Origin of the sequence: Janthinobacterium sp. HH102 (assembly GCF_001758625.2) — a bacterium.
Lineage (GTDB): Bacteria > Pseudomonadota > Gammaproteobacteria > Burkholderiales > Burkholderiaceae_D > Janthinobacterium.
Genome location: NZ_CP062062.1, coordinates 115,344 through 230,686 on the forward strand (window position 1 = coordinate 115,344; position 115,343 = coordinate 230,686).

Sequence of the window (115,343 nt, forward strand, 5' to 3'; positions counted from 1 at the left end):
ACCAGCTGGCCGGCTACCAATGGCTGGCGCGCCTGGCGCACTGGGGCGTGGGCGCCTGCCTGGCCGACGACATGGGACTCGGCAAGACCTTGCAGGCGCTGGCGCTGATCCTGGCGCGCGCGCCGAACGGCCCCACCCTCGTCGTCGCCCCCACGTCCGTCTGCATGAACTGGATCAGCGAAGCGCAGCGCTTCGCCCCCACCTTGAACGTCAAACTGTTCGGCAGCGGCGACCGGGCCGACATGCTCTTCACCTTGCAGCCGTTCGATGTGGTGGTGGCCAGCTATGGCTTGCTGCAGCAGGAAGCCGCCATGTTTGCCGGCGTGCGCTGGCATACGATCGTGCTCGACGAAGCGCAGGCGATCAAGAATGGCGCCACCAAGCGTTCGCAAGCCGTGATGGCCTTGCAAGGCGATTTCCGCATGGTGGCCAGCGGCACGCCGCTGGAAAACCACCTGGGCGAACTGTGGAATCTGTTCCGTTTTATTAACCCGGGCTTGCTGGGCACCCTGGACCAGTTCAATTTGCGTTTTGCGGGACCGATCGAAAAGGATCAGGACAAGCGGGCGGCGGCAGGCGCGCGCCTGCGGCTGCGCCGCCTGATCGCGCCGTTCATCCTGCGCCGCACGAAGACGCAAGTGCTGTCGGAATTGCCGTCACGCACGGAAATCGTACTGGAAGTGGAATTGTCCCCGCAGGAAACGGCGCTGTACGAATCCTTGCGCCGCGAAGCGCTGGAAAAGCTGGCCATGGTGGAAGGACCGGCCTCGAAAAAGGCCATCCAGATCCTGGCCGAGATCATGAAACTGCGCCGCGCCTGCTGCAATCCGCAACTGGTGGCGCCGGAACTGGGCCTGGCCAGCAGCAAGCTGGCCGCCTTCGCCGAACTGCTGTCGGGCTTGCTGGAAAACCGCCACAAGGTGCTCGTCTTCAGCCAGTTCGTCGACCATTTGACACTCATCCGCAAGCACCTGGAGCAGCATGGCGTCAGCTATCAGTATCTCGACGGCAGCACGCCCATGCAGGAGCGCAAGCGCCGGGTCGACGCCTTCCAGGCGGGCGATGGCGACGTCTTCCTGATCAGCCTGAAGGCGGGCGGCATGGGCATCAACTTGACGGCGGCCGATTACGTGATCCACATGGACCCGTGGTGGAACCCGGCCGTGGAAGACCAGGCCTCGGACCGCGCCCACCGCATGGGGCAATTGCGCCCCGTTACCATTTACCGGCTGGTGGCGAAACACACGATCGAGGAAGGCATCGTCGAATTGCACCAGCACAAGCGCGACCTGGCCGACAGTCTGCTGGAAGGCAGCGATGCGGCCGCGCGCATGTCGGCCAGTGACATGCTGGGCATGCTGCAGGAAGGGCTGAAGCGATGAGCTTGAAAAAATGCACGGGGAAGCCGCGTTCCATGCGATGATCGTTTTTCCCTGTTTTGATGCCACGCCATGACCGACTATATCGCCACCAGCGCCGGCCAGCGCGCCACCTTTTTGTGCGGCAAATCCTGGACCGCTTATGTCAGCACCTTCATCATCGCCGTGCTGCTGTTCTTTGCCGCCCTGCCGCTGGCCTTCAAGTACAACGCGCGCGCCGCCTTCGTGGTGCTGATCGGCTCGGCGCTGATCGTCGCCTACCGCCTGCTGACCATCCGCAGCTATCAGCTGTACTACGACGAGGCGGGCGTGTGGCTGGCGTCCGGCATCTTGCCGTGGAAAAAGAAACTGACGGGCGTCAAGTGGCGCGACATGGATGAAGCCGTCTATGAAACCAACTTCTGGAGCTGGCTGTTCCAGTCCTACACGGTGCGCGTCAGCCAGCGCTACACGCAGGAAACGGAAATCCACGCCACCGGCATGGCGCGCGGCAAGGATGCCGTGGCGGCCATCAATGCGCGCCACCAGGACCTGCTGCGCGGCAGCGCCATCGTCGTCTAGCGCCGCGCGCTCCCGGCGCAAAAAACTGCGCAGCGGCGGCAATTAATGCTAATCTTTGGGCCGCCCAGGCAAGCAAGGCCAACCTTTCAATAGTTGTTTGTTACTTATATTATCAGTTTATTATTTTCTGATACTGACAGACAGCAAAATATTCAAGAGATAAACTATGCTGATCAAAAATAAAGTTGCGCTCGCCGCATTGATGATGGCTTTTACCCTGACACCAGCCAGCGCCGCCAAGAAACCGCAGAAGCAAGGCAAGGCCGGCACCAGCAGCAGCAAGAAGAGAACCGTCGCCAAGAAGGCAGCCGTCGTCACGGCGGCCACGGCAGCGACGGTCGCGGCCGTCGCCAGCGAGAACAGCAGCGACCGCTCCATGAATAACCTCAGCGGCCAATTCCTCACGGCCCTGTGGCGCCTGGACCCGGAAAGCGCGATTTCGGTTGGCAAGTACGATGGCGCCGCCAACCTGAGCATTCCCGACGCGGCCAGCCGCCAGAAGCAGCTGGCCTTCATCGAAGAATGGCTGGGCAAGTTCGGCAAGCTGAATGCCGGCAAGATGTCGGACAAGCAACGCACCGACCTGGCCTTGCTGACGAATAAATTGCAGTCGGACCGCTGGTATCTGACCACCTTCCGCGAATTCGAATGGAATCCCGCCCAGTACAACGTGGCTGGCTCCATCGATTTCATCCTGAACACGGAATACGCGGCCCAGCCGCAGCGCCTGCGCACCTTGCTCAAGCGTATCGCCAGCGTGCCGCAATACTACGCGGCCGCCCGCGCCAGCATCGTCAACCCCACGCGCGAGCACACGCAGCTGGCCATCGCCCAGAGCGCCGGCGTGCTCAGCGTGCTTGACGACCTGAACAAGACGGCACAGGGTTCCATCCTGACGCCGGCGGAAAAGCAGCTGTACAACGCGCGCATCGCCGCGGCCCGCACGGCCGTGCAAGGCTATGCGGCCTGGCTGACGGAACAGGATGCCGCGCTGGCGCAGAACGGCAATGCGCGCTCCTTCCGCATCGGCAAAGATTTATATGAACAGAAATTCGCCTACGATATCCAGGCCAGCGTGAGCGCCGAGCAGATGTACCAGAAAGCCCTGGCCGCGCGCGAAAAGCTGCTCGAGCACATGGATAGCCTGTCCGACGAGCTGTGGGTGAAAACCATGGGCAGCACGGCCAAGCCGGCGGACCGCACGGCGAAGATCGGCATGGTGATCGACAAGCTGTCCAGCAAGCACGTGGCTCCCGCCGACTTCGTGCCGGAAATCCGCCGCCAGATCCCGGAATTGCAGGAGTGGGTGACCAGCCACAACCTGCTGACGATGGACCCGAAAAAGCCTCTGGTCGTGCGTGAAACACCCGCCTACCAGCGCGGCGTGGCCGGCGCCAGCATCGAGGCGCCCGGCCCCTACCGCCCGCAGGACCGCACCTATTACAACGTGACGCCTCTCGACGGCGAAACGCCGGAACAGGCGGAAAGCAGCTTGCGCGAGTACAACCACTGGATCTTGCAGATCCTGAACATCCACGAAGCCATCCCCGGCCACTACACGCAGCTCGTGTACGCGAACAAGTCGCCGTCGCTGGTCAAATCGATCTTCGGCAATGGCGCCATGATCGAAGGCTGGGCCGTGTATGGCGAGCGCATGATGCTCGAATCGGGCTATGGCAACAACGCGCCGGAAATGTGGCTGATGTATTCGAAGTGGAACTTGCGCAGCGTCACCAACACCATCCTCGACTACAGCGTGCACGTGCTGGGCATGACGGAAGCGCAAGCGCTCGACCTGCTGACGCGCCAGGCGTTCCAGACCAAGCGTGAAGCGACGGAAAAATGGCGCCGCGTGCAGTTGAGCTCGGTGCAACTGACCAGCTATTTCAGCGGCTACAGCGAAATCATGGACTTGCGCGAACAGCGCAAGCAAGCGCTGGGCAACAAGTTCGTGCTGAAGGATTTCCACGAGCAATTCCTCAGCTACGGCAGCGCGCCCGTGAAAGTCATCAAGGAATTGATGAATTAAGCGGCGCTCGCCGTCAGCTTGCAAAGGGCGCCGCGGCGCCCTTTTTGCATGCGTTTGCGCCGCCGCAAGCCACCGGCTACCCTGTCCATTAAGCTGACGGGAAGGCAGGCGCCACCGCACTCCTCACTGGCAATTGCCGATTTTTCTGCTAGGGTGAGTTCAGGAGCGTCCATGCATATGCCCATCCAGTTCGACACCCTCGATTACGCCAAACGCCTCGCCTCGGCAGGGGTGCCCACGCAGCAGGCGGAAGCCCATGCCACGGCCCTGGGCGAGGTACTGGGCTCGGCCGTCGTCGTGCATGGCGAACTGGCGGCGCTGGAGCGCAATCTGCTGGGGGAAATCAAGCTGGTGTAGCAGAACGTCGATACCAAGGTAGGCGCCCTGGAGGTGAAGATCGACGCGCTGGAGCTCAGGCTCGACACCAAAATAGACTCCCTGGAGCAAAAATTCGACGCCCGCCTGGAACGCCTGGACTTGCGCCATGACGCGGACATGAAACACGTCTACTGGATGATGAGCACCTTGATCCTGCTCAACCTGGGCATCCTCAGCAAACTGATGCTGCAGTAAGCGTACACTCACTTTCCTGGCAACAAAAAAGCCGCTGCTCCCGGGGGAGGTCAGCGGCTTTTGTCTGCGCCTGTGGCTGCCGTCTAGGACGCCTCTTCCGGCGCCTGGGTAGCCTTGACGAAGATGGGCGCCACCAGCAGGCCCAGCTCGAACAACAGGCACATCGGGATGGCCAGCGAGAACTGGCTGACCACGTCCGGCGGCGTGACGATGGCGGCAATGACGAAGGCGCCGACGATGATGTAGGGGCGCACTTCCTTGAGTTTCGCGATGGAAACCAGCCCCATGCGCACGAGGATCACCACCACCACGGGCACTTCGAACGTGGCGCCAAAGGCCAGGCACATCGACATGACGAAATCGAGGTAGTTTTCGATATCCGGCGTCACCGCGATCGACGACGGCGAAAAGTCGCTGATGAAGTGAAACACGCGGCCAAACACAAAGAAATAGCAGAAGGCCACGCCGGCCATGAACAGCAGCGACGAGGAGATGACCAGCGGCGCGATCAAACGCTTTTCATGCGTGTACAGGCCGGGGGCGATAAACGCCCACATCTGGTACAGCACCCAGGGCAAGGCGACGATAAAGGCGATCACCAGCGTCACTTTCATCGGCACGAGGAAGGGCGAGATGACGCCGGTGGCGATCATTTTCGAGCCGGCCGGCAGCGAGGCGATCATCGGCGCGGCAATGAAATCGTAGATATGCGAAGGGCCGGGCCAGTAAAACAGCACGGCGCAGACGACGGCGATGCCGATCGACGCCTTGACCAGGCGGTTGCGCAGCTCGACCAGATGCGAGATAAAGGTTTCTTCCACCGGAGATTTGCTACTCATGAGTAAAAGGAGGAGGAACTGGCACGCGGACGGAAACGCGCCACGCGGGCGGCCGCCGACTGCACGTGCTGCTTGCCGCCATGGCGCTGCTTGTACCAGCCGGGAACGGCGGAATTGCGCACCAGCTTCTTGCGGCGAAATTCGCGCGCCTTGCGGGCCAGGTCATCGTTGGTGGCGCGCAGCATGGCCTCATGGGCGTCGTGCTGCCCCTCATACGAACTGGAATCGCCGCGCCACGCGTTTTCCACCTCGGCCAGGTTGCCGGAGATTGAGTTTTCCACGCCATGCATGGATTTCTCCACGCTTTGCTGGACGGAATGGGCCGCCTCCTGCACTTCCTTCTGCAGGTTTTTCAGCTCTTCCAGCTCGATTTCGCGCGTGACTTCGGATTTCACCTGGTTCAGGTAGCGTTGCGCGCGGCCATACAGGGTGCCGGCCATGCGCGCCACTCTCGGCAACTTTTCAGGGCCGATGACTATCAACGCAACCACGCCGATGATGGCGATTTTAGAGAGACCGAGATCGATCATAAGCGGACAAGGCTGTTACCGGACGAGGCAAGCGCCCCGCCACGCTATCAGGACTTGCTTTTCTCTTTCGTTTCGACGTCGATGGTGCTTTTGTCGGCCACTTGCGATGGCGCAGCAGGAGGGGTATTGGCTGCCGGCGCGTCATCGTCGCCCTTGACGCCATCCTTGAAGCCTTTGACGGCCTTGCCGATATCACCGCCGATATTGCCCAGTTTCTTGGTGCCGAAGACCAGCATCACGATAACCAGAACGATCACCCAGTGCCAAATACTCAATGAACCCATCACATTCTCCTTGCGGGACGGTGCCCGAATAGCGTCAACCAATGCCGGTAGTATACACGCGAACCCGGCGCACGGCGAAATCAGTGCTGGCCGCGCCAGGGACGGGGACCGCCGTACACATGCATGTGCAGGTGATACACCTCTTGCCCACCGTTCGGGCCGCTGTTGATCATGGTCTTGAAGCCGCCGGCAGGCGTGCCATCGGCGTCATAGGTGACGGCGCAGCCGAATTCGGCGGCGAGTTTCGGCGCCAGGCGCAGCAGCTTGCCCAGCGTTTCCATATGGCTGTCATCGCAATCGGACAGGGTCGCCACGTGGCGCTTCGGGATCAACAGCAGATGCACGGGGGCGGCCGGGTTGATGTCCTTGAAGGCCAGCAAGTCGTCATCCTCATACACGATGGTCGAAGGAATTTGTTTTGCAGCAATCTTGCAGAAAATACAGTTATCCACGCACGCTCCAGTAGGTCAGTGTTTGTCTGTTTCGCCGGCGTCGCGCAGCTCGTCCTTGCGCGCCGCCTTTTCCTCGAGGCCGGACAGGCCTTCGCGGCGCGCCAGCTCGTCGAGCACCTGCTGCGGCGTCAGGTCGAACTGCGCCAGCATCACCAGCGAGTGAAACCACAGGTCGGCGCATTCGTACAAGACCTTCGACGGGTCGTTGTCGCGGCGCGCATCCTTGGCGGCCATCACCGTTTCCGTCGCTTCCTCGCCGATTTTTTTCAAAATGGCATCATCGCCCTTGGCAAACAGGCGCGCGACATACGAGGTGGCGGGGTCGCCGCCATTGGCCAGCTTGCGCGATTCGATCACGGCGGCCAGGCGCTTCAGGGTTTCACTCATTTGCTCTTGCTTTCCGCGTAAATCGTCTCAGGGTCTTTCAGGACGGGGTCGGTGATCTGCCATTCGCCCGTTTTCTCGTCGCCTTCGAACTTCTGGAAGAAGCACGAATGGCGGCCCGTATGGCAGGCGATGCCGCCGGCTTGCTCGATTTTCAGCAAGACCACGTCTTCGTCGCAATCGAGGCGGATTTCCAGCACCTTTTGCGTGTGGCCCGATTCTTCGCCCTTGTGCCACAGTTTCTTGCGCGAACGGCTCCAGTACACGGCTTCGCCCAGCTCCACCGTGCGCGCCAGCGCGTCGCGGTTCATCCAGGCGAACATCAGCACGTCATTGCTGCCCGCTTCCTGCGCGATCACGGGCACCAGCCCGTGCTCGTCCCATTTGACCTTTTTCAGCCACTTGGCATTGCTTGCTACGATGGTTCCGTTCTGCATGTTCTTCTATCCCGCTGATATTGACTTGCTTGTCTTTACGCCAGGCGCATGGGGATGCCCTGCTGCGCCATGAAGCGCTTGGCTTCCTGCACCGTGTGCTGGCCATAGTGGAAGATGCTGGCGGCCAGCACGGCGTCCGCGCGGCCCACCTTGATGCCGTCGACCAGATCTTGCAAGCCGCCCACGCCGCCCGAGGCGATCACGGGGATGCTGACGGCGTCGGACACGCCGCGCGTCAGGCCCAGGTCGAAGCCCACCTTGGTGCCGTCGCGGTCCATGCTGGTGAGCAAGATTTCACCGGCGCCCAGGCTTTCCATTTTACGCGCCCATTCGAACGCGTCCAGGCCCGTGGCCGTGCGTCCGCCATGGGTAAACACTTCCCACTTGCCGGGCGACACCTGCTTGGCGTCGATGGCGACGACGATGCATTGCGAACCGTGCTTTTGCGATGCCTCAAACACCAGCTGGGGGTTCGTCACGGCCGAGGTGTTGATGCTGACCTTGTCGGCGCCCGCATTGAGCAGCCGGCGCACGTCTTCCACCACGCGCACGCCGCCGCCCACGGTCAGCGGAATGAACACTTGCGACGCCACCGCTTCGATGATGTCGAAGATCAGGCCGCGATTGTCGCTCGAAGCGGTAATGTCGAGGAAAGTGATTTCGTCGGCGCCCTGCTCGTCATAGCGGCGGGCGATTTCCACGGGATCGCCCGCGTCGCGCAATTCCGTGAAGTTGACGCCTTTGACGACGCGGCCATTGGTCACGTCGAGGCAGGGGATGATACGTTTTGCAAGCATGATGGGTTCCAGATTGTCGCCAGGCCAGAACGCGCGCAGGCGCGTCCCGGCCGGGCAGGCTTAAACGGCGGCGTCGGTCAGTTCGTCGGCGCGTTCCTGCGCTTGCGCCAGGTCGATCGTGCCTTCATAGATGGAACGGCCGCAGATCACGCCTTCGATGCCTTCGGCCTGAACCGCGCACAGCGCTTCCACGTCGCCGATGTTGTGCAGGCCGCCCGAGGCGATGACGGGGATCTTGACGGCTTGCGCCAGCTTGACGGTGGCTTCGATATTGATGCCGCCCATCATGCCGTCGCGGCCGATGTCCGTGTAGATGATCGACTCGACGCCGTAGGCTTCGAATTTTTTCGCCAGGTCAATCACTTCGTGGCCCGACATCTTGCTCCAGCCATCGGTTGCCACTTTGCCATCCTTGGCATCGAGGCCGACGATGATGTGGCCCGGGAAGGCGCCGCAGGCGTCGTGCAGGAAGCCGGGGCTTTTCACGGCCGCCGTGCCGATGATGATGTAGGTGATGCCGGCGTCGAGGTAGCGCTCGATGGTGTCGAGGTCACGGATGCCGCCGCCCAGCTGCACGGGGATTTCCTCGATGTCGTTTTCCACGGCGAAATCTTGCACGGCCTTCAGGATAGCTTTCACGGCGCCTTCGTTCTTCGGCTTGCCGGCAAAGGCACCGTTCAGGTCGACCAGGTGCAGCCGGCGCGCGCCTTGCATCAGCCAATGGCGGGCCATCTCGGCCGGGTCTTCGGAAAATACGGTGGCAAGTTCCATATCGCCTTGTTTCAGGCGTACGCAGTGACCGTCTTTCAGGTCGATGGCGGGAATAAGCAGCATGGTCAGTGTGGTTTAAAAGTGAGTGAGAGGCGGAAAAAAAGCCGGAGAGCCAACGTTAAGGTTGCCAGTGAACGAAGTTCTTGTACAGCTGCAAGCCAGCGGCAGCACTTTTTTCAGGGTGAAACTGTGTCGCGAAAATATTATCACGGGCGACGGCGCAGGCGAACGGCGCACCATAGACAGTCTCGCCCACCGTGTGCGCCGCCTCTTGAGGTTGAGCAAAATAGCTGTGCACAAAGTAAAAATACGCATTGTCAGCGATACCATCCCACATGACATGGGACGCCGTTTGCCGCACTTGGTTCCAGCCCATTTGCGGCACCTTGAAGCGCGAGCCGTCTTCCTGCACCTGGCCGTCGAGCTGGAAGCGCACGACTTTGCCTGGCAGCAAGCCCAAGCCGGCCGCGTCGCCCTCTTCGCTGCCGTCGAACAGCATTTGCTCGCCGATGCACACGCCCAGCACGGGCTTGCTGTCGGCGGCGCGCAGCAGCGCCTCCAATACGCCCGATTCGCGCAGGCTGCGCATGCAGTCGGGCATGGCGCCCTGGCCCGGCAAGACGATGCGGTCGGCGCTGTCGATGTCGGCAGCGACACCGGAAATGCGCACGTCGGCGTCTGGCGCCACGGCACGCAAGGCTTGCGCCACCGAGCGCAGATTGCCCATGCCGTAATCCACCACCACAATTTTATTCATGTTTGATCCCGGAATCTACAATATAGCGAGAGCGGCGCTCACAGGCTGCCCTTGGTCGATGGAATGATGCCGGCCGCGCGCTCGTCGAGCTCGGCAGCCATGCGCAGCGCGCGGCCAAAGGCCTTGAACACGGTTTCGCACTGATGGTGGGCATTCGTGCCGCGCAAGTTGTCGATATGCAAGGTCACGCCCGCGTGGTTGACGAAGCCGCGGAAAAATTCCAGGGTCAGGTCGACGTCGAAGCCGGCGATCATGGCGCGCGTAAACGGGATGTGGTATTCGATGCCAGGGCGGCCCGAGAAATCGAGCACCACGCGCGACAGCGCCTCGTCCAGCGGCACGTAGGCGTGGCCATAGCGGCGGATGCCCTTCTTGTCGCCGATGGCCTTGGCCACGGCCATGCCCAGCGTGATGCCCACGTCTTCCACCGTATGGTGGTTGTCGATATGCACGTCGCCCGTCGCTTCGATATCGAGGTCGATCAAGCCATGGCGGGCGATCTGGTCCAGCATGTGGTCGAGGAAGGGCACGCCGGTATTGAGCTTTTGCTGGCCCGTGCCGTCCAGGTTGAGGGCGACGCGAACTTGCGTCTCATTGGTGTTGCGCGTGATTTCTGCGGTGCGGTTCATGGGAGGCTCTGGCGATAGGCTAAACGAGGGATGCCTTGAAGGCATCGTAAAAAAGGGAATTTTCTTCCGGGGTGCTGACGCTGATACGCAGGCAATTGGCCAGCGCAGCATGCATTTTACTCATATTTTTAATTAAAACCCTGCGGGCAAGCAGTTTTGCGCAAACATCGTCGGAATCCGCCACACGAATCAGAAGAAAATTTGCCTTCGAGGGAAATACCGTCACGCCCGGCAGCTCCGCCAGGCGCCGTGCCAGGTCGTCGCGCGCGCTGTTGAGCAGGGCCGCCTGGGCGTTGAGCACGTCGATGTGTTCGAGCGCGAATTCGGCCGCCGCCTGCGTCAGCACATTCACATTGTACGGCGGACGCACTTTCTCGAACTGCGCCAGCAAGGCCGGCGCGGCCGACATGTAGCCGAGGCGGATGCCGGCCAGGCCCAGTTTCGACACGGTGCGCATCACCACCAGGTTTTCATATTCGGGCAGGCGGCCCATGAAGCTGCGCTGCGCGAACGGCTCGTAGGCTTCGTCGACGACGGCGATGCCCGTGTCGCCCAGGGCGGCGAGGAGGCCTTCGATATCGGCAGTGGCAAACAGGTTGCCCGTCGGGTTGTTAGGATACGCGAGGAAGACCAGCGCCGGGCGGTGCGCTTCGATGGCCGCCAGCATGGCCGGCATGTCCAGGCTGAAGTCCGGGTTCAACGGCACGCCGACGAAATCCATGCCGGCAAACTGCGCCGAGCGCGCATACATGACGAAGGCCGGCACGGGCGCCAGCAGCACGGCGCGCTGGCCCGGCGCCTGGCGGGCGCAGGCCATGGCCAGGATGGAAATCAGTTCATCGGAGCCGTTGCCCAGCATGACGTCGTAACCGGCGGGCACGCCCAGTTTGGCGCAGATGGCCGCCTGCAGGCTGGCGTACGACGGCGGATAGCGGTTCAGCGCCACGCCGGCCAGGCGCGCGCCCAGTTCCTCGCGCAGATGCTGCGGCAGCGGATACGGGTTTTCCATCGCATCGAGCTTGATGTAACCGCTGGCATCGGCTACCTGGTAGCTCTTGACGGCCCGCACATCGGCGCGCACGGTGTTGCTGATTAACTGATCGAGGAAAGACATGCTGCAAACACTCCTGATGAAATGAAATGGAGACTAAATGACGACGTCTTCCGGCACGCTGGCGCTGCGCGCCTTGCGGGCCGGCGCTTTTTTCACGGCGGGCGGCTTTTTCACGGCAGCCGTTTTTCTGACCGCTGCCGGCTTTTTCGCCGCCTTGGCGGGCTTGGCCGCAGGCGATGTGGCCGGTTCGGCCAGCTCCTGCGCGAGGGCCGCCAATCGCTGTTCGATGATGGCGCAGTAGTCGGGATTCAATTCAAAACCGACGAAATCGCGCCCGCAGCGCTTGGCCGCCAGGGCCGTGGTGCCGCTGCCCATGAACAGGTCGAGCACCACGCCGCCGGGCGGGCACGACGCCTTGAGCATGCGCTCGATGATTTCGAGCGGCTTTTGGGTCGGGTGGTCGGCCCGTTCCGGGTGTTCCTTGTGCAGGCGCGACACGCTCCACAAGTCTTTCGGGTTGTAGCCCACTTCCAGCCATTTCGCGCCGATGAAGATCGAGCGCGAACGGGCCTTCTTGGTGGCCGCGTCGTAGGCGATGCGCACCGCGTCAAGGTCGAAGTAGTAATCCTTGCGCTTGACGAAGAAGCCGATGGTGTCGTGCACCGATGAAAAGCTGCGCACGCTGCCGCCCATGGATGGCACGCGGCGGTCCCAGATGATTTCATTCATCATCGCCATGCGCTGTTTGAGCATGACGAAGATTTCCGGCGAATAGCGCCAGGTGAGAAAGATATACAGGCTGCCGTTGGCTTTGAGCTTGGGCAGCGCCGCATCGATCCACTGTTCCGTCCAGCGCAGGTAGTCGGCCACCGACTGCTGGTCCGAGGCATTGCCGTAATCCTTGCCCAGGTTGTACGGCGGATCCGTCAGGATCAGGTCCACCGAGCCATCGGGAATGCGCGCCAGCCCCGCCAGCGCGTCTTCGCAATAGACCCGGTTGACCCAGTCCGGCCGCTCCGCCATATTCGTCATGGCTGCGGCTTCAGACGCAGTTCGGCGCTGCGCGCGTGCGCCTGCAAGCCTTCGCCATACGCCAGGGTGGCGGCGACGCGGCCCAGGGTTTGCGCGCCCGCCTCGCTGACGTGAATGATGGACGAACGCTTCTGGAAGTCGTACACGCCCAGCGGCGACGAAAAGCGCGCCGTGCGCGACGTCGGCAGCACGTGATTGGGACCGCAGCAATAGTCGCCCAGCGATTCGGACGAAAAGCGGCCCAGGAACATGGCGCCGGCGTGGCGGATCTGCTCGGCCCACTGCTGCGGGTTGTCCGCCGAGATTTCCAGGTGCTCGGCGGCGATGGCATTGGCGATCTCGCACGCCTCTTGCATGCTGCGCACCTTGATCAACGCGCCGCGGTCGGCCAGCGAAGTGCTGATGGTGGCCTGGCGCGGCATCGTCGGCAGCAGCCTGGCGATGCTCTCTTCCACTTTCGCGATGTAGGCCGCGTCGGGGCACAGCAGGATCGCCTGCGCCAGTTCGTCGTGCTCGGCCTGGGAAAACAGGTCCATCGCGACCCAGTCCGGGTCCGTCGTGCCGTCGCACAGCACGAGGATTTCGGAAGGCCCCGCGATCATGTCGATGCCGACGATGCCGAACACGCGGCGCTTGGCGGCCGCCACATAGGCGTTGCCGGGGCCGACGATTTTGTCGACGGCGGCAATCGTCTGCGTGCCGTAGGCCAGCGCGCCGACGGCTTGCGCACCGCCGATGGTGATCACGCGCGTCACGCCCGCGATCGCGGCGGCGGCCAGCACCATCTGGTTTTTCACGCCATCGGGCGTCGGCACCACCATGATGATTTCGCCCACGCCCGCCACGTGCGCGGGAATGGCGTTCATCAGCACCGACGACGGATACGCGGCCTTGCCGCCCGGGACGTAGATGCCGACCCGGTCCAGCGGCGTGATTTTTTGCCCCAGCACCGTGCCATCGGGCTCGGTGTAAGTAAAACCGCGCAATTCCTCGCGCTGGCGTTCGTGGAAGGCGCGGATGCGCTGGGCGGCGATCTGCAGCGCCTCGCGCTGGGCCGACGGCAGGCCGTTCAGGGCCGCCTGCAGTTCGGCTTGCGAAATATCGAAGGCCGCCATTTCCGCCGCGCCGCCATGCGGGATGCGGTCGAAACGGTTGGTGTATTCCAGGACGGCGGCGTCGCCGCGCGTTTTCACGTCGGCCAGGATTTTTGCGACCGACGTTTCAATCGCTGCATCGGTGCCCGCCTCGAACGCCAGCAAGGTGTCGAGCGATTGTTGGAAACCTTCCTGGCTTGAATCGAGCTTGCGTATCTGTATCGGCATAATCGGCTTTCTGCTACTGAATGTGTCTAGGCTTGCGAGGCGCGTTCAAACGCCTCGATAATCGGCTGCAAGCGCTCGCGCTTGAGCTTTAATGCCGCCTGGTTGACCACCAGGCGCGACGAAATTTCCATGATGTGCTCGACCTCGACGAGGTTGTTCGCCCGCAAAGTGCTGCCCGTGCTGACCAGGTCGACGATGGCGTCGGACAGGCCGACCAACGGCGCCAGCTCCATCGAGCCATACAGCTTGATCAGGTCGACGTGCACGCCCTTGGCGGCGAAATGCTCGCGCGCCGTGTGCACGAACTTGGTGGCCACGCGCAAACGCGCGCCCTGGTGCACGGCCTTTTCATAGTCGAAACCGGCCTGCACCGCCACCGACATGCGGCAGGAAGCGATATTCAGGTCGATCGGCTGGTACAGGCCTTCGCCGCCGTGTTCGAGCAAGACATCCTTGCCCGCCACGCCGAAATCGGCCGCGCCGTACTGCACGTAGGTCGGCACGTCGCTGGCGCGCACGATGATGACGCGCACGTTCGGATCGTTGGTGGCCAAAATCAGCTTGCGCGAAGTCTCCGGGTTTTCCAGCACCTTGATGCCGGCCGCTTCCAGCAGCGGCATGGTGTCTTCAAAAATGCGGCCCTTCGAGAGCGCCAGGATCAGCTGGGAGCTGTCGCCGTTGTTCGATCCGTTCATGCTCGTTCCTTGTTATTTAATACGTACGATGTTCGCGCCGACGGCCGACAATTTGACTTCCATGCGGTCGTAGCCGCGGTCGAGGTGATAGATGCGGTCGACCAGGGTTTCGCCGTCGGCCGCCAGGGCCGCGATCACCAGCGACGCCGAGGCGCGCAGGTCGGTCGCCATCACGGGCGCGCCGCGCAGCTGCTTGACGCCGGCGATGATGGCCGTGTTGCCCTCGATGGTGATGTCGGCGCCCAGGCGGTTCATTTCCTGCACGTGCATGTAGCGGTTCTCGAAAATCGTCTCGGTGACGCGGCTGGCGCCGTTGGCGATCGTGTTGACGGCCATGAACTGCGCCTGCATGTCGGTCGGGAAGCCCGGGTATTCCGTCGTGCGGAAGCTGACGGGGTTCGGACGGGCCGACATCTCGGCGCGGATCCAGTCGGCGCCGAAGGTCATCGTCAGGCCCATGGCGCGCAGCTTGTCGAGCGCCGCGTCGAGAATGTCGGTGCGCACGTTGCGCAGGGTGATGTCGCCGCCGGTGGCCGCCACGGCGCACAGGAAGGTACCCGTTTCGATACGGTCGGCGATCACCGCGTGCGAGGCGCCGTGCAGCGCGTCGACGCCCTGGATCACCAGGCGGCTGGTGCCGATGCCGTCGATCTTCGCGCCCATGGCCACCAGCAGGTGGGCCAGGTCGGTCACTTCCGGTTCGCAGGCGGCGTTTTCCAGGATGGTCTCGCCTTCGGCCAGGGTCGCGGCCATCAGCAGATTTTCGGTGCCGGTGACGGTGATCATGTCGGTGACGATGCGCGCGCCTTTCAGCTTGGCGCACTTGGCGTAGATGTAACCGGCCTCGATGCGGATCTCGGCGCCCAGCGCCTCTAAACCCTTGATGTGCTGGTCGACGGGACGCGAACCGATGGCGCAGCCGCCCGGCAGCGAGACCTTGGCTTCGCCGAAGCGCGCCAGCATGGGGCCCAGCACGAGGATCGAGGCGCGCATGGTTTTCACCAGTTCATACGGCGCTTCCAGGGTGTCGATGGCGCTGCCGTTGAGAACCACGCGGTCGCCGTCCTGCTGCACTTTCAGGCCCGTCTGGCCCAGCAATTTGAGCATGGTGGCCACGTCGTGCAAATGCGGCACGTTGGTCAGGTCCAGGTCGCCCGCGGTCAAGAGACCCGCGCACAGGATGGGCAGGGCGGCGTTTTTCGCGCCGGAGATGGCGATGTCGCCGTTCAGGCGGTTGCCGCCGTTGATGAGGAGCTTGTCCATGTGCTTATCCTTGGAATTCTTCAGGTGTCAGGGTTTTCATCGACAGCGCGTGGATTTCTTCGCGCATGCGGTCGCCCAGCGCCGCGTAGACGATCTGGTGACGCTGGATCAGGCGCTTGCCGGCAAACGCGGGCGAGACGATCACGGCCTGGAAGTGCTGGCCATCGCCCTCCACTTCGAGGTGCGTGCATTCGAGGCCGGCCGACAGGTAGCCGTGGATCAGTTCTGGAGTGGTGGTCACGATAAGTCCTTGATATTGAATAATGTAGTGATGTGATGTGCCGTAATCAATGGCGCAATCTGTAACCGCTTTTCAGCAGGCGGATCGATGCCAGCGCCAGGATCACGAGGAAGCCGGCGACGATGGAAAGACTGAGCCACGGGCTGACGTCGGACACGCCGAAGAAGCCGTAGCGGAAGCCGTCGATCATGTAGAAGAAGGGGTTCAGGTGCGATACCGTCTGCCAGAATGGCGGCAGCGAGTGGATCGAATAGAACACGCCCGACAAAAAGGTGGCCGGCATGATCAAAAAGTTCTGGAAGGCGGCCAGCTGGTCGAATTTCTCGGCCCAGATGCCGGCGATCAGGCCCATGGTGCCCAGCATGGCGGCGCCGAGAAACGCGAAGATGACGATCCACAGCGGCGCGACAAACGACAGGTTGGCGAACCAGCAAGTGATGGCAAACACGCCAAAGCCCACGGCCAGGCCGCGCGCGACGGAAGCGAGTACATACGCCGAGAAGATTTCCCAATGCGACAGGGGCGTGAGCAGCACGAACACCAGGTTGCCCGTGATCTTGGACTGGATCAGCGAGGACGAGGAATTGGCAAACGCGTTTTGCAGCACGCTCATCATCACCAGGCCGGGAATCAAAAAGGCCGTGTAGCTGACGCCGGGGCTCGGCTCCACGCGGCCGTCGAGCACATGGCCGAACACCAGCAGGTACAGCATCGACGTGAGCACGGGTGCGGCCACGGTTTGCGTCGCCACTTTCCAGAAGCGCAGCGTCTCTTTGTAGACGAGGGTGCGAAATCCTGTCGAAATCATACGGTACCTTTATCCATGATCTGCAAGAAGATATCTTCCAGGTCGGCTTGTTGCAATTGCATTTCATCGATCTCGACGCCCGCTTCGCGCAGGCGGGCGAGGATTTTCTCGACTTCGCTGTATTCGTTGACGCGCAGGCTGAACTTGTTCGGCGCCTGCTGTTCTTCCGGGTGCAGCACCAGGTGCTGCAGGTCGGCCGGCAGGCTGCCGTGTTTCAGGTGCACCTGCAGCTGCGAGCCGGCGATGCGGCGGATCAGCGCCGACATAGTGTCGAGCGCCACCACCTTCCCGCTTTTCAGCATGGCGACGCGCTGGCACATGGCTTGCGCCTCTTCCAGGTAGTGAGTGGTCAGCACGACCGTGTGGCCGCCTTCGCGGTTCAGGCGCGAGATGAACTTCCACAGGGTCTGGCGCAGTTCCACGTCGACGCCGGCCGTCGGTTCATCGAGCACGATGACGGGCGGCTTGTGCACCAGCGCCTGGGCCACGAGCACGCGGCGCTTCATGCCGCCGGACAGGGCGCGCATGTTGGTGTCGGCCTTGCTGGTCAGGTCGAGGTTTTCCATGACCTCGTCGATCCACTTGTCGTTGTTCGGCAGGCCGAAGTAGCCGGACTGCAGGCGCAGAGTTTCGCGCACGGTGAAAAACGGGTCGAACACGAGTTCCTGCGGCACCACGCCCAGGTTGCGGCGCGCATTGCGGAAGTCCTTGACCACGTCGTGGCCATGGATCTTGACGGTGCCCGCGTCGGGGCGTATCAGGCCGGCGATGATGGAAATGAGGGTGGTCTTGCCGGCGCCGTTGGGACCGAGCAGGCCGAAAAACTCGCCTTCTTCGATGGCCAGCGACACGCCGCCCAGCGCCTTGAGCGATTTATAGCTCTTTTCTACATTCGTTATTTGAATTGCGGTCATGTGCTTGTTTCAAGTGTAATGCGTCTGGTGTGATGCGCCAGTTGCCGGAGACATCCAGGCCGGCAGGCCGGTGCAGGGCGCCACCTTCAGGCGAGGACGGCGCAACAGTCAATTATAGTTGGAAAATTCGTGGAACACTTGGAGATCAATCCGGCGGCGCTGCTGGCCTGCCGGCTTGAAAGCTACTGCTGATGCGGGGAGTGGGACAGGATCAATGATGATGCAGGTCGGACGGGCTGCGCTCGGCGTGGCCGCCGGCGCTGGCGCAGTCGTCGGCCGTCAAGGTGCTCGAAACGAGCGAGCAGACGCCATACAGCTTGGTGAGGTTTTTCAGGTTGTTCGGCAGGTTTTTCAGCTCCAGCACGCCGCCCGCGTCCTGCGCGGCGCGCTGCCACGTCAGCATGACGGACACGGCGGCCGAATCGACGGCCTTGACATTGCGCAAGTCGAACTTCGTCTGACCCGAGCGGATGGCGTCCAGACCCTGCTCCAATGCCGAAGTGGCATTGTGCACGGTCAGGGAAGTCAGGGACTGCAAGGTGTCGAGAGAGTCGGGCATGGCGTCGGGCTGCGCTGGTCTGGAGCTGGGTCTGGAGCTGGGTCTGGAGCTATATGATAGCCGATTATTTGGCTTTGGCAGCGGGACGGCTGGCCAGGGCCTTGTTTTTTGCCTGCAAGGTCTTGATCAGGCCATCGATGCCGCCCTTGCTGATCTCGCTGGCGAAGCTGCTTTTGTACGTTTCCACCAGCCACGCGCCCAGCACGTTGATGTCATAGATCTTCCAGCCGGACGGGGTTTTCGCCACGCGGTAGTTCAGGGGCACGGGTTCGCCGCGCGCCACGTTGACCTGCGAACGCACTTCCACTTCCGTGTCAGCCGGGTCGGCGCGCAGCGGCTTGAATTCCACGGTTTCGTTCTTGATCTGCGACAGGGCGCCCGAATACGTGTAGATCAGCAGCGTGCGGAATTCCGCCGACAGCTGCTTTTGCTGGTCCGGCGTGGCGTCGCGCCAGAAGCGGCCGGCGGCCAGGGCCGTCATGCGCTGGAAATCCACGTAAGGAAGGATTTTGCTTTCTACCAACTCGGTGACGCGCTTGATATCGCCAGCCTGGATGGCCTTGTCGTTCTTGGCCGTGTCGATCACGTCCTGGCTGATGCGCTTGACCAAGACGTCCGGCGCTTCGACAGCAGGAGCGGCCTGGGCGGCGGTGGCAAAGGCGATGGTCGCCATCGCCAGCAGTTGTTTCATCAATTTCATGGTTCTACCTTTCATGGTGTTGCTATGCACCGGCTGGCGTTGATCGCAGCCGTGGTGTTTCTGTACGGGAGTTTACTCCTGGGGCCTGGCCTCGGAAGCAACGGTATTGCTACCAGATGTTACGAGGTCCGCTGGCGCCACCTCGGCGGCGGCCGTGGCCGCAGGCGCGTCATTGGCAACTTGCGGTTTTGCCTCGTACTCCGGCTCGTAATCGCTGCTGTCGTTTTTTGGCACTTTGCGGTCGCGGCGGTCCGTATCGCCGTCGAAAACCTTGCTTTCACGCGCTTGCAGGAAGCCGTCGCGGATGAATTCATAACGGTCCAGCGCGGCCGCTTCCATCAGGTTGGTCGCGTCGAGCAGCGCGGCGCGCTTGTCGACCACGCGCGTCACCGTGCCGATATTGCGTACATTGACGGGATCCTTGTAGCGCCATGGGTCGCCCGCGATATCGAGCGGCAAGGCCACCGTGTCGCGCACGGTCGATGGGCCCAGCAGCGGCAGCATCACGTACGGACCCGACTGGACGCCGTACCAGCCCAGGGTCTGGCCAAAGTCTTCGTTATGCTTGGGAATGCCGGCCTGCGACGCGATGTCGATCAGGCCGAGGATGCCGAAGGTCGAGTTCATGCTGACGCGCACGACGTCTTGCAAGCCCGCTTCACCCTTGCCTTGCAGCAAGTTGTTCACGGCACTCCACACATCGGCCAGGTTGCCGAAGAAGTTGCCCACGCCCGTTTGCACGAACGACGGCGTCACCGTCTTGTAGGCCGTGGCGACCGGTTTCAGGGCCACCTGGTCAACGGTATCGTTGAACTTGAACATCGCGCGGTTATACCCTTCCAGCGGGTCGCGCGGATTGGTGCCGGTGGCGCAGGCGCTCACGCTGGCGGCGATGGCCATGGCCAGGCCGATACGCGCCAGGCTGCCTTGGGGTTTCTTGGTCGACTCGCTCATTTGCTGTCCTTTCCTTCCGCTGCCTTGCTGTAGATGAACTGATTGATCAGGTCTTCCAGCACTGTGGCCGATTGAGTACGGGCGATCTTGTCGCCCTCTGCCAGGTTCGCCAAATCGCCGCCTGCTTCCAGGCCGATATATTGCTCACCCAGCAAACCGGCCGTCAAAATCTTGGCCGAGCTGTCTTTCGGAAATTTGTAGCCATCTTCGATATCGAGTTTCACCAGCGCCTGATACGTCTTGTCGTCAAAGCGGATCTCCGCCACGCGCCCCACCACCACGCCAGCGCCCTTGACGGGCGCCTGCGGCTTGAGGCCGCCAATATTGTCGAACTTGGCCGTAATGGTATACGTCTTGCTGAAAGACAGCGAGCTCATATTGCCGGCCTTGAGCGCCAAAAACATCAATGCCGCCACACCCAGCAAGACGAACAAGCCGACCCAGACATCCAAAGATTTACGTTGCATAAACAATCCTAAATAATTTTTACTTGCCGCCACCTGCGCAGAACACTGCCCAGGCCGATAATTTTGTCGCCTATCGGCAATTACTTGCTAAACATCAACGCCGTCATCATGAAATCGAGCCACCACACCATCAACGACGAAATGACCACCGTGCGCGTGGTGGCGCCGGACACGTCTTCCGGCGTCGGCTGCGCCTGGTAACCCTGGAACAGCGCAATGAAGGTCACCGCGATGCCGAACACCAGGCTCTTGATGGTGCCGTTGCCCACTTCCTTCCAGACATCCACGCCGCCTTGCATCTGCGACCAGAACGAGCCCTCATCGACGCCGATCAGCACCACGCCGACCAGATAGCTGCCGATGATGCCGACGGCCGTGAAGATGGCGCCCAGGATCGGCATGGCGATCACGCCGGCCCAGAAACGGGGCGCCAGCACGCGCTGGATCGGGTTGACGGCCATCATTTCCATGGCCGACAGTTGCTCGCCCGCCTTCATCAGGCCGATTTCCGCCGTCAGCGAGGTGCCGGCGCGGCCGGCGAACAGCAGCGCCGTGACGACAGGGCCCAGTTCGCGCGTCAGCGACAGCGCCACCAGCAAGCCCAGCGACTGCTCGGCGCCATACGTGGTCAAGGTGTAATAGCCTTGCAAACCCAGCACCATGCCGACAAACAGGCCGGAGACGGCGGTAATCACCAGCGAGCGGTTACCGATAAAAAACAGTTGCTCGATCACCAGGCGCGGACGGCGCCACAGGCCGCCCGACGAGGCGATGATGATAAAGAACGAACGCACGGCAAAGCCGAGGTCTTGTACCGAATTGCGCAACCATGCTCCGATCGACGCGAGGAAACGCGCGATCATCGGCCCGCTCCCGCATGCAGGCCCAGGTCGTCGGCCAGCGACTTGCCCGGGTAATGGAACGGCACGGGGCCATCGGCCTCGGCATTGACGAATTGCTTGACGTACGGATGCGTCGACACGGCCATCTCGGCCGGCGTGCCGTGCGCCACAATTTTGCCCGATGACAGAAAATAGACGTAATCAGCGATGGCGAAACACTCCTTCACATCGTGCGATACCAGGATAGACGTGGAGCCCAGCGCATCGTTCAAATTGCGGATCAAATTGGCCGTCACGCCCATGGAAATCGGGTCCAGGCCGGCGAAGGGCTCGTCGTACATGATCAGTTCAGGGTCGAGCGCGATGGCGCGCGCCAGCGCCACGCGGCGGCCCATGCCGCCAGAAATCTCGGCCGGCTTCAATTGCGCCGCATTGCGCAGTCCCACGGCGTGCAGCTTCATCAGCACCAGGGTGCGGATCAGCTCTTCATTCAAGTCCGTGTGTTCGCGCAGGGGGAACGCCACGTTTTCGAACGCCGTAAGGTCCGTAAACAGCGCGCCGTGCTGGAACAGCATGCCCATCTTGCGGCGCAGCTGATACAGCTCGTCGGTTCCCAGCGTATGCACGATCTGGCCGTCCACATTCACGGAACCGGAACTGGGGCGCAACTGCCCGCCGATCAGGCGCAGTACGGTCGTCTTGCCACTGCCGGAGCCACCCATGACGGCCACAACTTTTCCACGTGGGAAATCCATTTGAAGGCCCGATAAAATCGAACGTTCTCCATAGGCAAAGTGTAAATCACGGATCTCAACAAGATTTGGCACGACGAAGCTCACTATTTTAATGGCGTATTGTAGTGCAGAAACGCCAACCTCTGCTGAGACACCCCTTGGGACAGCCCCGTAAAGGGGAAGAATACAACACTAATGAATCGAAAGTCAGATATTGTAGTGGAAATTTGACCTGTGCATCGCGCCCCCATCCGCCGGCGTTCGTGGCCGTCCACTTGATAACTAAAATAACAAGGGCCACGCCGCAATCCGCGCCGTGGCCCTGTCAAAAAAACGAACAGTTGCTCGTTAATTAGCGTGGCAGCACGGATGCCCCCATCAGGAACTCATCGACGGCGCGCGCGCACTGGCGCCCTTCGCGGATGGCCCACACCACCAGCGACTGGCCACGGCGCATGTCGCCGGCCGCAAACACCTTGGCCACCGAGGTCTGGTAGCAGCCGGCGCCATCCGTTGTCGCCTTGACATTGCCGCGCGCATCCGTATCGACGCCGAACGCTTGCAACACTTGTTGTACTGGTGAAACAAAACCCATGGCCAGGAAGACCAGATCCGCCTTCATCTCGAATTCCGAGTTCGGCACTTCGCTCATCTTGCCGTCTTTCCATTCGACTCTGCAGGCGATCAGCTTTTCCACCTTGCCGCCCTTGCCTTCGAAACGCTTGGTGGCCACGGCCCAGTCGCGCTCGCAGCCTTCCTCGTGCGAGGACGAGGTGCGCAGCTTGGTCGGCCAGTACGGCCAGACCAGCGGCTTGTTTTCCTGTTCCGGCGGCTGCGGCATCAGTTCGAACTGGGCCACCGAGGCGGCGCCATGGCGGTTCGAGGTGCCCACGCAGTCGGAACCCGTATCGCCGCCGCCGATCACCACCACGTGCTTGCCCGTCGCCTTGATCTGGTCCTTGAGCTTGTCGCCCGCGTTGACCTTGTTTTGCAGCGGCAGGAAATCCATGGCGAAGTGCACGCCTTTCAATTCGCGGCCCGGCACGGGCAAGTCGCGCGGCTGCTCGGCGCCGCCGGCCATGATGACGGCGTCAAATTCTTTTTCCAGGTCTTCCGGGAAAATGGTTTCCTTGGCCCAGTTGTTGACGTTGGCAGGGAAATCCTTGCCGACCAGCACGCTGGTGCGGAACACCACGCCTTCGGCTTCCATCTGTTTCACGCGCAGATCGATGTGCGACTTTTCCATCTTGAAGTCGGGGATGCCGTAGCGCAACAAACCACCGACCCGGTCGCTCTTCTCGAACACGGTGACGGCATGGCCGGCGCGCGCCAGCTGCTGCGCCGCCGCCAGGCCGGCAGGACCGGAGCCGACGATGGCCACTTTCTTGCCGGTGCTAAAACTCGCCGGCTGCGGCGTGACCCAGCCGTGCTCCCAGCCCATGTCGATGATTTTATGTTCGATCGACTTGATGCCGACCGGATCTTCATGGATGCCCAGGGTACAGGCCGATTCGCACGGCGCCGGGCAGATGCGGCCCGTAAATTCCGGGAAGTTATTCGTCGAATGCAAGATGTCGAGCGCTTCGCGGTAGGCGCCGCGGTACACCAGGTCATTCCAGTCGGGAATGATGTTATTCACGGGGCAACCCGTGGTACAGAAGGGAATGCCGCAATCCATGCAGCGCGCGCCCTGCACGGTCGCTTGCGCGTCCGACAGGTGCAAGACGAATTCCTTGTAGTTCTTCAGGCGCGCGGCAGGCTCCAGATAGTGTTCGTCCTGGCGCTTGAATTCCATGAAGCCGGTAATTTTACCCACGATGTTTCCTTTGTATTTGGCTGGCGGGGAGCGGCCGGGCCGCTCCCTGGTCGTTCATTTGGCAATGAGCTTGGCTGGCTCAGGCGGCGACGGCTTGCACTTCCATGGCGGCGTCCGCTGCCATCTCGATCAGCGCACGCTTGTATTCGTTCGGGAAGACTTTCACGAACTTGCCGCGCGCCGCAGCCCAGTCGTCGAGCAGGACGCGGGCGCGGGTGCTGCCCGTGTGCTTGAAGTGACGCTCGATCAGGCGCTTGAGGATGACCTCGTCCGCTTCCGGCACGCCGTCGCGGTGCTGCGTATGCCAGGCGTCGCGGTCGACATGCTGTTCCGCTGCCGACACGACCTTGTCCAGGCTGACCATGGCCGTGTTGCACTTGCTGGCAAAGTCGCCCGCCGGGTCATACACATAGGCGATACCGCCCGACATGCCGGCCGCGAAGTTGCGTCCCGTGTTGCCCAAGACCACCACCGTGCCGCCCGTCATGTATTCGCAGCCATGGTCGCCCAGGCCCTCGACCACCGTGGTGGCGCCCGAGTTGCGCACGGCAAAGCGTTCACCGGCCACGCCGTTGAAGAAGGCTTCGCCGGCGATGGCGCCGTACAGCACCGTGTTGCCGATGATGATGTTGTCCACGGCCCAGCCGCGGAACTCGGTATTCGGCCGCACGATGATGCGTCCGCCCGACAAGCCTTTACCGACGTAATCGTTGCCCTCGCCCACCAGGTCGATCGTGATGCCGTGCGCCAGGAAGGCACAGGCCGACTGGCCCGCCGTGCCTTGCAGCTGGATGTGGATGGTGTCGTCCGGCAAGCCGGCGTGGCCGTACTTCTTCGCCACTTCGCCGGACAGCATGGTGCCCACCGTGCGGTTCAAGTTGCGCACGGGCGAGATGAAGGAGACGCGCTCGCCCTTTTCCAGCGCCGCGCGCGCTTGCGCGATCAGCTTGTGGTCGAGCGCCTTTTCCAGCGCATGATCCTGGAATTCCACGTGACGGCAAGCCTGGCCATCCGGGGTTTCCGGCTTGTAGAAAATGGACGAGAAGTCCAGCCCCTGCGCCTTCCAGTGCGAAATCGCCTTCGATTTGTCGAGCAAGTCGACACGGCCGATCAGCTCGTCATACGTGCGGATGCCCAGCTGCGCCATCAATTGACGGGCTTCCTCGGCAACGAAGAAGAAGTAATTGACGACATACTCGGGTTTGCCCGAGAACTTGGCGCGCAGCACGGGATCTTGCGTGGCCACGCCCACCGGGCACGTATTCAAGTGGCATTTGCGCATCATGATGCAGCCTTCGACCACCAGCGGCGCCGTGGCGAAACCGATCTCGTCGGCGCCCAGCAGGGCGGCGATGACCACGTCGCGGCCCGTCTTCATCTGGCCGTCGGCCTGCACGCGGATGCGGCTGCGCAAACCGTTCAAGACCAGCGTTTGTTGCGTTTCAGCCAGACCCAACTCCCACGGCGTGCCCGCATGTTTCACGGACGACAGAGGCGAGGCGCCCGTGCCGCCGTCGTGGCCGGCAACGACCACGTGGTCGGCCTTGGCCTTGGTGACGCCGGCAGCGACCGTGCCGATGCCCACTTCCGACACCAGCTTCACGGAAATCGAGGCGCGCGGATTGGCGTTCTTCAAGTCATGGATCAGCTGCGCCAGATCTTCGATCGAATAGATGTCGTGGTGCGGCGGCGGCGAAATCAGGCCCACGCCCGGCACGGAAAAGCGCAGGCTGGCGATGTATTCGGACACCTTATGGCCCGGCAACTGGCCGCCTTCGCCCGGTTTGGCGCCCTGCGCCATCTTGATCTGGATCTGGTCGGCCGAGTTCAGGTAGGCGGCCGTGACGCCGAAACGTCCCGACGCCACCTGCTTGATGCGCGAGCGCATGGAATCGCCTTCCTGCAGCGGAATGTCGACGACGATCTGCTCGGCGCCCACGACGGACGCCATGGTGTCGCCCTGGCGGATCGGGATGCCCTTCAGTTCCTGCGTGTAGCGGTTCGGATCTTCGCCGCCCTCGCCCGTGTTCGACTTGCCGCCGATGCGGTTCATGGCCACTGCCAGCGTTGCGTGCGCTTCCGTGCTGATCGAACCGAGCGACATGGCGCCCGTGGCGAAACGCTTGACGATTTCCTTGGCCGGTTCCACTTCGTCGAGCGGGATCGCCTTGGTCGGGTCGAGCTTGAATTCGAACAGGCCGCGCAGGGTCAGGTGGCGACGGCTCTGGTCGTTAATGATTTGCGCATACTCCTTATAGCTGGAGAAATTGTTGCTGCGCGTGGAGTGCTGCAATTTCGCAATCGCGTCCGGCGTCCACATGTGGTCTTCGCCGCGCACGCGGAACGCATACTCGCCGCCCGCGTCGAGCTTATCGACCAGCACGGGATCGTTGCCGAAGGCCAGCGCGTGCAGGCGCAGCGCTTCTTCCGCCACTTCAAACACGCCGATGCCTTCCACGTTCGAGGCCGTGCCCTTGAAGTATTTGTCGACCAGCGACTTGTTCAGGCCGATGGCTTCGAAGATTTGCGCGCCGCAGTACGACATGTAGGTCGAAATGCCCATCTTCGACATGACCTTCATCAAGCCTTTGCCGACCGCCTTGGTGTAGTTATAGATGGCTTTGTCGCCCGACAGGTCGCCGGGCAAGCCGTGCGCCATCTCGGCCAGGGTTTCCATGGCCAGATACGGGTGGACGGCTTCCGCGCCATAGCCGGCCAGCAAGGCGAAGTGGTGCGTTTCGCGGGCCGAGCCCGTTTCCACGACGAGACCGGTGGACGCCCGTAAACCCTTGCTCACCAGGTGCTGGTGCACGGTGGACGTGGCCAGCAGCGCGGGAATCGCCACCTGGTCGACGCAAATGGCGCGGTCCGAAACGATCAAAATATTGTGGCCGGATTTCACGGCATCGACGGCTTCCGCGCACAGCGAGGCCAGGCACGCTTCCACGCCTTCCTTGCCCCAGGCCAGCGGGTAGCAAATATCGAGTTCATACGACTTGAACTTGCCGCCCGTGTGGGCGCTGATGTTGCGCAGACGCGCCATGTCGTCAAAGCCCAGCACGGGCTGCGCCACTTCCAGGCGCATCGGCGGGTTGACGTTGTTGGTATCGAGCAAGTTCGGTTTCGGGCCGATGAAGGACACGAGCGACATCACCATCGCTTCGCGGATCGGGTCGATCGGCGGATTCGTCACTTGCGCGAACAATTGCTTGAAGTAGTTATACAGCGGCTTGAGCTTGTTCGACATGACGGCCAGCGGCGAGTCATTGCCCATCGAGCCCGTCGCCTCTTCGCCGGCCAGTGCCATCGGCGCCATGAGGAATTTCAAGTCTTCCTGCGTGTAGCCGAACGCCTGCTGGCGGTCGAGCAGCGATGGCTGGGCTTTTTCGCCCTGGGCGCGGTCTTGCTTGGCTTGTCCTTCGGCCAGCTTGATCTCGTCGAGCTTGATGCGCACCGAGTTGATCCACGCTTTATACGGCTTGGCGTTCGCGTAAGTGTTTTTCAGTTCCTGGTCGTCGATGATGCGGCCCGCTTCCAGATCGATCAGGAACATTTTACCGGGCTGCAAGCGCCATTTCTGGATGATCTTCGACTCGGGAATCGGCAATACGCCCGATTCCGACGCCATCACCACCAGGTCGTCGTCCGTGACGATGTAGCGTGCCGGACGCAAGCCGTTGCGGTCCAGGGTGCCGCCGATGTGGCGGCCGTCCGTGAATGCCATGGCGGCGGGGCCGTCCCACGGTTCCATCATGGCCGCGTGGTATTCATAGAAGGCGCGGCGGTTGTCGTCCATCGTCGTGTGGTTTTCCCACGCTTCCGGAATCATCATCATCATCGCCTGGGCGATCGGATAGCCGGCCATCAGCAGCAGTTCCAGCGCATTGTCGAAGCACGCCGTGTCGGACTGGCCTTCATAGATCAGCGGGAACAGTTTCTGCAGGTCGTCGCCCAGCACGGCCGACTTCATCACGCCTTCGCGCGCGCGCATCCAGTTGAAGTTGCCTTTCACCGTGTTGATCTCGCCGTTATGGGCGATCAGGCGGTACGGGTGGGCCAGCGGCCATTCGGGGAAGGTATTCGTCGAGAAACGCTGGTGCACCAGGGCCAGGGCCGAGATGCAGCGCGCATCCTGCAAGTCCTTGTAGTACACGCCCACCTGGTCGGCCAGCAGCAAGCCTTTGTAGACAATGGTACGGGCCGACATCGACGGCACGAAGAATTCCTTGCCGTGCAACAGCTTCAAGGCCTGGATGGCGTGGCCCGACGATTTGCGGATCACATACAGTTTGCGCTCGAGCGCGTCGGTGACCATGATGTCCGGGCCACGGCCGATGAAGATCTGGCGGATGACCGGTTCCTTGGCGCGCACGGTGGGCGACATCGGCATGTCCGTATCGATGGGCACGTTGCGCCAGCCCAGCACGACCTGGCCCTCGATGCGCACGGCGCGTTCGATTTCCTGTTCGCAGGCGATGCGCGACGCGTGTTCCTTCGGCAGGAAGACCATGCCCACGCCGTATTCGCCAGGCGGCGGCAATTCCACGCCCTGCTTGGCCATTTCTTCGCGGTAGTACTGGTCGGGAATCTGGATCAGGATGCCGGCGCCATCGCCCATCAGCGCATCGGCGCCCACGGCGCCCCGGTGATCGAGGTTTTTCAGAATCAGCAAACCCTGTTCGACGATCGAATGGGTCTTGTTGCCCTTGATATGGGCGACGAAACCGACGCCGCAGGCATCGTGTTCATTGGCTGGGTCGTACAGGCCTTGCGCTTTCATGGGCTTCTCCGCTGCATATGACTATCGAAAAACTAGAGTAGTGCAACGCAACAAAAAACTCAACCAGAACAATTAGGGTCGGAGTCGAATTAAATTCGATTCCGTCGCTCTAAAAATTTAATAGGGACATAGTCGAAGCCATTTCAATAAAACGTCAGAAAGAAACCATTTTTTGTTTTAAATGCGAATACCTTTCAATTGGGGGCGGACTCGGCCACCGTTTTGCGGGGGCGGCCGCGCTTGGCGGGCAGCACTTGCCGCTGCATTTTCTGCTCCAGCGCCTGCTTGAAAGCGTCGGAACCAAGCGGCCAGCCCTTCAAAACAGCCTGTTCCACGGTTTTCACCTCGCTGCTGCCCAGTCCCTGCTCGAACAGGCGCAGATAGGCCGCCTCGCGGTCGAACGGCGTATTGCCCAGCGCCCAGTACAGCGCATGGTCGGTGATGACGGGATCGGGCCGCACACCGGCGTGGTGGGCATAGCTGGACCAGCTGTAATCGAGCGCCTGACCCGCCAACCCCGTTTGCACGGGCACGCATTCCAGGTAACGGCAGCAAGTAAGGAAGAAATTGTCGGGATCGATGACGGAAGTTTTGTAGCGTCCCTGCCACAGCGCCCCTTCACGGCCGTATTTCTGGTTGAAATACGGCACGTAATAGCGCCCCAGCCACTGCATCAGCTGTCCCAGGCCCGTCGCATCGGCTGGTGTCGCCAATAAATGTAGCTGATCTGGCAATAAAACGTAGGCATGGATGGCCACCTTGAACATTTTCGCGCCCGTTTTCAGCCAGGACAGAAATTGGGCATAGTCCGCCGCGTCCTGGAACACGCTCTGGCGGTTGCTGCCGCGCTGGATCACGTAATGGGGCAGTGCGGGAATGATGAGGCGGGGCAAACGGGCCATGGCAAAATCGAAAAGTGAAGGCTAAGGCCTTGATTTTACACACTTGCGAGCGCAGGACGTGACTCTGACCCTGTTTTATTTGAAATGCTGGAAAAAGCGATTGACTCTGTCCCTGAATTGTCCAGCAGGAGACTATGCACCTTCGCAGGCGGCAAGTTGGTAGTCCCAACGACCACCATGATCAAGGCAACTATCAATTTTCCACTCCTTGCGCAGCCAGAGAGCGGCACTGGCCAGTGCAACGATCAACAACAGGCCAGATAGGAATCGCCGTTTCATGCTGGCCGCCTCTGGCAGTCAGGACAGGTTAAAACTGGCCGACAGGCTGTAGCCCTCGCCATACGCGCTGCGCAGCGGCAAGTCCTGGCCCAGGCCCGTCTTGGCTTTCTTGCGCAGGCGGTACACGAGCATGTCGACCCGGCGGCCCGCATCGGGATCTTCGCCGCCCATGCCGGCCACGATGACGTCGCGCGGCACGGGGCGGGTATTGATGGTCAGCAGGTGCAGGAAGTTGAATTCCTTTTCCGTCAGGGCGATGACGGCGCCCATCAATTCAAGTTGGCGAGCGCTTACTTTCAATGTCCACTTGCCCGGCTCGGGGACGGGATCTTGCGGGCCTACGCGGCGGTCGAGCGCCTCGATGTGGGCAGCCAGTTCGGGGAATTTGATCGGCTTGGTCAGATAATGGTCGGCGCCCAGGCGCAAGCCGAGGATGCGGCTGTCGAACGCGACGCGTCCCGTCAGCACCAACACGCCGATCTGCGGATACAGCTGGCGCATGCGGGGGATGACGTTGAAGCCGTCCTCATCGGGCAAGCCCAGGTCCAGCACGACCACCCCGACATTGCCATGGCTCAACGCCGTCCACATCCCGCCAGCGGAGCTGGTGATATGCACTTCGTGTTCGAGCTCAACGAGAAACTCCGCCATGTCTTCGGCGTAGTCCAGATTGTCTTCGACGATCAGTATTTTCGTCATTGCAACGCCATTCTTCCATTAGTGAGCTACCGTGGGCAAACCATGCCATTCACTTCTGCACCATGATGGACGGCACAATAGGTTTACGTCAAGGAATTATCACGGTTGCCTTCAGCGGAAGCAACTTTTTTCTAGTCTAGCCAGGAAGCGGCAGCCAAATGCGGAAAATAGCCCCGCCTTCGGGCAGATTATGCCCCTGCAAACTCCCCCCATGCACGTCCACCACGGCGCGCGCCATGTACAGGCCCAGTCCCGCACCGGCATGCGTCGCATCGGTTCCACGGAAACCTTTCTCGAACAGCTGCGCCAGTTCTTCTTCCCGCAAGCCGGGTCCCGCATCGCGCACGCACAGCGCCACGCCGCCTTCGGGCACCAGCTTGCCCGACACGGTGATGCTGCTGCCCGGCGGGCTGAACTTGACCGCGTTGTCGAGCAGGATTTTCAGGCACAGGGCCATACCGGGCACGTCGCAGCGCAGCCGGGCCGGCAAGTCTTCATCGAGTTCCAGCTGTACGCGGTGACTGGCCGGCACGGTGGCGGCCGCCTGCTGCAACAAGGCCAGCGGCGCGATGCCGTCGGCCGCCCGCTCGCGGCCGATGGCCGCCATGCGTTCGGGCGACAAATAGTCGTCGATCATGGCCAACAAACGGTCGACGGCCGTCTGAATTTTGACATAGCGCTTGCGCGTGGCCTCGTCGGCCTCGTTCGATGTCGAGACGAGGCGCTGGATGGCGCCGTCGATGGTGGCCAGCGGCGTGCGGAATTCATGCGACAGCATCGAGGCGAAACGCTTCTGCTCCTTTTCCCGCTCGGCTTCCTGCGCGTGGGCGGCGCTGACGTCGCGCACCGTGCCGACGATGGTGATGCCCCGTTCCCTCGCCGATGGGGGCACGATGGTCGAGCTGATTTCCAGCGCCAGCAGGCGGCCGTCGGCGTGCGGCAACTCCACTTCGCGCAGCAGGGTCAAACGGCTGGTGTCGCCATCGCGCCAGCGCTGCAGCCGGGCCGGCACGTCCGCCGCCAGGCGTGCCGCGTGTTCACGCAAGGCTGCCTGGTCGTAACCGGTCAGGCGTTGCGCCGCGGGGCTGATGTAGCGTAATTCGAGGGTGGTGGCGTCGAGCAGGAAGGCCGCGTCGCGCCCATGTTCGGCCAGCAGGCGGAACGTCGCTTCGCCGGCGCGCGCGCGCAGCAGGGCGCGGCGCAACTGGACGAAGCGCAGCGCCATGAGGACGGCGCCGGCAAGCAGCAGAAGGAAAATAGGCAGCATGCGTTATACCTGGCAACAAAGAATTGCCAAGTATAAGCGTGCGCTGCCCTTAATCTTCCAGCGGGGCGAAAATCTGCTGCAAGTCTTCCTGCGTGAGGGCCATCTTCTGCGATTCGCCTTCGGCCAGGATCGATTGCGCCAGCTCCGATTTCTTTTGCTGCAGCAGCTGGATTTTTTCTTCCAGGGTGCCCTTCGCAATCAATTTGTAGACGAACACGGGCTTGTCCTGGCCGATACGCCAGGCGCGGTCCGTGGCCTGGTTTTCCGCCGCCGGATTCCACCACGGATCGTAGTGGATGACCGTGTCGGCCGCCGTCAGGTTCAGGCCCACGCCGCCCGCCTTCAGGCTGATCAGGAAGATGGGCACGGCGCCCTGCTGGAAGGCCGCCACTTGCGCGCCCCGGTCCTTCGTCTCGCCCGTCAGCAGCGCGTAGGGGATATCGCGCGATTCGAGCTCTTCCTCGATCAATTCCAGCATGCTGGTAAATTGCGAGAAGACAAGGATCTTGCGTCCTTCGTCGAGCAAGTCTTCCACCATCTGCATCAGGTCGAGCAGCTTGGCCGAACCGGCCGACTGCTTCTTCGCCGGCAGCGATTTCACCAGACGCGGGTCGCAGCAGACCTGGCGCAGTTTCAGCAGCGCTTCGAGGATGACGATCTGGCTGCGCGCCACGCCCTTCTTGTCGATTTCTTCACGGACCTTTTGATCCATCGCAAGACGCACGGTTTCATACAGATCGCGCTGCGGCCCCGTCAATTCCACCTTGCGCACCATTTCCGTTTTCGGCGGCAATTCCTTGGCCACATTGTCCTTCGTGCGGCGCAGCAGGAACGGTTTGATGCGGCGGTTCAGCAGCATGCGGCGCAGCGGATCGTCCTGGCGCTCGATCGGGTGGCGGAACTGCGTATTGAAGGTCTTCTCGTCGCCCAGCAAGCCCGGCAGCAAGAAGTGGAATTGCGACCACAGTTCGCCCAAATGATTTTCCAGCGGCGTGCCGGACAAGCACAGGCGGTGGCGCGCGCGCAGCAGGCCCGCGCTTTGCGCCGCCTTGCTGCGCGTATTCTTGATGTAATGCGATTCGTCGAGGATAACCAGGTGGAAATCGTGCTCGCGCAAGGTTTCCTCGTCGCGCGGCAACAGCGCGTACGTGGTCAGCACCAGGTCGCACTGGTCGATCTGGTCGAATTGCTGGGCGCGGTCCTTGCCTTGCAGCAGCAACACCTTCAGGCTGGGTGCGAACTTGGCCGCCTCGTCCTGCCAGTTGCCCATCAAGCTCGTCGGTGCGATGACGAGGGCCGGATGCGTAAGGCGGCCTGCTTCCTTTTCCACGAGGATATGCGCCAGGGTTTGCACCGTTTTACCTAAGCCCATGTCATCGGCCAGGATGCCCGCCAGGTCGTGGTCGCGCAGGAATTGCATCCACGCCAGGCCGTCGGCCTGGTAATCGCGCAAGGTTGCCTGCAGGCCCGCGGGCGCCGCCACTTTTTGCACGGAACCGAACTGGCTCAGCTTGCGGCCCATGGCGCGCAGCTGTTCGCCGCCCGTCCACTGCATGTCCAGGCCCCGCGCCAGCTCTTCCAGGCGCGCCGCATCGAGTGTCGACATGCGCACGGCACGCTTGATCTTGTCGCTGAAATACAGCTCGCCCAGCGTGTTCAAAATCGGACGCACGCGGCCCCACGGCAGGGCGACGCGCGTGCCGTCCGGCAAGGTTGCCAGCATCTGGTCATCGTCCGCATGTGCTTCGATGACTTTCGGATTGAAATCGTTGGGCGCGTTGCGGATCAGCTGCACCAGCACGGGCAGCAGCGGCACGCGCTCGTGGTTGACGACGATGCCCAGTTCCAGCTCGAACCAGGCGTTGCCGCTGTCCGGATCCTGGTCATCGATTTCCGCGTACCAGTCGCCCACGTCGCTCACGTCGTAGCGGTACTTGGCCGTCTTTTCCACGATCCAGCCCTGCTCCAGCAAGGCGTCGATGCCGGACTCGGCAAAACGCAGCCATTCCGCCTGGGAAGGCAGCAGCAAGGCGCCCTTCAAGCCGCTCAAGGGAGCCGAGCCCGGCTTCTTGAATTGCAGCTCGGCCAGGGTAGCCAGCGCGCGCGCTTCATCGACCGTATTTCTCTGGATAATTTCCGTCACCTCGCCCACTTGCCGCACCACGCGCTGCGACGGGTCGAACGAGACTCTTTCGCCATCGTAGTCGTAGGACAGCACGGCGAAGTCGCTCCAGCGCTGCAGGCTGCCATCGGCCAGCATGGCGCTGTCCAGCAGCAACACCGGTTGCGCCGGCACGTCCTTGCGCAAGCGCTGCGGCAACGGTTGCGGCAGCGGCATCAGATGCTGCAAGCCTTGCGCCAGCAGCAACTGCGACACGCGCACCTTGTCGTTCGCATTCAGGGGCGGCGCCTGCGCCACCAGCGCCTGCAGGTCGGCCAGGGAAATGTCGGAGCCGCCCTGGTTCAGTTCCAGCACGCCGCACGACAGATTGTCGATGTACCACGGCGGATCGGTGGGCAGCATGTAGTCGATCTGGTCGGCGCCATGGTGCTTCGCGCCTTCCGGCGGGTCCACTTGCCAGCCCAGGCGCATGGTCTTGCCTTCGTCGCGCCAGAACAGGCGGGCGGGACGCACGGGACCTTCCTTCAACGGATACACGAGACCATTGCCCACGTCGGCCCAGGAATTGGCCCACAACAATTTATCCTGCTCTGCCAGCATTTTCAGCAGGGCCGCACCCACCTTGCCCTTCGGCTCCGTGGCGCTGCCCGTCTGCGAATTCTGCCCGCTGCGCATGGCCACGAAGAAACGCACGAGGTCTTCGTCGGCCGGCGTCAAGAACGTGGGCGGCGCCGACAGCAGGGAAAAGATTTCGCTGATGGGGGACGCCGCCGCCACATCGCCGTTCGGCCGCAGCCGCGCCTTGTACAGGCACAGGGCCACGTGGCGGCCGCCGCTGGTGGGCGCCAGCACGTAGATCAGGCGGTGCTGGTTGAGTTTGGGATCGGGCTCGGCAATCGTCAGCACGGCCTTCGGATGGGCGGCAGCCTCCACCCGCTGCAGCCAGGTGGCGACGGCATACGGCAAAGGCGCTCCCGGCGCGCTGGCCGGGGCAACTGGGGTTTCACTGGTTTCGTCGCGGGTAAAATCCATGGGGCGCATTTTTGTGTAAAGGTCGTATCCAAATCGGCAACAGGCAATATTATCCGCCATACAGGCGTTGCTGGCTTGATTCACACACGCTCTTTGAGCAGTTTTAATGCGCGATGCCTAAAAAATAAGTATTTAATACGACACTTGGGGTCCGCTGACGGCAAAAAAGGCCCGTCATGGGCCTTTTTTCGCCGCCTGTGGAGGGCTTATCAGGCCGGCACAGTTTCTTCTTCGGCCACGCTGGCGGCCTCGACTACCGGTGCCGTGCTCGTATCGGCCGGCGTAAAGTTGCGCAAAAACAAGAAGAACTGGCCCATCATCTGCGTCCACAGTTGCAGATTGATATTCAGGTACTCCTTGCTGACGCCGCCGGCAACCAGCACATCCATCTCCAGCACAACGAAATCGCCATGCTGGGCCACGCGGGCGAAACGCTTGCTGCGGTGCCATTCGGCCAGCAAACCGGCCGGCAAGTCGCCGCCCTGCACGCGCAGCGGGCAGCTCAGGGTCAGGTCCGCGTACTGGCCAGGCGCGGCTTCATTACCCCACAGCACCTGGAAACCGATGCCATGGCTGGCGCTGTGCAGGCGCACGACGCCGTCATGTTCGATGCTGGTGACGGCGCAGCCGGCCGCCTTGATGGCCTCGGCCGTTTGTTCCGCGTTCAGGGTGGTCAGCAAGCTAGTCGTGTTTTCCATCGTCATTCCATTCATTTCAAAAAGATTATTGGGGGGCCGGCGCGGGCGCGGCCGGCGTTTCTGTCTGACGCGCATCGAAGCGGCCCTGGTACAGCTGGTCGCCGTACTGCTGCGCGATTTGCTCAAGCTTGACCCGGCTTTGCGCGGCGAACGGCTGGCGCGCTTTCATGACGTCCAGCACGTCCAGGCTTTCATACGCCTGCAGGATCTCTTTCCCGGCCGCATACAGCTGGGCATTCTTGCTTTCGCAGCGCGCCAAGGCACTGCGCTGGGCCGTCACTTCGCCGTCCAGGCGCGCCCGCTCCGCTTCGATCTGCTTGCCCGTGGCGGCCAGCCGTTCGCCGGCCTGGCGGTACTGCGCCAAATTCGCGGTTGCCTCCTGTGCGGCGGCGGCGCTGCGCTGCTGCTCGGCGGCCAGTTTTTCCCGCTGCGCGCGTTCCTGCGCCAGCTGCGACTGGCTGCGCGCCAGCTCCTTTTTCACGCCATCGCTGGCAGGCGCCGCGGCGGCGGCGGGCGCCGCCTTGGCGGCCGGCACGCCCTTGGCTTTCAGCGCTTCCAGTTCGCCGCGCGTCTGCTGCAGCTGCGCCGTGACATTGCGCAACTCGGCACGCAAACGCTCTTCCATGCTTTGCCCTTTTTGCGCTTGGGCGGTGCCGGCGGCCAGCAAGCTCAACAGCAATAAAGGCAGGCGCATTTTGTTGGATATCAACATCATGGCTCCTTAAAAACGCGCGTTCAATTCGATTTGCAGGGTGTCGATCGACAGTGCCGAACCGAACACTTCGCGGCTCGACGTCCAGCGGCCGTTCAGCCAGGTATTCTTGTCGAGCGCATACGCGCCGCCGAGGTAGTAGCCGCGCGCATTCGTGCCGCCCAGATGGAAGGTGGAATCGTTGTAGGCGTCAGGCAAGGCGTCCGGTTCGATGCGCTTGTAACCGAGCAGCACGTTCCAGTCGCCGCGCGCCGCCGGGCTGGCCTTGCCCAGGGTCGCCTGCAGCATGTAGGCATTGCCGCCGCTCTTGAAATCAGCTTGCGAGACGCCGCCCGTGCCGCCGAAGTTATTCATGATGCCGCCCTTGGCGCGCGCCCACATTTCATTCTTGTCGTAGGCCATGTTGCGCACATAGTCGCCTTCGATGCGCAAGTCCGTGCCGCCCGCGACCTTGCTATCCCAGCGCGCATTCAGGTTGGCCAGGCGGAATTTCGACGCCAGGCCCACGAATTGCGGCTGCGGCGTATTGGCCGGATCGAGCGGGTTCAGGGCGATATTGCGCAGCAACATCAAGCTATTGCCCTTTTGCATGCTCGATGGACGCGACCAGTCCGTGCTGCAGCCATCGGCGCCTGCGTACAAGGCACACGGCTGCGAATACTCGCCGCTGATGTTGCGGAAGTTGTAGTAGGCCAGCGCACCGCGCAATTGATGGTCGCTATTGATCTTCCACGACGCGCCCACTTGCGCACCGAGCAGCCATTTGTTTTCGCTCGACATTTTTGCCTGGCTGCGGCTAGGCGCATTGTCGGACGAATACTCGAGCGGAATCAGGCCCAGGGTGCCGAACACGGTGACGTCCTTGCTCTCGCCGACCGGCTGCTGCACCTTGGCGGCGATGCCGTCGAAATTGAGTTCGCTGGAAAACAGTTCGTCGCCGGACACGAATGGATTGTCGAAGCGGCCCGCCGTCAGTTTCAGCCACGAAGCGGGCTGGTAGGACAGCCAGGCCTGGTCCAGCCAGATGTTCTTCTTGCCCAGACCGCCACCGAGGGTTTGCGTGGTCGATACCGGGCTGTCGTCATTGCCGCTGGCCAGGCGGATGCCCGCTTGCGTGGTATCAGAAATGTCGGCCAGGATACCGAGGCGGGCACGGGCGCGCAGCAAGTGCTTGCGGTCTTCGCGCGTGTTGAGCAACGCCGGCAGGGCCAGGTTGGTGTTCGAATTGACGTCGTAGCCGCTGCCGCTGTTGAGCGAGCGCCAGTCGATCTCGATATTGCTGTTGGCCATGTCGTAGTAGCGCGATTCGTAGCGTGCGCGCACGTCGCCTTCCAGGCGGATGCGCTTGGTCCAGGCCGGCGTTTCATTCGGCGCCGCCCAGCCGCCCGCTTTTGCTTCGGCCATGACCTGGCCCTTGATCTCGTCGCGGATCTGCTCGCGCACGGTTTGCGAAATATACGGCACGCGCACGTCGCCAGGCTGCACCTGCGCCAGGGCGGCCGGTGCGGCGGCCGGACGGGCTTGCGCCGCGGCCAGCGCTTCGCTCTGCGCCTGCGCCAGCAAGGCTTCGCCGGCATCCTTGTTCAGGGCGCCGCTCTGGATCAGGCCGCGGATCAGCTTGACCATGGTGCTGTCGGCCGGGACGGCCTGCGCCTGTACCGCGCCTGCCGCCACGCTCAGGGCGAAAGCGGCCAGCGCCAGCGGAAGGCGGCGCGCACGCTGTGGGGAAGAAAATATGAGGTTCATCGCTTCTTTCGGTAAAAATTAATATGAATTAAGGACGCTATGGCCTGCGGCCTTTAATGGATACCCGGGCCGGGAAACGCAGGGATGCCGGCGGCCGCTCATCGGCGCGGAAGTCGCGCACCATGGCCAGCACCTGCTCATCCGTCTGCGCATTGCCCGTGCCTTGCACCAGCTGCACTTTCGTCGCCCTGCCTTCCGTATCGAGCCACAGGTCGACGCGGATGTCGGCGAACGCCAGCTGGCGCGTGCGCGGGTCGCGGGCGAACGCCAGCTGCAGCGCGTTGGCGACGTAGCGGCCATACGATCCCGCGCCGAGTCCGCCGCCACCGCCGCTACCGCTCATGCCGCCGCCGCGCCCGGCCTGGATGCCGAACGCGTCGCTGCCGGCCTGCGCCGCGCCGTCGATGGTGACGGGGTCGCCCTTGTCCGGCGACGGGCTTTCCGGCGCGTCATCCATGGGCTTGTCGGCAGGCGTCGGTTCCGGCTCGGACACTTCCGGCACCACCTTGTCCGGTGTCGGTTCCGGCAATTTTTCCGGTTCCGGCGGCGGCGGTGGCGGCGGTGGCAGCATCAGCATCGGCGGCGCCGCCACTTCGCGCTTGGTGGCCGCCGTATCGGACAGCAAATACCAGACCAGCGCGGCCAGCGCAGCGGCCAGCAGCGCGCCGCCGGCCACGCCGCCCCAGCGGCGCCACCACTGCGCCGCGCCCGACGATTCCGAGCCGGCCGTCTTCATCATGTCGTCACGCTTCACCTTGCGCTCCTCATGCCGGCTTGCCGGTCACCAGGCCCACCTGGTTCAGGTCGATGCGGCGCAGCAGGTCCAGCACTTCGACCACCTTCGCGTATTGCACGGCGGCGTCGCCGCGCACGATCACGGGGAAGTCGGGCGTCAGCGCCTTTTCCGTGCGCAAGCGCTCTTCCAGCTCGGGCAGGGTGACGGGATAGGCGTCGAGGAAGACCTGGCCCGCGTTGTCGATGGTGATGGCCTTGGTCTTCGGTTTTTCCAGCGCCATGGCCGAACTGGCCTTGGGCAGGTCGACCTTGATGCCGGGGATGCTGGCGTTGCTGGTCAAAATGAAGATCACCAGCACCACCAGCAGCACGTCGACGAAGGGCGTGATGTTGATGCCGCCGCTACGCTTGCGGGGGGTAAACTTGGCGGAGGTGGCCATGGTTATGCGCCCCTCACGCCTGATGCAGCGCGGGACGCATCTGGCGTCCGTCGCCCTGCTCTTCCGCCAGACGCGTGGCGAATTCATCGACGAAGACGGCCATGTCGGCAACGATGGCGTCCGAACGCGAGGACAGCCAGTTGTAGCCGAACAGGGCGGGAATCGCCACGCCCAGGCCGGCAGCCGTACACAGCAGCGCTGCCGCCATGCCTGGCGCCACCGAGTTGATGTCCACGGCGCCCGCCATGGCCGCCACGACGAACACCAGCATGATGCCGATCACGGTGCCGAACAGGCCGACATACGGCGCGCCTTCGATGGTGGTCGAGAGCCAGATCATGCGTTTCGACATGCGTTCGCTTTCGCGCACCATCACGCCATCCATGGCGGCGCGGATGGCGCCGATGGTCGCGTTCGAGACGGCGTTCAAGTCGTAGCCGCGGTCGTGGCGGCGGCGCATCTCGTCGATGGCCACGTCATACAGACGCCACAGCGAGGAATCCGTTTTCACGGAAGCGCTCAGCTTGCCGTTGCGCGCCAGGTGATCGAGCGGCGCGCCGGCCGCTTCGTGGAACGACTGCATGAACTGGGCATTGGCGCGCGAGATGGCGCCATAGCTGCGGCCCTTGCCGATCATGATGATCCACGACAAGACCATCATCAGGCCCAGCACGCCGACGACGATCCACGCGTCGAGCGGCATGGCGGCGATGATGAAGCCGAAATGGCTTTTGCCGGCCTGCTGTTCATCGGCGCCAAACACGGCCAGGCGCGATTCGGAACCTTGCGAGACGGCGTCGGCCAGCAGCAGGGCGTCGGGACGGGCCGTGCGCGACAGGCGCAGCTCGTCGATGGCGCCCGTGAAGTTGGCCAGTGCGGCGCCGGCGGCGACCGGCGGCGCGTCGGTACCCACCGAGGCGGCCGTGCTGAATGCCGGCAGGGCGGTGGCCAGCGAGACGGCCGGACGGCCGCCCACGTACAGGGCCACATTGTTCTTGTCGGCCTTGACGGCCAGGTGCGACCATTGCGCGGCCTGGATAGGCTGGCCCGGCTTGCTGCGCTGGCCATTGACCTGCACGAAAGGCACGCCCTGGTCCACGCCGATCAGCAATTCATTGGCGCCGTCGCGGCGCGCATACAGCACTTGCTGGGCGCCCAGGCTGTCCGGACGCACCCAGGCGGAAAAGGTGAACGGCGCGCCGGCGGCCAGCGCCAGCGATGGCGAGGCGGGCAGCATCAATGGCGTGGTGCCCAGGCGGGCGCCGGCGCCGATGACGGAACCGTCGAGCGCCGGCACGGCCGTCTGGGCATGGTTGCCGTAGGCGGTGCTGTCGCGCGAGGGCACGCCCGGTTCGCTGAAGTGATATACGAGGCTGTAGTCGGGGTCAAACGTACGCTGGCCGTTGCCGGAGGCGGGCGCCTTCGGATTGCCGTAGTACATCCACAGCTGCTGCGGCGTACCGGCCGTCAGGGCCGGCACGTCGACCCAGATCAGGGCGATGCCCAAGAGCGGATTGAATTGCTCGATCTGGTGGTTCAGCACCGTTTTATCGTCGCCCGCCACGAAGCGCAGGTCGGCGCCGTTGTCGCTGACGCCTTCGAAGTTGAAGTTACCCGAATGCAAGCGCAGCAGCACGGGGATGCGGCCGGGATCGCCGCCCACCGCGCCCGCCTTCGGGCCGGCGTCGACGGTGACGGGTTTGCGGTAAGCCCAGTCGGGCTGCCACCAGGCATGCGCCAGGCCGGGAACGAGCGTGCCCAGGATCGTGAGCAGAAAAAGAAAACGTTGCATGACAGTGATTCTCCGAAGAAAAGTCTAAAAAAGTGCAGTGCTGTTGAGCTGGCCCGTCAGTAGCTGGCCGACAGGTTCAAATTGATGCGGCGCACGTGTTTGTGCGTGCGCGGGCCATCGCGCAGCGGATACGAAAAATCGATGCGGCCATTCAGGTAGCGCAGGAACTGGAAGCTGCTGTCCACGCCCACGGAGGCCAGGCCGAACAGGTCTTTCTGCTCGATCATCGGATCGCGCAGGCGCAGGCGCGCGCCATCGGCAAAAGCGAACAGGCGCCAGTTTTCCAGGCGGCTGAAATACGTCAGCTGAGGCGTACGCCATTCGACCGTGCCGGACACGCCGTAGTCGCCCGTCGCTTCGGCCGACAGGTAGCCGCGCACGGAATTGGCGCCGCCGGCGGCCATCTGCTCGCCCGACACGAGCGCCGCATCGGCCAGCTGGCCCGCCAGCTTGCCGTACAGCTGCGCGCCGCTGCCCAGGGTATAGGTGGCGTTGGCGTCGCCCTTCAGGACGAGGAAGCTGGGCGAGGCCTTGTAGCGCTTGTTGTCGTAGGCGGCGCTGTCGCTGCCGTAGCCGAACGAAGCGCGCGTGCCGGCCACCAGCGACAGGCCGAGGCCATACGTCGCCGCCTCCGTCTGCGCAAAGCCGTTATACGATACGCTCAGGGGCACGTACTTGAGCGGAATATTGCTGCCCGTGCCATTGAGCTTGAGCGCTTCCTGGTTATCCTTGAAATCGATGCCGGCAGAAAAACTGTGCCACCAGATGCCGCTGTTGGGCACCGTGTAGTTGACTTTCATGCCCAGCGCATGGCCCTTGCCCAGCACGCTGGTACCGCCCGTGCTGGCCACATTGCTGTTCGACTGGTAGCCGGTCGCTTCCACGCTCCAGCCCTGCGTGCCGATCGGCGCCACGTACGAGGCGGACCACACCTTGGTCTGGTTCAGGTCGCCCGGCGTGCCGAAAAAGCTGATGGTGGCGCTATGCCCGAGCTGCCACAGATTGTCGTGGCCGACCGACATGCTGGTACGCAATTTCTTCGTATCGGCGCTGTAATCGTTGTTCAAGCCCACGCTGGCGCGCCACGGGCTGCTGTCGTCCACTTTCAGGTCCACGTCCATGGTGCCGGGCAGGCTACCCTGCTTGACCAGCGGCATCACCTGGCGCTTGGGACCACGGTTCAGGGCCGTCAGTTCCACTTGCGCCTGCGTAAAGTCGGGCACCGTGCCTTCCGTCAGGGCCGGCACTTGCTGGCGCACGTCGAGCGGCGAGTTGTATTGCGCGCCGACCACGCGCAAGCGTCCCACCTTCGTTTCGCTCACCTGCAGCACCACCACGCCCTGCTCCACCTGCTGCTCCGGCAAGTCCACGTAGACGGACTGGTAGCCCCGGGATTGATATGCAGCAACGAGGGCGTCGCGCGCCCCTTCCACGTCCTTCAAAGTGCGGCCCGGCCCCAGGAAGGGCGTGACCGCCTCTTCGATGGCGCGGGCGTCGAGCACGGTATTGCCGCGCACCAGGTATTCCTCGATCGTCACTTGCCGTTCCGGCGCGGCCACGGGGGCCGCCGCCGGCACCGCATCCTGCGCGCGCGCCATGCCGGGCAACGCCAGCATGGCCAGGCACAGCATCGTCAAGGCGGTTGCAGGCGCCGCTGGCGGCACGCCCCTGCCCTTGGTTGTCATTTCACGCATCTTCCATTCACCTTAAAATCAAACGGTTGCCCTGTATTGCGGCGCTGGGCCGGCGTTTTTTTGTTGCTGATGTTCATCTACTGATGCCTAGACAGCCGCCGCGCGCGACGACTGCCGAATGTCATCAAATGTTCATAAAACTCACGGTTGCAGTCCGCGCCGCTCGTTCGGCGTGAGCGCCTGCAGCTGCGGCGCCGTCAACGGTCCCGCGCCCAGCACCTGCACCACGCCGGCCGGCTGGTAGCTGGACGCGTGCGGCTCGCCGCCCTGCTGCTTGCCGGTGCCGCCCTCATCCGCCTGCTCGTTGCCAAAACCCAACACTTTCACGGTGAACAACGATGGCTGCGCCTGGCGCGTGGCGGCCCGTTCGCGCTGCAGCACGTCCTGCGCCGCCGTCACGGCCTGTGTCGCGGCCGCGCTGGCATTGCTCAGTGCTCCCACGTTCACCGAGGCGACGGTTGGCACGCCCGTGGACTTGCCCTGCACCTGGATGTTTTCCGCATTCACCACCTGCAGGGCGGCCAGATTGACGTTGCCCGAGACGCGGATGCCCGCCTCGCCCGCATCGATGCTGCCCAGCGGGGCGATCAGGTCGATGTCGCCGGGCGGCACCTCCGGGATCGGATTGAGCGTGGCGATGCCGGCGCCCGTCGTCGGCGTGCTCGGCGACAGGCTGACGAGGCCGATGCTGTCGTACGCGCGGCGCTGCGGCGTGTAGACGACGGTGGACTTGGTGCCGCGGCCCGCGTTGATGTCGCCCGTGGCCGACCAGGCCAGGATGTTGCCGCCAAAGGTAGTAAAGATGCGGCTCTGGCCCAGCAGGATGCTGTCTTTCGCATACATCTGGATGTCGCCCTGTCCCTGCGTCAGCACGCCCGAGCCTTCGCCCGGCGCATAGCCGCCGTCGACGCCGATCAGCGCGCGGCCGCCCGGCACCGTGATGCCGATGTCGCCGCCGAAATCCGTGTGGATGCCGGCATCGTTGACGGTCACGTAAGGCACGTTGTAGTCGGGACGGCCCGCCTCGGCCCATTCCTGCGGGCTCAGGTAGCGCACGCCCGCGACGGGACGCTTGGTGAACACGCCGCCATATCCGCTGACGGTGTACAGCGCGCTGCTGAACATCGTCAGATCGCCCTGGTACTCGATCTTCTTGCCCGCCTTGTCCTGCGCCGGGAAGAGGGTGGCGATGGCTTCGCGGCCGCGCAGATAGCTGCCGCGGCGCGCGCCGTCCGCATCGTTGTACTCGCGTCCGGCCGCCTTCAGCTCGGCAAAGTAGACATTGCTCAGGTACACCTGCTGCTGTTCCTTCGGCAAGGCGGCAAAGAAGCTGCGCGCATCGGTGGCCGGGTCGTAGCGGATGCCCAGGCCGCTGTCGCCGCCAAAACGCGTCGTCAGCCAGTTCACCAGGTGCAGCTGGCTGACCTGCGCGTATTCGCGCGCCAGGTCGCGCCGCACGCCGCCCGTCTGCTGGCCGGCTTTCTCCAGCTCGGCCTGCTTCGTGCCGAGGAAGGCGGCAGCGCCCGCCTCGTCGCCGCTGTAGGCAAACTGGCCGCGCAGCCAGTCGGCCAGGGTCAGCTTGCCGCCGTAGACATACACGGCGCTGCCGGCCTGGTCGGCCAGCGGCTTGCTTGGATCGGCCAGCTTGGCCGGGTCCAGGTAGCGCGCCGCGAAGGCCGCATAGTCGGGACCGTTGCGGCCCACGCCGGCGGCCACGCTGATGCCGGCGCCATCGCCGCGCTTGTCCTGGCCGACATTGACGATGGAGCCGAGGCTGCGCAATTCCGCCTTGTCGGCCATGTACAGGTCGCGCCCGGCGCTCACATTGAGCTGGCCCGGCCCCGCCACATAGAAGGTGCTGTAGCGGATATCGCGCCCGGCGCTGACGACGGAAACGTCATCGGCATGGCGGTGCACGAACAGATTGCCGCGCGCCGACGAGCTGCCGAAGACGACCGGCTTTTCCGGCAGCTCGGGACTGTTGGCAAAGGGCTGGCCGGTCCATCCCGCCGCGCCGTCCGGCACGCTCTCGACCGTTCCCAGCGGCGTGCCGGAGTTGACGATGTCGCGTCCGGCGCGCACGGCCACGGCGCCGCCGCCCTCGTACCACAGGCCCAGCGGGCCCGTTTCGCCCTTCAGCTTCGCCCGGTACACGATGCCGCCCGTGCGCAGGCCGACGATGTCGCCGCTGTTGGCATAGAAGTGCGCAGGCATCTGGCCTGCCGGCACATAGTCGGAAACCGTCGGCGGCGTCATGCTGAACAGCGGATACACTTGCTGATTGGCATCGCTGGCGCCATTCGACGTCGTACCAAACCATTTCAATGGCCCCGGCGCCAGCGCATCGGCGCTGACGTTATGCAGCGGCAGCAGGCCGAACCAGACCTTGTCCAGTGCGCCGACGAAGCCCGGATTGAATGGATTCGGCAGCAGGCGCGGGTCGGCGCCCGATGGCGTGATCGGATAACCGGCCGCATGGATGGAGTCGGCGGCCAGCATTTCCAGCTGGCCCGCGCCCGTCCTGACAAATTGCGGCGCCACTGGCGACGGCGCCAGGATCACGCCGTTTTGCGGCATGTCCACCTTGCCGCCATCACCCAGCCTGCCCAGGCTGGCATTGCCGTAGTACAAGCTGCCGCTGGCGGCCACGGCGCGCAGCACGGACGGCATGACGAAGCGCCCGTCCGTCGGCGCGTGGTTGTCGCCGGCCATCGCATTGATCCAGGACGAGGTGGGCGTCAGGTTGCCGCCCGCGCTGAACAGGTCGATGGCCGTGGCCGGCGTCCACAGCGAGAACCAGCTCCAGCCTTCGCCCGTGCGCTCCACGCCCTGGTAGCTGAACGGCGAACCATAGCCCAGTTGCTTCACGCGGCCCGCATCGGCCACGCCGCCCAGCACCACGTCGCCGCGCGCATCGATGCGCACGCCGCTGTCGCCCGGCACCAGGATGGGCCCGCCGCTGGCGATCGCCGTGCCCGCCGTGTAGGTTTCGTACGGCCGCGATTCCGTCGGATCGGCGCGGTCGAAGCGCAATTCGATGCCGCCCACGGCGCCCGCCTCCAGGCGCAGCGCGCCGCGCAGGTTGGTGAAGGTGCTGTTGAGCGTGGGGTACTGGCGCTCGAAGCGCGTATCGGCATTCGCGAAGTCGCCGTTGCGGTCGAAGCTGCGCACCTCGGCCACGGGGTTCAGCCCGCCGCCGATGCGGATATCGAGGTCGCCGCCGCCCGTCAGCAGCAGCTTGCCGTCCGGCGTCACCCTGCCCGTGCTGCCCACGGCCACGTTCAGGCCCTGGCTGCGCGGCGCGAACTCGCCGCCCGGATCGGCGCGCGAGGCCAGCATGCCGGCGTCGCCGCCCGCCTGCAGCAGCAGATTGCCGCCGCCCAGGGTGCCGATGCCCGTAAAGCCCGACAGCCCCGGCAAGCCCGAGAACAGGTCGACGCCTTCGGGACGCGCGACATAGGTGCCGAAATTGATCCACCATGCCGTCGGCACGCCGCCCCCCGTGCTGCCGCTGCCCTGGCGCCACAGCCAGGTGCCGATGTCGCTGGTGTCCTGCTGCGCGCGCAGCCAGCCGATGGCATCCTCGCGGCGTTGCGTGGAGGTGCCCAGCGTATCGCCCTTGACGTCGCCCTGGGCGCGCAGCAGCAGATTGCCGCCGTGCTCGGGATACCAGGCGCGGTACAGGCTCTGGCTGCCGCCATCGACAAACGGCGTAAAGTCCGTGCCCAGCGCACCGAGCAGCTGGCCCTTGGCGTTCAGGCCGCGCGGCAGGTTGAACAGATCCTTGCCGCCGACCAGCGGCGAGGCCGACTGCGTGCCCGCCGTGTAGACGCCATACAGCGAACGCATGTCGAAGTCGCCCGCGGCGAGCAAATCGAGGTCGCCCGTGCCCGTGCGCAGCACGCTGAACAGGGGCTGGCGCGCCGGCTCCACGCTGGTCACCTCAACGGGGGGCGTGCCCTCCTCCACCTTGATCACCAAGTGCGCAAAGTACTCCAGCATGATTTCCTCGTTGCCAAAGTCTTCGATATTGACGGCGCCCGGTGGGTAGCCCTCGGCGATGGCCGCTTCGCTGTAGATATATTTGGCCGGCGAACCCGTGCCCGGCACGATGGAAGTCACCGCGTCCAGGCCGTAATGCGTATCGGCCAGCATCAGATGGGCGTCCTTCGCATGCGGTTTCAACGCGCGCGTGTCGGCCGCCGCCGTATCGGCGCCGCCCACCAGGCGCAGCGACCACGCTTGCGAACCCTGGGCCAGCATGGGCGCCAGCGCCAGGTTGCGGCCCTGGCTTCCGCTGCCATCCGCGCTGCGCAGCGACACCATGGTGACGTCGCCCGGCAGCCTGACCACGGTGCCGGCAGGCAGCACGCTGCCCTTGTCCAGCGCCAGCGCCGAGGCCAGCACCACGCCATTGACGGCATTCGTGCCATCGGCCACGTCCCACGGCCGGCCTTCCGGGAAAGGCAGGGCCACGTTCGCCGGCCACACCATGGCCGCCACCCGGGCCGCGCCAGGCAGGCGCAGGCCGGCATCGAGCTGCATGCCGCTCGATAAGGTCAGCGCCTTCGGCAAGACGGTGCCGGCCGCGTACAGCACGCTGCCGTCGGCATTGCGCACGGCGCCGCCCAGCACGCTGCCTGCAGGCAAGTTCAGCTCCGCCGTCAAGGTGGCGCGCGCCGCCAGCAAGGTACCGCTGCGCAACTCCATGGCTTTCATCGGCACGGCGAAATTGACGCTCGTGCCCGATTTGAAATAGGTGTTTTCGGCCAGGGTCACCAGGCCCGCTTGTGGCACGACGACCTCGCCGCCCCACGGCAGCCGGCCTTTCACCAGTTGCCAGCCCTTGTCATCGATCGTGACGGGCAGGACGCTGGTATCGAAACCATCGGTGATGCTGCCAAAGACGCTGAGCTTGCCGCCGGCGCGCAGCACCAGCGCACCGGCCTCGCCCGAGCCGTACACGCCGCTCAGGCGCGCCAGCGGATTGACGCCGTCATAGCGGTGGCCGGACAGGTCGATGTCGCCATCGATATGCAGGTCGCCGCCCGGCGTGGCGCTGACGATCTCGACGCCGGGGCGCAAATGGAAAGCGTTGGCATCGCCGCGCAAGCCGCGCAGCTTGTTGTTCATCAAGTTGCCGTTCGCCAGCGCATTGGCCATGAAGGCCTGGCTGTCCCCGTGTTTCTCGTTCAGGTAAGCCTGGTTGATGCTCTGGTAGCTGCGGCCGTCCGCATCCTTGCCCGTGCCCGCTGGCGCATCCTTGTATTGCCAGAAGGCATTGACGTTGATCGTGCGCGCGCCGGCGATGTTCAGCGCGCCAGCCGCGTCGATGTCGATGTCGCCGCCCGTGGCGCCGCCGAGGCGGCGCGCGTTCAGGTCGATGCTGCCGTAGTTGCCGCCCTTGTCTCCGCTGCGCAGGTCGAAACGTGCGCCGTTTTCCAGGGTCAGGCGGCCGCCAGGCGCGGCCAGTTCGATCACGGCGCGGTTCGGTGCCTCGATCACCTGGCCATAGCTGTCCGTGCGCAGCACCGTGCCGTGCGCATCGAGCACGGCGCCCGATTGGATGGTGACGCCGTCGCGGCCGGCCAGGCGGATGCTGCCCACCTGTTCGCCGCTGGCGTCGATGCGGCCATTCACCGTCAGGCTGCCGCCATCGACGGAGACGCTCACTTCGCGCGCCTTGAGCTCGTCGCCGATGGCCAGATTGCCCTGTTTGAGCTGGAAGCCGCGGCTGCCGAATACCTTGCCCGTGTTCAGGCGCTGGTTCAAGCCGGCGAAATCGCCGACATGCTGGGCGCGCAGTTCCAGGCCGCCCGCCGCGTAGGCCACCTGAGTGCCGCCCGCGTCATAGCTGCCGCTGGCGCCGCCCAGCAGGCTGCCGCGCAAGTCGGCCGTGCCGGCCGCCTCGCCCGTGGCGATTACACTGAGCTTGCCGGCGCGGTTGTTCACGGCCGACACGTCGATCACGGAAGCGGCCGCCTGACGCACATCGCCCTCGCGGCTGTCGAGGATCACGTCGCCGCCCCAGCTGTACTTGCTGGTGTCGTAGAAATCGATCTTGCGGCCCGCCAGGTCCAGCTTGGCCTTGTCACCCAGCAATACATCGCGCTCGGCCGACAGGGTCAATTTTCCGCTCGGCAAGACCACCGACGTATCCACGCTGACACTGTTACCGCTGAGGGCCACTTCTGCGCCCAGGGCACCGGCCAGCGCCGCATTCGTCGGCGTGGCGGCGGCGGCACCGGCCGGTGCGCTCACCTTGACGGCGCCGCCCGCCGTGATGCGGTTGACGGAGCCGGCCGCGCCCGTCAACAGCGGCGTGTTGATCAGCAAATCGCCGCCGCTGTAGCGGTAGCCATTGGTGGCCGTATCCCACGCGCTCTGCGACTGGTAGACGGACAGGCTGCCCTTGTTGTTGGCCGTCAGCTGTTCGCTGGCATTGAGCGCCACCTGGCCAAAGCCCAGCACCAGACGGTCCAGCTTGTGGATGGTGTCGGGACGGCTGTCCGGCGTGAAGCCGAATTCGATGCGCCTGGCGTCGACCTGCAGGCGGCCGCTGCCCGTGCCGGGGCCATTGGCGACGACGGCGCCGGGCGCATTCGTCGCGCCCTGCCACACGAGGGTGTCCGTATGGATGCGCGCCAGCGCGTCCGTGCCGCCATAGCCGTAGATGGCAGGCGTGTTGAGCACCAGGCGCGACAGCGACGACTTGCCCGTGGCCGCATCGATGGTCGACAGCTGCGACGAATCATAGAAATTGAAGGAATTGCGCGCCGTCAAACCCAGGTTTTCCAGCGCCGGTGCGCCCGTGCTGGTGTCGCCGCGCAGCAGGCGGTCGAGCACGCCCTGGTTCAGCGCCAGGCCGTCCGGCAAGGCGCCGCGCGCGCTGGCGTCGGCCAGCGACGCCTCGCTGCCGACATTGATCGACCCCATCGCCAGCACCAGGTTGCGCGTGCCGTAGCGCACGTTGTCGCGCAGGGTAAACGCGCGCTCCGTCACGGCGGCGATGGTGCCCTCGGAATACAGCGAGGTGCTGCCGCCGCAGGCGCCGCCCGTTTTCGCGCAGGCGCCGATATCGATGATGCCGGGACCATACGATTCGGACGACGGCGCCGCGGCCGGCAGCATGTCCAGCCAGCCGTTCGAGACGGCCAGCACGCTGCCCATGGGCTCGTACACATAGCCGTCGCGGGAATCCCAGGCGGCCTTGCCGCGGCCCAGCGTATTGATGCCGGAGCCCTGCTCCAGGATGATGCCGTCGTCTTTTCTCGCCGTCACCAGAAACACTTCGGCCGCCTTCAGCACGGCGCCGTCGCGCAGCACGATGCCGCCCGCCGATTCCTTGATGGCGGCGATATTGGCGCGCTGGTTGCTGCCCGTGCCAAAGTCGCTGTAGGTCACGCGCGGCAAGCCGCCGATGCCCACGCGCTGGGCGCCGAAGGCATTGATCTGCGACGCATGCACGGAGACGCCATTGAAATCGGCCAGCGGCGCCGTGCCGTCGGCCAGCACCTCGTAGCGCGTCGACGCATGATTGCCCGTGCCCAGCAGCAGGGAGCCGCCGAAGCCGCCCTCGGCCGGCGCATACAGGGCGCTGCCATCCATCATCAACGGCGTATGGTTGTCCTTGACGCTGTGCACGGACGGGGCGATCAGCTGCACGCGCACGCCCTTGGCATCGCGCTCCAGCGCGGCGCGCGGCACGCCGTCGCGCGTGGCCTGCGCCACGGCGAAGGCGGCATAGCCCGTCTCGTTGTATTGGGAATAGGTGCGCAGCACGTCGGCCGGCGTGAGGATGGCCTGGCGCGCCACCACGTCGCGGATCGCCGTGCCGGCCACGCCCGTCTGCGCCGCCGTCGCATACGAGCCATTGCGCATGGCCACCGTGCCGCCCGCCTCGACGGCGCCGGCCAGGCCATTCAATTCCACGCGGAACGCACCAGGCAGCAGGGCGAAATTCGACGGCAGCAGGGTGTAGGTGCCGGCTGCCAGGCCGGGCACGCCCGCGCCGATAGTGATCTGACGTCCCACGGCGGGCTTGCCCGCGCCTTGCTCGGCCGTCAAAGGCGCCACGTCCGGCTGCACGCCGGGAAGGATGGCGTACACGGGGTTGGTGTTCAGGCCGGGCAAGGTGAAACCGCCGTTCGGCTTCATCTGTACCAGCGGATTGAGGCGCGCATCGGTGGAACCGCCGCGTCCGGCCAGGAAGGCCGCGCCCGTCAAGGTGCCGCCGCCCGACATGTCGAGCACGGCGCCTTGTTGCACGTCGATGGCGGCGCCCGTCAAGGCGATCTCCGGGCCGTTGCCCACGCCCTTGAACACGACATCGTTGCCGTCATACAGGTAGCTCAAGCCATCGAGCGTGCCGCCGTAGGGCATCGTCAAGCCTTTCGCGCTGACCGAGGTCAGGCTGCCAGGCAACAGATTGACGCGGCCCGTATTGGCTTCAAAGCCTTCGGCGCCCAGGTTGATCTGGCCCAGCGGCGCGCGCAGCACGCCATGCTGGTTGATGGTGGGCGCAACCAGGCTCAGGGTGCCGAACACGGAGAACGGCTGGTTCGGCATGGCGCCGTCGCCGCTGCGCCCGATATTGAGCGTGCGCAGGGGATCGAGCGTGACGCGGATATTGCCGTATTCGTCGATGCCGCTCTTCTGGCCCACCGTGACCATGCCGCTGTCGCCCGTGGCCGGGTAGATCTGCGCGGCCACCAGGGTGGCATTGCCGGGCTGGTACAGGGCGGCGCTGTTCGACAGGCGCATGTCGCCGCGGCTGCTCAGGGTCAGCTGCTCGAAGGCGTCGCGTTCGACCACCAGGTCGGCGCCGCTGCTCTGCGCGATGGTGCCGCGCGTGCCCATGTTGACCTCGCCCGCGATGTCGAGCATGCCCGCATCGATCTGCAGCAGGGAATCCTCGGCCACCAGCGGCACGCCCAGCATGCCGCGTCCCTTGCCCAGGTTCTTCGAGCCTTTCACGGCATTGGGCACGATGTAGTCATCCTTCTGCGCACGCGCGGCCGTCCCCAGGCGCACGTACGGCGCCGCCAGATGCACCTGGCTGGCGAGGCTGCCCGCCTTGTCCTCGCCATCGGGCAAAGGCTGCTGCGCCAGCCCCAGCGAACTGGCGCTCAGGCGCAGGCTCTGGCCCAGCGACAGATTGACGTCGCCGTCAAAGCTGAGCATGCCGTTCACGTGCAGGGCCAGGTTGTCGAAGCCGCCCGCCTGCACGCGGTCGGCGCCCAGGCGCGCGCTGCCGTAGCGCAGCGCCGCATCCTGCTGGCCGGCGCGCAAGTCGTCGGGCAAGGCGCTCTCGCCCTGCACCTGCGCCAGCTGCATTTCGCGCGGCACGCGCACCGCGTTGTCCACGTTGTCGCCTTGCAAGGTGTAGCGGTTGACCTTGCCATAATTGGGCGTGTCCAGCGCCAGCGCCAGGGTGCCGCCGGCCGCCCCGGCGCCACCGGCCGCCGCGCGCAGGGTGCCGTCGGCGAAGATGCCGTTATACGAACTGAGCGAGATCAAACCGCCGTTGCCGGCCACGTTGACGGTGCCCTGCTGCGGCAAGTCCAGCGTGGCGTGCGCGCCGCTGGCGTCGAGCAGCGCGCCCGGACGCACGACGACAAAGGCATCGGCCGCGTCGACGCTGGCCGCATCGGCCTTGTAGCGGGCGCCGATTTCGATACTGCCGCCCTGGTCGGCACGGCCATAGCGCCCGCCGCGCATGTCGGTGGCGACCGTGGCGCGGCCGGCCACGTCGAGCACGGCCTTGTCACCGATCCAGATCGAGGTGGCATGTCCCTTGCCGTTCGGTACGTCCACCTCATTGCCCGTTCCAAACGTGCCCGGCAGGACGGCGATCTTGCCGCCCCAGGCTTCGAGCTTGCCGTCGATGGTGATCTGATCATTGCCCGTCAGGCTGATCTGGCGGCCCGGATCGACCTTGATGGCGGCGCCTTCCTGCACCGCCAGGGCGCCCTTCACATAGGAGCTGCCGGCCGTCAGCGACAGGTCGGCGCCGGTACGCTGCGTCAAGCGGGCCTTGCGCGCATCCTCCTGGTACAGCGGCGGCGTCCACACTTCCAGCGCGGCGCCCGGGTCGGTGCCGCCTGCCACCGTGTGGCCGGTGGCGGGATTAAAGCGCAGCACGGGCATGGTGACGTCGATGTGCGCGTCCTTGACCACCACCACGCCATCGCGGCCCGTGACGGCATAATCGGCAAAGCCGCTCTGGAACAGGCTGGCGTCCAGCGCCAGCAGCGGCTTGACGGTCACGTCGCGCCCCAGCACCGTGCCGGCCGGCAGCAGCATGCCGCGCGGCGCGCGCAGGTCGTCGGTGGCGATGCTGCCGGCCGCATACTGCGTCGTCACCGGCGGGATCGGCAAGCCGTTCGGAAAGACCGCCGCCGAGACCACGAAACCGACCGGCAGGTTGTTGACGGCTGTCAGCACGCTGCCGGCGCGAACGATGGAACCCTGGTAGACAGACGTGCCGCCGGCGGTGACGACATAGGCGCCTGACGGCACCAGCAGGTCGGCTCCCAGCACCAGCGGTTTCTGCACCGACACGTCCGCCGTCACGGGTTTGCTCAAAACCTGGCCCGGCTTGATCAGGCTGGTGCTGAGCGCAAGATCGAAGGGGATCTTCTCGCCCTGGGCGATCAGGAATTCATCGGCCAGGCGCAGGCCTGGCGCAGCGCCGGTCCCCGCCGCCAGCACGTCGCCGCCCTGCAGCTTGCCGCCGATGCTGACGGCCGCGCCGCTGTCGATCACCAGGCGTCCGCCGCCCTTCACGCCATGGCCGCGCAATTCGCCGTCGAGCTTGAGCATGGCGCCCGTCGGCGCTTTCTCCGTCGGCAGGTCGACGGCCAGGGTGATGTCGCCGCCCCGCCCGCCCTGCAGGCTGCCATTGCCCATCAGGGCGGCGCCGGACGAGACGTCGATGACGCTGCCGCCCGTCAGGTCGATGCCGCCGGAGCTCTTCAGGGTAACCTTGCCGCCATTCACATACGGCAAACCGGCGACCGCGCCCGGGTCGAGTTCCAGGTTGCTCCACAGGCCGCGCGCATCGAGGCGCACGCCTGGCGCCACGCGCACACCGGCCGTTCCCGTGGGACGGTTGTCCGGCACCAGCTTGCCTTCAGCCCATACGTCGCCCGCCCCCGCCAGGTAGCGCGAGACGATGTCGCCGGCGGCGATGCTGCCGCCGCGCGCGCTGACATTCGCCTTGATGGCCACGTCGGTGGCGTGCAGGGCGATGTCGCCGCCATCGGCCACGCGCACGTCGGCATTGACGTCGAGCTTGTCGTAGGCGTAGATATTCAGGGCACCCAGCTCCAGCCCGTTGAGCCAGTCGGCATCGAGCTGCAAGGTCTTGCTGCGCGCGGCCGGCAAGGCTTCGCCCAGCAGCTGGCCATCGGCGATGCCCGCCACCTTGCCGATTTGCACCTTTTCCAGCACGGCTTGCGGGCTGTCGCGCAGCTGGCCCGCCTTCGGATCGAAGACGGGCGTCATTTTGCCGACGATCAATTGACCGGCACGCGCCGCCGCCGTCTGCGCCTGCTTGTAGCTGTCCATGCCGTCATCGCGCTTGCGCTGCTGGCGCTCGCCCTGGAAGACGGAGGTGTCGATATCGCCTTCGAGCACGGCGGCGCCCGTGGACACGATCAGGCGGCCCGCGTCGCGGCCCACCGTATAGCCGTTTTCCAGGCGTTCGCGCGGGCCGATCAGGGCATTCGCGTACGTTTCCGTCGTGTTCGCGCCCCAGCGCGCATGCGTGCTTTCATAGCCGCGGTACAGGCCCGTGTACAAATTGTCGCCGGGCGCCGTGCTCAGCTTGTACATCGCGCCATCGGCGCCCTTCAGCCACGTCTGCTTGACCATGCCCGTCTGCACGTCGAGCGAGCCGCCGGCGATGTTGATGCGCGAACCGGCCTGCGTCACCACTTCGCCGCCGCCAAAGCCGACGGTGCCGCCCTGGGCCGCCCATTCGCCGATGCCGTGGCCGCTGGTGTTCAGGTAGCCGCTCACTTCCAGCAAGCCGCCGGCCGTGTACCAGCGGTCCGTGGCGTAGCCGTTGGTGCCGGCCGGCACCAGCACCAGGTCGCGGCGGTCAACCCACACGTCGCTGTTGTTCAGGTATTTCGCGTCGCGGCTGCCCGGTGCGTCACGCTGTTCGTTGCCTTGCACGTTGATCAGCACATTGTTGCTGCTCATGTCGACCTTCACGCCGACGGCGCCCGAGACGTCGATGGCGGCGTCGCGCGCCACGTGGCTGCGGCGGGCCGCGTCGACCAGCACCTGGCCGCCTGTGGCCAGGGTCAGCGAGTCGCCTTCGAACTCGACATTGCCAGCGGAGACGATGCGCACCAGCGACTGGTCGCGCCGGTCCTGCGGCGTGTCCGTGCCCTTGCCCGTGTCCTTCAGCAAGGTATCGCGCTGCACGTCGAGCGCCGTGGCGCCGTTGTCGTCGATGACAATGGCGCTGACGCTGCCGCGCGCCAGGGTGACGCCGGCATTCTCGCCCGCCGCCGCCAGGTGGATGCTGCCGCGTCCGTTGACGCTGGTGCTCGACAGCAGCACGCCATCCTGGCGCAGCGTGTTGCCGCTCAGCGTGATGTCGCCGCCGGCCGCCTGGATCAGCCCATTGTTGACGACGCTGCCCGCCTTGCTGTCCGCCACGCGCAGCATCTCGACTTCATTGCCGCGCGTGCTCGAGTACTGGTTCTTGTCCGTGCCCTGGCCCGGGCGCACGATGATGGCGTCGCCGGCGGCCAGGGTGGTCTGGCCATTCGGCGTGGTGATGGCACCCGCGTTGTCGACGCTGCGGCCGGCCAGCAGCACGTAGCCGCCGCCTTCCGTCACCGTCTGCGGCTTGCGCGTGTCGATGCGCGCGCCGGCGGCGACGACGACGTCCGCCTCGGCCTTGCCATGCGTGGAGGTATTCTGGCCCAGCAGCAAGTCATTCGCGAAGGTCGGTACGGCGCCCGTGCCCTGCGCCTTGCCGTACAGGCCGCTCTTGAACTGGCTGTCGCTCATGCCCATGGCGGCCGCCGCCAGGTTGCGCGTATCGACCTGGCTGCTGCCCGTAAACACAATGCCGTTGCGGTTGACGATCATCACCGTGCCGTCGGCCTTGATCTGGCCCTGGATCTGGCTGGGGCGCGCCAGCGGATCATTGACCCGGTTCAATACGGACCAGTTCGATTTCTGGTCGAATTGCAAGCTGGTGTTCTTGCCGACGTTAAAACTTTCCCAGTTCAGTATCGCCTTGTCGTCCGTCTGCACGACCTTCACGACGGTCTTGCCGTCGGCCTGGGTCTGCACGGGTCCCTGGGCATTGAGCCAGCCGGCCGTCAGGCTGTTCGTGTCGACCTGCAAGCCGCCCTTGACCAGGCCATCGGGCGCGCCGCCCGCCGCCAGCGCCGCCTGGCGCGCGGCCGCCTGCACCGCCTGCTCGGCGGCGATGCCGCGCGCGGCCAGCAACAGGTTATTCAGCGATTGCTGCAGCTTGCCTTCGGCCTTTTGCTGCTGCAGCAGGGGATTGTTCAGCGAGGTAGCCGGCTGGCCATTCGGCAGGCGCCCCGTGGTGGCGGCCGTGCCCTGCTGCGCACCCTTGCCCGCGAACCAGGCGCCGCTGAACGGCTGCTGCGCCTGCGCGCCGCCCGCCTGCAGCAGCATGGCGATGGCCAACGCCAGCGGTTTCAGACGCACCGGGAGACCGGTCCGGTTGCCCGCCATGGCGGAGGAGGATGCGTGTTTCGTGACCGACTTGCTTCGCTGCATGGCGACATTCCCTTTTCATGTTCCGTTGCTGACCGATATCGCGAGGCGGCGCGCACCACGCACGGGGCGGGCGGCAGGCACTGATTCGCGGCTTCCAGCAGCATTGACAGGGAACAAGGTCCGGGACTGCAAAAGGTCATCAAAATGTCATAATTGGCGCTCCGCCTTGGCGCGCCAAGGCGGGGTTCAGCCGAACAGCACGATGCCGCCTGGCAGCCGCGTCACGCGCGCGCCATACGCATCCTGGATCAGGGCGATCACGTCATCGAGGCGGTCGAGCGAAAAGCTCGCTTGCACGCGCGTCTGTTTCAAGGCGTCGCCATTGAGGATCAGCTTGCCGGGACGGTAGCGGTTCACCTCGTCCACCACCTCGGCCAGGGTGCTTTGTTTAAAAACCAGCAGCCGGTGGCGCCACGCGCTGACGTCGCTCTTGGCCACCGCGCGGGCAATGCCGAAATGCTCGGGCCGGTAGCGCAGCTGCTGGCCCGCCGCCAGTTCCGCATCGTGGCCGGCCTGCGCCACGCGCAAGCGGCCCGCCAGGCACGTCACGCACACTTCCTGGCCGAACAGGCGGATATTGAAGCGCGCGCTGCCGGCCGACACGCTGCCGTCGCCCGCCTGCACGCGCACCCGCGCCGCGCCGCGCAGGCCGGCCTGGAATTCCGCCTCGCCCGCCAGCAGCACCAGCGATGCGGCGCCGTCCTGCACGGGCGCCGCGTCGAGGCGCGTCTGCGTATTCATCTGCACCAGCACGCCGCCATCGAGCGCCACTTCGCGCTGCTCGCCCGTGCCCGTGGCGTAGTCGGCGGCCAGGCCCGCCACGGCCGGCCACAGGTCCGTCGGCGGGCGCAGCGCCAGCAAGCCCAGCGAGGCCGCCACGCCGGCGCCCAGCCAGGCGCGCCGCGCCGTATTCACTGGCGCCTGTGCCCGCTTGACGGCGCGCGCGGCCGGCGCCATGGCGCCCCACACGGCGCGCGCCTCGGCAAACGCGTTGGCATGCCTGCGGCTGCGCGCGCACCAGTGGCGAAACACTTGCGCATCGCGTTCGCTGACCTGGCCCGAGGCCAGGCGCACGACCCATGCCTGCGCTTCCTTCTGGATGACACTCATGTCGTCTTCCGCTTGTTCAATCATGATGTTTAGACGTTTTTCCCGCGCCGGGACCGAAGCGCTGGATGAAATCGCGTCCCATGCGCTCGCAGCAGTGTTCGAGGCCGGCGCGCAATTCCTTCTCCACCGTGCGGGCGGAAATGCCGAAGCGCTCGGCGATGTCGCGGTGCGGCAACTGATCGACGCGGGCGGCGATGACGATGGCGCGCCGGCGTTTCGGCAACTCCTGCAAGGCCCGTTCCAGTTCTTCCAGTTCGGCGCGCGCGCTGAAGGTGCGGGCCGGGTCGGCCAGCTCGTCGGCCATCTCGTACAAGTCGTCGATATCGGGAAGGCTGAGCAGGCGCGCATTGTCACGGCGTTGATCTTCCGCAATGTTGATGGCGATGCGCATCAGATACGCGGACGGGTAGCTGATCGCTTCGGGCGCGGTCATCTTTTCCACTCTTAAATATGTTTCATGCAGCGCGTCGTTGGCCAGGTCTTCCGAGCCCAGGCGGCGCTGCAGGTGGCGGCGAAACTGTCCATAGCGTTCCAGGAACAGCTTGCGCAAGGTGGCTTTCAGCAAGTCCGACATGCTCAAGTCGCTCCGGCCGGCAGGTAGGGCGCGCAATCGGCAGCTGGGTCGGGCCGCGGCGTCAACAGGATCGTCAGCGGCTGCGGCAAGCCCGCCGGTGGCGCGCCGTCCATCAACAGGCTGCGCAGGCGCTGCACTACGGCGTTGTCGCGCTGTTCCACACCGCTCGCTTCCAGCACGTGCACGGCGCGCACCTTGCCCCGCTCGTCGAGCCACAGCTGGAAGGCCAGGCGGTAGCGGCCGAAAGCGTCCGGATGCAAACGGCACAGAGCGCGCGTGAGCGAACGCTGCAGGATGACCGCATAGCCCTGCAGCGGTGGCGCGGCAGGAGCGGCCTGGGCCGGCAAGGGCGCCGGCGCTGCCGGGGCGTCGGCCAGCGCCAGCAAGGTAAACGCATTGCTGCCGCTGAAGCGCGCGCCCAGTTGCGTGCCGGCCAGCAGGCGCTGCAGCGCTTCGGCCGGCGTGTAGTCGCCGCGCACGGGCGCTGCCACTCTGCCGGCCGCCAGCTGGCTGCTGACGAGCACGGAATACCCGGTCACTTCGCCAAACGCCACCAGGGCCGCGTCGAGCGGCTGGGCGGGCAAGTCGAAGCGCAGGGTAGAGTGCGCGCTGGCATCAGCGCCATCCGCACCGGCAGCGGGCCGCGCGAATGTCATCAATGTCATCAATGTCATCAGCAAGCAGGCGGACAGGGCATTGCCCCTTGCGGCGCGGCGGTGGCTTAGTGTCATTTTCCAGGGGACGCAACGAAAAATCCTGCTCATGAAGTGTCTTGACTGCAATGTTGTCTGCAGAATGGCAGGATGGTAGCTTCATAAAATGACAACTGCATGACATGGCGCCAGCCCGCGTCCCGCTCTGTGTCATCGCCGCGACACATGACCTTGCTATGCTGGACGCTTATTTACCGCTCCGGGAGCCGCCATGGCACGCCTGTTATCACTGTTGCTGTTGATCTGCGCCGCCCTGCCCGCGCAGGCGGACGAGCACACCGTCGTCGTGACGGCCGCCGCGCCGCCAAAGGGCTGCGTGGAAGTGGAAGCGAACGGCCAGCGCGCGCCATCGATATCTTGCTTGAATGAAAAATTATTGCCGAATAGTAACACCATGAACCGGCCGCCGCCCGCCCTGTCCGGCGCCGAAGCGATCATGCAGCGGCCATCGAACCAGCTGGGGCTGTACAACCGCGCCGCCCTCGAACACCGCATGGGCAATGCCTTTGGCAAGTCCGTCACGCCGCAGAGGCCGCCGGCTCCCGCGCCCGCCAGCCCGCTGCTGCCGGCCCGTTGAAGCGCTTGTCAACGCACAGTCCATTTGCGCTGTCAAGATTGCGCAATCGCGCCGATTGCGTATCATTCCAGGCTTGATCGCTCTGGAAACAACCATGCTGCCCACTATCGAACAACGCCTTGCCCTTGAACTTGCCGCCAAACCGGTGCAGGTTGCCGCCGCCATCGAACTGCTCGACGAAGGCGCCACCGTGCCCTTCATCGCCCGTTACCGCAAGGAAGCGACCGGCGGCCTCGACGATATCCAGCTGCGCCTGCTCGAAGAGCGCCTGCGCTACCTGCGCGAGCTGGAAGAGCGGCGCGCCGCCATCGTGGCCTCGATCACGGAACAGAACAAGATGACGCCCGAGCTGCTCGACGCCGTCATGCACGCGGAAGACAAGACACGCCTGGAAGACCTGTATTTGCCATACAAGCAGAAGCGCCGCACGAAGGCGCAGATCGCCATCGAAGCGGGCCTGATGCCGCTGGCCGACGGCTTGCTGGAAAACCCGGAACTGACGCCGGAAATGGAAGCGGGCAAGTTCCTGCGCGACGCGTTTACTAGTGCCGACGGCAACAACCCGGGCGTGGCCGACACCAAAGCGGCCCTCGACGGCGCGCGCCAGATTCTGATGGAGCGCTTCGCCGAAGACGCGACCCTGCTGCAAACCTTGCGCGAATACGTGCAGGAACACGGCATCGTCGAGTCGAAAGTGGTGGAAGGCAAGCAGGACGAAGGCGAAAAATTCGCCGATTATTTCGATTACTCGGAAACCATTTCCACCGTGCCATCGCACCGCGCGCTGGCGCTGCTGCGCGGCCGCCGCGAAGGCATCCTCGACGTCACCCTGCGCCTGGACACAGAAGCGGAAAAACCGAAATGGGATGCGCCGCACAATCCGTGCGAAGGCCGCATCGCCGCCCGCTTCGGCATCAAGCAGCAAGGCCGCCCGGCCGACAAATGGCTGGCAGACACGGCGCGCTGGACCTGGCGCGTGAAAAGCTTCATGCACCTGGAAACTGAACTGATGGGCGCGCTGCGCGAACGCTCGGAACTTGACGCGATCAACGTCTTCGCCACCAATCTGAAAGCGCTGCTGCTGGCCGCGCCGGCCGGCCAGCGCGCCACCATGGGCCTCGATCCTGGCCTGCGCACGGGCGTCAAGGTCGCCGTGGTCGATGCCACCGGTAAAGTGGTCGACACGGCCGTGATCTACCCGCACCAGCCGAAGAACGACTGGGATGGCTCCTTGCACACGCTGGGTCGTCTTGCCGCCAAGCACAATGTGTCCTTGATTTCCATCGGCAACGGCACCGCCTCGCGCGAAACGGACAAGTTGGCGCAGGATTTGATCAAGCAGCATCCGGAAGCGAAGATGACGAAGATCGTCGTCTCGGAAGCGGGCGCGTCGGTGTATTCGGCGTCCGAATTCGCCTCGAAGGAATTGCCGGACATGGATGTGTCGCTGCGCGGCGCCGTCTCGATCGCGCGCCGCCTGCAAGACCCGCTGGCCGAGCTGGTCAAGATTGACCCGAAATCGATCGGCGTGGGCCAGTACCAGCATGACGTGAGTCAAAGCCAGCTGGCTCGCTCGCTCGATGCCGTGGTGGAAGATTGCGTGAATGCCGTGGGCGTGGACGTCAACACGGCGTCCGCTCCCCTGCTGGCGCGCGTGTCCGGCCTGTCGGCCAGCGTGGCGCAAAGCATCGTCACCTACCGCGACATGAAGGGCGCGTTCACCTCGCGCGCGGCCTTGAAGGCCGTGCCGCGTCTGGGCGACAAGACCTACGAACAGGCGGCGGGCTTCCTGCGCGTGATGGGCGGAGAGAACCCGCTGGACGCCTCGGCCGTCCACCCGGAATCGTACCCGCTGGTGGAAAAGATTTTGGCCGACATCAAGAAGGATATCAAGGCCGTCATCGGTGAGACCGCCTTGCTGAAAACCCTCAGCCCGGCAAAATACGCGGATGAAACCTTCGGCGTGCCGACCATTAGCGATATTCTGAAGGAACTGGAAAAGCCGGGCCGCGACCCGCGTCCGGAATTTACCACCGCCACCTTCAAGGAAGGCGTGGAAGAAATCCGCGACTTGCGCCCGGACATGATTCTCGAAGGCGTGGTCACCAACGTGGCCGCCTTTGGCGCCTTTGTCGATATCGGCGTGCACCAGGATGGCCTCGTGCACATCTCGGCCCTGTCGAACACGTTTGTGAAAGACCCGCACACGGTGGTGAAAGCAGGCCAGGTCGTGCGCGTGAAAGTGCTGGAAGTCGACGAGAAGCGCAAGCGCATCGCGCTGACCATGCGCCTGACGGACAGCGCGCCGCAAGCGGGCAGCAAGCCCGAGCAGCGTGGCGACCGCAACGACCGCCGCAGCATGGCGCAGCACCAGTCGCAGTCGCGCAACGCGCCCGAGCCGGCCGGCAGCATGGCCGCCGCCTTCGCCAAGCTGCGCGGCTAAGCCCATGGCCGCCGGGCGTGACCTCGTCATCCTGGCGGTGGACGCCGCCAGCCCGGATGCCCAGCTGCTGCTCGACGCATTGTCGGACGCGCTGCTGCGCATCAATGGCGACAGCGGCCGTTCCTCCTTCGATGTCGAAGCGGCAACGCCGCGCGGCGGCTTTTACCTGGCCCGCGATGCGGCTGGAGCACTGCTCGGTTGCGCCGCCCTGCGCCCGCTGGGCGGGCCGGACAGTTCCATAGGCGAACTCAAGCGCATGTATGCGCATCCCGGCAGCACAGGCGTGGGCGCGGCCCTGCTGGCCCACGTGGAGGCGCAGGCGCGCCGGCATGGCTATCAGGCCCTGCACCTGTCCACCCGCGTGGCAAATGCCCGCGCGGTAGCGTTTTATGCCAGGCACGGCTATGTGCCGGTCCTTGCCTGGGGCAAATACGTGGGCGCGGCACAATCGACCTGTCTGGGCAAGACCTTATAAGCGTCAACGTGGCTGACTTGCCCGATTTATGACTTGAGCGCATACCCGTGCCGTCGTTTTCTTATAAAATGACGGCATCTATTTATTTACCCATCAGAGGCAGCTATGAGCGACGTACAAACCTGGATCAAAGAAACCGTGACGAACACGCCAGTCGTGCTGTTCATGAAGGGCACGGCCCAGTTCCCGCAGTGCGGCTTTTCCGGCCGCGCCATCCAGATCCTGAAAGCGTGCGGCGTGGAAAACATTGCCACCGTCAACGTGCTGGACGACCCGGAAGTTCGCCAGGGCATCAAGGATTACTCGAACTGGCCGACCATTCCGCAGCTGTATGTCAAAGGCGAGTTCATCGGTGGTTCCGATATCATGAATGAAATGTTTGAATCGGGCGAACTGAAGTCCCTGCTGGATGCCTGATAGCCAAACGCAGCGGCCGCGCCGTATCGTCGTGGCCATCACGGGCGCCACGGGCGCCGTGTATGGCTTGCGGCTGCTGCAATTGCTCGGCGCCATCCCCGGCGTCGAGACGCATCTGGTCCTGTCCGATGCCGCTGTTTTGACCCTGCACCAGGAAACGGGCGTGGGGCGCAAGGACGTCGAAGCGCAGGCGCACGTCGTGCACAAGCTGCGCGACATCGGCGCGTCGATCGCCAGCGGCTCGTTTCAATCGGATGGCATGGTCGTCGCGCCGTGCTCGATGAAGACCCTGGCGGCCGTCGCGCACGGCTTGTCGGATAATCTGATCACGCGGGCCGCCGATGTGGTGCTCAAGGAGCGCCGGCGCCTGATCCTGATGGTGCGCGAAACGCCGTTCAACCTGGCGCACCTGCGCAATATGACGGCCGTGACCGAAATGGGCGGCATCATCTTCCCGCCCTTACCGAGCTTTTATCACCACCCGCAGAGCATTGCGGAGATGGTCGACCAGACGGTGGCGAGGGTCATCGACCTGCTCGGCATCGAGCACGACCTGGCACCGCGGTGGAATGGTCTTAAAGCGTCAGAAACCTGACATCACCAACGCAATCAAAGCGGGGAAACCCCTGCCAAGTCACGATGCCTGACAAAAGCGTAGCGAGCGTCAGTGATTTGTGGCCGAGAAGCGCAACCGTGCTGAAGCACGGTGAGCATCGCCGGCCGCAAAGCGCGACGCGCAGTAGCTTTGGTCAGGCATCCCTCACCTCTTGTCGAACTGATGAGCACTGGCCTGCTTCAAATCCCTGGCTTCTTCAACCATCCTGCGGTGGGCGATCCGTTTGCGCATCACTTCCGCATGTTGCGCGGCAGTCATGGGGGGCACGGTCATCAAGTCCTTCAGCTGCGCGGTATTGCTGTAGTTACTTTTCATAAGACGGCTCAAATGCTCGGCTCCGTAGTGGATGAACTGGCTGCTTCTGATGTGATTATGCGCTGGTATTGGCCGCTGCGCCGCTGCGTACGGGATTATTGTCAAATAATTCCGCTGCAGCGCAACATGCGAGGTCTTATTGTGCGGCAAAATCATGTCTCCAGTATGACCTTGCGCAAATAAAAGGACAGGGGGAGCGCCGCCAGCGTAAGGCGGACGGCGCCGGCCGGGGAGGGCCTGAATGCTTACTTTTGGTAGTTGACTCTCACCAGCATGCGAATAAATTCTCGCGCGATTTGACGATGATGTTCATCCAATCTTTGCAAATCGGCAATTAATTTCACATCGGCGGACTCAAAGCGCGATAAAGCGCTGCCCGCTTCACCATTCGGCGTGGCGCTTTCCGGGCCGCCAAAACGCAACCATTCCGCGGGAACGCCCAACCATTGGGCAATCATGCGCAATTTTTCTTGCGTGGGAATTGCTTCACCTACTAACCATTTCCTAGCTGCATGCACAGTAATCGGGCGTCCATCGAAACGGATGTTGAATTCCCGGGCCAGTCTGGTCGGGCTGTCTGGAGAGTAATGGGCGTTTTTGAGAGCCAACTGAAGTCGCTGGCTGAAGCTTTCGCGTTCGTTAGAAGAATTCATAGGTGTACTATTTCATGTTGTAACATGAAAGTCAGTTTCTTGAATGACCATACAGATTGTTACATTTGAAAAGAGTATCAATTAACAATTAACACTCCGGCCGGGCTTTTCAGGTCAAAAAGTGGGCCGAATTTTCTCTTGCGATTCTGCGTGGCTTCGGGTCAAATTCGCGGCTAGCCTTGATTTTCGCACTGCAGCACGATTCAAAGCCTCGGTTTGGCATTACAACGTACGGTATCGGATAATGCCCTCCTCTGCCGATACATGCAATGCCCATGTCATACAATTTCTTGTAGACAAAGTTTTCAGAAGGGCCATTTTGTTTCCAATATGGAAACGACATGAACGACGTGTTCATAGTGAAACGTTGTTTTTTGATCGTGCCTACTGGAAAGAATCTGCACCTAAAAAATTTTACTGCCATCGCAGCGAAAAGAATGTCGCCGTTATGCCAGGAAAGCTCTTTTTGGTGTCATCTTGGCCACCAACTCTCGATCTTAAGCGCGTTTGTGCAAGAAGAATCAATTTATTTTCAGTAATTGTTGTCTGATTCGCCAAATTCTCCCTTTACGCCTTCTTTTTTCTTTGTTGCAGCACGGGCAGGGCACGCTACAATAGTATTGACGTTGACGTAAACGGCACTTTGCCACCACCTGTCTCGCCGCATCCCATCTGACGACCGACCACCCATGCAACCGACACCGCCCGCACCCATGACGACCTATACCATTACCGAACTGGCGCGGGAATTCGACATCACGGCGCGCGCCATCCGTTTCTATGAAGACCAGGGCTTGCTCAGCCCGAAACGCGAAGGCGCCGGCGGCCGCAGCCGCGTCTACACACCGCGCGACCGCACCCGCCTGAAACTGACCCTGCGCGGCAAGCGCCTGGGCCTGGCCTTGTCGGAGATCAAGAGCCTGGTCGACATGTACGAGTCGCCGAAGGACACGCGCGCGCAGATGGACCGCTTCCTGGGCGTGCTGGCGCAGCACCGGCAGACCCTGGAGCAGCAGCGCATCGATATCGAAATGGCGCTGGCGGAAATCAGCGCGCATGAAGACGCGTGCGCGCGCATGCTGGCGGACTTGAACCTTGATAAGGCGCAAACAAGCTAGCAAGGCAAGCGGCGCACACCTGCCGCGCGCGCCACTTTACGTTTACGTAAACGTCACAACTGAGTATCATAGCTTCACTGACCCGGCACCCATGACCGCCACACTTATAACGACGACGAGGACGACATGCTCCATCTCCCAGGCTTGACCTTTGACCACGGCGACGACATCGCCTCCCTGCGCGAAGCGATCCAACAATTTGCCGCCGCCGAAATCGCGCCGCGCGCGGCCGAGATCGACCGCACCGACCAGTTCCCCATGGACCTGTGGCGCAAGATGGGCGACATGGGCTTGCTCGGCATCACCGTCAGCGAAGAATACGGCGGCGCCGGCATGGGCTATCTGGCGCACATCATCGCCATGGAAGAGATCTCGCGCGCCTCGGCCTCCGTCGGCCTGTCCTACGGCGCCCACTCGAACCTGTGCGTGAACCAGATCAAGCGCAACGGCACGGCCGAGCAAAAAGCCAAATACCTGCCGAAACTGATCACGGGCGAGCACATCGGCGCCCTGGCCATGTCGGAGCCGAACGCAGGCTCGGACGTCGTCAGCATGAAGCTGCGCGCCGACTTCAAGGGCGACCGCTGGGTCTTGAACGGCACCAAGATGTGGATCACCAACGGCCCCGATGCGGACGTGCTGGTGGTGTACGCGAAGAACGACCTGGAAGCGGGTCCGCGCGGCATGACGGCTTTCCTGATCGAAAAGAATTTCAAGGGCTTTTCCATCGCGCAAAAGCTCGACAAGCTGGGCATGCGCGGCTCGCACACGGGCGAACTGGTATTCCAGGATTGCGAAGTACCGGCCGAAAACGTGCTCGGCGGCCTGGGCAAGGGCGTCAACGTGCTGATGTCGGGCCTCGATTTCGAGCGCACCGTGCTGTCCGGCGGCCCGCTGGGCATCATGCAGGCCTGCATGGACCTGGTCGTGCCCTACGTGCATGACCGCAAGCAATTCGGCCAGGCCATCGGCGAATTCCAGTTGATGCAAGGTAAGCTGGCCGATATGTATTCGACCATGATGGCGTGCAAGGCCTATGTCTACGCCGTGGGCCAGGCTTGCGACCGCGCCACCACGCCGGAAGCCGTGCGCCAGTTGCGCAAGGATGCGGCCGGCGCCATTCTGTATAGTGCGGAGAAGGCGACCTGGATGGCGGGCGAAGCGATCCAGGCGCTGGGCGGCAACGGCTACATCAACGAGTATCCAGCCGGCCGCCTGTGGCGCGATGCCAAGCTGTACGAAATCGGCGCCGGGACCAGCGAAATCCGCCGCATGCTGATAGGCCGCGAACTGTTTGCGGAAACCAAGTAAGCACGGGCGCGCGGCGATCGACTGGGTGAGGAGCCATTCATGCGAGCACAGCTATGACGCACATTGCCTTCCCCAAATTGCTCTCTTCCCAGATTGCATTCGATATCGCGCGCACCATCCGCGACGGCTTTGACAAGCATTACCGTCTGTTCCGCGCAACGAGCCAGCAAGCCAAGCGGTATTTCGAGCAAGGCGCCTGGAGCGCGGCGCAGACGGCGGCCCGCGAACGCATCGACTTCTATGACAAGCGCGTGCAGGAATGCGTGCAGATGCTTGAAGATGAGTACGAAGAGTCGGAGTTGAGCGACGAAGTGTGGCGTGAACTCAAGCTGCACTACATCGGCATGCTGACGGAACACAAGCAGCCGGAACTGGCGGAAACCTTCTTCAATTCCGTCTGCTGCAACATCCTGCACCGCACGTATTTCAATAACGACTATATTTTCGTGCGCCCCGTCGTTTCCACGGAATACATCGAAACGCAAGACCCCGCACCCACCTACCGCGTGTATTACCCGGGCCAGGACGGCTTGCGCCACACCTTGCAGCGCATGGTGAACAACTTCCAGCTGGACTGCGCATTTGCCAACCTGGAGCGCGATGTAGCCCAGGTGGAAGCGCGCCTGCAGCAGCTGTTCGGCAGCGACCGGCTGGAGCCGAACCACCAGCTCCAGGTCCTGACCAGTTTGTTCTACCGCAACAAGGGCGCCTACCTGGTCGGCAAGGCCATCAACGGCAACCGCGAATACCCGTTCGTCGTGCCCATCCTGCACAACCGCCACGGCAAGCTGGTGCTCGACACGGTGCTGTTCGAGCAGCAGCAGATCGCCGTGCTGTTTTCGTTTACGCGCGCGTATTTCCTGGTGGATATGGAAGTACCGTCCGCCTACGTACAATTTCTCCGAAGTTTGCTCCCGCGCAAGCCTCGCAGTGAGATTTATACGATACTGGGCTTGCAAAAACAGGGCAAGACCTTGTTTTACCGCGACTACCTGCAGCATTTGAAACACTCGTCGGACCACTTCGAGAGCGCGCCCGGCATCCGCGGCCTGGTGATGCTGGTGTTTGCCCTGCCGTCGTTTCCGTATGTCTTCAAGGTGATCAAGGATTTCTTTCCTCCTCCCAAGGAAACCACGCGCGCGCAAGTCCAGCAAAAGTATTTGCTGGTGAAGCACCACGACCGCGTGGGCCGCATGGCCGACACGCTCGAGTATTCCAATGTGGCTTTTCCCCGCGCCCGCTTTGCCGCGGAACTGCTGGCCGAACTGAAACAGTTCGCCCCCTCGCTGATCGAGGAAGACCACGAGCAGATCATCATCCGCCACCTGTACATCGAGCGGCGCATGGTGCCGCTGAACATGTGGCTGAGCAATGCCGAGAAGGAAGGCCGCGATGACCTGGTCGAACACGCCATCGTCGAGTATGGCAACGCCATCAAGGAACTGGTGGCGGCGAATATTTTTCCTGGCGACATGCTGTATAAAAATTTTGGCGTGACCCGTCATCAGCGTGTCGTTTTTTACGATTACGATGAAATCGAGTACATCACCGATTGCCAGTTCCGCGTCATCCCGCAAGCCCGCACGGAGGAGGAAGAAATGTCGGCCGAACCGTGGTATCCCATCGGCAAGCACGATGTGTTTCCCGAACAATTCGGCACCTTCCTGCTGGGCAATCCACGCATCCGTAAATATTTCATACAGCACCATGCCGACCTGCTGACGGCCGCCTACTGGCAGGCGCGCAAGCAGCGCATCGAAGACGGCCATATCGAGGACGTCTTCCCATATCCGCAGCACCTGCGTTTTTGTATGCAGTCACCTTCCCACCCATCAACCGGAGATCCAACATGAATGATCCAGTCGTAATCGTCGGTGCCGCGCGCACCCCCATGGGCGCCTTCCAGGGCGACTTTGCCAACGTCACCGCCAGCGACCTGGGCGCCGTGGCCATCCGCGCCGCCGTCGAGCGGGCCGGCGTGGCGCCGGATGCCGTCGAGCACGTGTTTTTCGGCAATTGCCTGATGGCTGGCCAGGGCCAGGCGCCCGCGCGCCAGGCCTTGCGCAAGGCAGGCTTGCCCGATTCCACGGGCGCCGTGACCCTGTCGAAAATGTGCGGCTCGGCCATGCAGACGACCATGTTCGCGCACGACACCTTGCTCGCCGGCAGCGCCGACGTGGTGGTGGCGGGCGGCATGGAATCGATGACCAACGCCCCCTACCTGGTGCCGAAGGCGCGCGGCGGCTACCGCATCGGTCACGGCATGATCTATGACCACATGATGATGGACGGCCTGGAAGACGCCTACAGCCGCGACGAAAAGGGCAATGCCCGCTCGATGGGCACGTTTGCCGAAGAGTGCGCCAGCCAGTACCAGTTCACGCGCGAAGCGCAGGATGCGTTTGCCATCGAATCCGTGAAACGCGCGCAGGCCGCTACCAAGGATGGCAGTTTCGAATGGGAAATCGTGCCAGTCACCGTTTCCGGCCGCGGCGGCGACACCGTCGTCAGCATCGATGAAGGCCCGCAAAAAGCCCGCCTGGAAAAAATCCCGACCCTGAAGGCGGCATTCAAGAAGGATGGCACCATCACGGCCGCCTCGTCCTCGTCGATCAACGATGGCGCGGCAGCGCTCGTGCTGATGCGCGAATCGACGGCGAAAAAACTGGGCTGCACCGTCATCGCAAAAATCCACGGCCACGCCACGCATGCGCAGGCGCCGAACGAATTCACGACGGCCCCCATCGGCGCCGTCAAGAAACTCTACGCCAAGACGGGCTGGAGCAGCAGCAATGTGGACTTGTTCGAGATCAATGAAGCGTTCGCCGCCGTGCCGATGGCCGCCATGCACGACCTCGACATTCCGCACAGCAAGATCAACATCCACGGCGGCGCGTGCGCGCTGGGCCACCCGATCGGCGCCTCGGGCGCGCGCATCATCGTCACCCTGCTGGGCGCCCTGAAGAAAACCGGCGGCAAGCGCGGCGTGGCGGCCCTGTGCATCGGCGGCGGCGAAGCGACGGCGATGGCGATCGAACTGGTATAAGCTGTTCCTGAGCACGGGCGCGCACTGCGGTTCACGGTGCGCGCCTTTCATTTTATTTTCAGGGAGAAAACATATGCCTACCGCATTGATCATCGGCGCCTCGCGCGGCATCGGCCACGAAATCGTCCGTCAATACCGCCACGACGGCTGGCGAGTGATCGCCACGGCGCGCACGCCGGACGCCTGCGAGGCCCTCAAGCAACTGGGCGCGGAAGCGCACCAGCTCGACGTGACGGATGTGGAAGGCTGTGCCGGCCTGGGCTGGAAGCTCGACGATGAAAAACTCGACGTGGCCATCCTCAACGCGGGCGTGTATGGCCCCCGCCACGACGGGTTTCCTGCGCAAGCCGATTTTGACCTCGTCATGCACACGAACGTGCTGGCGGCCATGCGCCTGCTGCCGATATTGGCGCCGCTGGTGGCTAACGCCAAGGGCAAGCTGGCCGTGCTGTCCTCGCACATGGGCTCCCTGAGCGAGCGCGGCAACCCCAGCGGTTCGCTGTACCGCGCCAGCAAGGCCGCCTTGAATTCCGTGCTGATCGACACGTCCCTCGTGCATGGCCCGCAAGGCGTCAGCTGCGTCGCTTTCCACCCGGGCTGGGTACGCACGGACATGGGCGGCGCCGGCGCCGATATTTCTCCCGAGGAAAGCGCAGCCGGCATCCGCGCCACCCTGGCCAGCCTGCCGGCCACGGACAAGGCCGTGTTCCGCAACTACGACGGCAAACCCATCGCCTGGTAATTCCCTGAATCCACCATAAAAACAAACGAGACGACGTCCCATGATACTCAATGAAGAACAAACGATGATCCAGGAAGCGCTGCGCAGTTTTTCGCGCGAGCGCCTGGCGCCCAATGCGGCTCGCTGGGACAAAGAACATCATTTCCCGAAAGAAGAATTGCAGGAACTGGCCGCGCTGGGCGCCTTTGGCGTGGCCGTGCCGGAAGCGCTCGGTGGCGCCGGCCTCGACTACGTGTCCTTGGCCCTGGTGCTGGAAGAAATCGCCGCCGGCGATGGCGGCACGTCGACCATCATTTCCGTGAATAATTGCCCCGTGTGCAGCATCGCCATGATGTATGCCAATGATGCGCAAAAGGAACAGTGGCTGCGTCCGCTGGCGCAAGGCACGATGCTGGGGGCGTTTTGCCTGACGGAACCACACACGGGCAGCGACGCCTCCGCCCTGCGCACCACGGCCACCCGCGATGGCAATGCATATGTAATCAACGGCACGAAGCAGTTCATTACCAGCGGCAAGTATGCGGACGTGGCCATCGTCATGGCCGTCACCGACAAGGCGGCCGGCAAGCGCGGCATCAGCGCCTTCTGGGTGCCGACGAACACGCCAGGCTACATCGTGGCGGGACTGGAACAGAAGATGGGCCAGCATTCGTCGGACACGGCGCAAATCCTGTTCGAGAATTGCCGCATCCCCGCGGAAAATCTGATAGGCGAAGAGGGCCAAGGCTACAAGATCGCCCTGTCCGGCCTGGAAGGCGGACGCATCGGCATCGCCTCGCAAGCCGTGGGCATGGCGCGCGCCGCGTATGAAGCAGCGCTGAGCTATGCGCGCGAACGGGAAAGCTTCGGCAAACCCATCTATGAACACCAGGCCGTGCAATTCCGCCTGGCCGACATGGCCACGCAGATCGAAGCGGCGCGCCAGCTGATCCGCCACGCGGCGGCCATGAAGGATGCGGGCTTGCCCTGCCTGAAGGAAGCGGCGATGGCCAAGCTGTTCGCGTCGGAAATGGCGGAAAAAGTGTGCTCGGACGCCATCCAGGTGCACGGCGGCTACGGTTATGTGTCCGATTTCCCCGTCGAGCGCATCTACCGCGACGTGCGCGTGTGCCAGATTTACGAGGGCACCAGCGATATTCAGAAGATTTTGATTGCGCGGGCGTTGTAAACCCCAGGCAAAAGCTGGGGTCAGACCCCCATATGCGTTGGCGCGGAGCTTTGCGTTAGCGTTGTTGTGGGTCTGACCCCATACGCCAACGATGGACGAAAAAAAGCCCGCTAAAACGCGGGCTTGTTCCAATGTATTACCAATGCTTTAATCGTGTCATGGACGCCAGTGCTATCTGCAAAGTGCCTCCTGATTTTCGGACTCCCATGCTATCTGCATGGTGACTCCAAGGTGTAAATCGACCATCGTATCCGGAATTACAAAATCCATTTCTTCGCACTGTCACGCCATCGACATTACACCTGTCGGTCGCCGCGCTGAAACTGGATGGCGAGATAATTTGTTGCCAAATCTCAATCACTGAACGGAGTATAGCACAGCTTTTTGTGCAATGCAACAATGAATTGAAGCCATACGTTAAATCAAGTCCTTAGCGCCAGCGGCTTGTCTTCTTCGCCGCCACGGGCCACTCTTTCGTACTCGGAAATCACTTGCGCGCCCAGCAGCAGCAGGGTGGCGCCGATTTCCAGACTGAACATGACGACGATGGCCGTCGTCATCGAGCCGTACACGACATTGACCTGCGACAAGGTCGAAAAATACCAGACCAGCACGTGGCGGGCAATTTCCCACAGCAGGGCCGCCGTCACGCCGCCGATCAGCGCATGCGTGATCGACAATCTTCCCACCGGCATGACCAGGTAAATCGAGCTTAGCACGAGGATTTCGCCACCCAGCCCCAGCAGATACAGCAGCACGCCGGACACCCCTTCCAGGCCCCAGTCATGACGCAAAAAGCGCACGCTTTCCTCGCCCATCACCTGCAGGCTGCCCGCCACCAGCGTGATGAGCAAGATGCCCACGCCCAGGCACAGGATGTAGCAATACGGCAGCACGGCGGAAATGAGGAAATGGCGGCGGCGGATGGCGACGCGGTGGACAAAGATCACGCTCATGGCGTTTTCCAGCACGGTAAACGCCAGCGAGCTGAAAAAGAGCATGGTCAGCAGCAAGAGCCAGCCGATCACGCCCCGGTTGTCGAGAAAATGCGCGATCTCGCCCACGATGGCCTTCGATTGCCCCGGCACCAGCCATTCCAGGTAGTGGCCGATTGTTTGCAGCAATTCATCCTGCGCGATCACGTGCGACAGGGCCACCACCACCAGCATCAGCAGGGGCACGATGGACAGCAGCGAGTAATACGCGACGGCACCCGCCAGCAGCAAGCCCTGGTTGGCGCGGAAACCCTTGAGCACCTGCAGCGCGAAGGCCAGCGGGTGGCTGAGGATGTAGGTACTGGCGTGGCGGTTGATCATGTCGGATGCGGTGAGGAAGACGGCGCGGCCTCGTGCCACGCCTTATCACACTAGCATACTGACAATCGCCCCGCTGCACCGTACGCTAGCAGACGGCCGGCTCCAGCAAGGTCAAGGTTTGCCGGTCCGCATCCAGGGTGGCCAATATGCCCATCGGTAGCGTGAACTGATGACGGATGTGGCCAAACGAGTAGCCGCTGACGGCCGGCACGCGCAAGGGCAACAAATGCTGGTCCAGGGTGGCATCGAGGGTCAGCGCCGTATCGCCCTCGGCCGCCTCGCAATGCTCGAAGATGCCCAGCATCAAGGCCGCCGCGTGCTTGAAACCGATGGACAGGTCCAGCTGGCACAGCATGCGGTCGATGCAGTACGGCACTTCATTGATTTCTTCGAGGAACAAGATATGCTCGCGGAAATCGGCCGCATACGGCGTGCCGGCCAGCGCGCTGACCATGCACAGGTTGCCGCCCGTCAAGCGTCCCGTCGCCTGGCCGCCGTGCACGGTGCGGATGGCGAAGTTCGGCTGCGTCTGCGCGCGGCGGTGGTTGTCCAGCGCCATCGGTATCGTATAGCTGTCTTGCGGCGTCATCAGCACATTGCGCAGCTGCGTCACCGTGTAGTCGGAAAACGTGGACGACGCCACGGGTCCGTGGAAAGTCACCAGGCCCGTCTGACTGGCGATGGCCAGGTGCAGGGCCGTGATGTCGGAATAGCCGATCAGCACTTTCGGATTGCGCTGGATCAAGGCGTAGTCGAGCAGCGCCAGCAGCGAAATGCAGCCGGAGCCGCCACGGATGGCCCAGATCGCCTTGACCTCGGGATCGGCGAACGCCGCGTGCAGATCGTCGAGGCGCTGCTGCACCGTGCCCGCATAGTTGCCGTGCACGGCGCGGATGTTGGCGCCCAGGCTGACGCGTAAGCCCAGCGATTCGATATTGCGCTGGGCCTTGGCGATGGCTTCTTCATCCGTAAAACCGCCCGGCGCGATAATGGCCACCAGGTCGCCGTCGCGCAGGCGCGCCGGTTTGATCAATGCGTGGTGCTGTTGCATGCGTTTGTCCTTCCCTTGCGCGGCCGCCGCCCATGCCGGTGTGCCTGCCGCCCCCACGGTGGCGGCCAGCAAGCCGCCGAAGCGGCGCCGGCTGAGATTGGTCTGACTGGACATGCGGCCCTTTCCTGGAATAAAAACGGCGACGCCAGGCGCCGCCGCACGAGGTTAGCATGCCGACGGGATCGCCGCCGGCCTGACCGCCTTACATGAACTTGTACTTCAGCTGGAACGACAGCGAGCGGCCGCGCGGGTCGGCTACGCGCGGGTCCCAGCCGGCGCCCACCACTTCATCCACGTTGTGCGCGGTGAATGGGGGATCGCGGTCGAACAAGTTCTGGATACCCACGGTGATGGTGGTATTTTTGAAGCCCGTGTACGTGCCCGACAGGTTATACGTGGTGTAGCTGGAGACGTCCGGCTTGAAGCCCGGCGGCGGCGACCCCTTGCCGCCATTCGGCAGCTGGTCCTTGTAGCCCGACGAAAAACTCTGCACCAGCAAGCCGCTCCAGTCGCCGCGCGACACGCCAAAGCTGGCGTTATGTTTCCAGCGCAAGTACAGATCGCGCGTATAGAACTTGCCGACCAGCTCCTGGTATTCCTGGCCCTGGTATTCCGCAAACTTGAAGCTGTCCATATACGTGCCATCCAGGGTCGCCGTCCATTTCGCGTCCCGGATCTTGCCTTCGCCGCGCAAGCCCACGTCGAGGCCGCGCACGCGGCTGCCTGCCGCATTGATCCAGCCCGCCTGAACGTATTCGATGGTGCCGTCCGGATTGCGGTGGATGTACTGGTTCAGCGCCTGGTAGTTGGCCAGCACGATTTGCGGCGTGCGGTTCAGGATGCGGTCCTTGGTATTGATGGCCCAGTAGTCGAACGAGGCCGAATATCCCTTGAATGGCTCGATGACAAAACCGACGCTGCCCTGCTTCGACGTTTCCGGCTTCAAATTCGTGTTGCCGCCCGTCCTGTAGTCAAGGCGGTCGATGGCGCAATACTCGGGCACGCCCGGATGCTTGGCGCAGCCTTCCTGGTCGACCACGCCGTTCGGCAATTCCTGGCTCAGCGAACCGGAATACAGCTGCTGGAAGCTCGGTGCGAGGAAACCCTTGCTGGCCGAACCGCGGAACAGCAGGAAATCGGCCGGCTGATAGCGGAAAGCCACTTTCGGATTCGTCGTCGCGCCCACCAGACTGTAATCGTCGCGGCGGATGGCCAGCTGCATTTCCAGGTCTTTCGTGACCGGTACCAGCAGCTCCGCATACACAGCCTTGACGGTACGGCTGGCATCTTTGAGTGCGGCATTGCCTGGCGACAGCAAAATCTGCGTGGCGTCGACGTCTTGCGCGAAACTGTAACCTTCGCGGCGCAAGTCAAAGCCGGCCGCCATGGCCAGGGCGCCGGCCGGCAACTGGAACAGCTCGCCCGAAACGGAACCGTCGATCTGCGTCAGGGTCGTCTTGCCGTGCTGGAAGTCGCCACGGAACTTGGTCGATTCGATCAATTGCTTGGCCGCTTCCGTCTGGCTCTGGCCGGCGCCTACCCACGGATTGATGATGCCTGTGGCCAGGGCTGCGTACAGTTTGTCCGTGTAGGAATAGCCATCCGTCAGCTTGGTCTTGGTGCTGCTTTCGGCGCGCGAAATGCCGGCCTTGTAATCCCACTTGCCGAAGTTGCCTTCAAAGCCCACCAGCACGCGGGCATTGTCGGTGGTATTTTCCTGCGTGCGGTTGCCTACGTCATTGGCACGCCATTTGTAGGAAATCGGCTTGCTCTTGTCGAAGGACGGGATGTAGGCCGACAGATCCTGGTAGTAAGCACCGCCGACCGGATACAGATTCTTGTTGGCGACGGTCGCCTGCACCTGCATCGGCGTCAGGATGGCCGTGGCCTTGGTGCGCGAACCGAGCACTTCGACAAACATGCGGTGGTCGGGTGCCAGCTGGAAGGTGCCGCGCGACAGCAGATTGGCCCGTTCGACGGGGAATTGCAGCACATAGTCGGCGCCATAGTCGTAGGCGCACGAATACCTGGTGCGCAGCGGCGAGGTCACGTCTTTCCACAGTTCCGTCTGATATTGCGACATGCCGGCGATGGTGTCGCACTTGCCCTGGAAGCTCAACGGATTGGCTTGCAGGTATTTATTCGCATCGCCGGGCAGCTGGAACGAGGCGCCCAGCGCCGTGCCGGCACCCCCCATCTGGTTGGCGAACGGCGTGCCCGTGGTGTCGGGCGACAGGCCGCGTTCCGGCTGGAAACCGTTGACGAAGGAGCGGTCGCGGCCATTGAGCTGTTGCGCTTTATCAACTGTCAGGCTGGCCATGATGTTGTAGCGGTCCGACTCCAGCGAGCCCGTGCCTGCCAGCAAGGAGGCGCGGCGCGTGGCGCCGCCGCCTGCCTGCGTGTCGTTGGTGGAGACGGACGCTTCCACGCCGCTGTAATTGGTTTTCAGAATGAAATTGATCACGCCGCCGATGGCATCCGTGCCGTAGATGGCCGAGGCGCCATCCTTGAGAATTTCCACACGAGAAATTGCGCCCAGCGGGATCGAGTTCAGGTCGACCGACTTGCCGCTGGCGCCGTGCGTGGCGATGCGGCGGCCGTTCAACAGCACCAGGGTGCTCGACGGTCCCAGGCCGCGCAGCGAGGCGAACGAAGCGCCGCCGCTGACCCTGTCCGCATCGGCGCCAAACACGTTATTGCCCGACGTCATGTTATCGGCGCCCGTGCCGTTGGCTGACAGGGTGCGCACCAGTTGCTCGGTCGTCGTGATGCCCTGTTTTTCGATCTGGTCAAAGCTGATGACTTGCACCGGCAGCGCGCCTTCCTTGGCCACGCGCTTGATGCTGCTGCCCGTCACTTCGACCCGTTGCATCGCTGGCGCCGACGCTTCCTGTGCCATCACCGGCCCCACCACCCCCATCAATGCCACCAACTGCGCTAGTTTCTTCAATTTCACTGGTCTCTCCTTGTTGGGCAATCGAAACTTGAGTTCTCAAGTCCAGGCTGTTTTGTAAGGTCGCGGCGTCTGTCTCGCGGTACATTTTTTTATGACGCCAGCGCTTTACTTTATTTGTTTTCATTTTCAGAGTAGCGCGATGCGTCCGGGCCCAGCCAATGAAAAATGCTTTCCTAACCATAACTTTTTGGAATGAATGCCCTTTTCAGCGACGTGGTCACTTGCCTGCGGGGCTGCCCTTGGTTTTATCCACGTCCAGATAGCGCCAGGACGTGAATTCCACGGGGTGGCGCCTGTAGTTTTTTAGCCACGGTTGCTGCAGGTCGGCAGAGATGGGATGCGTCAGCAGCACCCACGGTGTGTAAGCGTGGATCAGCTGAAACAGGTCGAAGTACAGACTGCGTCGGCGCGGCGTATCGGATAGCAGGCGCGCCTCCTCATAGCGTTTATTGTAATCGGGCAAGTTGAAGCGGGCATAGTTGGCGCGGCCAACGTTGCCGCCATACAACAATTGCATAAAGTTATCGCCATCGGGGAAGTCGGCGATCCAATTGGTCTCGAACATCTGCACCTTGCCCAGGCGCGACGCCTTGATGATTTCCGTCTTCTTGTCGCTTTTAAACTCCACGCGCAGGCCGATGGCGTTCAGGTTGCGCCGCCACAATTCATCGCGCAACCGGCCCACCGTGCTCGGCTCCGTGTGCATGGTCAGGATCAGGGGCGTGCCGTCGGGCTGCGTGCGGAAACCGTCGGCGCCCGCCTTGTAGCCGAAGCGCTCCAGCAGGGCGCGCGCCAGCGCCGGATCGTAGCCGACGGGGCTGCGGTAATCCTTGTCGTAACCGAGCACGTTGGGCGGCAGCGGCGACTGCGCCGGCAAGGCCAGGCCTTTCTTTAATAACGCGATGTCTTCGCGGCTGTTGTAGCTGAGGGCGATGGCGCGCCGCAGGGCCAGCTTGTCCTTGCTCATGCCGCCCAGCACGGGATCGTCCATATTCATCCACATGTAATACGTCTGCAGCACGGGAAAGCGCGTCAGCTGCAAGCCCTTGGCGGCCAACGCCGGTTTCAGCGCGCCGTTTTCCAGCACCATGTCCGTCATCGATTCCGGCACTTGTTCCAGGTAATCGAATTCGCCTTTCAGAAAGCCCAGCATGCGCGATTGATATTCCTCGACGATCCGCACCTCGATGCGTTCGACCAGCGGTAATTGCCTGCCTTCCAGCGCCGTGGCGATGGCGCGCGCGTCGGCCGGCAAGGCGGCCAGCGCCTTGGTTTCCGTATGGAACACGGTGGGGCGGAAAGTCGGGTTGGCTTGGAGCACGATCTTGTCGCTGCGCTTCCATTCCTTCACCAGGAACGGTCCCGTGCCCACGGGATGGTTGCCGATCTGCCCTGCCGCCGGGTACGCTTCAGCCACTTCGCGCGCCACCACGGCGGTCGCCGGCATGGCCAGGTAAAACAGGAAGTTCGGGTCGATGGCGTTGAGGCGGATGCGCAAGGTGTATTTGTCCGGCGCCTGCAAGCCGGCGATCGGCGTGTCGTAGCTGAATTTGGCTTTCAGGGCCGCGTCGCCGACTAGCTTGTCTTCCAGCAAGAACAGCCACGGCGACTTCAGGCTGGGGTCATACAGCCGCGTCAGGCTGTACACATAATCCTGCGCCGTCACTTCGCGCGGCTGGCCCTTGAAAGCGGGATCGGGGGTGAAGAAAATACCCGGCTGCAAGTGAAAGGTATACATGCGGCCGCCGTCTTCCACGGTCGGCAAGCCGCGCGCCGTATTGCCCTGCAGCTGTACCGGGCGCGCCAGGTAGTCGTAGCGCAGCAAGGGGTCAAAAATGTTTTCCATCAAATTCAGGCTGGCCAGGTCGGATGCCACGGCCGGGTCCAGGCCCGTCTCGCTGGTGCTCAAAAACAAGTGCAGGGTCTTGTTCGCGCGGGCATCGGTGGCGGCCTCGGCGGGCGCGGTAAACAGCGTCAACAGGGCCAGGCCGGCGGCGCAGGCGGTTTTGCGTAAAAACATCATCAGTGATCCAGTGCAGACAAGGGTAAGGAACAGCGGTAAGCGACAGGCATCCCCCACACTACGCGGGCAAGCTACGGGGCGCCAATGAAAACAGGCTGCCAGCTTATAACTTTTTGGCATGCGATTGCTGCATTCTTTCATCAACTCGTATCGGGCTGCCTCTATACTTTGCTTGCAGCACCTTTTCACCTCCCCGAAATACAGAACTGATCGCATATGGCACTTAATTACATCTGGTCCGGCTTTTTCCTCGTTGGCTTCCTGGCCGCAGTGCTGCAGTGGCTGTTTCTCGGCGATACCGATATCTTCAAGCGCATCATCGACGGCACGTTCGAAACGGCGCGCATGGGCGTGATGGATATCGCCCTGCCGCTGGCGGGCGTGATGACCTTGTGGCTCGGCATCATGAACATCGGTGAAAAGGCGGGCATCGTCGGCTGGCTGGCAAAAGTCATCGCGCCGTTCTTTTCGCGCATCTTCCCGGAAATTCCGAAAGACCATCCGGCCACGGGCCACATGGTGATGAATTTCTCGGCCAACCTGCTGGGCCTGGACAATGCGGCCACGCCGTTCGGCTTGAAGGCCATGGAAAGCCTGCAAACCTTGAACCCGAACAAGGAAGAGGCGACGAATGCGCAAATCATGTTTCTGGTGCTGCACACCTCGGGCCTGACCCTGATTCCGCTGGCCATCATGGCGCAGCGCTCGATTCTCGGCGCGGCCGATCCATCCGATATCTTTATCCCCTGCATGATCGCCACCTATGTCGCCACCATGGTCGGCATCATCACGGTCTCCATCAAGCAGCGCATCAACTTGCTGAACCGCGTCGTGCTGGGCTGGATGGGCGGCATGACGAGCGCCATCGTCGCCATGATCTGGTATTTCACGCAATACCTGACGAAGCAGGAAATCGAGCTGGTCTCGAAAGTGGTCAGCAACCTGGTGTTGATCAGCGTCATCGCCATTTTCATCATCGGCGCCCTGCGCAAGAAGGTGAACGTGTATGACGCCTTCATCGAAGGGGCGAAAGGCGGCATCCAGACCTCGATCACCGTGATTCCCTATCTGGTCGGCATGCTGGTGGCCATCAGCGTGATCCGCAATGCGGGCGTGTTCAATTTCCTGATGAGCGGCATGAACTGGTTCTTCGCCAACCTGGGCATCAATACGGACTTCGTGCCCGCCCTGCCGACGGCCATGATGAAGCCGCTCAGCGGTTCCGGCTCGAAAGCCATGATGATCGACGCCATGAATACCTACGGCGTCGACTCCTTCGTCGGCCGCCTGGCCTGCGTCTTCCAGGGCTCGGCCGACACCACCTTCTATATCGTGGCCCTGTACTTCGGCTCGGTGGGCATCCGCAAGACGCGCTATGCCATTACGGCCGGCCTGATCGCCGATCTGGCTGGCGTGGTCACGGCCGTGTTCGTCGCCTACGTCTTTTTCCATTAAGGAGCGCCATGTTTCGTCCCATCCTCATCGCCGCCTTGCTGGCTGGCATCGGCTTGTCGAATGCACAGGCGCAATTGCCCGAATCCGTCAGCCTGCTGCTGCGCAGCGCGAATATCCCCGAAGACGCCATGGGCGCCATCGTCTTGCGCGGCAACACCACCGTGCTGTCGCATGGGGCCGAGCGCAGCATGCAGCCCGCGTCCACCATGAAGCTGGTGACGACCGCCGTGGGCCTGGAGCAATTAGGCCCCATCTTCCGCGGCCGCACGGAGCTACGCACCAGCGCCGACGTCATCAATGGCGTGCTGAAGGGCGACCTGATCCTGCGCGGCGGCGCCGACACGGATTTCAACGCGGACGTGCTGGCGCACATGCTGCAAACCCTGCGCAACCAGGGCATCGTGAAAATCAAGGGCGACCTGATCCTAGACCGCCAGCTGTTCCAGCCGGCCCGGCCCGACATCGGCGCGCCGCCGTTCGACGAGTCGGCCGAGTTCCGCTACAACGTCATCCCCGATGCCTTGTTATTGAACACCAATTTGCTCGATATCAATATGAACTCGACGGACCGGCAATTGAGCATCCTGATGCAGCCGGCGCTCGAGAACGTCAGCATCACGAGCGACATGAAACTGGTCAAGGGCAGTTGCGCGCGATGGGAAGACGGCTGGCGTCCGCCAGAATACCGGCGCGATGCCAACGGCAAACTGCAAGTGATACTGCACGGTACTTTCCCGCAAAATTGCAGCAAGGCCACCAGCATCAATGTGCTTGATCGCAACGATTATGCGGACCGCTTGTTCCGTGCCACCTGGAAACGCCTGGGCGGCACGATCACGGGCACGGTGCGCGAAGCGCCGTTGACGGGCTTGCCGCCGACGGCCGAACCGGTCGGCACGCGCATGCTGGCCGACCACGTGGCGCGCGCCCTGCCGGAAGTTTTGCGCGATATCAACAAGACCTCCGACAACACCTTGGCCCGCACCCTGTTCCTCAGCCTGGGCAGTTTGCAAAGCGATGGCTGGCTGGGCAGCCGCCCCGTCGCCATGGCGGCACCGGAAGACACGGCCAGCCGGGCGCGGCAAGTGATCCAGGAATGGTTTCAGCGGCACCATATCGACACCCAGGGCATGCTGGTCGACAACGGTTCCGGCTTGTCGCGCACGGGACGCATTGCGCCAGCGCAAATGGCCGGCGTGCTGCAGGCGATGCAGCAAAGCCCGTGGGCGCCCGAGTTCCAATCCAGCCTGCCCATCGTGGCGCTGGACGGCACCATGCGCAAGCGCCTGCTGAACAGCCCGGCCGCCGCGCGGGCCCGCATCAAGACGGGAACATTAAAGAATGTGGTGGCCATCGCCGGCTACGTACCTGATGCGAATAATCAACAGTGCGTAGTGGTCGCCATGATCAATAGCGACTTGGTGGGCAACGGCAATGGCCGCGCCGCCGTCGATGCGCTGATCGAGTGGGTGGCCAGGAGCGGCGTCGTCCCGGTGGTGACCGGCCAATAGACTAGTCCCGTGCCGTGCGTGGTGCACTGGCAAACGCCAGGCGCAGCACATACGCGGCGACGGCGCCGATCAGCAAGACGGTCACCAGCGACGCTTCCACGCCGAAGGCGCCGCCCGTCAGCATGGCATTGCCCACCAGTTCCCCACGCAGCAGGCCGTCCGTGGCCGCATGGCCCGATACCGTCGACGAAAACACCTGGCTGACACAATAATTCCAGCCGACATGCGTGCCGATGCACACCCACAGGCGGCGCGTCCGCATGTACAGTGCGGCCTGCAGCACGCCATAGGTGACAATCGCGGCGATGGCCAGCAGCGAAAAACCAGCATTGGGCAAATGGGCCAGGGCGAACACCAGCGATGAAATCACGATGGCGGCCTTGCTGCCCAGCGCACGTGCCGTCACGCCGAACAGGATGCCGCGAAACATCATCTCCTCGGCCATGCCGACCAGCACGAGTTCCGCCAGCGGCAGCAGCAACATGAAGCTCGGGGCGTTGACGCCGCTAAACTGATATACGCCCAGCGCTGCCAGCACGACAAAGGTGAGAAAGACCAGTCCGGCGCCGAGCAGCAATCCGCGTCCCAGTTCACGCGCCATGCCCGGCATTGCCAATTCGGCCGGCTGGCGCTTCTCGATGCACCGCACATAGAAACGGTAGCCGCACCACACCAGCAGCGCCGCCAGCAACTGCGGCCACAGGATGCGGTAGGGCTTTTCCACCAGTTGGGAAGCGGTGCCCATTACCAGCGGTATCCCGGCAAAGGTAAGGACCATGCCCAGCACAATCTGCACCAGGGGATAGGCCATCAGGCGGGCCAGAGGGGATTTTTTTGTTGCCATGCTCAGGGTATTGTCCATCGTCGCTTTCCTCAGACAGTTTTCAGGGCGTTGTTTTTAGCTGCTTGCTTGTATCGCGGATGCGCTCGCCAAATGAGCGCTGTTCCAGCATCGTGATGGCTTGCGCCAGGCATGTGGATAAAGGAAATGCCAATTCCGCATCCAGGCTATCGGCAGCACACTTGGTCGCCTGCCAGCACCTCTGCAGATGGGGCAGCAAGGCCTCGCCCTGGCTGCTCAGGCGTACCACACGCTGGCGGCCATCCTCGCCACCGGCTGCCACCAGCAGCAAGCCTTCCTTTTTCATCAATGCCACCGTTTGCGTGACGGCCGGCTGCGTGATGCCCGCCAGCTCGGCCAACTGGCCGATGGTCGCGCTCTGCTGTTGCGCCAGCACCCGCATCACGGGCGTGTAGCGCGGCCGGTAATCGAGACCCGCGTCCGCGTAGGCTTGCTGGACGGCGCCGTCCAGCAGTTCGATCAGGTGGCGTAGTTGTGTTCCGAGTCCTTGTTTCATGTAGCGATAGTAACAGCATTTACATAAGCACTTATATAAATACTGAAAGCTGTTGCATTTTATGCACAAAGTAGCAGGGGGGTAGCTGAAAAGAGAAGGAGTGGCGAGGAATCGTCAGACGAAAAAAAACCCCACCGGAATCCGGCGGGGTTTTTCTCTTACTGCGTATAACAAGCCTGACGATAACCTACTTTCACACTGGTTGCAGCACTATCATCGGCGCAAAGTTGTTTCACGGTCCTGTTCGGGATGGGAAGGGGTGGGACCAACTTGCTATGGTCATCAGGCATAACTTGTACCGGCGTTTGTCTCCTGTTGGACGACAAAGCCATGAATCTGGAAGAAGCAAAGATCGGGGTAATGAATGGTATCAACACACACGCAACGTTGTACCGTCTTATCCTCTGCACCTGCTAAGGTTATAGGGACAAGCCGTACGGGCAATTAGTACTGGTTAGCTTAATGCATTACTGCACTTCCACACCCAGCCTATCAACGTCCTGGTCTCGAACGACCCTTCAAAGAGCTCAAGGCTCTGGGAAATCTCATCTCAAGGCAAGTTTCCCGCTTAGATGCTTTCAGCGGTTATCTCTTCCGAACTTAGCTACCCGGCAATGCCACTGGCGTGACAACCGGTACACCAGAGGTTCGTCCACTCCGGTCCTCTCGTACTAGGAGCAGCCCCCTTCAAATTTCCAACGCCCACGGCAGATAGGGACCAAACTGTCTCACGACGTTTTAAACCCAGCTCACGTACCACTTTAAATGGCGAACAGCCATACCCTTGGGACCGGCTACAGCCCCAGGATGTGATGAGCCGACATCGAGGTGCCAAACTCCCCCGTCGATATGAACTCTTGGGAGGAATCAGCCTGTTATCCCCAGAGTACCTTTTATCCGTTGAGCGATGGCCCTTCCATACAGAACCACCGGATCACTATGTCCTACTTTCGTACCTGCTCGACTTGTCAGTCTCGCAGTTAAGCACGCTTATGCCATTGCACTATCAACACGATGTCCGACCGTATCTAGCGTACCTTCGAACTCCTCCGTTACACTTTAGGAGGAGACCGCCCCAGTCAAACTGCCTACCATGCACTGTCCCCGATCCGGATAACGGACCAAGGTTAGAACCTCAAACAAACCAGGGTGGTATTTCAAGGTTGGCTCCACGAGAACTAGCGTCCCCGCTTCAAAGCCTCCCACCTATCCTACACAGATTGGTTCAAAGTCCAATGCAAAGCTACAGTAAAGGTTCATGGGGTCTTTCCGTCTAGCCGCGGGTAGATTGCATCATCACAAACATTTCAACTTCGCTGAGTCTCGGGAGGAGACAGTGTGGCCATCGTTACGCCATTCGTGCAGGTCGGAACTTACCCGACAAGGAATTTCGCTACCTTAGGACCGTTATAGTTACGGCCGCCGTTTACTGGGACTTCAATCAAGAGCTTGCACCCCATCATTTAATCTTCCAGCACCGGGCAGGCGTCACACCCTATACGTCCACTTTCGTGTTTGCAGAGTGCTGTGTTTTTATTAAACAGTCGCAGCCACCAGTTTATTGCAACCCTTTCACCCTCATGGAGTAAACCAATCAAGCTACCGGGGCGTACCTTTTCCCGAAGTTACGGTACCAATTTGCCGAGTTCCTTCTCCCGAGTTCTCTCAAGCGCCTTAGAATACTCATCTCGCCCACCTGTGTCGGTTTGCGGTACGGTCTCGTATGACTGAAGCTTAGAGGCTTTTCTTGGAACCACTTCCGATTGCTTCATGAACAAGTTCACTCGTCCCATCCCCTTGAATTCCGCGCCCGGATTTGCCTAAGCGCCTTCTATGAGACAGAAACTGACTATTCCAACAGTCAGACAACCTTCCGCGATCCGTCCCCCCATCGCATCATACGACGGTGCAGGAATATTAACCTGCTTCCCATCAGCTACGCATCTCTGCCTCGCCTTAGGGGCCGACTCACCCTGCTCCGATGAACGTTGAACAGGAAACCTTGGGCTTACGGCGTGGAGGCTTTTCACCCCCATTATCGCTACTCATGTCAGCATTCGCACTTCTGATACCTCCAGCATCCTTTACAAGACACCTTCGCAGGCTTACAGAACGCTCTCCTACCATATATATCTGTGATAAATCACAGAACAATATCCGCAGCTTCGGTGACTGGCTTAGCCCCGTTACATCTTCCGCGCAGGACGACTCGATCAGTGAGCTATTACGCTTTCTTTAAATGATGGCTGCTTCTAAGCCAACATCCTGACTGTTTTAGCCTTCCCACTTCGTTTTCCACTTAGCCAATCTTTGGGACCTTAGCTGGCGGTCTGGGTTGTTTCCCTCTTGACGCCGGACGTTAGCACCCGACGTCTGTCTCCCAAGCTCGCACTCATCGGTATTCGGAGTTTGCAATGGTTTGGTAAGTCGCAATGACCCCCTAGCCATAACAGTGCTCTACCCCCGATGGTGATACTTGAGGCACTACCTAAATAGTTTTCGGAGAGAACCAGCTATTTCCAAGTTTGTTTAGCCTTTCACCCCTACCCACAGCTCATCCCCTAATTTTTCAACATTAGTGGGTTCGGACCTCCAGGGCGTGTTACCGCACCTTCATCCTGGCCATGAGTAGATCACTTGGTTTCGGGTCTACACCCAGCGACTGATCGCCCTATTCGGACTCGATTTCTCTACGGCTTCCCTATTCGGTTAACCTTGCCACTGAATGTAAGTCGCTGACCCATTATACAAAAGGTACGCAGTCACGGAACAAGTCCGCTCCTACTGTTTGTATGCACACGGTTTCAGGATCTATTTCACTCCCCTTCCGGGGTTCTTTTCGCCTTTCCCTCACGGTACTGGTTCACTATCGGTCGATTACGAGTATTTAGCCTTGGAGGATGGTCCCCCCATATTCAGACAGGATGTCACGTGTCCCGCCCTACTTGTCGTACGCTTAGTACCACCGGTCCGATTTCACATACGGGGCTATCACCCGCTATGGCTCCTATTTCCAGAGGATTCTGTTATCGGTCCGACTATCACGTACAGGCTCTTCCCATTTCGCTCGCCGCTACTTTGGGAATCTCGGTTGATTTCTTTTCCTGCAGCTACTTAGATGTTTCAGTTCGCCGCGTTCGCCTTGCATACCTATGTATTCAGTATGCAATACCCTAAAAGGGTGGGTTGCCCCATTCGGAAATCTGCGGATCAAAGTGTGTTTGCTCACTCCCCGCAGCTTATCGCAAGCTACTACGTCCTTCATCGCCTGTAATCGCCAAGGCATCCACCATGTGCACTTATTCGCTTGTCCCTATAACGTTAGCCTCTGATCACCGAGGTGATCAAAGAGCGCTACAGGGATAAGAAAGTACAACGTTGTTGCTTGTTTGTTGATACATACAATCATTACCCATCAAGTCGCTTCATGCATTGCTGCACGCATAGACTTGATCAATAAATAATCTTTACTTCTTCCAGATTGTTAAAGAACGAAACAGCTTTGATCGCTAAAAGATCAAACCTAAATTTAATCACCACTGTGATTAACTTACGTTTGCACTTTCGGGTAAAACGTGGTGGAGGATGACGGGATCGAACCGACGACCCCCTGCTTGCAAAGCAGGTGCTCTCCCAGCTGAGCTAATCCCCCTATGGGTCTTGCGTGGCTTTGACTTCTAAAAATCATCTGGCTTTGCCAGTGGTTTTTAGCTATCAACCAAACGAAAGTAGGTTTGTACTTTCGTTTGACGCTTTTACTGGTAGGGCTGGTTGGACTCGAACCAACGACCCCCGCGTTATCAACACGGTGCTCTAACCAGCTGAGCTACAGCCCCAAATGCTGTTCTTTATATTAACAGCCGATAAGTGTGAACATTTGATGCGTGAATCATTTACATGATTCGTGCAAACTCTAGAAAGGAGGTGATCCAGCCGCACCTTCCGATACGGCTACCTTGTTACGACTTCACCCCAGTCACGAATCCTACCGTGGTAAGCGCCCTCCTTGCGGTTAAGCTACCTACTTCTGGTAAAACCCGCTCCCATGGTGTGACGGGCGGTGTGTACAAGACCCGGGAACGTATTCACCGCGACATGCTGATCCGCGATTACTAGCGATTCCAACTTCATGCAGTCGAGTTGCAGACTACAATCCGGACTACGATACACTTTCTGCGATTAGCTCCCCCTCGCGGGTTGGCGGCGCTCTGTATGTACCATTGTATGACGTGTGAAGCCCTACCCATAAGGGCCATGAGGACTTGACGTCATCCCCACCTTCCTCCGGTTTGTCACCGGCAGTCTCATTAGAGTGCCCTTTCGTAGCAACTAATGACAAGGGTTGCGCTCGTTGCGGGACTTAACCCAACATCTCACGACACGAGCTGACGACAGCCATGCAGCACCTGTGTACTGGTTCTCTTTCGAGCACTCCCCGATCTCTCGGGGATTCCAGCCATGTCAAGGGTAGGTAAGGTTTTTCGCGTTGCATCGAATTAATCCACATCATCCACCGCTTGTGCGGGTCCCCGTCAATTCCTTTGAGTTTTAATCTTGCGACCGTACTCCCCAGGCGGTCTACTTCACGCGTTAGCTGCGTTACCAAGTCAATTAAGACCCGACAACTAGTAGACATCGTTTAGGGCGTGGACTACCAGGGTATCTAATCCTGTTTGCTCCCCACGCTTTCGTGCATGAGCGTCAATCTTGACCCAGGGGGCTGCCTTCGCCATCGGTGTTCCTCCACATATCTACGCATTTCACTGCTACACGTGGAATTCTACCCCCCTCTGCCAGATTCTAGCCTTGCAGTCTCCAATGCAATTCCCAGGTTGAGCCCGGGGATTTCACATCAGACTTACAAAACCGCCTGCGCACGCTTTACGCCCAGTAATTCCGATTAACGCTTGCACCCTACGTATTACCGCGGCTGCTGGCACGTAGTTAGCCGGTGCTTATTCTTCAGGTACCGTCATTAGCAAGAGATATTAGCTCTCACCGTTTCTTCCCTGACAAAAGAGCTTTACAACCCGAAGGCCTTCTTCACTCACGCGGCATTGCTGGATCAGGCTTTCGCCCATTGTCCAAAATTCCCCACTGCTGCCTCCCGTAGGAGTCTGGACCGTGTCTCAGTTCCAGTGTGGCTGGTCGTCCTCTCAGACCAGCTACTGATCGATGCCTTGGTAGGCTTTTACCCTACCAACTAGCTAATCAGATATCGGCCGCTCCACGAGCATGAGGTCTTGCGATCCCCCACTTTCATCCGTAGATCGTATGCGGTATTAGCGTAACTTTCGCTACGTTATCCCCCACTCCAGGGTACGTTCCGATATATTACTCACCCGTTCGCCACTCGCCACCAGAGCAAGCTCCGTGCTGCCGTTCGACTTGCATGTGTAAGGCATGCCGCCAGCGTTCAATCTGAGCCAGGATCAAACTCTTCAGTTTAATCTCTGTTACTTTGCCGTTTTACCGGCACCGTCATTGCTGACGGGTCGCTCACTTCAAAAACAACTGACAGGCCACTTCTTGCGAAGCGTCCTATTTCATTTATTTCTTCGTGAACATTTGATATTTTAAGTTATACGCCAATCCGAAGATTGACGCTGCACTGACATCAAATGCCCACACTTATCGACTGTTAATTGTTAAAGAACTGTATTCGGTTACTGCTTTCGCGCTATCGACAAAGCGTTGTGTTTGTCAGCTGCGAAGAAGGAAGAGTATGAAGCATTTCGCTAAATCCGTCAACCTTCTTTTTACTACCCTCACCGTTTCCAGTGATCCCGTTGTTTCGTAAACTGCAGCGTCTCATTGGGGAGGCGAACTATAGCAAAGCTATGCGAAGGCAGCAAGGTTTATTCTAAGAAAGTGTGAACTATCATTATTCAATGCTATATCAACATCAAATCGACCAGATAATTACATTCGGAATACCCGGCTAGCTGTTTCTACAGGTGCATTAAGCGGCATATTCATTGCATCTGCATTGGGTGGCGCCGGCCAGGCAACTGCACCAAGGCTGGTCGTAGGGTCGAATTGATCGGCTGGCATTGTTGTCGGATTACGCTACGCTAATCCGACCTACTGAACTTTACATGAGCGTAGATACTGTTATCCCCGTCAAGCGGCGTGCAAGGCCGGATCAAATATTTTTCCCGACCTGAGCACGCCGAATGCCACGTGCACCAGCTTGCGCATCATGGCGCCAATGATCAGCTTGGGCGCTTTGCCGGCGTCACGCAGGCGCTGACCGAAGCGCTTGCCCCAAGGCGTCTTATGCACTGCCACCATGGCCGGCATGTACAGTGCCTTGCGCAGGAAACTGTGGCCGACCTTCGACATGCGTGGCTTGCCACGCACGCTGGAACCCGACTCGTGCTGGCGCGGATCGAGGCCCGCAAACGCCACCGCCTGCTTGGCGCTGTCGAAGCGCTCAGGATTGGCGTAGTAGGACAGCAGCACGGGAATCGTGCGCTCGCCCAGGCCAGGGATGCTATCGAGCAATTCGCGCTTGCCGCGTAAATCCGGGTCGTCATCGATATGACGGCGGATCGCCAGGATCAGCGCCTTGATCTCGGCATCGAGCCAGGCAATATGATCCTCGATACCCTGGCGTACCGCCGCGCGCGCCACTTCAAGCCGGTTGCTTTCCTGCTGGCGCATCGCTTGCAAGGCATCCAGGCGCAGCACCAGCGCGCGCAGCGATTGCTCGGCCGGCGATGGCGCCTGCCAGGGCTCTGGCTGGCGTTCATGGGCGAAGTCGGCGATCAGCTGTGCGTCGACCTTGTCGGTCTTGGTGCGTACCAGGCGCGAAGCGCTGAAGGCCTTGATCTGGGCCGGATTGATGACACTGACCACCATGCCAAGTCCAGCGAGATATTCGGCAACCCCTTCCCAATACGTGCCCGTCGCTTCCATGCACACCCTGGGGCTGCCGGCAGCATGCTTCAGCAGCCATGCGTGGAGCGCGGTGAATCCTTGACGGTTGTTCTCGACAACCTTGTTACGATGCTTGCCGTTGGGCAGGCGCAGCGCGCAGTCGAGCTTGGCCTTGGCAACGTCGATTCCTAAATTAAACATGCTGTGGTCCTCTTGCGATCTACCTTGCAAATGCGGGCTAACCGGCATGCCGGTGCCAAAGATACTGTCCGATCTTGACATGGAGGATGGGTAACTGGTGCGAGATCTACGGAGCTGGCTCGGGGCCTAAGGGCGGATACGGCATCCAGTTACCCGGTCTTGATATGCCTACCAAGATTTTGACAGCGGTCGATACCGTTCGCAATACCACGAACGGCATGAGGGGAATAATACAAGGTCGGATCAGGCCGCAGGCCGTCATCCGACAACACTACGCTTATCCAGCCCACCCGACTTGGTCGATGTCGGTCGGCGCAGGCCGGCGTAGGTCGGCTTAGCGCAGCGTAAGCCGACAACCACCCGCGGCGCCCCGCAAAACCACCAGACGAAAAAAAACCCCACCGGAGTCCGGCGGGGTTTTACTCTTACTGCGAATAACAAGCCTGACGATAACCTACTTTCACACTGGTTGCAGCACTATCATCGGCGCAAAGTTGTTTCACGGTCCTGTTCGGGATGGGAAGGGGTGGGACCAACTTGCTATGGTCATCAGGCATAACTTGTACCGGCATTTGTCTCCTGTTGGACGACAAAGCCATGAATCTGGAAGAAGCAAAGATCGGGGTAATGAATTGGTGTATCAACACACACGCAACGTTGTACCGTCTTATCCTCTGTACCTGCTAAGGTTATAGGGACAAGCCGTACGGGCAATTAGTACTGGTTAGCTTAATGCATTACTGCACTTCCACACCCAGCCTATCAACGTCCTGGTCTCGAACGACCCTTCAAAGAGCTCAAGGCTCTGGGAAATCTCATCTCAAGGCAAGTTTCCCGCTTAGATGCTTTCAGCGGTTATCTCTTCCGAACTTAGCTACCCGGCAATGCCACTGGCGTGACAACCGGTACACCAGAGGTTCGTCCACTCCGGTCCTCTCGTACTAGGAGCAGCCCCCTTCAAATTTCCAACGCCCACGGCAGATAGGGACCAAACTGTCTCACGACGTTTTAAACCCAGCTCACGTACCACTTTAAATGGCGAACAGCCATACCCTTGGGACCGGCTACAGCCCCAGGATGTGATGAGCCGACATCGAGGTGCCAAACTCCCCCGTCGATATGAACTCTTGGGAGGAATCAGCCTGTTATCCCCAGAGTACCTTTTATCCGTTGAGCGATGGCCCTTCCATACAGAACCACCGGATCACTATGTCCTACTTTCGTACCTGCTCGACTTGTCAGTCTCGCAGTTAAGCACGCTTATGCCATTGCACTATCAACACGATGTCCGACCGTATCTAGCGTACCTTCGAACTCCTCCGTTACACTTTAGGAGGAGACCGCCCCAGTCAAACTGCCTACCATGCACTGTCCCCGATCCGGATAACGGACCAAGGTTAGAACCTCAAACAAACCAGGGTGGTATTTCAAGGTTGGCTCCACGAGAACTAGCGTCCCCGCTTCAAAGCCTCCCACCTATCCTACACAGATTGGTTCAAAGTCCAATGCAAAGCTACAGTAAAGGTTCATGGGGTCTTTCCGTCTAGCCGCGGGTAGATTGCATCATCACAAACATTTCAACTTCGCTGAGTCTCGGGAGGAGACAGTGTGGCCATCGTTACGCCATTCGTGCAGGTCGGAACTTACCCGACAAGGAATTTCGCTACCTTAGGACCGTTATAGTTACGGCCGCCGTTTACTGGGACTTCAATCAAGAGCTTGCACCCCATCATTTAATCTTCCAGCACCGGGCAGGCGTCACACCCTATACGTCCACTTTCGTGTTTGCAGAGTGCTGTGTTTTTATTAAACAGTCGCAGCCACCAGTTTATTGCAACCCTTTCACCCTCATGGAGTAAACCAATCAAGCTACCGGGGCGTACCTTTTCCCGAAGTTACGGTACCAATTTGCCGAGTTCCTTCTCCCGAGTTCTCTCAAGCGCCTTAGAATACTCATCTCGCCCACCTGTGTCGGTTTGCGGTACGGTCTCGTATGACTGAAGCTTAGAGGCTTTTCTTGGAACCACTTCCGATTGCTTCATGAACAAGTTCACTCGTCCCATCCCCTTGAATTCCGCGCCCGGATTTGCCTAAGCGCCTTCTATGAGACAGAAACTGACTATTCCAACAGTCAGACAACCTTCCGCGATCCGTCCCCCCATCGCATCATACGACGGTGCAGGAATATTAACCTGCTTCCCATCAGCTACGCATCTCTGCCTCGCCTTAGGGGCCGACTCACCCTGCTCCGATGAACGTTGAACAGGAAACCTTGGGCTTACGGCGTGGAGGCTTTTCACCCCCATTATCGCTACTCATGTCAGCATTCGCACTTCTGATACCTCCAGCATCCTTTACAAGACACCTTCGCAGGCTTACAGAACGCTCTCCTACCATATGCTTACGCATATCCGCAGCTTCGGTGACTGGCTTAGCCCCGTTACATCTTCCGCGCAGGACGACTCGATCAGTGAGCTATTACGCTTTCTTTAAATGATGGCTGCTTCTAAGCCAACATCCTGACTGTTTTAGCCTTCCCACTTCGTTTTCCACTTAGCCAATCTTTGGGACCTTAGCTGGCGGTCTGGGTTGTTTCCCTCTTGACGCCGGACGTTAGCACCCGACGTCTGTCTCCCAAGCTCGCACTCATCGGTATTCGGAGTTTGCAATGGTTTGGTAAGTCGCAATGACCCCCTAGCCATAACAGTGCTCTACCCCCGATGGTGATACTTGAGGCACTACCTAAATAGTTTTCGGAGAGAACCAGCTATTTCCAAGTTTGTTTAGCCTTTCACCCCTACCCACAGCTCATCCCCTAATTTTTCAACATTAGTGGGTTCGGACCTCCAGGGCGTGTTACCGCACCTTCATCCTGGCCATGAGTAGATCACTTGGTTTCGGGTCTACACCCAGCGACTGATCGCCCTATTCGGACTCGATTTCTCTACGGCTTCCCTATTCGGTTAACCTTGCCACTGAATGTAAGTCGCTGACCCATTATACAAAAGGTACGCAGTCACGGAACAAGTCCGCTCCTACTGTTTGTATGCACACGGTTTCAGGATCTATTTCACTCCCCTTCCGGGGTTCTTTTCGCCTTTCCCTCACGGTACTGGTTCACTATCGGTCGATTACGAGTATTTAGCCTTGGAGGATGGTCCCCCCATATTCAGACAGGATGTCACGTGTCCCGCCCTACTTGTCGTACGCTTAGTACCACCGGTCCGATTTCACATACGGGGCTATCACCCGCTATGGCTCCTATTTCCAGAGGATTCTGTTATCGGTCCGACTATCACGTACAGGCTCTTCCCATTTCGCTCGCCGCTACTTTGGGAATCTCGGTTGATTTCTTTTCCTGCAGCTACTTAGATGTTTCAGTTCGCCGCGTTCGCCTTGCATACCTATGTATTCAGTATGCAATACCCTAAAAGGGTGGGTTGCCCCATTCGGAAATCTGCGGATCAAAGTGTGTTTGCTCACTCCCCGCAGCTTATCGCAAGCTACTACGTCCTTCATCGCCTGTAATCGCCAAGGCATCCACCATGTGCACTTATTCGCTTGTCCCTATAACGTTAGCCTCTGAAGACCGAAGTCCTCAAAGAGCGCTACAGGGATAAGAAAGTACAACGTTGTTGCTTGTTTGTTGATACATACAATCATCACCCATCGATCTGCGTTTTACGGCAAACCGATCAATAAATAATCTTTACTTCTTCCAGATTGTTAAAGAACGAAACAGCTTTGATCGCTAAAAGATCAAACCTAAACCTGACTGGCTTACGTTTGCACTTTCAAAGTACTTGGTGGAGGATGACGGGATCGAACCGACGACCCCCTGCTTGCAAAGCAGGTGCTCTCCCAGCTGAGCTAATCCCCCAGGATATTTCTACGACTCGGGTCTTACTGGTAGGGCTGGTTGGACTCGAACCAACGACCCCCGCGTTATCAACACGGTGCTCTAACCAGCTGAGCTACAGCCCCAACGCGGAACTACTACGACTACTGTTTCTTCTTAATTAAACAGCCGATAAGTGTGAACATTTGATGCGTGAACCAGTTACCTGATTCGTGCAAACTCTAGAAAGGAGGTGATCCAGCCGCACCTTCCGATACGGCTACCTTGTTACGACTTCACCCCAGTCACGAATCCTACCGTGGTAAGCGCCCTCCTTACGGTTAAGCTACCTACTTCTGGTAAAACCCGCTCCCATGGTGTGACGGGCGGTGTGTACAAGACCCGGGAACGTATTCACCGCGACATGCTGATCCGCGATTACTAGCGATTCCAACTTCATGCAGTCGAGTTGCAGACTACAATCCGGACTACGATACACTTTCTGCGATTAGCTCCCCCTCGCGGGTTGGCGGCGCTCTGTATGTACCATTGTATGACGTGTGAAGCCCTACCCATAAGGGCCATGAGGACTTGACGTCATCCCCACCTTCCTCCGGTTTGTCACCGGCAGTCTCATTAGAGTGCCCTTTCGTAGCAACTAATGACAAGGGTTGCGCTCGTTGCGGGACTTAACCCAACATCTCACGACACGAGCTGACGACAGCCATGCAGCACCTGTGTACTGGTTCTCTTTCGAGCACTCCCCGATCTCTCGGGGATTCCAGCCATGTCAAGGGTAGGTAAGGTTTTTCGCGTTGCATCGAATTAATCCACATCATCCACCGCTTGTGCGGGTCCCCGTCAATTCCTTTGAGTTTTAATCTTGCGACCGTACTCCCCAGGCGGTCTACTTCACGCGTTAGCTGCGTTACCAAGTCAATTAAGACCCGACAACTAGTAGACATCGTTTAGGGCGTGGACTACCAGGGTATCTAATCCTGTTTGCTCCCCACGCTTTCGTGCATGAGCGTCAATCTTGACCCAGGGGGCTGCCTTCGCCATCGGTGTTCCTCCACATATCTACGCATTTCACTGCTACACGTGGAATTCTACCCCCCTCTGCCAGATTCTAGCCTTGCAGTCTCCAATGCAATTCCCAGGTTGAGCCCGGGGATTTCACATCAGACTTACAAAACCGCCTGCGCACGCTTTACGCCCAGTAATTCCGATTAACGCTTGCACCCTACGTATTACCGCGGCTGCTGGCACGTAGTTAGCCGGTGCTTATTCTTCAGGTACCGTCATTAGCAAGAGATATTAGCTCTCACCGTTTCTTCCCTGACAAAAGAGCTTTACAACCCGAAGGCCTTCTTCACTCACGCGGCATTGCTGGATCAGGCTTTCGCCCATTGTCCAAAATTCCCCACTGCTGCCTCCCGTAGGAGTCTGGACCGTGTCTCAGTTCCAGTGTGGCTGGTCGTCCTCTCAGACCAGCTACTGATCGATGCCTTGGTAGGCTTTTACCCTACCAACTAGCTAATCAGATATCGGCCGCTCCACGAGCATGAGGTCTTGCGATCCCCCACTTTCATCCGTAGATCGTATGCGGTATTAGCGTAACTTTCGCTACGTTATCCCCCACTCCAGGGTACGTTCCGATATATTACTCACCCGTTCGCCACTCGCCACCAGAGCAAGCTCCGTGCTGCCGTTCGACTTGCATGTGTAAGGCATGCCGCCAGCGTTCAATCTGAGCCAGGATCAAACTCTTCAGTTTAATCTCTGTTTAATGTCATTTCTGACAGGTCGGACAGTATCACTACCATCCAAATCTTTGGCATTGCCAAAGATTTGCTCACTCAAAAAACTGACAGGCCACTACTTTCGTAGCGCCTATTTCATTATTTCTTGTGAACATTTGATATTTTAAGTTAGACGCCAATCCGAAGATTGACGCTGCACTTGCATCAAATGCCCACATTTATCGACTGTTAATTGTTAAAGAACTGTATTCGGTGCTACTTTCGCGCTATCGACAAAGCGTTGTGTTTGTCAGCTGCGAAGAAGGAAGAGTATGAAGCATTTCACTACATCCGTCAACTCCTTCTTTTCCTGCTCATCGCCGTTTCCGGTGATCCTCAAGTGCCGCATTTGACTGCGTCTCATTGGGGAGGCGAACTATAGCAAAGCGCCCCAGCGGAAGCAAGGCTTTTCCGGGGCTTTTGCGGCCAACTGCTACAATTTCGCCCCCTCCGCGCCAAACGGCGCTTGTCTATATATAGAACCATAGAAGATTCACCATGAAACAACAAGCTCAAGGATCAGGCCTGACCCTGAAACGAGCTGGCTTTACCACTGGCTTCGGCGTGCTCGCCGCCACCCTCGGTTCCGCAGTCGGTCTCGGCAATATCTGGAAGTTCCCCTATCTAACAGGCGCCAATGGCGGCGCCGGCTTCCTGCTCATCTATCTGCTCGCCACCTTATTAGTAGGACTGCCCGTGATGATCGCGGAAATCACCCTCGGGCGCCGCGCCAAGGTCAACCCGATTTCCACCATGGAACAGCTGGCACCGAAGGGCAAGCCCTGGTGGCTGGTCGGCTTTATCGGCATGGTCGCCGCCTTCCTGATCGTCGCGTTTTATTCGGAAGTGGTGGGCTGGGTGTTTGCGTACATCGCCAAGGCCATCGACGGCTCCATCTTGAGCAGCGACAAGCTGGTGACGGAAGCGGCCTTCGCCTCGCTGATCAGCAATCCTTTGCAATCGCTGTTCTGGCAATGGGGCGTGCTGCTGTTTATCGGCGGCATATTGATGCTGGGCGTGACCAAGGGCATCGAGGCGATCGCCAAGAAGCTGATGCCGCTGCTGTTCCTGCTGCTGCTGTTGCTGTGCGCGGTCAGCCTGTCGCTCGATAAGGCGGGCGAAGGCTTGGCTTTCCTGTTCCGCCCTGATTTTTCCAAGCTGACGGCTTCCGTCGTGCTGACAGCCATGGGCCTGGCCTTCTTTAAATTGTCCGTCGGCATGGGCACGATGATGACCTACGGCAGCTATTTCCGCGATGACCAGAATATCCCCGTCACCACTTTGCGCGTGATGGCGGCCGACCTCGGCGTATCGATGCTGGCCGGTATCGCCATCTTCCCCGCCGTGTTCACGTTTGGCTTCGCCCCCAGCGCGGGACCGTCGCTGGTGTTCATCACGATTCCGGCCGTGTTTTCGCAAATTCCCATGGGACAAGTGCTGATGGTGGTGTTCTTCATCCTGGCCGCCGTGGCTGCCACAGGGGCGATGCTGTCGCTGATGGAAGTGCCCGTGGTGATTTTCCATGAACGCTTCGGCTGGACGCGCACCAAGTCCACCATCGTGACCATGCTTCTGCTGGCCGTGCTCGGTTCCGTGTGCGCGCTGAGTAACAGCACCCTGGCGGACTTCAAGCTATTCAATTTGAATATGTTTGATTTGTTCGACTTCGTCTCGTCGAATATCTTCCTGCCTGTGGGCGGCATCGCGATTGCCTTGTTTACAGGCTGGGCCTGGGGCAAGCAGCATTTCATCGAGGCGATCAGCAATCATGGCCAGTTGCAAAATCAAACTCTGGCGCACGTGCTGCTGTTCCTGCTGCGCTTTGTCTCGCCCGTGCTGATCCTGATCGTGATGCTGAAGGGATTAAAGGTCTTCTAATCAGAGTACCCGGGTGTAGGTCTGGCGCACCAGCACCCGGTCGCCGCAATCGAAATGCCACCATTCGCTGTTGATGCCGAAGAAACCCGCCTGGAACATGGCGTCACGCAACAAACGGCGATGTTCTACTTGCTCCTCGGTAATTTCTCCCTTTTCCAGCAACACCAGTTCCAACGCAGGGTGTGAGCGCTCACTCAGGTCATCAAAGCCCGTACCCATGTCCAATTCCCGGCCGTCCGGGCCGACGATCGTGATGTCGAGTGCCATGCCGAACGAGTGGATGGAGCCGCGCGACGGCTCGGCGATGTAGCCCAGCAACTCCGTTCCCTGCAGCGCATCCCACAATTGCTGCTGCACCCGCTGCGGGCGCAGGGCGTCGAGCACCAATAAATGATGATCAGGGCGATGCACGGCCAGCCAAGCCACGGCTTTTTCCAGCGCGGCGGCGGCGTCGCGATGCAGCCAGGCGCAATCGATGGGGCTGTATAAGTCGCGGCCAACGAAATTGTCGGGCGTGGCATAGCGCAAGTCGACGGCGATGCCGGCGATGCTGCTCAGATGGCGAAATTGCGGATCGCTGCCGACCGCTTCCAATTGCAAACTTGCAACAGACATCAGACTCCTCTTTCCAGGCAGTTGCGCGCCGCCACGCCAATGCTGTCGGCCAGGCGCCGCGCGCCATGCGACAGCGGCGAGTGGCTCGCCGTCAATAAATATAGTTGGATCGGTATCGTGGGCGCCCAAGGGCGGCGCTGCAGCCGCTCGGGCGAGCCGGACGCGGCCGTAAACGGGTCGACCACGGCCATGCCGGCGCCCGCTTCCACCAGGGAACGGGCGATTTGATAGGTCTGCACCACGGTACTGAAGACGGGGTGGATATCCTGCGCCTCGCAGGCGGCCACCACCAGTTCGCCCAGCGGATCGTTGTCCGCATGGCCGATCAGCTCGCCGTTCAGACCATGCGCCGTCAATGGCGTGCCGCAATCGGCCGCATGCCAGGTGCCGGACGGGGCGATGACTGTCATGACACCCTGCGCGATCGGCTCGGCCACGATGCCCGGATGGCGCGGGTCTTGCAGCGATACGGCCAGGTCCGCTTCACCGAGGCGCAAGGTATTGACGATCTCGCCCGTGTGGTGGGTAGCCAGTTGGCAACGCGTGTGAGGAAAGTCGCGCCGCCACTCCGTCATGGCAAAGGGCAAGACGCTGATGGCGAGCGTCGGCGTCGAGACCAGGCGGATGGTTTCCACCGCATGGCCCTTCAGGCTGGCCGCCAGGCGGCGAATGCCCAATAAATCGCGGTTGAGCTTTTCCGTCTCGACAAACAAACGGTGCGCCTCGGGCTTCGGGTACAGCTTGCCCCGCACGCGTTCGAACAGCGGCATGCCCAGTTGCAACTCGCAATGCTGCAAGACCTTGGTCACAGCCGGCTGCGAGATATGCAGCACCTGGGCGGCGCCGCTGATGGTGCCAACTTGCATGATGGCGTGAAACACTTCGATATGACGCAGCCGCATGAGCTATTCCTTTACCTTGCCGTGGCCGCCTGGGCCGTAATGTTCAGCATATAAGAAAAAGTCATGGGCTGGAACGGCCATGCTACTTTGTTGCAACAGCTGTGGCCGGTGTCGTCAGCACTTCCAGCAGGGCGGCCGTTTCACCATCGGGCATGCCGTCAAAGCGCGTATTGCGGTATTTCATCTGGAAGGCGATCAGCACATTGCGCGTCGCTTCGTCGAACATACCCGTCTGCGGCGTCGCATAGCCGTGCTGGGCCAGTTTTTTCTGGAACCAGACGGCGTCCGGCACTTGCTGCTCAAAAATGAGGCGTTGCGCGGCCACACGGTTGGCATCGGGCCAGACGATCAGGCCCGCATCGGCCAGCTGGCGCCATGGAAACAGCGGACCCGGGTCCTGCTTGCGCTGCGGGGCGATTTCGTTGTGGCCCAGGATATTTTCCGGCGCGATGTTGTAGCGGGCCTGGATATCTTTCAACAGCGGAATGAGTTCATCGATCTGTGCCTGCGGGAATGGATACCAGAGGCGGCCTTCCGGCGTGTCCTTGTAGCCAGGGTTGACGATCTCGATGCCGATCGAGCTGACATTTAACTGTGTATAAGTCTTCCAGTTACTCACACCCGCGTGATTGGCCTGGCGCGATTCGTCGACCAGCACGTAAAACTTCGGCTTATCCGTGTCCGTCAGCAAATAATGGCTGCTGACTACTTGTTCCGTCAGGATCTTGATCGAACGGGGCAGGTCGCTGACCGTGTAATGGATGACGATGAATTTCACGCGCGGGCTCTGGCTGCGCGCCGTCAAGCTATGGTCGAGGTGCGGCGCGGGCGTGGTACACGCGGAAAGCAGTGCCACCAGCAGGGCGAGGGCGATTTTTTTCATGAAAGATCCGTGTTCGGGTTAATAAAATGTTCAGTTCTTGCCAGTACGCTGGCTCGCCGCCCTGGCCGCCAGCTTGGCCGCAGCCTCATGCGAACGGGCAACTTTTTGCTCCATCATCAACGATACAGGCAAAGCGGCGCACATGGCAGCCGCGATGGCCGGGTGCAATTGCGCCGCGCGCCCGGCCAGCACCACGGGACGGGGACCGTAGCGCGCCGTCAGCGCCAGCGCCAATCGCGCCAGTTCCTGTCCCGCGCGCTGCAAGATGTCCAGCGCCAGCGGGTCGGCATCCGCACTGGCGGCCACGGCCAGCGCCAGCCGGCCGATGGCGCCCCGGTCCTGGCCATACATGAAGGCGCGCGACAGCGACCAGTCGCTGCCGCCCAGTTGCGCAAACACGGCTTCGGCCATGGGCGAGCTGTGCCAGCTGCCGGGCGCCTCGTCTTCGCGGCGCCAGATGTGGCGCAAGGCTTCGCGCGCGATCCAGTAGCCGCCGCCGCCATCGTCGAGCAGCACGCCGCGCCCGCCCGCGCGGTGAAACACGCCATCGGCATCGATCCAGGCGGCAATCGAACCCGTGCCAGCGTAGACCAGATAACCTTCGCCTGGTTCAAAACTGTCGCGATAGGCGATGTCGATATCGTTGCCGATGCTGACGTCGCCGGCGTTCAGCGCCAGCAACGCGGACAACATTTTCGCCAGCACCACATCATCGCCGCCAAAACCCGTCAAGCCCGCCACCACGGCGCGCGGTTGGCCGACGGCCAGCACTTGCTTGCACAATATTGCAAACGTGGCATGCACGGCGGCGCGGCCCGCATCGCTGCTCATTTGCAAGGCAGACAAGCCTTCCACGGCGCCGTCGGCCACGATGGTGCCGTCGGCGGTGGCCAAGGCCCAGCGCGTCTGCGTGCCGCCCGCGTCGATGCCCAGCCCGAGCACGGCAGTATCAGTATTGGTTGCAGGGAAGGAAATCATGGCATGAGTGTAAAGCCAAGCGAAGCTTGCAGGCATGAAAGCTTGCGCATGTTTCATGCCTGCAGGTTATGGACTAGCGGTGAACGTTCAACAATTACTTGGCGGGGGCCGTAAACGGTGCCCGCACGGTGACGCGAGGGCTTTCATTGCCGAGGCGGTCCACGGCGCTGACCACCACTGCATTGACTTTACCGATGCCATCATCAACCAGGGTCAGTTCAGCCTGCACGCCAGTGACCACGGTGAAGCGCCAGTCTTCGCCATAGCGGGCCCAGACGGCGTATTGCGCCACGGGTTTGCCGCCGCCCGACGTCAACTTGACGTTCAGGCTGGTGGAATCGCGGCGCAAAGCCAGCACCGGCGTGCCCGGCGCTTCCTTGCCCAGCCATGGCGTGGCGGGGATCAGGGCCGGGCTTTGATACACGCTCGCCTTGAGTTGCTCGCTGACACCCTTGCGGTTCTGCATCAGGGGCACCATGCTGAAATGCACTTGTCCATTCGCGCCGGGGCGCGTGCGCGTCACTTCGATCTGCTTGATGATCTCTTGCGGCGTGAAGGATTTGGCGGAATTGTCGATGCGACTCGTGTACAAGCCCGGCCACACGTGGCGGCCATACGGATTTTGCGCCAGCCAGTAATCGAGCAGCACGCCAAACGCTTGCGGCGCCTGCGCCACGGGCCAGTACAGCTGCGGCGACAGATAATCGAGCCAGCCCTTGGCCAGCCACAGTTCCGCATCCGCATACAATTTATCGTACTGGCTGAAGCCGACGATACCGGCAGGGCGGCGGTCGGGACGGCCTATGCCGAACGGGCTGATGCCGAAGCGCACCCAGCTCTTTTCGCGGTGGATGCCGGTATATAAAGCTTCGATCAGCTGGTTGACGTTCTGGCGGCGCCACGATGCGCGGTCGAGATCGCCGCCGGCCAGCAGATATTGCTGCCAGGAAGGCTCATCGGGGAAGGGCAGTTCGCGCTTGGCGCCGCCATTGCCCGCGTCCAGCGCGGCCGTCTCGGCTCCCGCACCGGCGCCAGGCGCGTCGATCGGGTATGGATAAAAGTAATCGTCGATGTGCACGCCATCGATATCGTAGCGGCGCACCACGTCGAGCACCACGTCCGTCGTGTGCTTCGAAGCGGCCGCATCGCCCGGGTCCATCCACAGGTAGCGGCCGTATTGCTTGACGGACGCGGGGTTGGTGGACGCGAAACTGTCGCGCGCCAGCGGCGACTTGGCCGTCGCGTGACGGGCCCGGTACGGGTTGAACCAGGCGTGCAATTCCAGGCCGCGTGCATGCGCCTGCGCCACCCAGAAGGCCAGCGGGTCATACATGGGCAATGGCGGCTGGCCTTGCTTGCCCGTCAGGTATTCCGACCACGGTTCCAGCTGCGACGGGTAAATCGTGTCGGCGCTGGGGCGCACCTGCAGCACAATCGCGTTCAGATTCAAGGACTTGGCGCGGTCGAGGATGGCGATCGCTTCGGCTTGCTGCTTGGCGACAGGCAAATTGCTGCGGCTGGGCCAGTCGATATTGGCCACCGTCGAGACCCAGGCGGCGCGAAACTCGCGCGGCGCCGGCGGCGGCACTTCGCCCGTGATGTGCTGCACGGGTGGCACGGCCGGCAAACCCGCTTCGCCTGGCGTCACTGCGGACGGCATTCTGGTGCTGGTACAGCTGCTGAGCAATGTGGCGGTGGCCAAGGCGGCCAGCACGCCGGCCGTGGCGCCCAGGCGTTTTTTGAAAGTAGACAACAAAACAATTCCTTGCAGTGGTAAAGCGCAGGTCTATCGGTGCGGGCATTTTACTGTGCGCCCGCCATCCTTGCGGGCGCACGGTTCAAAAGAATCAGACTTCGGCCTTCTTGCCGAATTCGGGATCGATCTTGACCAGCGCGGCCATGATGAAAGCGGGAATCGTGGCGATGCAGACCCAGATGAAGAAGTGCTGGTAGCCGAGCATTTGCTGGATCCAGCCGCTGGCCATGCCCGGCAACATCATGCCCAGGGCCATGAAGCCCGTGCAAATGGCGTAATGGGCCGTTTTATGCGCGCCATCGGAGACCATGATCATGTACAACATGTACGAGGCGAAACCGAAGCCATAACCGAATTGCTCCAACGCAATGCCCCCCGCGATCACATAAATGTTGCTGGGCAAGGCGCTGGCCAGGTAGACGAAGACCAGGTCGGGCAAGTGGACGGACAGCACCATGATCCACAAACAGCGTTTCAAACCGAAGCGGGAAATGATGAAGCCGCCCAGCAAGCCGCCCAGGGTCAGGGCGATCACGCCGATGGTGCCGTAGACGAGGCCCACCTGTTCCGTCGTGAGGCCCAGGCCGCCCTTGGCGACGGGGTCGAGCAGGAAGGGCGCGGCCAATTTGAGCAGTTGCGCTTCGCCGAGGCGGAACAGCAGCAAAAAGCCGAGGATGACGACAATATCCTTCTTCCGGAAAAACGCGGCAAAGGTGGCGATGAACTCTTGCAGCGGAGAAATGCCGGCGTCCTGGATGCTGGGGCGGTCGTCCTTGGGTTTCGGCAAGATAAAATAGTGGTACAGGAAGAGGGCGATGAACAGGCCCGCCAGAATCGCGAACACGACGGACCAGGCCAGCTGCACATTGCCCGTCGCATGCGTCAGATAGCCGGCCAGATACACGAGGCCGCCCTGGCCGGCGATCATCGCCAGGCGGTAAAACGTGCTGCGCACGCCGACGAAGGCCGCCTGCTGGTGCTCTTCCAGGCCCAGCATATAAAAGCCGTCGGCGGCGATATCATGCGTGGCGGAACTGAAGGCCATCAGCCAGAAGATGGCCAAACTGATCTGGAAAAAGTGGGGCAAGGACGTCGTCAGGGCCACCAGCGCCAGCGCGGCGCCGATCACCAGCTGCAGGCCGACGATCCAGAAACGCTTGGTGCGGTACATATCGATGAAGGGCGACCACAGGGGCTTGATGACCCAGGGCAAGTACAGCCAGCTCGTGTACAGCGCGATATCCGTATTGGAAAAGCCGTAATTCTTGTACATGATCACGGACAAGGTCATGACCACTACGTAGGGGATGCCCTGGCCGAAATACAGGGAAGGGATCCACAGCCACGGATTATTTTTACGCGCCGGGGCGGGTTGTTTCACTAGCTCCATACATCCTTCTTGGTCTCCCAGACAGAAGAATGCCGCGCCATCGGATCACGCCGCCAGTGCCGCCCGCACACTGCCGCCCGCGCCGGCCAACAATGCCTGTGCCTGGTTTGTGTTGATTTTTTTGATCAAGGCAACAATCGCCACCTTGACGTGATAGTGGCATTGCTCCAGCACGGTCCTGGCCTGCACCTCGCTGGCGCCGGTGGCATGCATGGTCAGACGCACGGCCCGCCAGATCAGCTTGGCGTTGGTCGGCTTCAAGTCTACCATCAAGTTTCCGTAAGTTTTGTGCAAACCGACCATCAGGGCGCTGGAAATCGTGTTCAGGGTGATTTTCTGCGCCGTACCCGCTTTCAAACGCGTGCTGCCGGAAATGACTTCCGTGCCTGTGTCGAGCACGATGCCGCATTGCGCCTCGTGCGCCACGGGGGCGTCCACATTGTTGGCAATGCCGATCGTCAAGGCGCCCGCCTTGCGCGCGGCCAGCAGGGCGCCCAGCACGTACGGCGTGGCGCCGGAGGCGGCCAGCAGGATCACGACATCATTTTCTTGCGGCAACAGGGCCAGCACATCGCGTTCGCCTTGCTGTACATCATCTTCCGCCCCCTCCACGGCCGTGAACATGGCGCCCGCGCCGCCGGCCAGAATGGCGACGGCCCGCTCGGGCGGCCAGGAAAACGTGGGCGTCAATTCAACGCTGTCGAGCACGCCCAGACGTCCCGACGTACCGGCGCCCACGTACAGCAAGCGTCCGCCGGCCGCGATGCGGGGCAGGGCGGCCGCGATGGCGGCCCCGATTTGCGGCGAGGCCAGCCGCACGGCTTCGACGGCCCAGAACTGGTCGTCGACCAGCGCCGCCACCAGTTGCTCCACCGGATACAGGTCCAGATCCGGATGCCGCCGGCTCGGGGTTTCAGTTTTCAACATGATTTCAGAACATGGTTGAAGGTGAAACCAGTTTAATACCAACGAGCAAGATCAGCCATGAAAGGATGGCGGGCGGGCATAACGGGAGTTTATGGGTGCACGCGGATCGTGGCGGCCGCCTTATTACGGCGCGCGGCGCATCTCGGCCACGAAGTCGTAATGGTCGCTGCGGCAATACGAATGCGTTAGTTCCACCGCCTCGCCCGTTTCCAAGTAGGCGATGCGCGTGATGAACAGCACGGCCTGGCCATCGGGGATGCCCAGTTGCTCGGCCAGCACGTCCGTCGCATTCATGGCGCGGATGTGCTGCAAGGCGCGCACGGGGGCCTTCTTGATGCTGCTCAAGTATTCATACAGCGAGTCGCCCACGGCGGCCGGGTCCGGCACGACGCTGAAGGGCAGCACGCTCACTTCATACGCCATCACCACGTCGTCAGCCAGGCGCAGGCGCTCGAGGCGCGCCACTTTCGTGTTCTGCGCCAGGCCCAGGCTCAGCTGCTCGTCGCTGCTGGCGATGACGACTTCGCGCTTGAGCCAGCGCGAGCCGGGACGGTAACCGCGCTGCTGCAGCTGCTCGGAAAAGCTCGACAAATTCGACAGCGGCTGCTCGATGCGCGGGGCAATATAGTTGCCCGAACCACGGCGGCGCACGACGAGACCTTGCTCGACGAGCTGGTCGATGGCCTTGCGGGCAGTCACGCGCGATACGTCGAGCAGTTCGGACAGGGTACGTTCGGATGGCAGGGCCTGGTCTACCTGGTAGCGGCCGTTGCGTACGTCATCGCTCAGCTTGCGGGCGATCTGCATATATAAAGGCGAATTGTCATTTAAATCGACCTTGAGTTCTACGCTGGTCTGGCTCATACAGTTCTCCTTGTCCTCCTAGTGTAATAGCGATGGCGCTTGCGCGTAGCCCGTCCACCCATGAATAAATGGAAAATGACCATAAATAACGGTTATACATTTAAAAAAACAATGTTTTACCGTACGTATAGCTTTGCATTATAGATAAATAAGCAATTTTCATTAGCCTGGGAAACGATCCCGCCCTATGCTGGCGATGCCTCCACCACATCGCGACACAGGGAAACATGCACAATAAAATGACGGGTTTGCTGGGCTTGCTGCTGCTGGGCACGACCTGGAGCGCGCTGGCCGCGCCACCCGGCAGCGGCAAGGACCAGCAGCCTGCGCTCGATGCAGCCCTGTCCGCCATCGTCGGGGATGCTGCCCACCCGCTGGCCAGCCTGTCCGTGCTGGCCATCCGTAATGGTAAGGTGTCGTATCAGCAACAATTTGGCTACCGGCACATCGGCGCCACGCCGGCTGACAGCTTGCCCGTGACGCCGGACACCCTGTTCCGCATCGCTTCCGTATCGAAGATGATGACGACCCTGGGCCTGATGCGCTTGCTCGAGCAGGGCAAGCTGAGCCTGGACCAGGACGTGGGCATTTATTTAGGCTTTTCCCTGCGCAACCCGCATTTCCCCCAGCGGCCCGTGACCTTGCGCAGCCTGCTCAGTCACACTTCCTCGCTGCGCGACGCGGGCGGCTACTCGTGGGGACCGGAACGCAGCCTGCGTGACGTGTTTACGGCCGGCGGCGACGTGATGTGGGATTCCAGCGCGGCACCCGGCCGCTACTTTACGTATTCCAACCTGAACTGGGGGGTGATCGGCACCGTGATGGAGCAAGTCACGGGCGAGCGCTTCGACTTGCTGATGCGGCGCCTGCTGCTCGATCCCCTGCAGTTGCGCGGCGGCTACCATCCGGCGGCATTCTCTCAGGCAGAGCTGGCGGACACGGCCACCCTGTACCGCAAGCGCACGCTGGAGACGGAAGAGTGGCGGCCGCACGGCCCCTGGATCGCGCAAGCCGACGATTTTGACCAGCATCCACCGACCGGCCTGGCCAACTATGTGATCGGCAGCAACGCCACCGTCTTTAGTCCCACGGGCGGCTTGCGCATCTCCGCCGCGGGACTGGGCAAGATCATGCGGATGCTGCTCGACGGTGGCCGCTATCAGGGAAAGCAACTATTGCAGCCGGCCAGCATCGCGCTGATGTTTGGCCGCCAATGGCAGCTGGCGCCGGACGGATGCAATGGCAACAGCGAACGGGGCTTGTACCGTGTCTGGGGCCTGGGTAATCAGCAATTCGATGCCGATATCGAGCAGGGCAACGGCCTGGTCGAAGGCGCCAGCTTCACGGCCGTGGGCCACCTGGGCGACGCGTATGGCCTGGTCTCCGCCTTCGTGCTCGATTTCAAGCACAAGAATGGCATGGTGATGCTGGTGGGCGGTACGGGCAGCGATCCCGAACGTTATCCGGGCACGTATTCCGCCATGGGGCGCAGCGAGGAATTGATACTCACCGCGCTATACCGTGGTGCGATTGACAACAACTAGCCCTTGCATTGAAATGGTGCATTCCTGAAAGTTATGGCTGCACCATGATGTTTCATTGGCTCCCGTGATGGCCAGCCTCTAAGCTCTCATCGAATGCTCCCGCACCATGGGAGCGCAACGCAGCGAGGCAACATGCAGCAACACGTCATCATCATCGGCGGCGGCGTCGTCGGTCTGACATCGGCCTGGTGGCTGGCCGAGGCCGGCTACAAGGTCACGGTACTGGAACGCAATGAACAGGTGGCGATCGCCGCCAGCTACCGCAATGGCGGCCAGCTCAGCTATCGCTATGTGGCACCGCTGGCGGACGCGGGCGTGCCCTTGAAAGCCCTGCAATGGCTGCTGCAGAAAGATGGTCCGCTGCGCTTCCGTCCCGAGGCGGACTGGCGCCAATGGCGCTGGCTGGCCAGTTTCTTGCGCAATTGCAATGCAGCCAGCAATGCCCGCACGACGGCCAAGCTGCTGCAGCTGGGAGAGTTAAGCCGCGCCGGCATGGCGCAGCTGGAACTGACGGTGCCGCCCGAGGCGTATGCCTGGCGCGATGCGGGCAAACTCATCGTCTACCGCTCGCCCGCCATCTTCCAGCGGGCCGTGGCGCGGCCCGAATCGGAAGAGGCGCGCATCGTCTTGTCGCCGCTTGAAGCCGTACAGCGCGAACCGGCGCTGGCCGCCTTGCAAGGCGCGCTGGCGGGCGGCATCTTTACCGAGGGCGAGGCGGTGGCCGATTGCCACGCCTTTTGCCTGGCGCTGGAAGCGCGATTGCTGCAGCATCCGAACTGTTCGCTCATATTGAAAGGCGAGGCGCGCCGTCTCCTCACGCACAAGGGCAGGATCACGGGCGTCGACACCAGCCTGGGCCTGTTGCAGGCAGATCACTATGTGCTGGCGGCCGGCATCCAGAGCCGTGACCTGGCCGCCACGGCCGGCATCTACCTGCCCCTGTATCCGCTGAAAGGCTACAGCCTGACGGCGCCCATCCGCGCGCAGCACCGGGCGCCCGAGATCAGCATCACGGATTTCGAGCGCAAGGTGCTGTATGCGCGCATAGGCGGCGACCTGCGCGTGGCCGCCATGGTCGACATGGTGGGCGCCGACAACAGCATCGACTGGAACCGCATCGCCGGCCTGACGCGGCTGGCGCGCGAAGCGATGCCGCACGGCGCCGACTATGACCAGGCCACGGCCTGGGCCGGCCTGCGCCCCGCCACGCCGAACAGCGCGCCGCTGGTGGGCGCCAGCAAAGTGGGCAATCTGTGGCTCAACGTGGGCCATGGCCCGCTGGGCTTTACCTTTGCCGCCGGCACGGCGCGCATCCTGGCCGACCTCATGGCCGGCAAGGCGCCGCCGTTCGCGCTGGACTTCCTCAGCCCGAAACAATAGCCGGCCAGGGCGGCGCGCACGCGCCGCTGCCGATATGGCGGATAATTGCGGAACTTTTATGTTCCTGTCTGCCAGCGCATGTCCACACCTTCGAAATTGTCCGCCTGCCCCTGCGGCGGCGCCTCCTACGCCAGCTGCTGCGGCCCGTATATCGCGGGCGACGCCTTGCCGCCCACGGCCAAAGTCCTGATGCGTTCGCGCTACACGGCGTTTACCTTGCGCGATGAAGCGTATCTGCGCGCCACCTGGCATGCCAGCACCCGTCCCGCCGACGCTTTATTTGCCGAAGAAGAAAAAGTCCACTGGCTGGGACTTGAGGTAAAATCTGCTTTACGTTTACGTCAACGTAAAGCAGAATCAGCAGATCAAGCCGAAGAGATACACCGCGACACCGTCGAATTCGTGGCCCGCTACAAGGTCAACGGCCGCGCGCACCGCCTGCATGAGGTGAGCCGCTTCGTGCGCGAGGCGAGCGAGGGCGGTGGTGCCCTGCGCTGGTTTTATCTCGACGGCAGTTTTCCCGAATAGCGCGACCCGAGAGACCGGGCGATAATAAAAAGGAACCGCAATGCCGCACATCGAAAGCAAACTCAATCCGCGCAGTGAAGATTTCAAGGCCAATGCCGCGGCCATGCAAGCCATCGTCGACGATCTGCGCGACAAGGTGGAAAAGATCGCGGCCGGCGGCGGCGAAGCGGCGGCCGCCAAGCACCTGGCGCGGGGAAAACTGCTGCCGCGCGACCGCGTGCAGATGCTGCTCGATCCCGGCACGCCCTTCCTCGAGTTTTCCCAGATGGCGGCCTACGCCATGTACCAGGACGCCAAGGGCGTCGATGCGGCCCCTAGCGCCGGCATCATCACCGGTATCGGCCGCGTCTCGGGCCAGGAATGCGTCATCGTCTGCAACGACGCCACCGTCAAGGGCGGCACCTACTACCCGATGACGGTGAAAAAGCATTTGCGCGCCCAGGAAATCGCCGACCAGAATAATCTGCCCTGCATCTACCTGGTCGACTCGGGCGGCGCCAACCTGCCGAACCAGGACGACGTCTTCCCCGACCGCGACCATTTCGGCCGCATCTTCTATAACCAGGCGAATTTGTCGGCCAAGGGCATCCCGCAAATCGCCGTCGTGATGGGCTCTTGCACGGCGGGCGGCGCCTACGTGCCGGCCATGAGCGACGAGTCGATCATCGTCAAGGAGCAGGGCACAATTTTCCTCGGTGGCCCGCCGCTGGTGAAGGCTGCCACGGGCGAAGTGGTGACGGCCGAAGACCTGGGCGGCGGCGACGTGCATACGCGCCTGTCCGGCGTGGTCGACCACCTGGCGCAGAACGATTTGCACGCGCTGTCGCTGGCGCGCACCATCGTCTCGAACCTGAATCGTACAAAACCGCAGCAGATGGCGCTGCGCGAGTCCGTCGAACCCAAATACCCGACGCAGGAACTGTATGGCGTGATCCCCGTCGATACGCGCAAGCCGTTCGACGTGCGCGAAGTGATCGCGCGCATCGTCGACGGCAGCGATTTCGACGAATTCAAGGCCCGCTACGGCACCACCCTGATCTGCGGCTTCGCCCACATCTATGGCGTCAAAGTCGGCATCATCGCCAATAACGGCATCCTGTTCTCCGAATCGGCCCTGAAAGGCACGCATTTCATCGAATTGTGCTGCCAGCGCAAGATCCCCCTGGTGTTTTTGCAAAATATCACGGGCTTCATGGTGGGCCGCAAATACGAAAACGAGGGCATCGCCCGCAATGGCGCCAAGATGGTCACCGCCGTGGCGACGGCGGCCGTGCCGAAATTCACGGTCATCATCGGCGGCAGCTTCGGCGCCGGCAATTACGGCATGTGCGGCCGCGCGTTTTCGCCCCGTTTCATGTGGATGTGGCCGAATGCGCGCATTTCCGTCATGGGCGGCGACCAGGCGGCCTCCGTGCTGGCGACCGTCAAGCGCGACGGCATCGAAGGCAAGGGCGGCGAGTGGAGCGCGGACGAGGAAGCGGCCTTCAAGCAGCCGATCAAGGACCAATACGAACACCAGGGCCACCCGTACTACGCCACCGCGCGCCTGTGGGACGACGGCGTGATCGACCCGGCCGACACCCGCATGGTGCTGGGCCTGGGCCTGTCGGCCGCCCTGAACGCGGAAATCCCGGACACGAAGTTCGGCGTATTCCGCATGTAAGCGGCATTCAGGGAGAAGAGCATGGAATTTGAAACCTTAAAGCTGGTCATCGAAGGCAATGTCGCCACCGTGACCCTGAACCGCCCGGACGTGCGCAACGCCTTCAACGAGACGACGATTGCCGAACTGGCGCGCGCCTTCGAGGGGCTGGGGCGCAGCGACATGGTGCGCGCCATCGTGCTGGCCGCGAATGGCGCGGCCTTTTGCGCCGGCGCGGACTTGAACTGGATGAAGAAGATGGCAGGCTACACGCATGCCGAAAACCAGGCCGACGCGCTGCAGCTGGCGCAGATGCTGCGCACGATTTACCTGTGTCCGAAACCCGTGGTGGCGAAGATCCAGGGCGACTGCTATGCGGGCGGCATGGGCCTCGTCGCCGCATGCGATATCATTCTGGTTGCGGAAGACGTGCATTTCTGCCTGAGCGAAGTGCGGCTGGGACTGATCCCGGCCACTATTTCACCGTATGTCATCAAGGCCATGGGCGAAAACGCGGCACGCCGCTATTTCCTGACGGCGGAGCGATTCTCCGCCCAGGAAGCGCTGCGCATCGGCTTTGCCCACGAGGTAGTCGAGGCAAGCGCGCTGGACGCGAAAACCGCCGAGGTACTGAAAGCCCTGACGGGCAACAGCCCGCACGCCGTGGCGCAAGCGAAAACGCTGGTGCGCGAGATCGTTGGCCAACCCGTCGATGACGCGCTGCTGGCGGACACCGCCGAGCGCATCGCGCAGATCCGCGCCTCGGAGCAGGGACGCGAAGGCGTGCAATCGTTCCTCGACAAGCGCAAGCCGGGTTGGCTCATGGGCTAGTTAATAGTCCAAAGCTCATGGACTAAGAAAATCATTGGAGCAGTTTTGAAAGCAGAAAAACAATCGGGCTGGGTCGAACGCAGTCTGCGCAGCGTGTGGCATCCGTGCACGCAAATGCAGCATCACGAGACGGTTCCCCTCATCCCCGTCAGCCATGGCCGCGGCGCCTGGCTGTATGACCACGAGGGCCGACGCTACCTGGACGCCATCAGCTCCTGGTGGGTGAACCTGTTCGGCCATGCCAACCCGCGCATCAATGCGGAACTCAAGGATCAACTGGACCGCCTGGAACACGCGATGCTGGCCGGTTTTACGCATCAACCGGTGATCGAGCTGTCGGAAAAGCTCTCCGCGCTCACCAATGGCGTGCTCGGTCACAGTTTTTATGCGTCCGATGGCGCCTCGGCCGTGGAAATCGCCCTGAAAATGAGTTTTCACGCCTGGCGCAACAGCGGCAAGGGTGAAAAGCAGGAATTCGTCTGTTTGAAGGGCAGCTACCACGGCGAAACCATCGGCGCCCTGGCCGTTACGGACGTGGCACTGTTCAAGGATGCCTACGGCCCCCTGCTGCGTGCCTCGCAGACGGTGATGTCGCCCGACTTCCGCCAGGCGGCAGACAACGAATCGGCGCAGGACGTGGCGCGCCGCGCCGCGGCCGACGTGGAACGGCTGTTCCAGGAAAAGTCCGAAAGAATCGCCGCCATCATCATCGAGCCGCTGGTGCAGTGCGCCACCGGCATGGCCATGCACGACCCGCTGTACCTGTCGCTCGTGCGCGCCCTGTGCGACCGCTATCAAGTCCATTTGATCCTCGACGAAATCGCCGTCGGCTGCGGCCGCACGGGCACCTTCTTTGCTTGCGAACAGGCCGGCATCTGGCCCGACTTCGTCTGCCTGTCCAAGGGCATCAGCGGCGGCTATTTGCCGCTGTCCCTCGTGATGACGCGCGAAGATATTTATCAAGCGTTCTACAGCACCGACGTGCGCCGCGGCTTTTTGCATTCGCACTCGTACACGGGCAATCCGCTGGCGTGCCGCGCGGCGCTGGCGACCCTGTCGATCTTCGAGGAAGACGATGTGCTGGCCACCAACCGCGAACGTGCCGGAAAAATCACGCGCGCCCTGGCGCCGCTGGCGCAGCACGAGCGCGTAAAACACTTCCGCCAGCAGGGCATGATCTGGGCGTTTGACGCCGTCGATGCGGCGCCCGATTTTTCGCGCCGCTTCTTCAGCACGGCGCTGGAACACGAACTGCTGATGCGCCCCATCGGCTCCACCGTCTACCTGATGCCGCCGTACATCCTCGACGACACAGAAATCGCGGGCCTGGGCCAGCAGACGCTGGCCGTCTTCAACAAAGTGATCGGAGCCTGAGATGGAACTGATCGCGCAATTGCAACAGCAGCTGCAAGGGCTGGAAGAGCGCAGCCTGATCCGCCGCCGCCGCACCGTCGACACGCCGTGCGCGCCGCGCCTGACGGTCGATGGGCGCGACATGCTGGCCTTCTGCAGCAATGACTACCTGGGCCTGGCGTCGCATCCGCGCATCGTCGATGCGCTGAAAGAGGGCGCCGACCTGTATGGCGCCGGCAGCGGCGCGTCGCACCTGATCAGTGGCCACAGCCGCGCCCACGCGCAACTGGAAGAACGCCTGGCCGCGTTTGTCGGCGCCAACCTGGAACAGGCGCGCGCACTGTATTTCTGCACCGGCTACATGGCCAACCTGGCTGTGATCACCGCCCTGGCGGCGGGCGATCCGGACGCGGAGATTTTCTCGGAAGCGCTGAACCACGCTTCGCTGATCGACGGCACGCGTTTGTCCCGCGTCAAGACGCGCGTGTATCCGCATGCGGATCTCGACGCCTTGGCGGCCCTGCTGGCGGAAAGCAAAGCCAAAACGAAAATCGTCGTCACCGACAGCGTCTTCAGCATGGATGGCGACCTGGCGCCGCTGCCCGCGCTGCTGGCCCTGTGCGAGCAGTATGGCGCCTGGCTGGTGGTCGACGATGCGCACGGCTTCGGCGCGCTGGGAGCCAATGGCCGCGGCGCGCTCGAACACTTCGGCCTGCATTCGCCCTACCTCGTGTATGTGGGAACGTTAGGGAAATCGGCTGGCGTGGGCGGCGCCTTCGTTTGCGCGCATGAAGCCGTGATCGAAACGCTGATCCAGAAGGCGCGCCCCTACATCTTCACCACGGCAGCCGCGCCCGCGCTGGCGCATGCGCTGCTGGCCAGCCTGGACATCATCGCCGGTGAAGAAGGAAAACAACGCCGGATGCACCTGGCCGCGCTGGTGGCGCAATGGAACGAGGGCTTGCAGCTGCAGCGCTGGCAAGCCTTGCCGTCGCTCTCCGCCATCCAGCCCGTCATCATCGGCGACAATGCGGACATGCTGGCCGTCGCCGCGAATCTGTACCAGCAAGGCCTGTGGGTCGGCGCCATCCGCCCGCCCACCGTCCCTGCCGGCACGGCGCGCCTGCGCGTAACCCTGTCGGCCGGCCATACGGCGCAGGAAGTGGCGCAATTGATCAACGCAGTCAACACCCTGGAAAGGACTCGCCATGAGCCTTGATGACCCTATCGTGGCGGACGTGCTGGCGGACCTGGCGCCGGCCGTGCAGCCGGCACCGGCCACTATCGGCCTGCCCTCGCGCTTTGCCTGTTTCGTCACCGGCACCGACACGGAAATCGGCAAGACCTTGACGTCGTCGGCCCTGCTGCACGCGCTGGTGGCGCGCGGCGTGCGCGCCTGCGGCATGAAGCCCGTGGCCGCCGGCGCCGAGATGCGCGACGGCGAACTGCATAATGAAGACGCCGACAGCCTGATCGCCGCCGGCAACGTCACCATGCTGCGCAGCCTGACGACGCCCTACATGCTGAAGGAACCGGCCGCGCCGCACATCGCCGCCGCGCTCGAAGGCGTGAGCATCGAGTCCGTACCGATCCTGGCCGCCTACCTGGAAATCGCCGCCGCGTCGGACGCCGTCGTGGTCGAAGGCGTGGGCGGTTTCCGCGTGCCGCTGTCGCCCGGTTTCGATTCGGCCGACCTGGCGC

General features: G+C 62.0%; 85 protein-coding genes, 4 tRNA genes and 6 rRNA genes (2 of these 95 cut by a window edge). 28 read left to right on the plus strand and 67 right to left on the minus strand.

Annotated features, from left to right (window positions below; all coding sequences use genetic code 11):
• The 5 genes from JAB4_RS00480 to JAB4_RS00500 all read left to right on the plus strand — a co-directional run.
• Nucleotides 1–1,382 carry the 3' end of a DEAD/DEAH box helicase gene (locus JAB4_RS00480; RefSeq protein WP_070219624.1) on the plus strand. 2,800 nt of this gene lie to the left of the window's left edge, so 1,382 of the gene's 4,182 nt are visible here — the last part of the coding sequence; the start codon falls outside the window, past its left edge; the stop codon is at nt 1,380–1,382.
• Between the two features lie 69 nt (nt 1,383–1,451).
• Nucleotides 1,452–1,940, plus strand: a complete 489-nt coding sequence (locus JAB4_RS00485; RefSeq protein ID WP_070219626.1) for a hypothetical protein — start codon at nt 1,452–1,454, stop codon at nt 1,938–1,940.
• Nucleotides 1,941–2,109: 169 nt separating this feature from the next.
• Nucleotides 2,110–3,969: a DUF885 domain-containing protein gene (locus JAB4_RS00490; RefSeq protein ID WP_070219694.1), complete on the plus strand. Its 1,860-nt coding sequence runs from the start codon at nt 2,110–2,112 to the stop codon at nt 3,967–3,969.
• Between the two features lie 171 nt (nt 3,970–4,140).
• On the plus strand, nt 4,141–4,326 hold the full coding sequence (locus tag JAB4_RS00495; protein ID WP_070219628.1) for a hypothetical protein: 186 nt from the start codon (nt 4,141–4,143) through the stop codon (nt 4,324–4,326).
• 33 nt (nt 4,327–4,359) lie between these two features.
• Nucleotides 4,360–4,542, plus strand: coding sequence for a hypothetical protein (locus tag JAB4_RS00500; RefSeq protein ID WP_070219630.1), 183 nt, complete (start codon nt 4,360–4,362; stop codon nt 4,540–4,542).
• A gap of 83 nt (nt 4,543–4,625) precedes the next feature.
• On the opposite strand, the gene tatC is transcribed toward JAB4_RS00500, so the two are convergent.
• The 41 genes from tatC to JAB4_RS00705 all read right to left on the minus strand — a co-directional run bounded on the left by tatC (nt 4,626) and on the right by JAB4_RS00705 (nt 58,849).
• Nucleotides 4,626–5,381, minus strand: coding sequence for a twin-arginine translocase subunit TatC (gene tatC / locus JAB4_RS00505; RefSeq protein WP_035823092.1), 756 nt, complete (start codon nt 5,379–5,381; stop codon nt 4,626–4,628).
• Nucleotides 5,378–5,911: a Sec-independent protein translocase protein TatB gene (tatB, locus tag JAB4_RS00510; RefSeq protein ID WP_070219632.1), complete on the minus strand. Its 534-nt coding sequence runs from the start codon at nt 5,909–5,911 to the stop codon at nt 5,378–5,380. The genes tatC and tatB overlap by 4 nt, the downstream gene beginning before the upstream one ends.
• Before the next feature lie 47 nt (nt 5,912–5,958).
• On the minus strand, nt 5,959–6,195 hold the full coding sequence (gene tatA / locus JAB4_RS00515; protein ID WP_046683197.1) for a Sec-independent protein translocase subunit TatA: 237 nt from the start codon (nt 6,193–6,195) through the stop codon (nt 5,959–5,961).
• A gap of 80 nt (nt 6,196–6,275) precedes the next feature.
• A complete protein-coding gene (locus tag JAB4_RS00520; protein WP_070219634.1) occupies nt 6,276–6,647 on the minus strand; it encodes a histidine triad nucleotide-binding protein in 372 nt (123 codons plus the stop codon).
• Between the two features lie 15 nt (nt 6,648–6,662).
• The gene (locus tag JAB4_RS00525; RefSeq protein WP_034753849.1) at nt 6,663–7,034 is read right to left on the minus strand and encodes a phosphoribosyl-ATP diphosphatase; all 372 of its coding nucleotides are present in this window, start codon (nt 7,032–7,034) and stop codon (nt 6,663–6,665) included.
• Nucleotides 7,031–7,468 (minus strand): phosphoribosyl-AMP cyclohydrolase, encoded by a 438-nt coding sequence (gene hisI, locus JAB4_RS00530; RefSeq protein WP_070219635.1) that lies wholly within the window; start codon nt 7,466–7,468, stop codon nt 7,031–7,033. The genes JAB4_RS00525 and hisI overlap by 4 nt, the downstream gene beginning before the upstream one ends.
• 35 nt (nt 7,469–7,503) lie before the next feature.
• Nucleotides 7,504–8,265: an imidazole glycerol phosphate synthase subunit HisF gene (gene hisF / locus JAB4_RS00535; protein WP_070219637.1), complete on the minus strand. Its 762-nt coding sequence runs from the start codon at nt 8,263–8,265 to the stop codon at nt 7,504–7,506.
• A 60-nt stretch (nt 8,266–8,325) separates the two neighbouring features.
• A complete protein-coding gene (gene hisA / locus JAB4_RS00540) occupies nt 8,326–9,099 on the minus strand; it encodes a 1-(5-phosphoribosyl)-5-[(5-phosphoribosylamino)methylideneamino]imidazole-4-carboxamide isomerase (protein WP_070219639.1) in 774 nt (257 codons plus the stop codon).
• Between the two features lie 55 nt (nt 9,100–9,154).
• Complete coding sequence (gene hisH, locus JAB4_RS00545; protein ID WP_071650181.1) at nt 9,155–9,793, minus strand: imidazole glycerol phosphate synthase subunit HisH; 639 nt, start codon at nt 9,791–9,793, stop codon at nt 9,155–9,157.
• Between the two features lie 38 nt (nt 9,794–9,831).
• Nucleotides 9,832–10,422, minus strand: a complete 591-nt coding sequence (gene hisB, locus JAB4_RS00550) for an imidazoleglycerol-phosphate dehydratase HisB (RefSeq protein WP_010402123.1) — start codon at nt 10,420–10,422, stop codon at nt 9,832–9,834.
• Between the two features lie 19 nt (nt 10,423–10,441).
• A complete protein-coding gene (hisC, locus tag JAB4_RS00555) occupies nt 10,442–11,536 on the minus strand; it encodes a histidinol-phosphate transaminase (protein WP_070219642.1) in 1,095 nt (364 codons plus the stop codon).
• Nucleotides 11,537–11,569: 33 nt separating this feature from the next.
• Nucleotides 11,570–12,499 carry a site-specific DNA-methyltransferase gene (locus tag JAB4_RS00560; RefSeq protein WP_070219701.1) on the minus strand — a complete coding sequence of 310 codons (930 nt, stop codon included), beginning with the start codon at nt 12,497–12,499 and terminating at the stop codon, nt 11,570–11,572.
• A gap of 5 nt (nt 12,500–12,504) precedes the next feature.
• Nucleotides 12,505–13,830 carry a histidinol dehydrogenase gene (hisD, locus tag JAB4_RS00565; RefSeq protein ID WP_070219644.1) on the minus strand — a complete coding sequence of 442 codons (1,326 nt, stop codon included), beginning with the start codon at nt 13,828–13,830 and terminating at the stop codon, nt 12,505–12,507.
• A 26-nt stretch (nt 13,831–13,856) separates the two neighbouring features.
• Nucleotides 13,857–14,525: an ATP phosphoribosyltransferase gene (hisG, locus tag JAB4_RS00570; RefSeq protein ID WP_070219646.1), complete on the minus strand. Its 669-nt coding sequence runs from the start codon at nt 14,523–14,525 to the stop codon at nt 13,857–13,859.
• Nucleotides 14,526–14,537: 12 nt separating this feature from the next.
• Entirely contained in the window at nt 14,538–15,788 is a 1,251-nt protein-coding gene (gene murA / locus JAB4_RS00575; protein WP_070219648.1) for a UDP-N-acetylglucosamine 1-carboxyvinyltransferase, read from the minus strand.
• Nucleotides 15,789–15,792: 4 nt separating this feature from the next.
• Nucleotides 15,793–16,029 (minus strand): BolA/IbaG family iron-sulfur metabolism protein, encoded by a 237-nt coding sequence (locus JAB4_RS00580; RefSeq protein WP_034753824.1) that lies wholly within the window; start codon nt 16,027–16,029, stop codon nt 15,793–15,795.
• Nucleotides 16,030–16,075: 46 nt separating this feature from the next.
• Nucleotides 16,076–16,837, minus strand: coding sequence for an ABC transporter permease (locus JAB4_RS00585; protein WP_070219650.1), 762 nt, complete (start codon nt 16,835–16,837; stop codon nt 16,076–16,078).
• Nucleotides 16,834–17,751, minus strand: coding sequence for an ABC transporter ATP-binding protein (locus tag JAB4_RS00590; RefSeq protein WP_070219652.1), 918 nt, complete (start codon nt 17,749–17,751; stop codon nt 16,834–16,836). Before JAB4_RS00590 ends, JAB4_RS00585 begins: the two co-directional genes overlap by 4 nt.
• 211 nt (nt 17,752–17,962) lie before the next feature.
• Complete coding sequence (locus tag JAB4_RS00595) at nt 17,963–18,310, minus strand: STAS domain-containing protein (RefSeq protein WP_070219654.1); 348 nt, start codon at nt 18,308–18,310, stop codon at nt 17,963–17,965.
• A gap of 64 nt (nt 18,311–18,374) precedes the next feature.
• Complete coding sequence (locus tag JAB4_RS00600; protein WP_070219656.1) at nt 18,375–19,010, minus strand: ABC transporter substrate-binding protein; 636 nt, start codon at nt 19,008–19,010, stop codon at nt 18,375–18,377.
• A 72-nt stretch (nt 19,011–19,082) separates the two neighbouring features.
• Nucleotides 19,083–19,964, minus strand: a complete 882-nt coding sequence (locus tag JAB4_RS00605) for a VacJ family lipoprotein (protein WP_070219658.1) — start codon at nt 19,962–19,964, stop codon at nt 19,083–19,085.
• Nucleotides 19,961–20,431, minus strand: a complete 471-nt coding sequence (gene mlaD / locus JAB4_RS00610) for an outer membrane lipid asymmetry maintenance protein MlaD (RefSeq protein WP_070219660.1) — start codon at nt 20,429–20,431, stop codon at nt 19,961–19,963. The genes JAB4_RS00605 and mlaD overlap by 4 nt, the downstream gene beginning before the upstream one ends.
• Nucleotides 20,432–20,511: 80 nt before the next feature.
• Nucleotides 20,512–21,294 (minus strand): lipid asymmetry maintenance ABC transporter permease subunit MlaE, encoded by a 783-nt coding sequence (gene mlaE, locus JAB4_RS00615; RefSeq protein ID WP_070219663.1) that lies wholly within the window; start codon nt 21,292–21,294, stop codon nt 20,512–20,514.
• Nucleotides 21,291–22,100 carry an ABC transporter ATP-binding protein gene (locus tag JAB4_RS00620; RefSeq protein ID WP_070219703.1) on the minus strand — a complete coding sequence of 270 codons (810 nt, stop codon included), beginning with the start codon at nt 22,098–22,100 and terminating at the stop codon, nt 21,291–21,293. Before JAB4_RS00620 ends, mlaE begins: the two co-directional genes overlap by 4 nt.
• 259 nt (nt 22,101–22,359) lie before the next feature.
• On the minus strand, nt 22,360–23,823 hold the full coding sequence (locus JAB4_RS00625) for a glutamate synthase subunit beta (protein WP_070219665.1): 1,464 nt from the start codon (nt 23,821–23,823) through the stop codon (nt 22,360–22,362).
• A 79-nt stretch (nt 23,824–23,902) separates the two neighbouring features.
• Complete coding sequence (locus JAB4_RS00630; RefSeq protein WP_070219668.1) at nt 23,903–28,603, minus strand: glutamate synthase-related protein; 4,701 nt, start codon at nt 28,601–28,603, stop codon at nt 23,903–23,905.
• Between the two features lie 194 nt (nt 28,604–28,797).
• On the minus strand, nt 28,798–29,505 hold the full coding sequence (locus JAB4_RS00635) for a transposase (protein ID WP_070219670.1): 708 nt from the start codon (nt 29,503–29,505) through the stop codon (nt 28,798–28,800).
• Between the two features lie 297 nt (nt 29,506–29,802).
• Nucleotides 29,803–30,483 (minus strand): response regulator transcription factor, encoded by a 681-nt coding sequence (locus JAB4_RS00640; RefSeq protein WP_034753797.1) that lies wholly within the window; start codon nt 30,481–30,483, stop codon nt 29,803–29,805.
• 136 nt (nt 30,484–30,619) lie between these two features.
• On the minus strand, nt 30,620–31,750 hold the full coding sequence (locus JAB4_RS00645; RefSeq protein ID WP_070219672.1) for a PAS domain-containing sensor histidine kinase: 1,131 nt from the start codon (nt 31,748–31,750) through the stop codon (nt 30,620–30,622).
• Between the two features lie 49 nt (nt 31,751–31,799).
• Complete coding sequence (locus tag JAB4_RS00650; protein WP_070219674.1) at nt 31,800–34,904, minus strand: DEAD/DEAH box helicase; 3,105 nt, start codon at nt 34,902–34,904, stop codon at nt 31,800–31,802.
• A gap of 209 nt (nt 34,905–35,113) precedes the next feature.
• Complete coding sequence (locus JAB4_RS00655; RefSeq protein ID WP_227742071.1) at nt 35,114–35,602, minus strand: YbjN domain-containing protein; 489 nt, start codon at nt 35,600–35,602, stop codon at nt 35,114–35,116.
• A gap of 25 nt (nt 35,603–35,627) precedes the next feature.
• Nucleotides 35,628–36,317: a hypothetical protein gene (locus tag JAB4_RS00660; protein WP_070219678.1), complete on the minus strand. Its 690-nt coding sequence runs from the start codon at nt 36,315–36,317 to the stop codon at nt 35,628–35,630.
• A 6-nt stretch (nt 36,318–36,323) separates the two neighbouring features.
• Nucleotides 36,324–38,060: a putative porin gene (locus JAB4_RS00665; RefSeq protein WP_070219680.1), complete on the minus strand. Its 1,737-nt coding sequence runs from the start codon at nt 38,058–38,060 to the stop codon at nt 36,324–36,326.
• 37 nt (nt 38,061–38,097) lie between these two features.
• Nucleotides 38,098–38,814 (minus strand): energy transducer TonB, encoded by a 717-nt coding sequence (locus JAB4_RS00670; RefSeq protein ID WP_227742072.1) that lies wholly within the window; start codon nt 38,812–38,814, stop codon nt 38,098–38,100.
• Nucleotides 38,815–38,824: 10 nt separating this feature from the next.
• Nucleotides 38,825–39,235, minus strand: a complete 411-nt coding sequence (locus tag JAB4_RS00675; RefSeq protein ID WP_034753784.1) for a biopolymer transporter ExbD — start codon at nt 39,233–39,235, stop codon at nt 38,825–38,827.
• 13 nt (nt 39,236–39,248) lie between these two features.
• The gene (locus tag JAB4_RS00680; RefSeq protein ID WP_070219682.1) at nt 39,249–41,027 is read right to left on the minus strand and encodes a MotA/TolQ/ExbB proton channel family protein; all 1,779 of its coding nucleotides are present in this window, start codon (nt 41,025–41,027) and stop codon (nt 39,249–39,251) included.
• A gap of 56 nt (nt 41,028–41,083) precedes the next feature.
• Nucleotides 41,084–42,721 (minus strand): ShlB/FhaC/HecB family hemolysin secretion/activation protein, encoded by a 1,638-nt coding sequence (locus JAB4_RS00685; protein ID WP_175444819.1) that lies wholly within the window; start codon nt 42,719–42,721, stop codon nt 41,084–41,086.
• Between the two features lie 141 nt (nt 42,722–42,862).
• The gene (locus JAB4_RS00690) at nt 42,863–56,500 is read right to left on the minus strand and encodes a filamentous haemagglutinin family protein (protein WP_070219684.1); all 13,638 of its coding nucleotides are present in this window, start codon (nt 56,498–56,500) and stop codon (nt 42,863–42,865) included.
• A 186-nt stretch (nt 56,501–56,686) separates the two neighbouring features.
• On the minus strand, nt 56,687–57,634 hold the full coding sequence (locus tag JAB4_RS00695) for a FecR domain-containing protein (protein WP_070300333.1): 948 nt from the start codon (nt 57,632–57,634) through the stop codon (nt 56,687–56,689).
• Entirely contained in the window at nt 57,627–58,184 is a 558-nt protein-coding gene (locus JAB4_RS00700) for an RNA polymerase sigma factor (RefSeq protein ID WP_070221741.1), read from the minus strand. Before JAB4_RS00700 ends, JAB4_RS00695 begins: the two co-directional genes overlap by 8 nt.
• A gap of 2 nt (nt 58,185–58,186) precedes the next feature.
• Entirely contained in the window at nt 58,187–58,849 is a 663-nt protein-coding gene (locus JAB4_RS00705) for a secretin and TonB N-terminal domain-containing protein (RefSeq protein WP_175444818.1), read from the minus strand.
• A 259-nt stretch (nt 58,850–59,108) separates the two neighbouring features.
• On the opposite strand from JAB4_RS00705, the gene JAB4_RS00710 reads away from it, so the two are divergent.
• The 6 genes from JAB4_RS00710 to JAB4_RS00735 all read left to right on the plus strand — a co-directional run bounded on the left by JAB4_RS00710 (nt 59,109) and on the right by JAB4_RS00735 (nt 63,923).
• Nucleotides 59,109–59,474 (plus strand): hypothetical protein, encoded by a 366-nt coding sequence (locus tag JAB4_RS00710; protein WP_070221740.1) that lies wholly within the window; start codon nt 59,109–59,111, stop codon nt 59,472–59,474.
• Nucleotides 59,475–59,568: 94 nt separating this feature from the next.
• Complete coding sequence (locus tag JAB4_RS00715; protein WP_070221739.1) at nt 59,569–61,917, plus strand: Tex family protein; 2,349 nt, start codon at nt 59,569–59,571, stop codon at nt 61,915–61,917.
• Nucleotides 61,918–61,921: 4 nt separating this feature from the next.
• The gene (locus tag JAB4_RS00720; protein WP_070221738.1) at nt 61,922–62,392 is read left to right on the plus strand and encodes a GNAT family N-acetyltransferase; all 471 of its coding nucleotides are present in this window, start codon (nt 61,922–61,924) and stop codon (nt 62,390–62,392) included.
• Between the two features lie 105 nt (nt 62,393–62,497).
• Nucleotides 62,498–62,809 carry a Grx4 family monothiol glutaredoxin gene (gene grxD / locus JAB4_RS00725; RefSeq protein ID WP_034753766.1) on the plus strand — a complete coding sequence of 104 codons (312 nt, stop codon included), beginning with the start codon at nt 62,498–62,500 and terminating at the stop codon, nt 62,807–62,809.
• Complete coding sequence (locus tag JAB4_RS00730) at nt 62,802–63,404, plus strand: UbiX family flavin prenyltransferase (protein ID WP_070221737.1); 603 nt, start codon at nt 62,802–62,804, stop codon at nt 63,402–63,404. Before grxD ends, JAB4_RS00730 begins: the two co-directional genes overlap by 8 nt.
• 111 nt (nt 63,405–63,515) lie before the next feature.
• Nucleotides 63,516–63,923 (plus strand): hypothetical protein, encoded by a 408-nt coding sequence (locus JAB4_RS00735; RefSeq protein WP_175444817.1) that lies wholly within the window; start codon nt 63,516–63,518, stop codon nt 63,921–63,923.
• Nucleotides 63,924–63,985: 62 nt separating this feature from the next.
• Here the strand turns inward: JAB4_RS00735 and JAB4_RS00740 are convergent, their stop codons facing one another.
• Nucleotides 63,986–64,393 (minus strand): hypothetical protein, encoded by a 408-nt coding sequence (locus JAB4_RS00740; protein WP_034753756.1) that lies wholly within the window; start codon nt 64,391–64,393, stop codon nt 63,986–63,988.
• 713 nt (nt 64,394–65,106) lie between these two features.
• Between JAB4_RS00740 and JAB4_RS00745 the strand changes: the two genes are divergently transcribed.
• The 6 genes from JAB4_RS00745 (at nt 65,107) to JAB4_RS00770 (ending at nt 71,778) form a co-directional block, all read left to right on the plus strand.
• On the plus strand, nt 65,107–65,511 hold the full coding sequence (locus JAB4_RS00745) for a MerR family DNA-binding transcriptional regulator (RefSeq protein ID WP_046683171.1): 405 nt from the start codon (nt 65,107–65,109) through the stop codon (nt 65,509–65,511).
• Between the two features lie 126 nt (nt 65,512–65,637).
• The gene (locus JAB4_RS00750) at nt 65,638–66,822 is read left to right on the plus strand and encodes an isovaleryl-CoA dehydrogenase (protein ID WP_034753750.1); all 1,185 of its coding nucleotides are present in this window, start codon (nt 65,638–65,640) and stop codon (nt 66,820–66,822) included.
• A gap of 53 nt (nt 66,823–66,875) precedes the next feature.
• Entirely contained in the window at nt 66,876–68,675 is a 1,800-nt protein-coding gene (gene aceK / locus JAB4_RS00755) for a bifunctional isocitrate dehydrogenase kinase/phosphatase (protein WP_070221735.1), read from the plus strand.
• Nucleotides 68,672–69,868 carry an acetyl-CoA C-acyltransferase gene (locus JAB4_RS00760; RefSeq protein ID WP_070221734.1) on the plus strand — a complete coding sequence of 399 codons (1,197 nt, stop codon included), beginning with the start codon at nt 68,672–68,674 and terminating at the stop codon, nt 69,866–69,868. Before aceK ends, JAB4_RS00760 begins: the two co-directional genes overlap by 4 nt.
• A 73-nt stretch (nt 69,869–69,941) precedes the next feature.
• Nucleotides 69,942–70,610 (plus strand): SDR family oxidoreductase, encoded by a 669-nt coding sequence (locus JAB4_RS00765; protein ID WP_070221733.1) that lies wholly within the window; start codon nt 69,942–69,944, stop codon nt 70,608–70,610.
• Between the two features lie 40 nt (nt 70,611–70,650).
• The gene (locus tag JAB4_RS00770) at nt 70,651–71,778 is read left to right on the plus strand and encodes an acyl-CoA dehydrogenase family protein (protein WP_070221732.1); all 1,128 of its coding nucleotides are present in this window, start codon (nt 70,651–70,653) and stop codon (nt 71,776–71,778) included.
• Between the two features lie 422 nt (nt 71,779–72,200).
• Here JAB4_RS00770 and JAB4_RS00775 read toward each other — a convergent pair whose 3' ends face one another.
• The 4 genes from JAB4_RS00775 to JAB4_RS00790 form a co-directional block, all read right to left on the minus strand.
• A complete protein-coding gene (locus JAB4_RS00775; protein WP_070221731.1) occupies nt 72,201–73,094 on the minus strand; it encodes a YihY/virulence factor BrkB family protein in 894 nt (297 codons plus the stop codon).
• 85 nt (nt 73,095–73,179) lie between these two features.
• The gene (locus JAB4_RS00780; protein WP_070221730.1) at nt 73,180–74,259 is read right to left on the minus strand and encodes an LD-carboxypeptidase; all 1,080 of its coding nucleotides are present in this window, start codon (nt 74,257–74,259) and stop codon (nt 73,180–73,182) included.
• 88 nt (nt 74,260–74,347) lie between these two features.
• Complete coding sequence (locus JAB4_RS00785; RefSeq protein ID WP_070221729.1) at nt 74,348–77,101, minus strand: TonB-dependent receptor; 2,754 nt, start codon at nt 77,099–77,101, stop codon at nt 74,348–74,350.
• A 217-nt stretch (nt 77,102–77,318) separates the two neighbouring features.
• Nucleotides 77,319–79,124 carry an ABC transporter substrate-binding protein gene (locus JAB4_RS00790; protein ID WP_175444816.1) on the minus strand — a complete coding sequence of 602 codons (1,806 nt, stop codon included), beginning with the start codon at nt 79,122–79,124 and terminating at the stop codon, nt 77,319–77,321.
• Nucleotides 79,125–79,340: 216 nt separating this feature from the next.
• On the opposite strand from JAB4_RS00790, the gene JAB4_RS00795 reads away from it, so the two are divergent.
• Nucleotides 79,341–80,579: a nucleoside recognition domain-containing protein gene (locus JAB4_RS00795; protein WP_070221728.1), complete on the plus strand. Its 1,239-nt coding sequence runs from the start codon at nt 79,341–79,343 to the stop codon at nt 80,577–80,579.
• Nucleotides 80,580–80,587: 8 nt separating this feature from the next.
• Nucleotides 80,588–82,090: a D-alanyl-D-alanine carboxypeptidase/D-alanyl-D-alanine-endopeptidase gene (gene dacB / locus JAB4_RS00800; protein WP_070221727.1), complete on the plus strand. Its 1,503-nt coding sequence runs from the start codon at nt 80,588–80,590 to the stop codon at nt 82,088–82,090.
• A 1-nt stretch (nt 82,091) separates the two neighbouring features.
• Here the strand turns inward: dacB and JAB4_RS00805 are convergent, their stop codons facing one another.
• From JAB4_RS00805 to JAB4_RS00865, 13 genes are all read right to left on the minus strand, one after another.
• The gene (locus JAB4_RS00805; protein WP_070221726.1) at nt 82,092–82,952 is read right to left on the minus strand and encodes a CPBP family intramembrane glutamic endopeptidase; all 861 of its coding nucleotides are present in this window, start codon (nt 82,950–82,952) and stop codon (nt 82,092–82,094) included.
• A 22-nt stretch (nt 82,953–82,974) separates the two neighbouring features.
• On the minus strand, nt 82,975–83,448 hold the full coding sequence (locus JAB4_RS00810) for a MarR family transcriptional regulator (RefSeq protein WP_070221725.1): 474 nt from the start codon (nt 83,446–83,448) through the stop codon (nt 82,975–82,977).
• Nucleotides 83,449–83,622: 174 nt separating this feature from the next.
• Nucleotides 83,623–83,735, minus strand: a 5S ribosomal RNA gene (gene rrf / locus JAB4_RS00815).
• A 136-nt stretch (nt 83,736–83,871) separates the two neighbouring features.
• Nucleotides 83,872–86,761: ribosomal RNA gene (locus JAB4_RS00820) — 23S ribosomal RNA — on the minus strand.
• 263 nt (nt 86,762–87,024) lie between these two features.
• Nucleotides 87,025–87,100: transfer RNA gene (locus JAB4_RS00825), tRNA-Ala, on the minus strand.
• A 107-nt stretch (nt 87,101–87,207) separates the two neighbouring features.
• A tRNA-Ile gene (locus JAB4_RS00830) sits at nt 87,208–87,284 on the minus strand.
• Nucleotides 87,285–87,365: 81 nt separating this feature from the next.
• A 16S ribosomal RNA gene (locus tag JAB4_RS00835) occupies nt 87,366–88,896 on the minus strand.
• The 16S, 23S and 5S rRNA genes sit together here with 2 tRNA genes alongside, the layout of an rRNA operon.
• Nucleotides 88,897–89,571: 675 nt before the next feature.
• On the minus strand, nt 89,572–90,531 hold the full coding sequence (locus tag JAB4_RS00840; protein ID WP_083289991.1) for an IS110 family transposase: 960 nt from the start codon (nt 90,529–90,531) through the stop codon (nt 89,572–89,574).
• A gap of 441 nt (nt 90,532–90,972) precedes the next feature.
• Nucleotides 90,973–91,085, minus strand: a 5S ribosomal RNA gene (gene rrf, locus JAB4_RS00845).
• 139 nt (nt 91,086–91,224) lie between these two features.
• Nucleotides 91,225–94,098, minus strand: a 23S ribosomal RNA gene (locus tag JAB4_RS00850).
• A 237-nt stretch (nt 94,099–94,335) separates the two neighbouring features.
• Nucleotides 94,336–94,411, minus strand: a tRNA-Ala gene (locus JAB4_RS00855).
• Nucleotides 94,412–94,438: 27 nt separating this feature from the next.
• Nucleotides 94,439–94,515 (minus strand) — tRNA-Ile (locus JAB4_RS00860).
• Nucleotides 94,516–94,615: 100 nt separating this feature from the next.
• A 16S ribosomal RNA gene (locus JAB4_RS00865) occupies nt 94,616–96,146 on the minus strand.
• A gap of 523 nt (nt 96,147–96,669) precedes the next feature.
• Here JAB4_RS00865 and JAB4_RS00870 point away from each other — a divergent pair.
• Complete coding sequence (locus tag JAB4_RS00870; RefSeq protein ID WP_070223147.1) at nt 96,670–98,049, plus strand: sodium-dependent transporter; 1,380 nt, start codon at nt 96,670–96,672, stop codon at nt 98,047–98,049.
• Here the strand turns inward: JAB4_RS00870 and JAB4_RS00875 are convergent, their stop codons facing one another.
• From JAB4_RS00875 to JAB4_RS00910, 8 genes are all read right to left on the minus strand, one after another.
• On the minus strand, nt 98,050–98,664 hold the full coding sequence (locus JAB4_RS00875) for a M15 family metallopeptidase (protein ID WP_070223149.1): 615 nt from the start codon (nt 98,662–98,664) through the stop codon (nt 98,050–98,052).
• On the minus strand, nt 98,664–99,566 hold the full coding sequence (locus JAB4_RS00880) for a LysR substrate-binding domain-containing protein (RefSeq protein ID WP_070223151.1): 903 nt from the start codon (nt 99,564–99,566) through the stop codon (nt 98,664–98,666). The genes JAB4_RS00875 and JAB4_RS00880 overlap by 1 nt, the downstream gene beginning before the upstream one ends.
• Nucleotides 99,567–99,648: 82 nt before the next feature.
• On the minus strand, nt 99,649–100,449 hold the full coding sequence (locus JAB4_RS00885; RefSeq protein WP_070223153.1) for an N-acetylmuramoyl-L-alanine amidase: 801 nt from the start codon (nt 100,447–100,449) through the stop codon (nt 99,649–99,651).
• 30 nt (nt 100,450–100,479) lie between these two features.
• On the minus strand, nt 100,480–101,427 hold the full coding sequence (locus tag JAB4_RS00890) for a BadF/BadG/BcrA/BcrD ATPase family protein (RefSeq protein ID WP_070223155.1): 948 nt from the start codon (nt 101,425–101,427) through the stop codon (nt 100,480–100,482).
• A 94-nt stretch (nt 101,428–101,521) separates the two neighbouring features.
• On the minus strand, nt 101,522–103,183 hold the full coding sequence (locus JAB4_RS00895; protein ID WP_083287348.1) for a family 10 glycosylhydrolase: 1,662 nt from the start codon (nt 103,181–103,183) through the stop codon (nt 101,522–101,524).
• A 91-nt stretch (nt 103,184–103,274) separates the two neighbouring features.
• Nucleotides 103,275–104,573: an MFS transporter gene (locus JAB4_RS00900; protein ID WP_070223159.1), complete on the minus strand. Its 1,299-nt coding sequence runs from the start codon at nt 104,571–104,573 to the stop codon at nt 103,275–103,277.
• Nucleotides 104,574–104,618: 45 nt separating this feature from the next.
• The gene (locus tag JAB4_RS00905) at nt 104,619–105,500 is read right to left on the minus strand and encodes an N-acetylmuramic acid 6-phosphate etherase (protein ID WP_070223161.1); all 882 of its coding nucleotides are present in this window, start codon (nt 105,498–105,500) and stop codon (nt 104,619–104,621) included.
• Between the two features lie 123 nt (nt 105,501–105,623).
• Complete coding sequence (locus JAB4_RS00910; RefSeq protein ID WP_070223163.1) at nt 105,624–106,364, minus strand: GntR family transcriptional regulator; 741 nt, start codon at nt 106,362–106,364, stop codon at nt 105,624–105,626.
• Nucleotides 106,365–106,591: 227 nt separating this feature from the next.
• Between JAB4_RS00910 and JAB4_RS00915 the strand changes: the two genes are divergently transcribed.
• From JAB4_RS00915 to bioD, 8 genes are all read left to right on the plus strand, one after another.
• Nucleotides 106,592–107,908 carry a serine hydrolase gene (locus JAB4_RS00915; protein ID WP_083287349.1) on the plus strand — a complete coding sequence of 439 codons (1,317 nt, stop codon included), beginning with the start codon at nt 106,592–106,594 and terminating at the stop codon, nt 107,906–107,908.
• A 93-nt stretch (nt 107,909–108,001) separates the two neighbouring features.
• The gene (locus JAB4_RS00920) at nt 108,002–109,288 is read left to right on the plus strand and encodes a D-amino acid dehydrogenase (protein ID WP_071650245.1); all 1,287 of its coding nucleotides are present in this window, start codon (nt 108,002–108,004) and stop codon (nt 109,286–109,288) included.
• A 78-nt stretch (nt 109,289–109,366) separates the two neighbouring features.
• Complete coding sequence (locus JAB4_RS00925; RefSeq protein WP_070223167.1) at nt 109,367–109,816, plus strand: YchJ family metal-binding protein; 450 nt, start codon at nt 109,367–109,369, stop codon at nt 109,814–109,816.
• A gap of 40 nt (nt 109,817–109,856) precedes the next feature.
• A complete protein-coding gene (locus tag JAB4_RS00930) occupies nt 109,857–111,479 on the plus strand; it encodes a carboxyl transferase domain-containing protein (RefSeq protein WP_070223169.1) in 1,623 nt (540 codons plus the stop codon).
• 21 nt (nt 111,480–111,500) lie between these two features.
• Nucleotides 111,501–112,289 carry an enoyl-CoA hydratase/isomerase family protein gene (locus tag JAB4_RS00935; protein WP_070223170.1) on the plus strand — a complete coding sequence of 263 codons (789 nt, stop codon included), beginning with the start codon at nt 111,501–111,503 and terminating at the stop codon, nt 112,287–112,289.
• A gap of 45 nt (nt 112,290–112,334) precedes the next feature.
• Nucleotides 112,335–113,663 (plus strand): adenosylmethionine--8-amino-7-oxononanoate transaminase, encoded by a 1,329-nt coding sequence (gene bioA / locus JAB4_RS00940; RefSeq protein WP_070223171.1) that lies wholly within the window; start codon nt 112,335–112,337, stop codon nt 113,661–113,663.
• 1 nt (nt 113,664) lies between these two features.
• Nucleotides 113,665–114,861, plus strand: a complete 1,197-nt coding sequence (bioF, locus tag JAB4_RS00945) for an 8-amino-7-oxononanoate synthase (RefSeq protein ID WP_070223172.1) — start codon at nt 113,665–113,667, stop codon at nt 114,859–114,861.
• Nucleotides 114,851–115,343: the 5' portion of a dethiobiotin synthase gene (bioD, locus tag JAB4_RS00950; RefSeq protein WP_070223173.1), read on the plus strand. The gene runs 299 nt beyond the window's last position; 493 of the gene's 792 nt are visible here — the first part of the coding sequence; it begins with the start codon at nt 114,851–114,853; its stop codon lies beyond the right edge, outside the window. The genes bioF and bioD overlap by 11 nt, the downstream gene beginning before the upstream one ends.

Excerpts from the sequence above, each read along its gene's own strand:
- JAB4_RS00485 (WP_070219626.1), top strand. The coding sequence starts at position 1,452 with ATGACCGACTATATCGCCACCAGCGCCGGCCAGCGCGCCACCTTTTTG.
- JAB4_RS00495 (WP_070219628.1), top strand. The coding sequence starts at position 4,141 with ATGCATATGCCCATCCAGTTCGACACCCTCGATTACGCCAAACGCCTC.
- tatC (WP_035823092.1), bottom strand. The coding sequence starts at position 5,381 with ATGAGTAGCAAATCTCCGGTGGAAGAAACCTTTATCTCGCATCTGGTC.
- tatB (WP_070219632.1), bottom strand. The coding sequence starts at position 5,911 with ATGATCGATCTCGGTCTCTCTAAAATCGCCATCATCGGCGTGGTTGCG.
- tatA (WP_046683197.1), bottom strand. The coding sequence starts at position 6,195 with ATGGGTTCATTGAGTATTTGGCACTGGGTGATCGTTCTGGTTATCGTG.
- JAB4_RS00525 (WP_034753849.1), bottom strand. The coding sequence starts at position 7,034 with ATGAGTGAAACCCTGAAGCGCCTGGCCGCCGTGATCGAATCGCGCAAG.
- hisI (WP_070219635.1), bottom strand. The coding sequence starts at position 7,468 with ATGCAGAACGGAACCATCGTAGCAAGCAATGCCAAGTGGCTGAAAAAG.
- hisF (WP_070219637.1), bottom strand. The coding sequence starts at position 8,265 with ATGCTTGCAAAACGTATCATCCCCTGCCTCGACGTGACCAATGGCCGC.
- hisA (WP_070219639.1), bottom strand. The coding sequence starts at position 9,099 with ATGCTGCTTATTCCCGCCATCGACCTGAAAGACGGTCACTGCGTACGC.
- hisH (WP_071650181.1), bottom strand. The coding sequence starts at position 9,793 with ATGAATAAAATTGTGGTGGTGGATTACGGCATGGGCAATCTGCGCTCG.
- hisB (WP_010402123.1), bottom strand. The coding sequence starts at position 10,422 with ATGAACCGCACCGCAGAAATCACGCGCAACACCAATGAGACGCAAGTT.
- hisC (WP_070219642.1), bottom strand. The coding sequence starts at position 11,536 with ATGTCTTTCCTCGATCAGTTAATCAGCAACACCGTGCGCGCCGATGTG.
- JAB4_RS00560 (WP_070219701.1), bottom strand. The coding sequence starts at position 12,499 with ATGGCGGAGCGGCCGGACTGGGTCAACCGGGTCTATTGCGAAGACGCG.
- hisD (WP_070219644.1), bottom strand. The coding sequence starts at position 13,830 with ATGCCGATACAGATACGCAAGCTCGATTCAAGCCAGGAAGGTTTCCAA.
- hisG (WP_070219646.1), bottom strand. The coding sequence starts at position 14,525 with ATGAACGGATCGAACAACGGCGACAGCTCCCAGCTGATCCTGGCGCTC.
- murA (WP_070219648.1), bottom strand. The coding sequence starts at position 15,788 with ATGGACAAGCTCCTCATCAACGGCGGCAACCGCCTGAACGGCGACATC.
- JAB4_RS00585 (WP_070219650.1), bottom strand. The coding sequence starts at position 16,837 with ATGATTTCGACAGGATTTCGCACCCTCGTCTACAAAGAGACGCTGCGC.
- JAB4_RS00590 (WP_070219652.1), bottom strand. The coding sequence starts at position 17,751 with ATGACCGCAATTCAAATAACGAATGTAGAAAAGAGCTATAAATCGCTC.
- JAB4_RS00595 (WP_070219654.1), bottom strand. The coding sequence starts at position 18,310 with ATGCCCGACTCTCTCGACACCTTGCAGTCCCTGACTTCCCTGACCGTG.
- JAB4_RS00600 (WP_070219656.1), bottom strand. The coding sequence starts at position 19,010 with ATGAAATTGATGAAACAACTGCTGGCGATGGCGACCATCGCCTTTGCC.
- JAB4_RS00605 (WP_070219658.1), bottom strand. The coding sequence starts at position 19,964 with ATGAGCGAGTCGACCAAGAAACCCCAAGGCAGCCTGGCGCGTATCGGC.
- mlaD (WP_070219660.1), bottom strand. The coding sequence starts at position 20,431 with ATGCAACGTAAATCTTTGGATGTCTGGGTCGGCTTGTTCGTCTTGCTG.
- mlaE (WP_070219663.1), bottom strand. The coding sequence starts at position 21,294 with ATGATCGCGCGTTTCCTCGCGTCGATCGGAGCATGGTTGCGCAATTCG.
- JAB4_RS00630 (WP_070219668.1), bottom strand. The coding sequence starts at position 28,603 with ATGAAAGCGCAAGGCCTGTACGACCCAGCCAATGAACACGATGCCTGC.
- JAB4_RS00635 (WP_070219670.1), bottom strand. The coding sequence starts at position 29,505 with ATGGCCCGTTTGCCCCGCCTCATCATTCCCGCACTGCCCCATTACGTG.
- JAB4_RS00640 (WP_034753797.1), bottom strand. The coding sequence starts at position 30,483 with ATGACGAAAATACTGATCGTCGAAGACAATCTGGACTACGCCGAAGAC.
- JAB4_RS00645 (WP_070219672.1), bottom strand. The coding sequence starts at position 31,750 with ATGCTGCCTATTTTCCTTCTGCTGCTTGCCGGCGCCGTCCTCATGGCG.
- JAB4_RS00650 (WP_070219674.1), bottom strand. The coding sequence starts at position 34,904 with ATGGATTTTACCCGCGACGAAACCAGTGAAACCCCAGTTGCCCCGGCC.
- JAB4_RS00655 (WP_227742071.1), bottom strand. The coding sequence starts at position 35,602 with ATGGAAAACACGACTAGCTTGCTGACCACCCTGAACGCGGAACAAACG.
- JAB4_RS00660 (WP_070219678.1), bottom strand. The coding sequence starts at position 36,317 with ATGATGTTGATATCCAACAAAATGCGCCTGCCTTTATTGCTGTTGAGC.
- JAB4_RS00665 (WP_070219680.1), bottom strand. The coding sequence starts at position 38,060 with ATGAACCTCATATTTTCTTCCCCACAGCGTGCGCGCCGCCTTCCGCTG.
- JAB4_RS00675 (WP_034753784.1), bottom strand. The coding sequence starts at position 39,235 with ATGGCCACCTCCGCCAAGTTTACCCCCCGCAAGCGTAGCGGCGGCATC.
- JAB4_RS00680 (WP_070219682.1), bottom strand. The coding sequence starts at position 41,027 with ATGCAACGTTTTCTTTTTCTGCTCACGATCCTGGGCACGCTCGTTCCC.
- JAB4_RS00685 (WP_175444819.1), bottom strand. The coding sequence starts at position 42,721 with ATGCGTGAAATGACAACCAAGGGCAGGGGCGTGCCGCCAGCGGCGCCT.
- JAB4_RS00690 (WP_070219684.1), bottom strand. The coding sequence starts at position 56,500 with ATGCAGCGAAGCAAGTCGGTCACGAAACACGCATCCTCCTCCGCCATG.
- JAB4_RS00695 (WP_070300333.1), bottom strand. The coding sequence starts at position 57,634 with ATGATTGAACAAGCGGAAGACGACATGAGTGTCATCCAGAAGGAAGCG.
- JAB4_RS00700 (WP_070221741.1), bottom strand. The coding sequence starts at position 58,184 with ATGTCGGACTTGCTGAAAGCCACCTTGCGCAAGCTGTTCCTGGAACGC.
- JAB4_RS00705 (WP_175444818.1), bottom strand. The coding sequence starts at position 58,849 with ATGACATTGATGACATTCGCGCGGCCCGCTGCCGGTGCGGATGGCGCT.
- JAB4_RS00710 (WP_070221740.1), top strand. The coding sequence starts at position 59,109 with ATGGCACGCCTGTTATCACTGTTGCTGTTGATCTGCGCCGCCCTGCCC.
- JAB4_RS00715 (WP_070221739.1), top strand. The coding sequence starts at position 59,569 with ATGCTGCCCACTATCGAACAACGCCTTGCCCTTGAACTTGCCGCCAAA.
- JAB4_RS00720 (WP_070221738.1), top strand. The coding sequence starts at position 61,922 with ATGGCCGCCGGGCGTGACCTCGTCATCCTGGCGGTGGACGCCGCCAGC.
- grxD (WP_034753766.1), top strand. The coding sequence starts at position 62,498 with ATGAGCGACGTACAAACCTGGATCAAAGAAACCGTGACGAACACGCCA.
- JAB4_RS00730 (WP_070221737.1), top strand. The coding sequence starts at position 62,802 with ATGCCTGATAGCCAAACGCAGCGGCCGCGCCGTATCGTCGTGGCCATC.
- JAB4_RS00740 (WP_034753756.1), bottom strand. The coding sequence starts at position 64,393 with ATGAATTCTTCTAACGAACGCGAAAGCTTCAGCCAGCGACTTCAGTTG.
- JAB4_RS00745 (WP_046683171.1), top strand. The coding sequence starts at position 65,107 with ATGACGACCTATACCATTACCGAACTGGCGCGGGAATTCGACATCACG.
- JAB4_RS00750 (WP_034753750.1), top strand. The coding sequence starts at position 65,638 with ATGCTCCATCTCCCAGGCTTGACCTTTGACCACGGCGACGACATCGCC.
- aceK (WP_070221735.1), top strand. The coding sequence starts at position 66,876 with ATGACGCACATTGCCTTCCCCAAATTGCTCTCTTCCCAGATTGCATTC.
- JAB4_RS00760 (WP_070221734.1), top strand. The coding sequence starts at position 68,672 with ATGAATGATCCAGTCGTAATCGTCGGTGCCGCGCGCACCCCCATGGGC.
- JAB4_RS00765 (WP_070221733.1), top strand. The coding sequence starts at position 69,942 with ATGCCTACCGCATTGATCATCGGCGCCTCGCGCGGCATCGGCCACGAA.
- JAB4_RS00770 (WP_070221732.1), top strand. The coding sequence starts at position 70,651 with ATGATACTCAATGAAGAACAAACGATGATCCAGGAAGCGCTGCGCAGT.
- JAB4_RS00775 (WP_070221731.1), bottom strand. The coding sequence starts at position 73,094 with ATGATCAACCGCCACGCCAGTACCTACATCCTCAGCCACCCGCTGGCC.
- JAB4_RS00780 (WP_070221730.1), bottom strand. The coding sequence starts at position 74,259 with ATGTCCAGTCAGACCAATCTCAGCCGGCGCCGCTTCGGCGGCTTGCTG.
- JAB4_RS00790 (WP_175444816.1), bottom strand. The coding sequence starts at position 79,124 with ATGATGTTTTTACGCAAAACCGCCTGCGCCGCCGGCCTGGCCCTGTTG.
- JAB4_RS00795 (WP_070221728.1), top strand. The coding sequence starts at position 79,341 with ATGGCACTTAATTACATCTGGTCCGGCTTTTTCCTCGTTGGCTTCCTG.
- dacB (WP_070221727.1), top strand. The coding sequence starts at position 80,588 with ATGTTTCGTCCCATCCTCATCGCCGCCTTGCTGGCTGGCATCGGCTTG.
- JAB4_RS00805 (WP_070221726.1), bottom strand. The coding sequence starts at position 82,952 with ATGGACAATACCCTGAGCATGGCAACAAAAAAATCCCCTCTGGCCCGC.
- JAB4_RS00810 (WP_070221725.1), bottom strand. The coding sequence starts at position 83,448 with ATGAAACAAGGACTCGGAACACAACTACGCCACCTGATCGAACTGCTG.
- JAB4_RS00840 (WP_083289991.1), bottom strand. The coding sequence starts at position 90,531 with ATGTTTAATTTAGGAATCGACGTTGCCAAGGCCAAGCTCGACTGCGCG.
- JAB4_RS00870 (WP_070223147.1), top strand. The coding sequence starts at position 96,670 with ATGAAACAACAAGCTCAAGGATCAGGCCTGACCCTGAAACGAGCTGGC.
- JAB4_RS00875 (WP_070223149.1), bottom strand. The coding sequence starts at position 98,664 with ATGTCTGTTGCAAGTTTGCAATTGGAAGCGGTCGGCAGCGATCCGCAA.
- JAB4_RS00880 (WP_070223151.1), bottom strand. The coding sequence starts at position 99,566 with ATGCGGCTGCGTCATATCGAAGTGTTTCACGCCATCATGCAAGTTGGC.
- JAB4_RS00885 (WP_070223153.1), bottom strand. The coding sequence starts at position 100,449 with ATGAAAAAAATCGCCCTCGCCCTGCTGGTGGCACTGCTTTCCGCGTGT.
- JAB4_RS00890 (WP_070223155.1), bottom strand. The coding sequence starts at position 101,427 with ATGATTTCCTTCCCTGCAACCAATACTGATACTGCCGTGCTCGGGCTG.
- JAB4_RS00900 (WP_070223159.1), bottom strand. The coding sequence starts at position 104,573 with ATGGAGCTAGTGAAACAACCCGCCCCGGCGCGTAAAAATAATCCGTGG.
- JAB4_RS00905 (WP_070223161.1), bottom strand. The coding sequence starts at position 105,500 with ATGTTGAAAACTGAAACCCCGAGCCGGCGGCATCCGGATCTGGACCTG.
- JAB4_RS00910 (WP_070223163.1), bottom strand. The coding sequence starts at position 106,364 with ATGAGCCAGACCAGCGTAGAACTCAAGGTCGATTTAAATGACAATTCG.
- JAB4_RS00915 (WP_083287349.1), top strand. The coding sequence starts at position 106,592 with ATGCACAATAAAATGACGGGTTTGCTGGGCTTGCTGCTGCTGGGCACG.
- JAB4_RS00920 (WP_071650245.1), top strand. The coding sequence starts at position 108,002 with ATGCTCCCGCACCATGGGAGCGCAACGCAGCGAGGCAACATGCAGCAA.
- JAB4_RS00925 (WP_070223167.1), top strand. The coding sequence starts at position 109,367 with ATGTCCACACCTTCGAAATTGTCCGCCTGCCCCTGCGGCGGCGCCTCC.
- JAB4_RS00930 (WP_070223169.1), top strand. The coding sequence starts at position 109,857 with ATGCCGCACATCGAAAGCAAACTCAATCCGCGCAGTGAAGATTTCAAG.
- JAB4_RS00935 (WP_070223170.1), top strand. The coding sequence starts at position 111,501 with ATGGAATTTGAAACCTTAAAGCTGGTCATCGAAGGCAATGTCGCCACC.
- bioF (WP_070223172.1), top strand. The coding sequence starts at position 113,665 with ATGGAACTGATCGCGCAATTGCAACAGCAGCTGCAAGGGCTGGAAGAG.